Annotated in this window: 75 protein-coding genes and 4 pseudogenes (1 of these 79 cut by a window edge); 62 read left to right on the forward strand and 17 right to left on the reverse strand. The window is 34.1% G+C overall.

What is annotated here, in order from left to right; translation table 11 throughout:
- The 8 genes from cydB to moaA form a co-directional block, all read left to right on the forward strand.
- A protein-coding gene (gene cydB, locus BKP37_RS16250; protein ID WP_071310672.1) for a cytochrome d ubiquinol oxidase subunit II crosses the window boundary here: on the forward strand, nucleotides 1-204 show its 3' end. Its footprint begins 816 nt before the window's first position; only the last 204 of its 1020 coding nucleotides appear in the window; its start codon lies off the left edge, out of view; it ends in the stop codon at nucleotides 202-204.
- Between the two features lie 3 nt (nucleotides 205-207).
- Complete coding sequence (gene cydD, locus BKP37_RS16255; protein WP_084034801.1) at nucleotides 208-1935, forward strand: thiol reductant ABC exporter subunit CydD; 1728 nt, start codon at nucleotides 208-210, stop codon at nucleotides 1933-1935.
- Nucleotides 1932-3647 carry a thiol reductant ABC exporter subunit CydC gene (gene cydC / locus BKP37_RS16260; RefSeq protein ID WP_071310673.1) on the forward strand — a complete coding sequence of 572 codons (1716 nt, stop codon included), beginning with the start codon at nucleotides 1932-1934 and terminating at the stop codon, nucleotides 3645-3647. The genes cydD and cydC overlap by 4 nt, the downstream gene beginning before the upstream one ends.
- 110 nt (nucleotides 3648-3757) lie before the next feature.
- Nucleotides 3758-4897 (forward strand): THUMP domain-containing class I SAM-dependent RNA methyltransferase, encoded by a 1140-nt coding sequence (locus BKP37_RS16265; RefSeq protein ID WP_071310674.1) that lies wholly within the window; start codon nucleotides 3758-3760, stop codon nucleotides 4895-4897.
- Nucleotides 4898-5265: 368 nt separating this feature from the next.
- Nucleotides 5266-6288, forward strand: a complete 1023-nt coding sequence (locus tag BKP37_RS16270) for a hypothetical protein (RefSeq protein ID WP_071310675.1) — start codon at nucleotides 5266-5268, stop codon at nucleotides 6286-6288.
- Nucleotides 6289-6376: 88 nt separating this feature from the next.
- Nucleotides 6377-6628, forward strand: a complete 252-nt coding sequence (locus tag BKP37_RS16275) for a DUF2564 family protein (RefSeq protein WP_084034803.1) — start codon at nucleotides 6377-6379, stop codon at nucleotides 6626-6628.
- A gap of 169 nt (nucleotides 6629-6797) precedes the next feature.
- Entirely contained in the window at nucleotides 6798-8750 is a 1953-nt protein-coding gene (locus BKP37_RS16280) for an ATP-dependent DNA helicase (protein WP_071310676.1), read from the forward strand.
- A 279-nt stretch (nucleotides 8751-9029) separates the two neighbouring features.
- On the forward strand, nucleotides 9030-10052 hold the full coding sequence (gene moaA / locus BKP37_RS16285) for a GTP 3',8-cyclase MoaA (protein WP_071310677.1): 1023 nt from the start codon (nucleotides 9030-9032) through the stop codon (nucleotides 10050-10052).
- A 366-nt stretch (nucleotides 10053-10418) separates the two neighbouring features.
- Here moaA and BKP37_RS16290 read toward each other — a convergent pair whose 3' ends face one another.
- Nucleotides 10419-10727 (reverse strand): HesB/YadR/YfhF family protein, encoded by a 309-nt coding sequence (locus BKP37_RS16290; RefSeq protein WP_071310678.1) that lies wholly within the window; start codon nucleotides 10725-10727, stop codon nucleotides 10419-10421.
- A 187-nt stretch (nucleotides 10728-10914) separates the two neighbouring features.
- On the opposite strand from BKP37_RS16290, the gene BKP37_RS16295 reads away from it, so the two are divergent.
- Nucleotides 10915-12432, forward strand: coding sequence for a carboxypeptidase M32 (locus tag BKP37_RS16295; RefSeq protein ID WP_071310679.1), 1518 nt, complete (start codon nucleotides 10915-10917; stop codon nucleotides 12430-12432).
- 1054 nt (nucleotides 12433-13486) lie between these two features.
- On the opposite strand, the pseudogene BKP37_RS20585 reads toward BKP37_RS16295, so the two are convergent.
- A pseudogene (locus BKP37_RS20585) lies at nucleotides 13487-13723 on the reverse strand (transcriptional regulator); the annotation flags it as partial.
- 115 nt (nucleotides 13724-13838) lie between these two features.
- Between BKP37_RS20585 and BKP37_RS16300 the strand changes: the two are divergent.
- The 6 genes from BKP37_RS16300 to BKP37_RS16325 all read left to right on the forward strand — a co-directional run bounded on the left by BKP37_RS16300 (nucleotide 13839) and on the right by BKP37_RS16325 (nucleotide 22820).
- Nucleotides 13839-14357, forward strand: coding sequence for a ribonuclease H-like YkuK family protein (locus BKP37_RS16300; RefSeq protein ID WP_071310680.1), 519 nt, complete (start codon nucleotides 13839-13841; stop codon nucleotides 14355-14357).
- A 573-nt stretch (nucleotides 14358-14930) separates the two neighbouring features.
- Nucleotides 14931-15344, forward strand: a complete 414-nt coding sequence (locus tag BKP37_RS16305; RefSeq protein ID WP_071310681.1) for a CoA-binding protein — start codon at nucleotides 14931-14933, stop codon at nucleotides 15342-15344.
- Nucleotides 15345-15940: 596 nt separating this feature from the next.
- On the forward strand, nucleotides 15941-17917 hold the full coding sequence (gene parE / locus BKP37_RS16310; protein ID WP_071310682.1) for a DNA topoisomerase IV subunit B: 1977 nt from the start codon (nucleotides 15941-15943) through the stop codon (nucleotides 17915-17917).
- 2 nt (nucleotides 17918-17919) lie between these two features.
- The gene (gene parC / locus BKP37_RS16315; protein ID WP_071310683.1) at nucleotides 17920-20349 is read left to right on the forward strand and encodes a DNA topoisomerase IV subunit A; all 2430 of its coding nucleotides are present in this window, start codon (nucleotides 17920-17922) and stop codon (nucleotides 20347-20349) included.
- Between the two features lie 331 nt (nucleotides 20350-20680).
- Entirely contained in the window at nucleotides 20681-21457 is a 777-nt protein-coding gene (locus tag BKP37_RS16320; protein ID WP_071310684.1) for an alpha/beta hydrolase, read from the forward strand.
- Nucleotides 21458-22184: 727 nt separating this feature from the next.
- The gene (locus tag BKP37_RS16325; RefSeq protein ID WP_071310685.1) at nucleotides 22185-22820 is read left to right on the forward strand and encodes an FMN-dependent NADH-azoreductase; all 636 of its coding nucleotides are present in this window, start codon (nucleotides 22185-22187) and stop codon (nucleotides 22818-22820) included.
- Between the two features lie 79 nt (nucleotides 22821-22899).
- On the opposite strand, the gene BKP37_RS20205 is transcribed toward BKP37_RS16325, so the two are convergent.
- On the reverse strand, nucleotides 22900-23049 hold the full coding sequence (locus BKP37_RS20205; RefSeq protein WP_169823164.1) for a hypothetical protein: 150 nt from the start codon (nucleotides 23047-23049) through the stop codon (nucleotides 22900-22902).
- Nucleotides 23050-23509: 460 nt separating this feature from the next.
- On the opposite strand from BKP37_RS20205, the gene BKP37_RS16330 reads away from it, so the two are divergent.
- From BKP37_RS16330 to BKP37_RS16340, 3 genes are all read left to right on the forward strand, one after another.
- The gene (locus BKP37_RS16330; protein WP_071310686.1) at nucleotides 23510-25240 is read left to right on the forward strand and encodes a SulP family inorganic anion transporter; all 1731 of its coding nucleotides are present in this window, start codon (nucleotides 23510-23512) and stop codon (nucleotides 25238-25240) included.
- Between the two features lie 610 nt (nucleotides 25241-25850).
- Nucleotides 25851-25937: a YjcZ family sporulation protein gene (locus BKP37_RS19765; protein ID WP_071310687.1), complete on the forward strand. Its 87-nt coding sequence runs from the start codon at nucleotides 25851-25853 to the stop codon at nucleotides 25935-25937.
- A 170-nt stretch (nucleotides 25938-26107) separates the two neighbouring features.
- The gene (locus BKP37_RS16340) at nucleotides 26108-26266 is read left to right on the forward strand and encodes a YjcZ family sporulation protein (protein WP_071310688.1); all 159 of its coding nucleotides are present in this window, start codon (nucleotides 26108-26110) and stop codon (nucleotides 26264-26266) included.
- A 129-nt stretch (nucleotides 26267-26395) separates the two neighbouring features.
- On the opposite strand, the gene BKP37_RS16345 is transcribed toward BKP37_RS16340, so the two are convergent.
- The gene (locus BKP37_RS16345; protein WP_071310689.1) at nucleotides 26396-26584 is read right to left on the reverse strand and encodes a DUF2187 family protein; all 189 of its coding nucleotides are present in this window, start codon (nucleotides 26582-26584) and stop codon (nucleotides 26396-26398) included.
- 207 nt (nucleotides 26585-26791) lie between these two features.
- Between BKP37_RS16345 and BKP37_RS16350 the strand changes: the two genes are divergently transcribed.
- The 3 genes from BKP37_RS16350 to BKP37_RS16360 all read left to right on the forward strand — a co-directional run bounded on the left by BKP37_RS16350 (nucleotide 26792) and on the right by BKP37_RS16360 (nucleotide 33303).
- Nucleotides 26792-29989 (forward strand): DEAD/DEAH box helicase, encoded by a 3198-nt coding sequence (locus tag BKP37_RS16350; protein WP_071310747.1) that lies wholly within the window; start codon nucleotides 26792-26794, stop codon nucleotides 29987-29989.
- A gap of 309 nt (nucleotides 29990-30298) precedes the next feature.
- Entirely contained in the window at nucleotides 30299-32014 is a 1716-nt protein-coding gene (locus BKP37_RS16355; RefSeq protein WP_084034807.1) for a ribonuclease J, read from the forward strand.
- A 344-nt stretch (nucleotides 32015-32358) separates the two neighbouring features.
- The gene (locus BKP37_RS16360) at nucleotides 32359-33303 is read left to right on the forward strand and encodes a sugar ABC transporter substrate-binding protein (protein ID WP_071310691.1); all 945 of its coding nucleotides are present in this window, start codon (nucleotides 32359-32361) and stop codon (nucleotides 33301-33303) included.
- A gap of 421 nt (nucleotides 33304-33724) precedes the next feature.
- Here the strand turns inward: BKP37_RS16360 and BKP37_RS16365 are convergent, their stop codons facing one another.
- The 4 genes from BKP37_RS16365 to tnpA form a co-directional block, all read right to left on the reverse strand.
- Nucleotides 33725-34531, reverse strand: a complete 807-nt coding sequence (locus tag BKP37_RS16365) for a histidinol-phosphatase (protein WP_071310748.1) — start codon at nucleotides 34529-34531, stop codon at nucleotides 33725-33727.
- A 186-nt stretch (nucleotides 34532-34717) separates the two neighbouring features.
- On the reverse strand, nucleotides 34718-35413 hold the full coding sequence (locus BKP37_RS16370; RefSeq protein ID WP_071310692.1) for a sporulation protein: 696 nt from the start codon (nucleotides 35411-35413) through the stop codon (nucleotides 34718-34720).
- A gap of 368 nt (nucleotides 35414-35781) precedes the next feature.
- Nucleotides 35782-36870 (reverse strand): IS200/IS605 family element RNA-guided endonuclease TnpB, encoded by a 1089-nt coding sequence (gene tnpB, locus BKP37_RS16375; RefSeq protein WP_071310693.1) that lies wholly within the window; start codon nucleotides 36868-36870, stop codon nucleotides 35782-35784.
- Nucleotides 36871-36879: 9 nt separating this feature from the next.
- On the reverse strand, nucleotides 36880-37278 hold the full coding sequence (gene tnpA / locus BKP37_RS16380; RefSeq protein WP_071310694.1) for an IS200/IS605 family transposase: 399 nt from the start codon (nucleotides 37276-37278) through the stop codon (nucleotides 36880-36882).
- Nucleotides 37279-37364: 86 nt separating this feature from the next.
- On the opposite strand from tnpA, the gene BKP37_RS16385 reads away from it, so the two are divergent.
- Entirely contained in the window at nucleotides 37365-38141 is a 777-nt protein-coding gene (locus BKP37_RS16385) for an AAC(3) family N-acetyltransferase (protein WP_071310749.1), read from the forward strand.
- A 651-nt stretch (nucleotides 38142-38792) separates the two neighbouring features.
- Here the strand turns inward: BKP37_RS16385 and BKP37_RS19445 are convergent.
- Nucleotides 38793-39356: a nuclease-related domain-containing protein gene (locus tag BKP37_RS19445; protein WP_169823165.1), complete on the reverse strand. Its 564-nt coding sequence runs from the start codon at nucleotides 39354-39356 to the stop codon at nucleotides 38793-38795.
- Nucleotides 39357-39637: 281 nt separating this feature from the next.
- Between BKP37_RS19445 and purU the strand changes: the two genes are divergently transcribed.
- Together purU and BKP37_RS16400 are read left to right on the forward strand one after the other, a co-directional pair.
- Nucleotides 39638-40525: a formyltetrahydrofolate deformylase gene (gene purU, locus BKP37_RS16395; RefSeq protein WP_071310695.1), complete on the forward strand. Its 888-nt coding sequence runs from the start codon at nucleotides 39638-39640 to the stop codon at nucleotides 40523-40525.
- 340 nt (nucleotides 40526-40865) lie between these two features.
- The gene (locus BKP37_RS16400) at nucleotides 40866-41591 is read left to right on the forward strand and encodes a DUF421 domain-containing protein (RefSeq protein WP_071310696.1); all 726 of its coding nucleotides are present in this window, start codon (nucleotides 40866-40868) and stop codon (nucleotides 41589-41591) included.
- A gap of 463 nt (nucleotides 41592-42054) precedes the next feature.
- Here the strand turns inward: BKP37_RS16400 and BKP37_RS16405 are convergent, their stop codons facing one another.
- Complete coding sequence (locus tag BKP37_RS16405; protein WP_071310697.1) at nucleotides 42055-42246, reverse strand: hypothetical protein; 192 nt, start codon at nucleotides 42244-42246, stop codon at nucleotides 42055-42057.
- Nucleotides 42247-42641: 395 nt separating this feature from the next.
- Here BKP37_RS16405 and BKP37_RS16410 point away from each other — a divergent pair, with 395 nt between their 5' ends.
- The 3 genes from BKP37_RS16410 to BKP37_RS16420 all read left to right on the forward strand — a co-directional run bounded on the left by BKP37_RS16410 (nucleotide 42642) and on the right by BKP37_RS16420 (nucleotide 46089).
- Complete coding sequence (locus BKP37_RS16410; protein WP_071310698.1) at nucleotides 42642-43079, forward strand: SRPBCC family protein; 438 nt, start codon at nucleotides 42642-42644, stop codon at nucleotides 43077-43079.
- A 246-nt stretch (nucleotides 43080-43325) separates the two neighbouring features.
- Entirely contained in the window at nucleotides 43326-44483 is a 1158-nt protein-coding gene (locus tag BKP37_RS16415; protein ID WP_071310699.1) for a dicarboxylate/amino acid:cation symporter, read from the forward strand.
- A 205-nt stretch (nucleotides 44484-44688) separates the two neighbouring features.
- Entirely contained in the window at nucleotides 44689-46089 is a 1401-nt protein-coding gene (locus BKP37_RS16420) for a PAS domain-containing sensor histidine kinase (RefSeq protein WP_071310700.1), read from the forward strand.
- Between the two features lie 52 nt (nucleotides 46090-46141).
- Here BKP37_RS16420 and BKP37_RS16425 read toward each other — a convergent pair whose 3' ends face one another.
- Together BKP37_RS16425 and BKP37_RS16430 are read right to left on the reverse strand one after the other, a co-directional pair.
- On the reverse strand, nucleotides 46142-47335 hold the full coding sequence (locus BKP37_RS16425) for a chromate transporter (protein ID WP_071310701.1): 1194 nt from the start codon (nucleotides 47333-47335) through the stop codon (nucleotides 46142-46144).
- Nucleotides 47336-48092: 757 nt separating this feature from the next.
- On the reverse strand, nucleotides 48093-48590 hold the full coding sequence (locus BKP37_RS16430) for a CBO0543 family protein (protein WP_084034816.1): 498 nt from the start codon (nucleotides 48588-48590) through the stop codon (nucleotides 48093-48095).
- A gap of 198 nt (nucleotides 48591-48788) precedes the next feature.
- Between BKP37_RS16430 and BKP37_RS19770 the strand changes: the two are divergent.
- From BKP37_RS19770 to BKP37_RS20805, 5 genes and pseudogenes are all read left to right on the forward strand, one after another.
- A pseudogene (locus BKP37_RS19770) lies at nucleotides 48789-48986 on the forward strand (BCCT family transporter); the annotation flags it as partial.
- 144 nt (nucleotides 48987-49130) lie between these two features.
- Complete coding sequence (locus BKP37_RS16435; RefSeq protein ID WP_071310702.1) at nucleotides 49131-49556, forward strand: SRPBCC family protein; 426 nt, start codon at nucleotides 49131-49133, stop codon at nucleotides 49554-49556.
- A pseudogene (locus BKP37_RS19450) lies at nucleotides 49525-49887 on the forward strand (ArsR/SmtB family transcription factor). The gene BKP37_RS16435 and the pseudogene BKP37_RS19450 overlap by 32 nt, the downstream one beginning before the upstream one ends.
- A gap of 95 nt (nucleotides 49888-49982) precedes the next feature.
- Nucleotides 49983-50720, forward strand: coding sequence for a tRNA pseudouridine(38-40) synthase TruA (truA, locus tag BKP37_RS16440; protein WP_071310703.1), 738 nt, complete (start codon nucleotides 49983-49985; stop codon nucleotides 50718-50720).
- Between the two features lie 84 nt (nucleotides 50721-50804).
- A complete protein-coding gene (locus tag BKP37_RS20805; protein WP_281243090.1) occupies nucleotides 50805-50927 on the forward strand; it encodes a hypothetical protein in 123 nt (40 codons plus the stop codon).
- A 174-nt stretch (nucleotides 50928-51101) separates the two neighbouring features.
- Here the strand turns inward: BKP37_RS20805 and BKP37_RS16445 are convergent, their stop codons facing one another.
- Entirely contained in the window at nucleotides 51102-51485 is a 384-nt protein-coding gene (locus tag BKP37_RS16445) for an SET domain-containing protein (protein WP_071310704.1), read from the reverse strand.
- A gap of 328 nt (nucleotides 51486-51813) precedes the next feature.
- Here BKP37_RS16445 and BKP37_RS16450 point away from each other — a divergent pair, with 328 nt between their 5' ends.
- The 4 genes and pseudogenes from BKP37_RS16450 to BKP37_RS16470 all read left to right on the forward strand — a co-directional run bounded on the left by BKP37_RS16450 (nucleotide 51814) and on the right by BKP37_RS16470 (nucleotide 54853).
- On the forward strand, nucleotides 51814-52308 hold the full coding sequence (locus tag BKP37_RS16450; RefSeq protein WP_071310705.1) for a bile acid:sodium symporter family protein: 495 nt from the start codon (nucleotides 51814-51816) through the stop codon (nucleotides 52306-52308).
- Between the two features lie 103 nt (nucleotides 52309-52411).
- A complete protein-coding gene (locus BKP37_RS16455; protein ID WP_071310706.1) occupies nucleotides 52412-52780 on the forward strand; it encodes an IS607 family transposase in 369 nt (122 codons plus the stop codon).
- A gap of 41 nt (nucleotides 52781-52821) precedes the next feature.
- Nucleotides 52822-53426, forward strand: a pseudogene (locus tag BKP37_RS19455) (IS607 family transposase).
- 35 nt (nucleotides 53427-53461) lie between these two features.
- Complete coding sequence (locus tag BKP37_RS16470) at nucleotides 53462-54853, forward strand: RNA-guided endonuclease InsQ/TnpB family protein (RefSeq protein ID WP_071310709.1); 1392 nt, start codon at nucleotides 53462-53464, stop codon at nucleotides 54851-54853.
- Nucleotides 54854-54923: 70 nt separating this feature from the next.
- Here the strand turns inward: BKP37_RS16470 and BKP37_RS16475 are convergent, their stop codons facing one another.
- Nucleotides 54924-55832 carry a CgeB family protein gene (locus BKP37_RS16475; RefSeq protein WP_071310710.1) on the reverse strand — a complete coding sequence of 303 codons (909 nt, stop codon included), beginning with the start codon at nucleotides 55830-55832 and terminating at the stop codon, nucleotides 54924-54926.
- Nucleotides 55816-56736 carry a hypothetical protein gene (locus tag BKP37_RS16480; RefSeq protein ID WP_071310711.1) on the reverse strand — a complete coding sequence of 307 codons (921 nt, stop codon included), beginning with the start codon at nucleotides 56734-56736 and terminating at the stop codon, nucleotides 55816-55818. Before BKP37_RS16480 ends, BKP37_RS16475 begins: the two co-directional genes overlap by 17 nt.
- A gap of 163 nt (nucleotides 56737-56899) precedes the next feature.
- Between BKP37_RS16480 and BKP37_RS16485 the strand changes: the two genes are divergently transcribed.
- From BKP37_RS16485 to BKP37_RS16515, 7 genes are all read left to right on the forward strand, one after another.
- Complete coding sequence (locus tag BKP37_RS16485; RefSeq protein WP_169823166.1) at nucleotides 56900-58855, forward strand: glycosyltransferase family 2 protein; 1956 nt, start codon at nucleotides 56900-56902, stop codon at nucleotides 58853-58855.
- A 21-nt stretch (nucleotides 58856-58876) separates the two neighbouring features.
- Nucleotides 58877-59761, forward strand: coding sequence for a UTP--glucose-1-phosphate uridylyltransferase GalU (gene galU / locus BKP37_RS16490; RefSeq protein ID WP_071310712.1), 885 nt, complete (start codon nucleotides 58877-58879; stop codon nucleotides 59759-59761).
- A gap of 265 nt (nucleotides 59762-60026) precedes the next feature.
- A complete protein-coding gene (gene rfbA, locus BKP37_RS16495) occupies nucleotides 60027-60923 on the forward strand; it encodes a glucose-1-phosphate thymidylyltransferase RfbA (RefSeq protein ID WP_071310713.1) in 897 nt (298 codons plus the stop codon).
- Nucleotide 60924: 1 nt separating this feature from the next.
- Nucleotides 60925-61485, forward strand: coding sequence for a dTDP-4-dehydrorhamnose 3,5-epimerase (gene rfbC, locus BKP37_RS16500; protein ID WP_071310714.1), 561 nt, complete (start codon nucleotides 60925-60927; stop codon nucleotides 61483-61485).
- 3 nt (nucleotides 61486-61488) lie between these two features.
- Nucleotides 61489-62343 carry a dTDP-4-dehydrorhamnose reductase gene (rfbD, locus tag BKP37_RS16505; protein WP_071310752.1) on the forward strand — a complete coding sequence of 285 codons (855 nt, stop codon included), beginning with the start codon at nucleotides 61489-61491 and terminating at the stop codon, nucleotides 62341-62343.
- Nucleotides 62344-63363, forward strand: a complete 1020-nt coding sequence (gene rfbB, locus BKP37_RS16510; RefSeq protein WP_071310715.1) for a dTDP-glucose 4,6-dehydratase — start codon at nucleotides 62344-62346, stop codon at nucleotides 63361-63363.
- Nucleotides 63364-63623: 260 nt separating this feature from the next.
- Entirely contained in the window at nucleotides 63624-65003 is a 1380-nt protein-coding gene (locus BKP37_RS16515) for a sugar transferase (RefSeq protein WP_071310716.1), read from the forward strand.
- A 94-nt stretch (nucleotides 65004-65097) separates the two neighbouring features.
- On the opposite strand, the gene BKP37_RS16520 is transcribed toward BKP37_RS16515, so the two are convergent.
- Nucleotides 65098-66000, reverse strand: a complete 903-nt coding sequence (locus BKP37_RS16520; RefSeq protein ID WP_071310717.1) for an LCP family glycopolymer transferase — start codon at nucleotides 65998-66000, stop codon at nucleotides 65098-65100.
- Between the two features lie 400 nt (nucleotides 66001-66400).
- On the opposite strand from BKP37_RS16520, the gene BKP37_RS16525 reads away from it, so the two are divergent.
- The 19 genes from BKP37_RS16525 to galE all read left to right on the forward strand — a co-directional run bounded on the left by BKP37_RS16525 (nucleotide 66401) and on the right by galE (nucleotide 88558).
- A complete protein-coding gene (locus BKP37_RS16525; RefSeq protein ID WP_071310718.1) occupies nucleotides 66401-67141 on the forward strand; it encodes a YveK family protein in 741 nt (246 codons plus the stop codon).
- The gene (locus tag BKP37_RS16530) at nucleotides 67134-67829 is read left to right on the forward strand and encodes a CpsD/CapB family tyrosine-protein kinase (RefSeq protein ID WP_071310719.1); all 696 of its coding nucleotides are present in this window, start codon (nucleotides 67134-67136) and stop codon (nucleotides 67827-67829) included. The genes BKP37_RS16525 and BKP37_RS16530 overlap by 8 nt, the downstream gene beginning before the upstream one ends.
- Before the next feature lie 140 nt (nucleotides 67830-67969).
- On the forward strand, nucleotides 67970-68737 hold the full coding sequence (locus BKP37_RS16535) for a tyrosine-protein phosphatase (RefSeq protein ID WP_071310720.1): 768 nt from the start codon (nucleotides 67970-67972) through the stop codon (nucleotides 68735-68737).
- A 518-nt stretch (nucleotides 68738-69255) separates the two neighbouring features.
- Entirely contained in the window at nucleotides 69256-71064 is a 1809-nt protein-coding gene (locus BKP37_RS16540; RefSeq protein WP_071310721.1) for a nucleoside-diphosphate sugar epimerase/dehydratase, read from the forward strand.
- A 220-nt stretch (nucleotides 71065-71284) separates the two neighbouring features.
- A complete protein-coding gene (gene galU / locus BKP37_RS16545) occupies nucleotides 71285-72175 on the forward strand; it encodes a UTP--glucose-1-phosphate uridylyltransferase GalU (protein WP_071310722.1) in 891 nt (296 codons plus the stop codon).
- Nucleotides 72176-72506: 331 nt separating this feature from the next.
- A complete protein-coding gene (locus BKP37_RS20875; protein WP_071310723.1) occupies nucleotides 72507-72878 on the forward strand; it encodes a type II secretion system protein in 372 nt (123 codons plus the stop codon).
- Between the two features lie 713 nt (nucleotides 72879-73591).
- Complete coding sequence (locus BKP37_RS16555) at nucleotides 73592-74812, forward strand: DegT/DnrJ/EryC1/StrS family aminotransferase (protein WP_071310724.1); 1221 nt, start codon at nucleotides 73592-73594, stop codon at nucleotides 74810-74812.
- Between the two features lie 12 nt (nucleotides 74813-74824).
- Entirely contained in the window at nucleotides 74825-75433 is a 609-nt protein-coding gene (locus BKP37_RS16560; protein WP_071310725.1) for a sugar transferase, read from the forward strand.
- Nucleotides 75434-75480: 47 nt separating this feature from the next.
- The gene (locus BKP37_RS16565) at nucleotides 75481-76011 is read left to right on the forward strand and encodes a GNAT family N-acetyltransferase (RefSeq protein WP_169823167.1); all 531 of its coding nucleotides are present in this window, start codon (nucleotides 75481-75483) and stop codon (nucleotides 76009-76011) included.
- Between the two features lie 13 nt (nucleotides 76012-76024).
- Nucleotides 76025-77215, forward strand: coding sequence for an ATP-grasp domain-containing protein (locus BKP37_RS16570; RefSeq protein ID WP_211271460.1), 1191 nt, complete (start codon nucleotides 76025-76027; stop codon nucleotides 77213-77215).
- A 57-nt stretch (nucleotides 77216-77272) separates the two neighbouring features.
- Nucleotides 77273-78403: a glycosyltransferase family 4 protein gene (locus tag BKP37_RS16575; protein ID WP_071310727.1), complete on the forward strand. Its 1131-nt coding sequence runs from the start codon at nucleotides 77273-77275 to the stop codon at nucleotides 78401-78403.
- Between the two features lie 149 nt (nucleotides 78404-78552).
- Nucleotides 78553-79629, forward strand: coding sequence for a glycosyltransferase family 4 protein (locus BKP37_RS16580; RefSeq protein ID WP_071310728.1), 1077 nt, complete (start codon nucleotides 78553-78555; stop codon nucleotides 79627-79629).
- A gap of 24 nt (nucleotides 79630-79653) precedes the next feature.
- A complete protein-coding gene (locus BKP37_RS16585; protein WP_071310729.1) occupies nucleotides 79654-81036 on the forward strand; it encodes a nucleotide sugar dehydrogenase in 1383 nt (460 codons plus the stop codon).
- Nucleotide 81037: 1 nt separating this feature from the next.
- Complete coding sequence (locus BKP37_RS16590) at nucleotides 81038-82012, forward strand: SDR family oxidoreductase (RefSeq protein ID WP_071310730.1); 975 nt, start codon at nucleotides 81038-81040, stop codon at nucleotides 82010-82012.
- A gap of 288 nt (nucleotides 82013-82300) precedes the next feature.
- Nucleotides 82301-83665 (forward strand): O-antigen polymerase, encoded by a 1365-nt coding sequence (locus tag BKP37_RS16595; protein WP_071310731.1) that lies wholly within the window; start codon nucleotides 82301-82303, stop codon nucleotides 83663-83665.
- A 29-nt stretch (nucleotides 83666-83694) separates the two neighbouring features.
- Nucleotides 83695-84786, forward strand: a complete 1092-nt coding sequence (locus BKP37_RS16600) for a glycosyltransferase (RefSeq protein WP_071310732.1) — start codon at nucleotides 83695-83697, stop codon at nucleotides 84784-84786.
- A 44-nt stretch (nucleotides 84787-84830) separates the two neighbouring features.
- Nucleotides 84831-86279 (forward strand): lipopolysaccharide biosynthesis protein, encoded by a 1449-nt coding sequence (locus BKP37_RS16605; protein ID WP_071310733.1) that lies wholly within the window; start codon nucleotides 84831-84833, stop codon nucleotides 86277-86279.
- Between the two features lie 175 nt (nucleotides 86280-86454).
- The gene (locus BKP37_RS16610; RefSeq protein WP_071310734.1) at nucleotides 86455-87456 is read left to right on the forward strand and encodes an ATP-grasp domain-containing protein; all 1002 of its coding nucleotides are present in this window, start codon (nucleotides 86455-86457) and stop codon (nucleotides 87454-87456) included.
- Between the two features lie 115 nt (nucleotides 87457-87571).
- Nucleotides 87572-88558: a UDP-glucose 4-epimerase GalE gene (galE, locus tag BKP37_RS16615; protein WP_071310735.1), complete on the forward strand. Its 987-nt coding sequence runs from the start codon at nucleotides 87572-87574 to the stop codon at nucleotides 88556-88558.
- A 322-nt stretch (nucleotides 88559-88880) separates the two neighbouring features.
- Here galE and BKP37_RS16620 read toward each other — a convergent pair whose 3' ends face one another.
- Nucleotides 88881-89750, reverse strand: a complete 870-nt coding sequence (locus BKP37_RS16620) for a Mu transposase domain-containing protein (protein WP_071310736.1) — start codon at nucleotides 89748-89750, stop codon at nucleotides 88881-88883.
- Between the last annotated feature and the right edge of the window lie 214 nt (nucleotides 89751-89964).

The following is an 89964-nucleotide window of genomic DNA, read 5'->3' on the forward strand; positions in this document are numbered from 1 at the left end:
TTAGCAGGTGGAATGTTTCCAAATTTAGTGTTTTCCTCAAATGTTGCTCCGAATTTAACGATTTATAATGCCTCTTCAACGGAGTTAACGTTAAAAGTAATGTTTATTATTGCTCTTATCGGGATGCCGCTGGTATTATTATATACGATTTATGTTTATTACGTATTTCGTGGGAAAGCGACGTCTGAGCGTCACGGGTATTAAACAATGATGAATAAACGTTTAAACGAGGAGGCAAAAGTCAAGGGAAAGATTTTTGTCTTTCTCCTTGTCTTTGCGACAATAGGTGGAGCTTTAGCAATTAGTCAAGCAATTTTAATTGCAACTATCGTTGATCAAGTATTCTTAAAAGAAAAGGGGCTAAGCGATGTTACACTTTTGCTTTTCATCCTGCTCCTAGTCTTTTTGAGTCGTAGTTTACTTTCTTATATAACAACTGGATTCGGTGTAAAGGTTGCAACGTTTGTAAAAACAAATATTAGAAAGAGGCTAATGAATAAACTTGCTAAATCAGAAGCAAGCCATTTGTATAAAGAAAAAACAGGTAAACGCGTTAGTGTACTAACAGACGCAGTAGACCAATTAGATGCATATTATACAAGTTTTTTACCACAAGTTATTCAAGCTGGCGTGATTCCACTAATGATTTTAGTAGCTGTTTTCACGAAAAATATTTATTCTGGGCTTATTATGCTTATAACAGCTCCATTAATTCCGTTTTTTATGATTATTATTGGAAGTATGACAGAAAAGAAATCCCGTGAACAAATGGACAGTATGCTAAAGTTCTCAGGGCATTTCTTAGATGTTCTTCAAGGCCTTCCGATCTTAAAAGTTTTCGGACAAAGCCAAAAGCAACGCAGTGAAATTGTAACAATGAGTAATCAGTTTCGTGATACAACAATGGAAGTATTAAAAATAGCATTTATTTCGTCATTAATGCTTGAAGTATTAGCGACAATAGCTACAGCTATGATTGCAGTTGAAGTTGGGATGCGCCTTCTGTTTGGCTACATTACATTTCATACAGCTTTTTTTGTGTTACTATTGGCACCAGAACTTTATATGCCACTTAAAAATTTAGGTTCTAGTTTTCATTCAGGGAAAAATAGTATTGCAGCCGCGGAGACTATCTGGGAAGTATTAGACGAAGAAGAAAACAGCCCGGTTTGGGGCGAAAAAAGACTAGAAAATACAAATCGTCTATTAGTGAATGTTGAAAATGTTTCGTTTCAGTATACCGAAGAAATAGCTACTTTGAAGAATGTTAATGTATCAATTGAAGCTGGTCAAAGAGTAGCATTTGTAGGTAGAAGTGGGTCAGGGAAAACAACTCTATTAAAAATCATCCTAGGGATGCTACCACCTTCAGAAGGAAATGTCAGTGTTAATGGGATGCCACTAACTGAGGTTGAAGAAGAAGAGTGGCTTAGTCATATCGCATATGTTTCACAAGAACCTTATCTGTTTTCAGGAACTATACTACAAAATATTCGAATGGGTAATGAAAAGGCAGATGTAGATCAGGTTTTCTTGGCGGCTAAAGAAGCTGGTGTTGACAGATTTGTAAATGAACTTCCAAATGGGTATGATACTCATCTTGGTGAAGCTGGACTTGGTCTTTCAGGTGGAGAAAAACAACGGGTAGCATTGGCAAGAGCATTTTTGAAAGACGCAAAATTGGTTCTATTAGATGAACCTACAGCAGGATTAGATCTTGAAACTGAGTATTATTTACAAAATGCAATAGATAAACTTTGTAAAAAAGCAACGGTTATCACGGTTGCTCACCGCTTACAAACGATCATCGCTGCTGATAAAATCGTGCTTTTTTCAAATGGTGAAGTTGCTGCAATTGGCACTCACGAGCAACTTCAAACAGAAAATGAACTATATAATAAATTAGTTTCTGTCTATCGAGGTGAAGATAAGTGAAAGAACTTTTTACATTAACAAAAGTCATGATATCAGAAAAAAAGGCGATTTTACTGGCTATATTACTTGGGTTTCTAGCAGCTATTTCATCGGTAGGACTACTTGGTACTGGAGGATACTTAATTTCTCAATCAGCCCTTCACCCACCTCTTTATACATTAACGTTAACAATCCTGTTTGTACGTTTTTTTGGTCTTTCAAGAGCTGCAAGTCGGTATGCAGAACGCTATTTCTCCCATAAAGCAACGTTTTCTATTTTAGGAAAATTAAGAGTTTATTTTTACGATAAAATTGAACCACTAGCACCTGCATTATTTTCTTCGTATCGAAGTGGTGATTTACTTTCAAGAGTAGTTGCGGATGTAGAACGACTTCAATATTTCTTTTTACGAGTGTTTTACCCTCCGTTAGTCATGATTGTTGTATTTATTACGACTGGAATTGTCATTTATACCTTTTCTATATTTATGGCATTCGTATTACTAATTGGTTTAGTAATTGTAGGTTTTGTGATTCCTTTTATTTTTACGTATTTAACTGAAAACATCGGATACCATTTACGCCAAAAACGTTCTTTAATCTCAGTTCAAATAACAGAGTTTTTATTTGGATTTACAGACTTAAGAACAAACCTACGCCTAAAGGGTAAACAAAGTGATATTGACAGTACATCTAAGGAGTTAATTGAGGAGCAAGAAAAAGATGGAATGTTAGCTGCTAAAGGGGAAAGCATTAGCTTGTCGGCATCTTTTATTATAGCTTGGGTTATGTTGGTAGTAGGAGTTATCTTCGTTGAGGCTGGGGTACTAAATGGTGTTTTTTTAGCCATGCTAGTGCTTATGACCCTAACCGTTTTTGAGGTGGCAACACCGATGGCGGTTATTCCAGGTCATCTTGAGGAAAGTAGGGTAGCTGCTCGTAGACTATTTCAATTAACAAAACATCAAACGGTTGTAGAGGAAGATTTCTCTACTATTGAAGTTCCTACAACACCTGTAAAAATTACTTTTTCCGATGTCGCTTTTTCATATCCGAATGCAGAGCGGCTCGCATTGAATAAAATAACGTTTGAATTGGAAGCCAAAGAGAAAATTGCAATTGTAGGTGCAAGTGGCTCTGGAAAAAGTAGTGTACTTAATTTACTATTAAAGTTTTATAAAAAGTTTGATGGAGATATATCGTTAGGAAATTTTCAATTGAAAAATATTTCTGAAGAAGATGCCCGTAGTTTTTTTGGGGTTGTTGCTCAAGAAAACCACTTTTTTAACGATACTGTTCGTGGAAATTTATTAGTAGCAAAGCCCGATGCATCAGACGAAGAACTACAATTTGTTTTAAATGAAATGTCTTTACAACATTTACAATTAGACACAGTCTTAAGTGAAAGAGGCTTTTCTATTTCCGGTGGAGAACGGCAACGATTAGCAATTGCTAGAATGGTATTAAAGGATGCTCCGATTTTATTAATGGATGAACCGACTACTGGACTAGATTCGATAACTGAACAAGAAGTTCTATCTTTTTTATGGCCGAAAGTTGAAGGTAAATCAGTAATATACATTACTCATCGACTAGTAGGACTTGAAAAAATGGATAAAATTATCGTATTTGATAAAAGTAAGATTGTAGAAGAAGGTACTTACGAACAATTAATGAAAAAGAAAAGGTATTTTTATCAATTAAAGCAGCTAGAAAAAGAAAAAATCGGTTAAAAGGCAACAGATAACAAGATCTTTATTCATTCTTATTTAAAATGATGAGGAAAGTTTTTGTTAGTTATGATATATTCTTGTTATTAATTATTTACGAGAGAGGAAAGATTATGGGAAAAGTTAAGTTAATTGCAACCGCTGCTATGGGACTTGAGGCTCTAGTAGCTAGAGAAGTAAAAGATTTAGGGTATGAAAATGTTAAAGTCGATAATGGGAAAATCATTATTGAAGCTGATGAAAAAGCGATTTGTCGGACAAATTTGTGGTTAAGGACAGCTGATAGAGTCAAGTTAGTTGTTGGTGAGTTTAAGGCAACTACTTTTGATGAACTTTTTGAAAAAACAAAAGCATTGCCATGGGGGAATTTTATACCTGAGAACGGAGAGTTCCCGGTTATTGGTAAATCTGTTAAATCGACACTTTTTAGTGTGTCTGACTGTCAAGCAATTGTTAAAAAGGCGGTTGTTGAGAGTTTGAAAAAAACGTATAAACGTGCTTGGTTTGACGAGGACGGTCCATTATATCGGATAGAGGTTGCGTTATTAAAAGATATTGCTACTATAACAATTGATACAAGTGGTAGTGGATTACATAAACGTGGTTATCGTTATTTACATAGTGAAGCACCTTTAAAAGAAACAATGGCTGCAGCAATGATTATGCTTACCAATTGGCATCCAGACCGTCCATTTGCGGATCCGTTTTGTGGATCGGGTACACTTGCGATTGAAGCAGCTATGATCGGTCAAAATATGGCTCCTGGCTTTAATCGTGATTTTGCCTCCCAAAAATGGGAGTGGGTTGGAAAAGGTAACTGGGATCAAGCAATGGAAGAAGTAGAAGATTTGGCAAGATATGATCAACCATTACAAATTTTTGGTAGCGATATTGACCATAAGATGGTTGAGCTTTCTATTAATAATGCACAAGAAGCAGGCTTTGGAGATCTTCTCCATTTCAAACAAATGCAAGTGAAAGATTTTACTACAAAGCTAGAGTATGGTTGTATCATAGGGAATCCACCGTATGGAGAACGAATTGGTGAAATTAAGGAAGTAGAACAAATGTACCGTGATATGGGGAAAGCTTTTGAAAAGCTAGATACGTGGTCAGTATACATGCTTACATCACACGAAGGTTTTGAAGAGTTATACGGTAAAAAAGCATCAAAGAAACGCAAACTTTACAATGGTAATATCAAAACTGATTATTACCAATACTTTGGCCCAAGACCACCGAGGAATAAATAACTGCAACTACAAGTATTTTTAATATTTGAGTGTTAACAGAAGACGGCGTTTTTATTACAACGTAAGAATGCATGAAATTTCTAACTTGGAAACTGTCTAGCGCAAGCAGCCTACGAGCTCGGTCACTTCAGTCAAGCAACGGACTTCAATTACTGCTTGAGATCCTTCGTCGATTAGCTTCATGCAGCTTTGCTTCTGCGATTACTCGTCGCACAAAACACTGCTTCGAGGAAGTTTGCTACGAAGCTATGCTAGAAGACGCAGAAGCACGTAAACGGAAGAAGCCAAAGAGCGTCTTCCGAAAAGGCCTTTAAGTGCCTTTCGCTCGTGAACAAGGCGCTTGCGCTTTTCTTATGGGAAGGTATGCTATGGATAAGAATAAGATGTTCAACAGGTACGGATATGGGACAGACCATGTATATTATGAAGAATTTGGAGGGAGCAATGATCGTTCTCATTGCTTTGTTGGATATGTTAAGTGTAAATTAGTAAATACTCAACGTGGATCATTGCTCATACCAGATTTGATTTTTCTAGATCAAAAAAATAAATATTTTAAATGGATCCAACCATTAACCTTTTTTCCTAGTGAAATATTCTTGTCCAAACAAAACATTCAATGTTCGATTACGTTGGATATCTCTTGTAAAAAAACGATTGAAATTAAGTTCACTAATAAAGACTTTATTAAATTTTTTAAAGACCATTCGGAATTTTATCAATGTGAAATTTACGGCCCAGAGAACCTCCTTGATTATGTAACAGGAATAGGTTATTTTGTTAATAAACTTGATCCATATTTACGTCTATACCATCACACTTCAGCAGAAGCTAAAAATAGTATTTTAAAACACGGTTATTTTGATGATAGTAAAGGGAATTTTGCTGGTACTAAAGAATTAGAGAGAGTAGGATATTTGTATTTAACGTGCTTAGATACAATTATAAATGAAGCTGATTTAAATCAAATTGCTATGTCTAAAAAAAAATTTATTTTATTACAATCAGATGATAAAATAAATAAAAGAAAGCTACACGTACTTTATAGGCAAACGAAGCAATTAGAAGAAACTATTGTTATACAGGTAAGTGTAGAGGCGATTTCTCCTCACCACATACATCGGCATTTAGACGATTGTGTATTTTATTCAATCTGCACACCTTTTATCTTTCGTGTTGGTGTAAGACCTGGGGCCGGTATTGGGTTTCGAGAAAAACGGCTTATTAACAAAAATATACGGGCTGCTGATTATATTGTTGTGGGAGATGGCACTTCGGCAGAAGGATTAGTTGCTCCATATGACGAAGAAAATACTGATTATATTTATAAGATTGAAAAAATAAGGGGAGCTGGGTACCCAAATTCTTTAGTTTATTTAATTGAGAATTAGTAAAGTCATACCTTTAGGTAAGGATGAATAAAATATTATTAATATGTATAACCTATCTAAGAAAAATGTAAAGGGTGGGATGGTATATATGTCTGAACCGTTCAATGATATAAGACAAGTAGAAATGGCTATTAAAGCTGCACAACGAATGGTTGGTCAAGCAACGATGAGTATGGATGAGGATCAACTAAAGGCCGCGACTAATGCACTAAGTCAAGCAAAAAAGCAATATAAAAATGCTTTTGCCCATGCAACTGGTGTAGATGATGAATTCTTTGAATTTTCTTCTGAACTCATTGAAAGGCTTGATCATCAATTAACAGAAGCTAAAGACGAATAGTATATTTCGAGGTGTGTCTAACTAAATGGCACACCTCCTTTTAATTTAGTTAGAATTTGTACAATTTTATTGACAAATAATAAATGATAAACATATGATGAAGTTTGGTGATTATGTCCGAAGTTAAATTTAATTAGTAAGAAACAATTATTTTAAGCAGGGGGAAATTATGCAATCGTTTGAAAAATTACCTTTTACATATGATCGAAAAAAGTCATTTATTGACCAGTTAGGCGATTGGGTAGGGGACGTATTTTATGATATTTTACCTGAAGCAGGTTTTGAAATACGAGACGAACAAATTTTTATGGCTTATCAACTGGAACGTTCCTTTGCTGAAAAGAAGGTAATCTTTGCAGAAGCTGGGGTAGGAACTGGTAAGACAATTGCCTATTTACTTTATGCAATTTGTTACGCAAGATACGTTGGAAAACCAGCAATCATAGCCTGTGCTGATGAAGCACTTATCGAACAACTTGTTAAGCCAGAAGGTGATATTGCAAAGTTATCTAAAGTATTAAATTTAAACATTGATGTACGTTTAGCAAAAGCTCAAAGTCAATATCTTTGTGTGCAAAAGTTAGAAAAACTGAGAGATACAGATGAAAATCCTGATGTTTATGAAGATGTGTATCAGTCGGTTCCTTCTTTTGTGTATAACAACGCACCAATGCAAGAATTTCATTTTTACGGCGATCGAAAAACGTACTCAAAACTGGATAATGAAACTTGGGGAAAAATAAACTGGGATGCCTTCCAAGATTGTTCTGTTTGCGAGAAACGTCATCGTTGTGGCATGACATTAACAAGGGAACATTATCGAAAAGCGACAGACCTAATTGTTTGTTCTCAAGATTTTTATATGGAGCACATTTGGACACAAGAATCGAGAAAAAGAAAAGGGCAATTACCATTTTTACCTGAGGCTAGTAGTATTGTTTTTGATGAAGGGCATTTATTGGAAATTGCTGCTCAAAAAGCACTAGCTTACTATATTCGTCATGACCTTTTAGAAGAAATATTGGAACGACTATTAGAGAATGATGTCCGTGAAGAGGTTGCTGTTTATATAGATGAAATTATTTCGCAAAGTTTGCATTTGTTTACAATCATTAATAAAAATAGTAGTCATGTAAAAGGTTCTGATCGCCATGATCTTGAAGTCACTTCTCAAGTGATCAATGAAATTAAGGAATTTAAACGGCTTTTAACAGCTTTAGAAGATGCCTTAGTATTTGAGAGTGAGTTATACACTATTGAGGATTACCAATTAAAAATTGTTGAAGAGCATATAGAGATGCTTCAATATGCATTATCGCTTTTAGAGGAAAAAACAAATGTAGTTACTTGGGTTACAAAAGAAGAGGGAGTGACAACATTAGTTATCATGCCTAATTTAGTAGAAGATGTTCTACGAGAAAAGGTATTTTCAAAAAAACTCCCAATGATTTTTTCCTCTGCAACTTTATCAACAAATGGTAATTTTCATTATATAGCTGGAAGTCTTGGGATTAAGGATTATTTGTCTTTCACAGTTGAATCACCGTTTGATTACAAAAATCATATGAAAGTTTTTATTCCTAATATTGAACAGACCCAAAAAGTTAACTCAGTAATTGAAGTTATTGAAAAGTCAGAGGGAAGAGCACTATTATTGTTTAATACTGAAGATGAATTACTAGCATTTAAGGAAATTGCAAAAACTGATGAACGGTTAGAGAATTATCAGTTTTTATTCGAAGGCGATCAAGAGTTAAGTAGTCTCGTTCAAATATTTCAAAACCTTGAGAATACGTGTCTTTGTGCAATACATTTATGGGAAGGCTTAGATGTTCCTGGCCCATCACTTTCAAGTGTAATTATTTGGTCATTACCGTTTCCACCTAACGACCCTGTATTTAATGGTAAGCGTAAGAATGTTAATAATCCTTATAATGATGTTGATCTTCCGCATATGTTACTTCGGTTGCGACAAGGTATTGGACGTTTAATTCGAACAAGCACCGACGGAGGAATAGTAGCTATTGTTGATCATCGTTTATCAAAAGATAAGGATTTGTTAGAAGTGGTGAAGTCTACTTTTCCTATAGAAGTAGAGGTTAATTCAACTTTAGGTAATTAACTCTATTCCAATAGTTACAAATATTCATTCCTATGATATACTACTATTAAACATGTAAGATAAATAAGGGATAACTGTGCTGCTACTTATGGACTTGAGTAGTAGCACTTCTTTATAAATTTTAATGAGTTTTATTATTTATTATTCTTGCCACTAAGATAATATATTTGTTTTTACTACATAAGTTTGGTGTTGCAGGATTAATGGAAGTGGGAAATTGACCTAAATAAAACGCCCTTGTAACTTAATTTATTACGAAGGAGTAGGGGGGACAAATAAATGGCAAATAAGCGTTTAAATGATCAGTTAGGACGCCCGCTTCGTGATTTGAGAATATCAGTAACTGATCGTTGCAATTTTCGATGTAGTTATTGTATGCCTTCAGAAATCTTTGATAAAAATTTTATGTTTTTACCGAGAAATGAAGTTCTTTCATTTGAGGAAATTACAAAACTTTCTACATTATTTGTAGAAGGTGCTGGCATTGAGAAAATACGAATTACAGGTGGAGAGCCGTTAGTTCGAAAAGATCTTGTCAAGTTAATTCGTATGCTTTCTAAGATTGAAGGTATTAAAGATATTGCAATGACGACAAATGGTGCACTTTTAAAAAAACATGCTTTAGAACTTAAGGGTGCTGGCTTGCAGCGTGTTACGGTTAGTTTAGATAGTCTAAACGATGAACGTTTTCGTAAGATTAATGGACGAAACGTTGGTGTAAATCAAATTCTTGAAGGGATTGAGGCTGCAAAGAATGTTGGTCTTCAAATTAAGATTAATATGGTTGTCCAACGTGGCTTAAATCACGAGGATATAGTTCCGATGGTTCGTTATTTTAAAGATACAGATATTATTTTACGTTTTATTGAATTCATGGATGTTGGTAACTCAAACGGCTGGAAATTAGACCAAGTCGTTTCAAAAAAAGAGATTTTTGATCGTATCAATAAGGAGTTTCCAATTGAACCTATTAAACCGAATTATGAAGGGGAAGTAGCGACTAGATTCGGTTTTAAAGATAATGATAATGAAATTGGAATTATTTCTTCTGTTACTGATGCTTTTTGTTCAAACTGTCAAAGAGCTAGACTCTCTGCAGACGGTAAACTAGTTACTTGTTTGTTTGCTTCAGAGGGCCATGATTTGAGAGATCTTTTACGTTCAGGTGCAAGTGATGATCAATTACTGGAACGGATTGCTAGTATATGGACTGCTAGAACTGATCGGTATTCTGAAGAGCGTCTACTTCATACGGATAAAAAACAAATTCGTAAAATTGAAATGTCACATATTGGTGGATAAAAAATGAAACCCGAGTTTATAGATAAACTCGGGTTTTTCTCAAATAATCAGAATTTATAAATTTCTAACTTGGAAACTGTCTAGCTCCAGGCGCCATCGGCTCGATCACTTCAGTCAAGCTACTGACTTCAATAACTACATGAATAACGTCTCTGAATAGCTTCATGCAGCTTTGCTTCGAGGAAGCTTACTACGAAGCAATACTAGAAGACGAAGAAGCACGTAGCAAGCCAAAGAGCGGCTTCTGTCAAAGGCCTTCCAGTGCCTTTCGCTCGTGACCAAGGCGCTTGCGCTTTTCTTGTATATTGAAATTGTATTGACGTTTAGCTGTTGTTGGTAATCAAGGTACATGCACGTTTCTTTTTATTAATTTGAGTTTGGATTTTCTACATCTTTCAAGTTTGGATTATCAAAAGTTACATAATTGAGATCTTCGTCAAAATCGATTACCATACCATTTAAATACCAAAAATCTTCTTCCTCAACGAAGAATCTTATCCCACTTTCTTTTGTAATAAATGACTTTTCTGAAGGTTCATCCTTTGTTACACCGACTGAAAATCCACCAGAACCACAGCCACCTACACGAACGTATAATCTTAACGCATCGCCTGCTACTAGATCCATTTCTTTTTTATATAATTCTACAGCTTTTTCACTAATTCTCATTTCCATATTAACTGGCCTCCTCACTATTTATCCGTTTTCTTTATATCATATTAACTATTTTTTTCAAAATGATATGTTTGTAAAAATTTTTAATGAAAATAGTTTAATTTGTATAAAATATTTAGGATATAGAAGGTATGACAAAACAAGTATCGAATTTAACATACTGCAAGTGAAGAAAGGAAGTGTAATAATGTTTAGAAATATTTCTGAAATTGAAAAATCATTTATTAATTATGTAAAAACAATGTCAAGCTATAATGAAGCTATTTCCTTAATGTATTGGGATTTACGTACAGGTGCACCTAAAAAAGGGGTAGAACAACGCTCAGAAACAATAGGTACCCTATCAACAGATGTATTTAATATGAGTGTATCAGAGGAAATGGGAGAATATTTACAAGCACTATCTAATCCTGAAGCTAAAGGTGAAATTTCGGATATAACCAAAAAATTAGTAGAAGAGTGTAAGAGGGATTATGAAAAAAACAAGAAGATCCCACCTGAAGAGTATAAAGAGTTTATTATACTAACATCAAAAGCAGAAACTATATGGGAAGAAGCGAAGGAGAAAGCTGATTTTGATAGTTTTGCTCCGTACTTAGAAAAAATAGTAGCTTATTTAAGAAAATATGTTGAACGAATTGGCTATGAAGGTAACAAATATAATGCGCTTTTAGATGACTATGAGCCTGGGATTACTGTTGAAGTATTGGACCGTGTCTTTGGCGAGTTAAGGGAAAAGCTAGTTCCTTTGGTTAAAGCTGTTACTGAATCTCCTAAGCAGCCTGATACTGATTTCTTGTTTGAGCACTTTCCTAAAGAAAAACAACAATGTTTTAGTTCTGAGTTATTAAGACAGTTACAATATGATTTTGAAGCGGGGCGTTTAGACACGACGGTTCATCCATTTGCAATTGCGATTAATCGTAATGATGTTCGTGTAACAACCAAATATGATGAGAAGGATTTTCGAACTGCCATTTTCGGTACGATTCATGAATGTGGCCATGCACTTTATGAGCAAAATATTTCAGAAGACTTAATTGGTACCCCTCTTTGTGATGGTACATCAATGGGAATTCACGAATCTCAATCATTGTTTTGTGAAAATTTTGTAGGGCGTAATTTTTCTTTTTGGAAGAAAAATTATCAATTGCTTAAAGAATATAGTGGTGAACAATTTGAAGATGTCAGCCTAGAGGATTATTACAAAGCAATTAATGTAGCTGGTCCATCACCTATCCGTATTGAAGCAGATGAAATGACTTATTCACTTCATATTATTTTACGATATGAAATAGAAAAAGCTCTAATTAATGGTGAAATTGAAGTGAAAGATTTACCAGAAATCTGGAATGAAAAAATGGAAGAATACTTAGGAATTCGCCCATTACACGATGGTGAAGGTGTTCTTCAAGATGTACACTGGGCTGGTGGGAGTTTCGGTTATTTTCCATCGTACGCATTAGGTTATATTTATTCAGCTCAAATGAAAAATGAAATGGATAAGGATATAACAAACTTTGATCAATTACTAGAAGAAGGAAATTTTACACCGATTAAACAATGGTTGATAACCAATATTCATCAGTATGGTAAGATGAAACAGCCTTTAGAAATCATTAAAGATATTACTGGTGAAGGCTTAGAGCCAAAATATTTAATTTCATACTTAGAAGAGAAGTATAAGGAAATCTACGAGTTATAATGTGTAAAAAGGGAGCAGTAGCGCTAATATTTGTGCTGCTTCTTTTTTTATTTAATCATAATTTATAAAATTTCTAACTTGGAAACTGTCTAGCTCCAGGCGCCTACGAGCTCGGTCACTTCAGTCAAGTTACTGACTTCAATGTCTTCTTGGATTACTTCTTGAATATACACCATGCTACCTTGCTTCGAGAAATCCTACTCCAAAGCTATGCTAGAAGACGCAGAAGCACGTAGAAAGCCAAAGAGCGGCTTTTAGTCAAAGGCCGCCCCAGTGAAGCTACTACTTGGATTACTTCGAAGCTGCTTTGCTCCAGCGGTTACTCGTCGCACGGAAAACAATTGCTCCAGCGATTACTCGTCGCACGGAAAACAATTGCTCCAGCGATTACTCGTCGCACGGAAAACAATTGCTCCAGCGATTACTCGTCGCACGGAAAACAATTGCTCCAGCGATTACTCGTCGCACGGAAAACAATTGCTCCAGCGGTTACTCGTCGCACGGAAAACAATTGCTCTTGAGCAAACGGAGTGGCAAAGGAGCAGCTGCTCGTGACCAAGGCGTCTTGCGCTTTTCTTATTTGAGAACGCAAAATAATGTAACTTTACATTGGGAAAATACAGTATAAATAATTGAATCATTGTTTGAACAACTTAAATTGACACCTGATATCAATTCGGAAACATTAAAAACCAACATATTAAAAATACTCAAAATTAAACAAGAAAATATATAGTTGAAAATGTGTTTGAATTTGAATTTGAAGTGAAATTCGATAATGGAGAGAAGATAAAAATACGTAATTAGAGTAGATTTTTATTAAGCGGACCCTAGTTCCGTTATTCCTGTCAAAAATAAGAGATTTAAGATCTTTGCGGACTCACATTCCGTTATTTAATACTAAAACTAGTGATTTCTTGTGATTTAAGTTAAATAAGGGATTCTCTGTCCGAAACGTATAATAAATTGGGTGAATTACTAGAAATAGCGGATTCTATGTCCTCTACATAATTGATTTTACTTAAATTTTTAGAACATAAGCCCCAGCACGCTGCTAGCTGCTTGCTATACATAATATTTGTAACTTAACTAGTTTGTGTAGGATACGTCGAGCGTGCCGATCACTTATCCTTAAATGATTAGCAACCTCGAGTGGAGTAATTGGACGTAGCAATCGTCTTGCAAATCTCACAACCTCTGATTCAAGCCAAGATAAATTTAAAGGGATATTAGTTGAGAGGAATTTGCCTATAAATGCAAGTATAAGCTGTTGACATTGTTTTGGCTTATCTTACTATATTCTACAATTTATATAGTCACATATTTTGTACTTCTAGATAAACTATATTAAGAATATTAATTAAATAAGGGGATTGTTCAAAAAACTCGTTACAAAGGAGTATGGCATGAATAACGACCTATTATTTTATAATACTTCAACAGCAGAAATGACATTTGATGAAGTTTTTGATCACTTACTTCAGTTTATTAAAAGAGATCCAACTGCAACGTATCGTTTAGCGGTTGGAACCGACTCGCAAGTTCATCAACATGGGACAAAGTTTATCACTTCGATTCATCTTCACCGCGTGGGAAAAGGGGCATGGGGATGTCTAAAAAAGGTTATGTTACCACGAAGAATTACATCTTTAAAAGAGAAGATTTATTTAGAAACGATGTATAGTCAAGAGGTTGCATCGAAATTTACAGAAGAACATATCTCAACAATGATTGATTTCTTAATTCCATATAGTGATGAGGGAGCTGACTTCATTTTTGAAATTCATTTAGATATAGGTAAAAAAGGTAAGACAAAGTATTTCATTGAAGAAATGACTGAACAAATATGGGCACTCGGAGTTCAACCAAAGATAAAACCAAACTCCTATGCAGCATCATCTTATGCAAATAAATACACGAAGTAATTTCTACTCTTACTCCTCCAACAAAAATACAAGCTATTTGAAAACCCAAAAGTAGCCCCCATTAATGTTATAAATATCCTATAATATGAATATTTTTCTGCATTTCTTAGTACCCTCTTGGACAGAGATGCAACTATTTTGAATAAGGAAATTTTTTTTACACTTTTGTGGACTATAGATCCTTTATTTAATTAACACATTAAATAATTTCTATTTCAGTACAGAATAACGAATTCTTTGTCTAAAGGGGGGATTTGTGGTTATAGGAGTATGATTGTTGAGTGTATTCAAAGTGATAGCTCCTTTTCAGTGGAAATAATTCATAATATAGCTTGTATTTATTTCTACTTTTATGATGAAGTTTGGAAATATATGTATTGAATATCGGTATTTGAAAATTTCATGTACCGTATTTGAAATATAAATCATAAATTAGAAGTAATCGACAGAAAAAAATCACAACTTTTTTAATGAAGACGTTTGTAAGAAGTGGGTATACTTTATTTTTGTCCAATAATTGGATAAAATACATGGGGAAGAATTTAGAAAGAAATAATTGAAGAGGTGAAGAATTTGTCTATTATTAATCCTGAAAGAAGTGAAATAAAAAAAATTTTAGAAGAGAATAAAAGAATTGCGGTTGTTGGTTTATCGAATAATCCAGAACGTACATCTTATATGGTCGCTCAGGCTATGCAAAATGCTGGATATGACATTATTCCAGTAAATCCAGTTATTGAAGAAGCGTTAGGAGTAAAAGCTGTCACAACTTTAAAGGACATTGAAGGTCCCGTTGATATTGTTAATGTATTTAGAAAAAGTGAGTTTCTGCCAGAAATAGCTAGAGAAGCTGTAGAAATTAATGCAAAAGTATTTTGGGCTCAATTAGGGGTAATCAATGAAGAAGCGTATCATTATTTAAAAGATCATAATATGACTGTTATTATGGATCGTTGTATTAAGGTAGAGCATGCAATGACGAAATAAATTCAAATTGTGTAATTGAGTTATTTTGAATTGTTCGAAAACGCTATCAAAACCCTTAATCTTATTAACTTTATTAAAATTACATAAGTATCATTTGTAGAAAAAAACCTCTTATTATTTGTGAAAATAAAGGGGGTTTTTGTGTTTTATCGTAAATCAAGCTTGAAAAATAAGGATTTAAACGCTATTGTAAATAAGGACAGGAGCTAAACAAAATTGAATACTTGTGAAAAAGACGTCTTGAAAGAAACGTTTGTTCGTATTATATTTATTCTACAAGAAACTGCAATTTTAATATAATGTAATATATTTACTCGCCATTTAACTTTAATAGTGTTTAAAAAACGTAAGTAAGTTTACGCTAAATAATGATGAAAGTATAAAGATTTAGAAAGAGAACTCGTTCTAGCTTCGCTAGAACATCGGAAATTCAGATGAGTCTCAACTCCACCTGAATGGAAGTTCTCACCTACACTACGCTTAGAGGTGGGGGTCTATGACCCTTAAGTACAAATCAGTTTGATTAATAACATGATATTTTGATGGAATAACATGTTTCAAATATTACATGGAGTTTATGAAGGGAGTCTATCTTCTTGGCAACTAAAGCAAAATTTGATTATAACGATGATGCCATTCAAGTATTAGAAGGACTTGAGGCTGTAAGAAAAAGACCAGGGATGTACATTGGTAGTACAGACTCTAGGGGATTACATCATCTAGTTTATGAGATCGTTGATAACGCTGTTGATGAGGCGTTAGCTGGATTTGGTAATGAAATCAAGGTAACGATCCATAAAGACAATAGTATAAGTGTTGAAGATGAAGGGCGAGGTATGCCTACTGGAATGCATAAAATGGGTAAACCTACACCAGAAATCATCTTAACTGTTCTCCACGCTGGAGGAAAGTTTGGTCAAGGTGGTTATTCTACGAGTGGTGGATTACATGGGGTTGGTGCATCGGTTGTAAATGCTCTTTCTGAATGGCTTGAAGTAACGATAAAACGAGATGGTTTTATTTTTAAGCAGCGCTTTGAAAACGGTGGTAAACCTGTTACTACTCTTGAAAAAAATGGAACAACTAAAAAGACAGGTACTACCATTCACTTTAAACCTGATCCTACTATTTTTAGTACGACCACTTACAATTTCGAAACATTAACGGAACGTTTGCGTGAAGCTGCTTTTCTATTAAAAGGTTTGAAGATTCAATTAAAAGATACAAGAACTGGTAAAGAAGGTCAACAAGAAACGTTTCATTACGAAAGTGGAATTGAAGCCTTTGTTGAATACTTAAATGAAGATAAAGAAACACTTCATCCTGTTACCTTTTTTCAAGGGAAAAACCAAAACATTGAGGTTGAATTTTCGTTCCAATTTAACGATGGGTATACAGAAAATGTCCTCTCTTTCGTAAACAACGTACGTACGAAAGATGGGGGAACTCATGAGCTAGGTGCCAAAACTGCTATGACGAGAATTATTAACGAATATGCTCGTAAGACGGCTCTATTAAAAGAAAAAGATAAAAACCTAGATGGTTCAGACATAAGAGAAGGCTTCACAGCGATTGTTTCTGTACGAGTACCAGAGGAAAAGCTACAGTTTGAAGGTCAAACGAAAGGGAAACTTGGAACTCCAGAGGGTCGTTCAGCTGTTGACGCAGTTGTTAGTGAACAACTATCCTTTTTTCTTGAGGAAAATCCGGATATTAGTTCACTGTTAATCAAAAAGTCGATAAAAGCTGCTCAAGCAAGAGAAGCAGCTAGAAAAGCTAGGGAAGATGCTCGTAGTGGAAAGAAATCGAAACGAAAAGAAAGTTTATTAAGCGGTAAGCTTACTCCTGCTCAATCGAAAAATCCAAGTCGTAATGAACTTTATCTCGTTGAGGGAGATTCAGCAGGTGGATCGGCCAAACAAGGCCGTGATCGGAAATTCCAGGCTGTATTACCTCTTCGTGGTAAAGTGATAAATACGGAAAAAGCAAAACTTGCTGATATTATGAAGAACGAAGAAATTCGGACGATCATTTATGCTATTGGTGCTGATGTAGGTTCTGATTTTAACGTTGATGATATAAATTACGATAAAATTATTATTATGACCGATGCTGATACAGATGGTGCCCATATTCAAGTGCTTTTACTTACATTTTTCTACCGATATATGCGCCCGCTTATCGAAGCAGGCAAGGTTTATATCGCTCTGCCGCCTTTGTATAAAGTTAGTAAAGGATCAGGAAAAAAAGAAGTGGTTGAATATGCATGGGACGAAAATGGTTTGAAGGATGCCATGAAAAAAGTCGGTAAAGGCTACACAATCCAACGATATAAAGGTTTAGGTGAGATGGATGCCACTCAGCTTTGGGAAACGACGATGGATCCAGAAACTAGAACATTAATACGTGTTAAGATTGAAGACGTTGCTAGAGCTGAACGTCGAGTTTCAACATTAATGGGGGATAAGGTTGAACCCCGCCGTAAATGGATTGAAACAAATGTTGCCTTTGGTTTAGATGAAGAGACGAACATCCTAGAAAATGAAAATCTAATCTTAACCGAGGAGGAATAAATATGTTGATTGGAGATAAGTATTTAGACCTTCCCTTAGAAGACGTTATTGGGGATCGGTTTGGTCGTTATAGTAAGTACATCATACAAGAACGGGCACTTCCGGACGCTAGAGATGGCTTGAAACCTGTTCAAAGAAGAATTTTATATGCTATGCATAGAGAAGGGAATACGGCTGAAAAACCGTTTAGAAAATCTGCAAAAACGGTTGGTAATGTTATAGGTAACTATCATCCTCATGGAGATTCATCAGTATATGATGCGATGATCCGGATGAGTCAAGACTGGAAAGTACGGTACGGCCTAGTTCAAATGCATGGTAATAACGGTTCAATTGATGGTGACCCCCCAGCAGCAATGCGTTATACAGAGGCAAGGCTATCTGCAATATCGTCTGAGATGCTAAGGGATATTGATAAAGATACAGTTGATTTTATACCAAACTTCGATGATTCAGAAGAAGAGCCTGTTGTTTTGCCGGCAATGTTTCCTAGTTTACTTGTGAACGGGTCAACGGGAATATCTGCAGGATATGCAACAGATATTCCACCTCATCAACTTGGTGAGGTCATTGATGCAGCTATTTTACAAATGGAGAATCCTAGCTGTTCTTTAGATGAACTTATGGAAATAATTAAGGGCCCTGACTTTCCAACTGGCGGAATTATTCAAGGTGTTGATGGAATTCGTAACGCCTATAAGACCGGCAAAGGAAAAGTAGTCGTTCGCAGTAAGGCTGAAATTGAGTCAGTTCGTGGTGGAAAACAACAAATAATCATTACTGAAATTCCTTATGAAATTGTTAAAGCAAATCTTGTAAAAAAGATGGATGAAATCCGCTTTGATAAAAAAGTAGACGGGATTGCCGAAGTTCGTGATGATACAGATCGTACAGGATTACGAATCGTTATTGAGTTAAAAAAGGATGCTGATGCAGAAGGCATTTTAAATTATTTATATAAAAATACAGACTTACAAGTAACCTATAACTTTAATATGGTAGCAATCTTTAATAAACGCCCATGTTTGTTAGGTTTGAAACAATTATTACAAGCATACGTTAACCATCAAAAAGAAGTGGTTACTAGACGTTCAACGTTTGAGTTAAGAAAAGCAGAGGAACGTCAACATGTAGTTGAAGGATTAATCCGGGCTATTTCCATTTTAGATGAAGTGATTGAAACGATCCGAGCTTCTAAAGATAAGCGGAACTCAAAAGATAATTTGATAGATAAGTTTCAATTCACAGAAGCTCAAGCTGAAGCAATTGTTACATTACAGTTGTATCGTCTAACGAATACTGATGTAACTACTTTACAAAAAGAAAGTAATGAATTAGAAAAGAAAATTACTGAACTAACAGCAATCTTAAAAAGCGAGAAAAAACTTATTTCTGTAATAAAGAAGGATCTACTTACTATTAAGAAAACCTTCAACGATGAACGTCGTACAGTAATTGAGAAGGAAATCGAAGAAATAAAGATTAACCTTGAAGTCTTAGTCCCGTCAGAAGATGTCATTGTAACAGTAACAAAAGAAGGGTATGTTAAGCGGACGAGCGTACGTTCGTTTTCAGCCTCGAATGGTGACCCTACCGGAATGAAAGAGGGAGATCGGGTTATTGGTCAACTTGAGACAAATACAACAGACACGTTATTAATTTTTACTGCTAATGGAAATTATCTATATATTCCAGTCCATCAACTACCTGATATACGTTGGAAAGATCTAGGACAGCACGTAGCCAATATTGTTCCTCTAGAACGTGGTGATGAAATCCTTAAGGCATTTTCAATTAACGAGTTTTCAGAGGATAAATATCTAGTTTTCTTTACGAAAAATGGTATGGCAAAACGTACACCACTTTCAGAATATCAAGCACAACGTTACTCTAAACCGTTGATGGCATTAAAGCTTAAGGGTGACGATATTGTTGTTAATGTTGATCTCACTAATGGAAATCAAGACGTGTTTATTGCAACTAATTTCGGGTATGGCTTATGGTTTACTGAAGAAGAAATAAGTATTGTTGGGCAAAGAGCTTCCGGAGTTAAAGGTATTAACTTAAAGCCAGGTGATTACGTAATTAGTGGCTTAATGTTTAATCAAGAAGAAAAGACACAATTATTTGTAATAACCCACCGTGGAGCTACTAAAAAGATGAACTTAACAGAATTTGATAAAACAAGTCGTGCAAAACGTGGATTAATCATGTTAAGAGAATTAAAAAATAATCCTCACCGTTTACTAGCCTTAATGAAAGTAAATAATGAATCTATTACCCATATTAAAACAGTAAAAGGTGCTGAAGAAACATTGGAAGTTGTCCAAATTAAACCGAGTGATCGTTATAGTAACGGTTCCTTTGTTGTTGATACAGCAAAAGAAGGTGAAATTATCGACTTTTGGGTAGAAAAACGAGAAGAAGAGTAATTACACTTTGAATATTGGACAACATAGCAGAGTTTAACTGGTAAGCGGTTTTAATTATAGGTATGAGCACGAACGACCTTTGATAAAAGTTCGCATTGGTATTCCAATTGAGAAACCAATGCGAATTTTTAGTTAAAGGAGACTGCACCCCAATTTATTAAAGTTACTGTTTACCATATTATTTAATTTTAGAAGATATGAAATGTTAGTTTTATTCATGGGAATTTCCTTGACTAAATGAAAAGTATAATGATATCATCATAATACCAACTAAACCTATTGGAATAATTTAAAAAGTCGTAACTATAAAAGGTATAATGGGGGGTTTATGATGACTAAATCTATATTTTCAGTAATTCCTGGAGCAGAAGATTTTCACTTTGAGGGAAGTAATATTGGCATCTTATTGTGCCATGGCTTTGTTGGCACACCTCAAAGTATGCGATTTTTAGGAGAAGGATTTTCAAAAGCTGGCTTTACTGTTAGGGCACCTAGGTTGAAGGGACACGGAACTCACTATAAAGATCTAGAGCTAGCAACATTTACAGATTGGATTAATCAACTTGAAGACAACTATATAGATTTAAAAAAGCAGTGTGACGAAGTATATATTGTGGGCCAGTCAATGGGGGGGTTATTATCCTTACTTGTAGCTAGTAGATTTCAGGACGTCACCGGAATCATAACGATTAATGTAGCATTAGAAGTACCTGGGTATGCCAAATATAAAAACAAAAATATTTCTACATATTTAGAAGAAGGAGCACCGGATATTAAAGATCCATCCATTTTTGAAATTACATATCCAAAGGTTCCTCTTCATGCAATAAAACAGTTACTATCATTAATAGATTATACAACTGATAAAATACCAGCAATAAATAGTCCTTTACTTCTTTTTTATTCAACAGTAGATAATGTTGTACCGCCAAGAAGTACAAATTATGTTTATGACAATGTAAGCTCAATGCAAAAGGATATAATCGAATTGAAAAATTCATACCATGTTGCATCAATGGATTATGATCACCCAAAAATCGTTTCTGAAACAATTAGTTTTATTTCAGAAGTTTCTATGAAAAAGAAGATCACTAGTTTCATGAGTTAAACTTCGGTTAGGAAATCAAAAAGCATTCAGATATTGATTTTCTGAATGCTTTTTTGCATAATCAGAATTTATAAATTTCTAACTTGGAAACTGTCTAGCGCAAGTAGCCTACGAGCTCGGTCACTTCAGTCAAGCTATTTACTTCAATAACTATATGAATTACGTCTCTGAATAGCTTCATGCAGCTTTGCTCCTGCGATTACTCGTCGCACGGAAAACAATTGCTCCTGCGATTACTCGTCGCACAAAACACTGCTTCGAGCTTACTACTAACCAGCAATACTAGAAGACGCTAAAAGCACGTAGGAAGCCAAAGAGCAGCTTTTAGTCAAAGGCCGCCCCAGTGAAGCTACTACTTGAATTACTACGAAGCTGGTTTGCTCTTGAGCAAACGGAGTGGCACAGGAGCAGCTGCTCGTGACCAAGGCGCTTGCGCTTTTCTTGTTATCTAAGCGAATCTTTTTCAATATTCACTTCCTCAATTAGTTCTTCCATTTGTTCTCCACTCGAATTATGCACTCTATTTTCTAAGTTGTTAAATTTTTGATCTACATTTTGTGGATTTGAATAATCTACATTGATCTTTACCTAAATGAAATATAGCAAATGAACCAAGGTAATATCTTATTGGCGTAAAATATGTTTGTTAAAATTCATAAACTGAATATTATCTCAAATACAGCAGATAATAGATTGTCTAGATAAAGTAAGGAAAGGAAAGAAAAAAATGACAAAAGTTTTGTATATTACCGCTCATCCTCATGATGATACACAATCATATAGTATGGCAATAGGGCAAGCTTTTATTGAAACTTACAAAGATGTAAACCCTAATCATGAAATCGTAAACATTGATCTTTACAACGAAAATATTCCAGAAATTGATGTCGATGTCTTCAGTGGTTGGGGGAAGCTTCAATCAGGCAAAGGTTTTGATGAACTTTCTGCAGAAGAAAAAGGAAAAGTTGGAAGACTTTCGGAGCTCTGTGATCAATTTATCTCAGCTGATAAGTATGTTTTTGTAACACCACTATGGAATTTTTCATTCCCTCCAGTAATGAAAGCATATATGGATGCTGTCTCGGTTGCAGGAAAATCATTTAAATATACTGAAAAAGGGCCTGTCGGTCTATTAACTGATAAAAAAGCCGTACATATCCAAGCGCGAGGTGGAATATACTCTGTGGGACCAGCAGCTGAAATGGAGATGGGACATCGTTATTTAAATGTTATGATGCAATTTTATGGTGTACCTTCCTTTGAGGGGTTATTTGTAGAAGGACATGGTGCAATGCCTGATAAATCTCAGGAAATAAAAGAAAACGCCATTGCAAATGCTAAAGATTTTGCACATACATTTTAAGGATTATTTCAAAGAGTCAATTCAGAGTTGACTCTTTTTTACAGTATCAGAATTTATAAATTTCTAACTTGGAAACTGTCTAGCTCCAGGCGCCTACGAGCTTGGTCACTTCAGTCAAGTTACTGACTTCAATGTCTTCTTGGATTACTTCTTGAATATGCTCCGCTACTTTGCTCCTGCGGTTACTCGTCGCACGAAAAACAATTGCTCCTGCGGTTACTCGTCGCACGAAAAACAATTGCTCCTGCGATTACTCGTCGCACGGAAAACAATTGCTTTTGAGCAAACGGAGTGGCACAGGAGCAGCATCTCGTGACCAAGGCGCTTGCGCTTTTCTTGCTTAAGTTTAGATTTTTTTATAATCAAAATTTATATGCAAAGTCGTACTTAAGTTGGGTATAGGAAGATAATCCCATTGTTAGGAGAATAAAAAAGTTTTTTGAAATGGAAAAGGCTTTGCTTCATTGGATGAAAAAATATAGAATTATAGAGAGGTTACATAATATTACTAACTCCTGAAAATAATAGTTTTACTATTTCTTTGGGAATTAAGATCCTTAATATGAGAAGATAAGCTTGTAAAATAGACTAGCAATTAGTCAGAGATGAAGGACACACTGATTGAAGTTTATTTTCATTTGCCAAATTTCAGTAATGGTATTACACAGTAAGGAAGGATAAGGTTAAATATGTTAAAAAAATATTTGCCCAACCAATTAGCTTTTCATTACAATCGAAAACTATTTAAATATGATTTAATTGCAGGCCTAACATTGTACGTTATGCTAATTCCTCAAAGTATGGCTTATGCAATGCTTGCTGGTCTTCCACCAGTCATGGGTTTATATGCATCAACAATTCCATTAATAATATATGCTCTTTTTGCTTCATCTAAGCATTTATCTGTTGGGCCTGTAGCTATTACATCTTTACTCGTTTTCTCTGGTGTTTCTGTCTATGCAGAGCCAGGTACCTCAGAATATATTTCAATTGTTTTGATTCTCGCTTTAATGGTTGGAATCATTCAACTCCTTTTAGGTACTTTTAAAGGTGGTTTTATCGTCAAATTTATTCCACACTCTGTGTTAAATGGCTATACATCAGCAGCTGCCATAGTGATAGGTTTTAGTCAATTAAAACATTTATTAGGAGTAGAGGTAGGCAATTATTTACAAGTTCAATTTTTGTTATTTGACGTGATTAATAAATTTTCGGAAATTCATATTGTTACATTAATAGTTGGACTTTTTAGTATTATAGGTCTCCTACTAATAAAAAAAATGAACCCGAAGTTACCTAGTGCATTAATTATTGTAATGATATCTTTAGCAACAGTTATGTTACTAGGGTTAGATGAACGAGGGTTACAGATTATTGGAAATGTTCCACAAGGGTTGCCATTGATGATATTTCCGGAAGTAACTTTCCAAAAAATCCAAATGTTATTCCCAATGGCATTGACTATTTCTTTAATAGCATTTATGGAGTCTTTAGCCATCTCAAAAGCAATTGCTCGTATCGAGAATTACAAAATTAGTCCTAATAAAGAATTAAGAGCACTAGGTATTTCAAATATAATTGGTTCTTGTTTTCAATCATTTCCGATTAATGGAAGTTTCTCCAGGACGGCAGTAAACCATCAAGCAGGCGGTAGGACACAAGTAACATCTATTATTACAGGAGTTTGTGTAATTATTACGTTATTATTTTTTACTTCTTTATTTTATTATTTACCAAATGCTGTTTTAGCTGCCATTATTATCGTTGCAGTATACAATTTAATTGATATTAAGGAAATGAAGCACCTTTTTAAAGTAAAGCCTTTAGAAGGTTGGATATGGGTCATTACATTTTTCGTTACTTTATTTGTAGGTATACAGTGGGGAATTATGATAGGTGCGATATTTACACTAATTTTATTACTTAACCGAAGCTTTAAACCTAACATTGCTCAGTTAGGGTACGTAAGAAAAGAACGGGTTTTTCGTGATATTAAATGGTATCCTGAAGCAATTACTTCAGAAATAGTATTGATAATACGCATCGATTCTTCCCTACACTTTGCAAACATTTCATACTTAGACGAAAAGTTAAAGAAATTATATCAACAAAATAGTCATTCAAAGTGGCTAATTTTAGATATGAGTGGTGTAAATGATATCGATACAGTTTCTATAGAAAAGTTAGAAGAATCAATTAGTTATTTTAAGGAGAGAAACGTCACTGTGTTGTTTACAAATATGAAGGGTGCAATACGTCACACAGTTAATAAAGTAGGTTGGCACATAAGGTATAAAGAGCAAAAAAATCATTTAACAGTGAAACAAATATTAAAAGAAAAAGGTATTCACAAGTATTTTGAACATAACAAGACATCTAAATCAAAAAATAAAGAATGGATTCACGATTATTCTATTTAGTAGTTTATACATTATCATTACAAACACAGGTGCTAACTTCCAAAAGGGAGTGCCTGTTTTTTTTTTTTATAATCAGAATTTATAAATTTCTAACTTGGAAACTGTCTAGCGCAAACAGCCTAAGAGCTCGGTCACTTCAGTCAAGCTACTGACTTCAATAACTACATGAATAACATCTCTGAATAGCTTCATGCTACTTTGCTCCTGCGGTTACTCGTCGCACGGAAAACAATTGCTCCTGCGGTTACTCGTCGCACGGAAAACAATTGCTCTTGAGCAAACGGAGTGGCACAGGAGCAGCTGCTCGTGACCAAGGCGCTTGCGCTTTTTCTTATAATCAGAATTAGCTGTTTTTGAAAAATATCACTCTCCGATAGTCTTATTGCTTAAAATTAACTGAACTTGATTGAATTAGTTGGATTTATCGGGCTACATCCAAAATCATTATAATTTCTTCTAACGTTTTAACACATCAGAATATTGTGTATTTATGAAGAAAATAATGAAATATCAATATAATCCGCAATCGTCCAATCACATTTTTTAAAAGTCGAATATGGTATTGAGTGTAAGGTTAATTTTAATAAAAATAAGAAAGGAGTGTTTGAAGATGTCTGCACATGTAGGAACTGCAGGTTTCGCGTTAATCCTAGTCTTGTTTATTCTCTTAGTTATTATAGGTGCTGCGTACGTTTGATAGTAAATAAAAATAACTACTCTAAGTATCAGGGTAACGTGTTAAATACTTTCTTTTATTCTATAACTCAGTTAGTATTTTCGAAAATTCAAAAAAGCCCAATCAATAAAATAATTGATTAATAAGATAAAAGGGAAAGAAAAATTCTTTTTAAGAAAGGAGGATGTATAATGCACGGATATGGTTGTGGTTGCGATCAACCAGTTGGTTATGGCTATGCAGCACCAGCTTACCCAGGACCAACTTATGGTGCTGGTAGAGGATTTGCATTAATCGTGGTGCTATTCATCCTACTTGTAATTATCGGTACAGCTTATGTAACTGCATAACTATAAGTAGCGTCAAGAAATAAGTGAAATGATAAGACGGTTCTTCCATAAAGGATTGAACCGTCTTTATTCATTTAGTATGTTATATATTATTTTGTTTAGGGTAAATTAGTTCGAAATATTGTCGAATTACTTAATTACTTTGTAGTTCTTATGGGCAATCACTGTTTTTCTCGGCTTGTCATCAGCTTCTTTTATGTCTAACTCAACAGAAGATGAATTATTATATACACCAATAATTTTTCCTTTTTCTCCTTTAAAATCACCTGCTGTAATTTTAATCATATCTCCGGGTTGTGTTGTAATTTCCTCACTCATCATGAACCCCTCCTAATTTAATCAATTATATCGTTTGCTTGTTTCTTTTTCTTTAACCTTTGTAAAAAAAGTAAAAAATATAGCATTGTATAGTTATTCAAGTTTCGCTAATGAAAGCCTGTAAAAAAATTGATGGTTTATGTTACAATCAAGCATAAAGAAAAATAGGTTGTACCACTATAATTTACTAGAAGGAGCAGTATGCATTTGAATATAAATATCACTCCCAAGAAGATTAAAGAAATGTGTGGAACTGTCTCCTTCAAAAAAGGGAGTTCATTCCAACGAGCAAACAACGTTACTTTTAAACATTACCACTCCAATGGATGTGAAGCAACCGTAAAAGGAACAGAAGAGTTTTTTGTTAAAATTGAAATGTTAGGGAACGGTAGTTTACATGCAACATGTAGCTGTCCAAAGTTATTATCGTACGAAAAGGACTGTCAGCATATTGCAGCTGTATTACTTTCCATTCATAAACATCAGCATCAAGGGCTTCCCCCTCTTAATACAAGCGATCTTCCTTCTATAGATCAAACATTAACTGATGAGCTACTCACTCTTTTCAGCGATCGTCTGAAACCTTCAAGTGGTCAACAAATTCATTTTGAAAAAAGGCAGATTATTGAAATACTGTTTACGTGTAAACCGGTTTTGATTGAAAAAGGACAATTATTGTTGGGTATCGAGATGAAATTTGGACAGACTGTTGTGAAAAATGTTAGAGAGTTCCTAATAAATGTAAAAGAAGGAAAATCATATAACCTTTCTCCTATATTAAAATATGACCCGAAACATCATTGTTTTGATAGAGATGCAGATGCTATCCTTCAACATCTTATTCAAATAGCCTATGATGAAGTGAATGAAAAAGAGTTAGCATCAAATCAGTTAAATTATCTATGTATACCACCATCATCTTGGAATAGTTTTCAGCCACTTCTTGAACGAGCAAGTTTCGTGAAATGGGAATATCATTCAAATATCTACGACAGTATTTTATTTTCCCAGGAGCCATTAGATCTTCAATTTGAAATAAAAGAAGATGATAGGAAAGGTTATCAATTAAAAATTGATGGACTTCAGCATTTAATTGCGCTACCAGCATATAGTTCTGTCCTCGTTGATGGTAAAGTAATTCAAATGGAAAATGATGATTGCAAACGTGTTTTTGAACTAAAACAGATGTTAGAAGCCTCTAGAATAGATAACGTTCCTATTCCGAAGGAGAAAATAAATTTCTTTATAGAAAAAGTCATTCCTGGTTTGCAAAAAATAGGTAATGTTCAATTGTGTGAGGAAATTTCTAAGGAATTTGTGAAAGCTCCTTTACTCGCAAAGTTGTACTTAGATCGTGTAAATAATCGTCTTCTAGCAGGTCTTGAGTTTCATTATGAACATTTAGTGATTAATCCATTGGAAAACGTGGTAGTTAAAACTGGTCATTTGTTTAGTAGAGATGAGAGGAAAGAAGAAATAATTTTACAACTGATGGACGAAAGTGGGTTTGCTAAAACAGATGGTGGATATTTCATGCACAATGAAAAAATGGAGTATGAATTTTTGTATCATGTAGTACCGAAGTTGGAAAAGCTAGTACAAATTTATGCCACAACATCAGTGAAAAATCGAATTTTTAAAGGGAATGCTATACCGAAAATTAATATTAAGGTAAAAAAAGATCGGACAAATTGGCTAGAATTTAAATTTGATATGAATGGTATATCTGATAATCAAATCCGTGAGATTTTAGCAGCTTTAGAAGAAAAAAGGAAATATTATCGAATGAAAAACGGTTCACTTCTCTCGTTGGAGACAAGAGAATTTGATGATATGAAAAGCATTTTAAATACTTTTCCAAATCAACTTGATGATCTACAACAAGGTCTTCGTATTCCAATAGCTCGTGGTCTTGAAATACTTGATACTGTTGAAGGAAATGGTGTTTTGTCGTTTCAAGAGTCGTTTCGTGAGTTTATAAATCATTTACGCAACCCTGGAAGCTTAGATTTTGCGATACCTGAAGTTGTAGAACCTGTATTACGCGGTTATCAAAAGCGGGGCTTCAAGTGGATGAAAACGTTGGCTAACTATGGATTTGGTGGAATATTAGCAGACGATATGGGACTCGGAAAAACATTACAAAGTATTACTTTTATATTATCTGAATTACCTGAGATACGGAAAAAGAAACTACCGATATTAATTGTTTGTACATCTTCATTACTGTATAACTGGTTTAATGAAATTAGAAAGTTTTCACCAGATGTTAAGGCAGTTGTCATTGATGGTAATAAAAAAGATAGGATCAAATGCAGGCAGTCAATTGTCGGGATTGATGTATTAATTACTTCTTACCCACTGTTACGCGCGGACATAAAGTGGTATGAAGAAGAAGTTTTTCATGCTGTGTTTTTTGATGAAGCTCAAGCTTTCAAAAATCCGCTAACACAAACAGCTCGTGCAGTGAAAAAGCTACAGGCACATTACCGGTTTGCACTAACAGGAACCCCTGTTGAAAATTCATTAGTTGAGTTATGGTCCATTTTTCATGTTGTTTTTCCTGAACTTTTTTCAGGATTAAAAGATTATAGTAAGCTTTCAAATGATGCAATTGCAAGGAGGACAAGGTTATTTTTGCTTCGAAGAATGAAAGAAGATGTACTTAATGAACTACCCAAAAAATTCGAAGTTATCGAAACTGTTGATTTACTTCCAGATCAAAAGAAGCTTTATGCTGCTTATTTATCCAAACTAAAACATGAAACATTGAAGCATCTCAACAAAGAAACAATTAGGAAAAGCCGTATTAGAATTCTGGCTGGATTAACTCGGCTACGACAAATTTGTTGTCATCCTGGATTATTTGTTGATGGATATAATGGAACATCATCAAAATATGAACAGCTGTTATCCATTCTAGAGCAAGCGAAGCTTTCAGGAAGGAGAGTATTGGTTTTCTCTCAGTTCACAAAAATGTTAGAGCTTATTGGTCGAGAATTAGCAAAGCAAGGAGTGTCTTTTTTCTATTTAGATGGCCAAACTCCATCCGAAGAAAGAGTGAAAATGTGCGAACGTTTTAATCGAGGTGATCGAAACTTATTTTTAATTTCCTTGAAAGCAGGAGGGACAGGTTTAAATTTAACTGGTGCAGATACTGTTATTTTATATGATAGTTGGTGGAACCCCGCAGTCGAAGAGCAAGCAGCAGATCGTGCTCATCGTATTGGTCAAACAAATGAAGTTCAAGTTATTAAACTAGTTGCCAAAGGCACAATCGAAGAAAAAATGAATGAGCTCCAAGAAAAAAAGAGGCAATTAATTGAAGATATACTAAATCCTGTACAAGAAGAAAAATCTTCAGTTTTAACTGAAGAAGATATTCGAGAAATATTAATGGTTTAATATATATTGTTGATCACTATGGTATTAATAGCAAATTAATCAAACTGATTTGTACTTAAGGGTCATAGCCCCCCCACCTCTAGGCGTAGCCTAGGTGGGTACTTCCATTCAGATGGAGTTGAGACTCCATCTGAAATTCCGATGTTCTAGCGAAGCTAGAACGAGTTCTCTAAGCACTTTCCATAAGAAAATGGATGGTGCTTTTTTTAATGAGTAAAATTAGGTTTCGCATTTTTGAGTTTTAGAATAATTAACATCTAACGAAATAGACTCTGGATATATGAATAATAAAAGGAAACCCCTCTTATAATGCAAACAAAAAATGGCATACTAAGAATATTATTTGACGGAGGAGGTATAAATGTGAGTACACTATCTATTTTTGCCTTAGGTGGTTTAAAGGAAATCGGTAAAAATATGTATGCCATCCAATTTAGGGATGAAATAATTGTCATTGACTGCGGTAATAAGTTTCCTGATGAAAGTTTGTTAGGGATTGATTTGATCATTCCCGATATTACGTACTTGTTAGAAAATAAAGATAAAATCAAAGCTTTGATTGTGACGCATGGACATGAAGATCATATCGGTGGAATTCCATTTTTTCTCAAGAAATTGAATGTACCTGTTTATGCAACACGTTTCACGCTTGGATTAATTGAATTAAAATTAAAAGAACATAGACTATTAAGGGAAACTGAATTAATTGAAATTGACTCAAACTCAAAATTGCTCTTTGGAGACATAAGCGTTAAATTTTTTAAAGTCAATCATAGTATTCCTGATTGCTTAGGAATCGTTTTTTATACTCCTGAAGGTGCAATCGTACATACAGGAGATTTTAAGTTCGATTTAACTCCTGCTAATAATGAGTATTCAGATATTCATAAAATGGCTGAAATCGGAAAAAAAGGTGTTTTACTACTTTTATCTGAAAGCACTAATGCGGAACGAAAAGGCTTAACCCCTTCGGAGCAAATGGTAGGCGAACACGTAGTAGAGGCGTTCATGAAAGCAAAACGAAAAGTTATTATTTCTACGTTTGCATCAAATATAAACCGTGTTCAACAAGTAGTAGATGCTGCAAAAAAAACAAATAGAAAGCTTGCGCTACTAGGTAGAAGTATGGTAAATGTTGTAACCGTGGCTATGGAACGTGGATATTTAGATGTACCTGACGGAATCTTAATTGATCAAGAAGAAATCAACATGATGGATCCTGAGAAAGTAGCTATTTTATGTACAGGAAGTCAGGGAGAGCCGTTGGCTGCTCTAGCCCGTTTATCCAATTCGAGTTTTAGGGGAGTTGAGGTATTACCGGATGACACAATTATATTAGCAGCGGGCCCTATTCCTGGAAATGAAAGGGATGTTTCACGTATTATCGATAACTTCTTTGCCCTTGGAGCGAGGGTTATTTATGGATCTGGTAGTTCCTCTGGTATGCATGTATCTGGACATGGTTATCAAGAAGATCTAAAGTTAATGCTTACATTAATGAGACCAAAATATTTTATTCCTATTCACGGTGAATATCGCATGCTACATCATCATCGTTTATTAGCGGAATCTGTTGGAGTAGAAGAAGGTCATACTTTTATTATGAGTAATGGTGATGTCGTTGACATCGAAAATTCAGAGGCTCGGATGACGAGAAAAATTCCAGCCGGGAATACCTTTATAGACGGGGTAGGGATTGGTGATGTTGGTGACATTGTATTACGAGACCGAAAGCAACTTTCAGAAGATGGAATGCTCGTTGTTGTTTTAACCTTAAGCAAATTGGAAAAAAAGCTAATTTCTGGACCGGACACTATTTCACGAGGTTTTGTTTATGGCGGGAATTCAGATGAGTTAATTAAAGACGTAAACCGTCTTATTACAAAAACTGTAAATGAATTGCATGAATCTAATAAAACACAATGGAATGTGATGAAGCAATCGATAAAGAAATCAGTAGGACAATATTTATTCCAACAAACGAAGAAGAAGCCAATGATCTTACCGATTATTATTGAGGTTTAATAGAGCAGAAAAGCAGAAGGTAGCGTACAATTATAGTGTGTTGCTTTCTGTTTTTTTATAAGATCTAAACAGTGTTGTGAACAGATAATTAAGAAGTGTCCGTTAAAAAAGGGTAGAATTTATTGTCAGCAGGAAAACTATCAATCACGTTAGTTCCAAGTTGAAATAAAAGTTATCCTAACTTTTGTTATAGATGACAACAAATATTGGGACTAAATTTAGTTTTCTTTTCATTTATTCCGTGTAAAAATGTTTTAAGATATATATATAATAGTAGATTCATAATTCATTAAAATTTTACTATTATCAAGGTAATGTTAGTGATTAAACAAGGAGCGGTTAGGTTGAGTAAAAGATGGATATATTTTTTAGTCTTTGTTTTTATTATAGTTCTAATTGTTATTTTATGGAAAGAAGATGTTGATGACAAACCAAAAATAGTGGTTGTTTTAAAGGAATTAGATAATAATCCATATTGGTATATTGTAAAAGCGGGAGCAGAAAAAGCTTTTGACGATTTAAATATAGATGGGATAGTTTTTGCTCCTAGTAATGAATATAAGATAGATGAACAAGAAAATCTTTTACAAAGTTTACTTAAACAAAATCCAGATGCACTTATTGTTTCTCCTATAGAAGAGTCAATCATTTCTCAATTAAAAAAATTTAATAAAAAAAATATTCCCGTACTTCTAATAGATACCGATGATCCTTGGGAAAATAAAACCTCTTATATTGGAACGAATAATTTTGACTTAGGTAAGTTAGGCGGAGCGTTATTGGGTACGCAACTACAACCAGGAGATAAAGTGGCTTTAATAACAGGAGATATTGAACAAGCAGTTATAGGTGATCGGATTATAGGAGCTAAAACTAGTTTAGAAGCTGCAGGGATAACAACAATTCTGAAAACAGATGTACCAAATAATCCATTACAAGCGAAACGTGAAATGGAAACCCTTTTAGACAAACATCCAGATATTAATGGTGTTTATGCGACTACTGATATTTTGGCCATTGCATCTCATGAAATAATTATTAAAAATGGATATAATATACCAATAGTAGGAGCGGATGGAATTGTTGAAATGATTAAATTAATAGAAGATGAGACACTACTTGGTACAGTAGCGCAGAATCCGTACGATATGGGATATTTAAGTGTTGAGACTGCAGTAAGAGCAATCAAAGGAGAAAATGTTGAAATGTATGTTGATAGTGGAGTCGATATTATAGTTAAAGGTAATGCAACTCATAGAAAAGACTTCATAAAAAAGATATTGAGGTGAAATAAGATAAAAATAATAAAGTCATAATGTAAATACACTTCTAATAAGTGAAAAAATACCATTGTAAGAAAGCTCTTATATAGGGTTAATAGGTAATGGAAAAGCGGTTAAAGTCCTTTTCGATTCCTTTAATTTTTGAAGTTTTAAGAGAACTCGTTCTAGCTTCGCTAGAACATCGGAAATTCAGATGGAGTCTCAACTCCACCTGAATGGAAGTTTCCACCTAGGCTACGCTTAGAGGTGGGGGTCTATGACGTCTATGACCCTTAAGTACAAATCAGTTTGATTAATTTCACGTAAATCGATATAGATAATCAGTGGGAGATGAAAGAAAACCCCCACTGATTAAAGTTCAGCTTTTTCAAATAAATTGAACCCATTCTAACAATCCATCATTATTATTAGATTGGTTTAATGTATTTTATAAGGGTACAACTACTTTTTTCTTTTCTTTAAAATAAACCCATTCTTTGAACCCAATTTCCTTTAGTTTTTCGTTAACTAAATCATAATCGTCACCTACTCGGTCAGGAATGTGAGCATCAGATCCGAAAGTCACATCGACGCTATAATAAAGGGCACGTTCTAACATTTCATTAGAAGGATACCAGCCTCCAACGTCTTTCATTTTGCCAGATGTGTTTATTTCGATCGCAACACCTGCTTGTCCAATGACTTTTAATGTATGTTCGACTGCCTCTGTTTGTATCGAAGTAAAAGCTGGATAATACCCTTTCATTGCGTCAATATGACCAAGAATCTGGAACAATCCGCTACGTGCTGAGCGCTCAATTAATTGATAGTAAGTTTCTTTCGTACGTACTTTTTCTTTATCGGTAAGACCTTCCCATCGTCCTTTTTTAAATATATTGATCTCATCGACATGGTGAACGGAACCAATGATGTAATCAAATGGATACGGTTCGAAACAGGAGCGATAGTTTTCAACATACTCTGGAAAAAAGTCTGATTCAATCCCTAGCAAAACATCAATTTTTTCACTATAAATTTCCTTAAGATGAAGGACTTCCTTCACATAATTTTTAAATTCACTTTTCGGCATTGCTATTCCTGGTAATGGATGATCTTCTTCACTTGAGAAATAAGGGGTGTGATCAGATATTCCGATAACAGTTAGCCCCTTTTCAATAGCAGCTTCAATATAATCACGTATTTTTCCTTGGGCATGTCCACACCGATCGTGATGTGTATGTATATCAAATTTCACTTTAGTATTCAAACTCGATCACCTCATGTAATTCTTTTGCTTATATTTTTTTCCATTTTAATATAAAATTATTAATTATGATACCTGGCACTCCTTAAATGTATATATTATTTAGAAATTTTCTAAAGGCGTGCCAGGGCAATCATTCTTGTTTACTAAGTTTGATATTTAGTAATTATGAATTTTTTAAGCTTCTTTATTGCTGGGATATAGCTTTGATAACTGAATAATTAAATCTTGATCACGCGTAATTAAAAAATTTCGAACTTGATCTTTTTCCCTAACGTGGATGTTAATATCTTTTTCATTTCCTGTAAAACAGATTTGGACACCATCCTTATTTTCTAAATGAAAATTTTGAAGACAGTGGGTTGGATTTATGGATGTTGGAGGTTTAGATCTACAGAAACCACTTTCAAAATTGTGTCTAAAACCTTGTTTTTTAAAAAATTTGAAGATGTCATTAATTAATGGGTCAATGAGTATAAAGTCGTGTTTTTCGACGGGGTGGTTTAGTAAGTTTATTTTTAGTTCTGTTTGGATTTGTACAGTCTGTTTTCCAAAAGTAATAGGAGTATAATAGGGTATTGTAAAAGAAATTGGAATGATTTTTTCTTCATGTGGCCTTATTACAAGAGGGTCTGTAACTTTTATTTCTAAAATTGGTTCTGTTATATCGGGGAATTCGGTCATATCATGGTCATATTTATGAAACTCAGAGTCTATGTGAATATAAATTTCTGAAATCTTTTCTTCTGTAATACCGCCAATGATGTGGACTTCTCCTTTAACTTCTTTCCCTCTTTCGATAATGTCTTCAAATAGTACAGTGTTTACCTTTGTAGATCCAATTCCTATTGATGAAAGTAGTTTCTTAAACATGTTCATCAATCCTTTCTAGATTATTATTAGACCTATCAAAAAAGTAGTTCATTATTTTACATTTATATTTTAAAGTTCTATTCATTATATTCGTCGAAATGCTTTTCGAGTAACCTTTATTTAAAATAACTTAGCCTTTTTTGTGACGATATTAGGTGGGATTATCAATATGGTTTGTCCTTTAGATCTGTAATTCTAAATCTACCTGGGAAGGTTCGTGTTTTTATATGGTAGTGAACTACTCACCACTTATCCGACCTTACTGTCTGATTGAAGTGGGAGCTTCTTGGGAACTAGATACTTTTACTAGCTATCTATATTTACCAAGCTTTAAGGGTAGTCCCTACCCCTATAGAAAAAATACCAAATTACATGGCTAGTTTTAGCAAGTTGATACTTGCATTTATATCTCTGTCATGATGGGTTTTACATTCTGGACAAGTCCATTCACGAAGATTTAGGTTTTTTACATCTTTGTTTTTGTAGCCACAGCAAGAACATAATTGGCTACTAGCATAATTCTTAGGTGCGATTATCAAGTCACGGCCTTTCCACGTTGCTTTATAGTCAAGATATTCTCTGAATTTAGACCAAGACACTTCGCTGATGGCTTTCGCTAACTTATGATTCTTTTGCATATTCTTCACTTTCAAGTTCTCAATCACAATAACTTGGTTTTCGTTTGTGATTTCGTTACTTATCTTGTGAAGAAAATCGTTACGTTGATTAACAATCTTTTCGTGAAGTTTGGCTACTTGTAGCCGAATCTTGTTTCGATTCTTAGAACCTTTCTTTTTCCGTGACAAAGAGCGTTGCAAAAAAGCTAATCTTTTTTCAGCTTTTCGGAACCATTTAGGATTTTCATATTTTGTGCCATTAGACAATATGGCGAAGTCTTTCAAGCCCACATCAATACCCACTCTTGTGTCGATTTTAGGAAGTAGTTGTTCATTTTCCTTAACAAGAACGGAAGCAAAATATTTGTTAGTTGGTGTTTGGGAAATGGTTACAGACTTAATCAAACCTTGGAATAATCTATGTTGCTTGATTCGTACCAGTGTTTTTAGTTTTGGTAGCTTGATATATCCATTCTCAATGTAGACTGTTCCTTTTTGGTTGTTCGTTGTGTAACTGCGATGATTGTCTTTTTTACTTTTGAATTTTGGAAATCCAACAGATTTGTCACGAAAGAAATTAGTGTATGCTTTGTTTAGATTCATTTGGGCATTGGCTAAAGCAAGGCTATCTACTTCTTTCAGAAACGAAAATTCAGCTTTATATTGTGCAGGAGTAGGATATTTGATAGATTTATCAATTTTTTCTTGAGATTCCTTATAAGAATCAATTCTATCAGAAAGCATTTTATTATACACAAAACGTACACATCCAAAAGTTTTTGCGAAAAATAGTTTCTGTTCTTCATTTGGATAAATACGATATTTATATGCTTTCACCATTCCCTACACCTACTTTCTGCCCTGTTTTTCAATATATTGCTTGATTGTTTCTATGGAAGCACCGCCAGTTGTAATCAAGCAGAAACTTCTTGTCCAAAACATTTCTTTCCAAAGTTTATTGCGGATAATAGGGAAGTCACGTTTTATCAAGCGAGAACTTGCACTTTTGTACGCATTTAGAAACTTTGACAATTCACTATTAGGATGTGCCTTGAACATTACATGAACATGGTCTTTGTCGTGATTCCAGTCTTCAATCGTAATGTTATATGACAGTCCTATTCTCTCAAAAATATCCTTTGCATAATTTGATATTTCGTCATCAAACACTTGCCTACGGTATTTTACTACTAATACAAGATGATAATGCAAAAGAAAGACTGAGTGCTTATTGTTATCTAATTTCATTGCGCTAACAACCTTTCTATATGTATAGACTGATTGTAGCATGATCTTTGGCTAACGCCAACCGAAAATTCATCTCCCACTTATCGTTGGGCTTCACCCTTCACACGATTGAAGTGAGAGAATTCTTTTCGGAAACCTTGTTAAAAAGTATTGGAGAAGTAGAAGGCGGAGCAGATACGGTTTTAGATGTTTTTATTGAGTATATGGAGGAAGGTCTCTTAGTTTTTCCAACACATACCTGGTCGTATATTAATTCAGGAAACCCAACATACTATGTTGACGAATCACCTTCTTGTGTTGGGGTATTGACAGATCTTTTTCGTAAACGTCCAGGAGTAAATCGTTCATGGCATCCAACTCACTCAGTAGCAGCTTTAGGGAAGGATGCAGAAGCTTTTACAACAGGAGATGAAAAGTTTGACACACCATGCGCAAGAGGCTCAGTCTGGGGTAAATTATTGGACAGAAAAGCACAAATCATGCTTGTCGGAGTAGATTTGAAAAGAAATACGTTTATTCATGGTGTAGAGGAATGGTTAGATATTCCAGGTAGATTGACAGATACTCATGAACAACTATATACAGTATTATCTGACGGTACAGAGATATTAGTTCCTTCTCGTAGACATAATGGAGTTTCTTCGTCATTGCATTTTTGGAAGGTGGAAGAAGTGTTAGTAAATTTAGGTGCATTATGCAAAGGTCAATTTGGGAATGCTGAAGTCCTTATTTGCGATACCGTTAAAATGACGGAAATACTTTTTGATATGCTAAATCTTAATCCAAAACTATTTTCTGATAATGAACCAATAACTGATCATTTTAAAGTTTTAATTGAAAATCGTTGGAAGGCTCGTATATAAACTGTGGAGGGTTTTGTTTGAACAAATGCAAAAAAATTGTATATTTACATACGTTTTTCGTTCCTCTGAATATGTTCATGACTGCCTATTATGCTTTTTCGATATCGTTTTTACATGTTTGATCATTAAATGGCTGCTTGTGGTTGAAATTAGAGTTTCGAGGTCACAAAAGAGTTCGAAACATGCCCGATCTCATTGTTAGAAGAGGGGACCGGTCACGAAAGGGTTCGAAACGTACCCAAAAAGCGGTGTATCAGAGTGGATACTGACCCAAACACTGGAACGACGGTAACAGTGTAAAAGTTTCAAAAGTTACCAGTAATTAGTGTTGCTAAATATAATACGAGCTCTTCCCCTGAAAAACCACTTTATATTTTTTCATTAATACCCTCCGTATCGTCTTCTTTGACTTTATTATTCTACACCAGTCAAAAATGGAGGTAGTTGTTATTTTTTTGTCTGAGAATAGGAGCTTGAACTCCTTTATACTAAGTATAATGCCAGAATCAACATTCTCTATGTAACCACACTCATTACATACTAGGGTTTTACCATTACATTCAATCAGAAATGAATTGCATTGAACACATGTAATACCTTTTTTTAATTCATCATAGTTATAATCAGGAATTCGTTTTTAGGGGGATTCGTTTAAGTGAATAGAAAGCAGTTTTCCGCATGATTGGAGTGATTTACTATCATTTTCGATGTGTTTAGATTTAACTTATTAAAAAAACGATTTAGTTGGGTTGGAAAGATAATTGGTTCATCGATGGGGGCTTGATATAAGTGAAACTCGGGGTTAACAAATACTACGTAGGCTTCAACTGAAAGGTTTATTCTAAGGTCTTCGAGTAACCTACGTAATTGAGTTTCTGTTCGTTTTAATTGAAGTAAAGGGTTCTTAATTTCACTTTTGGGCATCGAATACCAACGGTCAGATTCGATATAATAATTACCTTCATAATTTTTCACTGGAGAAATTATCAAGCTATCAATTTGGATGTTAGTATTATTAATTAAAAAGTTCAAATCATTTAAGACGAGCCAATCATAAGGTAATTTCTCCAATGACTGATCAAATATTTGTTCACCTTTAAAGCCTTTAACAAGGAGATTATAATAATTCCTTTCGTTTATTGTTAAATTTTTTCTTGCATTTAGAAATTTAAGTATTGTTAATTCTCGTGATTCGTGCCGAGGTTTCATAACCATTGACCACACTCCTTTTTTATATAGTAAAAAATATTTCTGATTTTTACAAGGGTAGCGTAGAAGATTTTTTTTGGTCATAAATAAAAAGATATTAAGACTATGTTCATATCAATTTTCACATTCTAAAGTGCTGCATATTACTGAAATAACAAGATCGATTACGTTAATTTCTTAAAGGTTGATAAACACATAGGAGTTAGAAAATTATTATCAAATTGACTCTAACTTAATTAAAAAATATAATTGAAATATTATCTTATTAAAAATGCGGGGGGAAACTTGTGAAAGAAGTAATTAATAATGCTACAGAATCAAAGAATAAAAATATAGGAAGATTGTTAATATCATGTGTCGATCGACCAGGGATCGTATCATGTGTTTCAAATTTTTTATTTGAAAAGGGTGCAAATATTGTCACTTCCGACCAACATACTACAGATCCACAAGAAGGACAATTTTTTATGAGGGTTGTTTTTCATTTATCTGATTTAAAAAATAATTTAGATAACCTGAAACAAGATTTCTTACATATTGCTAGGGATTATGATATGCAATTTGAGATGTATTTAGCTGAAGTGAAAAAGAAAGTCGCAATCTTTGTTTCAAAAGAAGACCATTGTCTTCGGGAGCTTTTGTGGCAATCTAATACACTAGACATGGATGTGAAACTTGTTATTAGTAATCATAACGACTCTAAGGAGTTAGTAGAGTCCTACAACATTCCGTTTTACCATTTGCCAGTAGCTAAAGATAAAAAGAATGAAATTGAAGCGAAACAATTAGAAATTTTGAAAGAAAATGATATAGATTTAATTATATTAGCTAGATATATGCAAATTTTGACTCCGAATTTCATTTCACATCACCCTGATAGAATTATCAATATTCATCATTCGTTTTTACCTGCGTTTATTGGGGCTAACCCTTACCAAAGCGCTTACGAAAGAGGGGTTAAAATAATCGGTGCAACAGCTCATTATGTGACTAATGATTTAGACGAAGGTCCAATTATAGAACAAGATGTAGAAAGAGTTTATCACAGCGATCATGCTAAAGAGTTGAAGAGAATTGGAAGTCATATAGAACGTATTGTTCTAGCAAGGGCAGTTTCATGGCACTTAGATGATAAAATCCTTACTTTTAACAATAAAACAATTGTATTTAGGTAAAAATAGGCAAGCAGTGTTTAACACTGTTTGCCTATTTTTTCGTTTTAATCATTAATGTTGCCTGTCTGAAAGACTACTTCTGATTAACAGTTGACGCTACTTTTTCTTACTTAACTTAGTTAAGCTATGTAGTTTTGTTTTTAGGTATCAAACCTTAATCGTTTTCACAGCCTTAAATATAAACTTGTACACCTTCCATGTAAATACAGGTTTGAGTATGCCAACGCGAAATTGAAGTTGTGTTAATTTCACGAAATAGAAATATATTCCACGAATGTTAAGTGAAGGATTTAACGGAAAATAATAAAGAATTATATATCCAAATTAGAAGGGGTTTTATATGGAGCTATTAAAGGAATTAGGAATACTTGTATTGAGAATAATAACAATTTACCCTTTATTATTATTTATGACAATGATGATGGGAAAGAGATCAATTGCTCAATTACCAGTCTTTGATTTTTTGGTCATACTAACATTAGGATCTGTTGTGGGGGCTGACCTTGCAGACCCCGATATAAGTCACATACACACTGGTGTTGCCGTGGTTATTATCGGATTGTTCCAGATCATTGTCGCAAAATGCAAAATAACGAATCGTCACTTTGGGAAATTAATCACCTTTGAACCTACTACAGTTATTTATCAAGGAAAGTTTCTTGTGGATAACATTCGCCAAATTCGGTATTCAATAGATAACATCTTACTTATGTTAAGAGAAAATAATATTTTTGATGTCAGTGATGTAGATCTAGGTATCATAGAGGCTAACGGAAAATTAACCGTCCATAAAAAAAATTCTAAAGCGCCTGTTACCATCGAGGATTTGAAGGTTATTAAAGCGTCTCCTGGAATTGCCTATCCAGTAATTATAGAGGGACAAATATATAAAGATGTTTTAACAAAGTTAAATGTGACAGAAACTTGGTTAATTAACGAATTAAATAAGTTAAATATCAAAGACTTAGATTCAATTTTTTACGCATCTTTAACAAGTAATCACCAGTTACACGTTTCCTTAACAGAAGATGCGAAAATAGTAAATCACCCTCTCATTATTAATTAAGAAAATGACATGTATTTAACAAAACGGAAAATGGCTTTTGCCTAGTCGTTATTGTGATATGATTTTAATTGGAAAACATAGCGTAAAAAAGAAAAGAGTTGGTTTGTATTGAAAGCCAAGAAGTTAGTCCGAATGTCTAAAGTCTTATCTACTGCGCGTTTGTAATTTTCATACAAATTTACTGGTATAAACTTCTAAAAAAAAGAAACGGAGTAGGAAGAATCTTAGGGAAAGATTGGTGGGAAATTCCGAATAACACTTTTGGGATTAGAAGGTTTACTTATTAAAAATGAAATAGTGAAAGTGTAAATGAACTCGTTTCAGCAAGCTGAAACCTCGGAAAATCAGGTGGAGAGTTCACTCCACCTGGTTGGAAAATCCCACCTACGCTACGCTTAGAGGTGGGGGATGAGGGAAAAGCCACACTCATTGAAGTTCAGCTTTATGAAATTTACTCATTCAGTTAATAAATCGTTTTATCAAATTGATTTTCAAGCCATTCCAGAAATTGATCGACATCTTGAAAAGTGATAGGATCTTCAGAGTAGTTTTCGTCAAATGCTTGCAATTTCCCTTCCTCAATTGAAAATTCCCATCCAAGAGCTGTAGCATCTTGAGTTAATAATACGAACTGTTTCATTTGGTCATAATTCATCTAGTTCCCTCCAAATTTTTTTGATTCACTGTTAATTTTTGAAATATATCGGGTCATTATTCATGTACAAATAAGTTGTTGAAAGTGCGTCCCATTTCAAGTGGTACTATTTTCTGAAGTTAACTCTATTTGGTAGATTGTGTGACAAGGTTTTTGTCGGTTGGAAAGTATATATATATTTTAGGAATAACAAAATTGTTGTAAAATGAACCTAGGGAAAAATCTAAGTTAATGCTTTAAATTTTCATGAAACTAAAAATCAAAATTTTTACTGGACTAATATCTTAGTCTAGGTAATTGGTGCGTTTTCAACTAGTTATAGTTTTGAGAAATTATCTATCTTAGATACAATAGAAATAGCATACAGTTACTAAATATGATTAGGAGGAAAAAAGATGGCGGATCAACTATTTGTTCAAGACGAAATTATCATCGAGGCTACTCCGGCTAGGGTGTGGGAAATTCTTACCAAACCGAAATATGTCGCACAATGGGATGATCTACCTGAGAACTATCCTAATGAAGATATGAAAGTTGGAAGCAAGGTAGTATGGGATCTCCCAGATGGTAGTCAGTCGATTACAACAATTATTAAAGCTGATGAAAGGAAACGATTAAAAATCGCATTATACTGTTCCTTTTGGGAAGTTAAACCAAATTATGGAGATTTGGCTTATTTATACGAATTAGAAGACAAAAAAGGGAGCACTCTCCTTAAAATTAGTATTGGAGACTTTTCACTGATTAATGACGGGCAAAAATTTTATGGTGCATCCGTAGATTTTGCGTTAGAAGCCAAAATAGCTATTAAAAATTTAGCTGAAATGCAATAAAACATAAATTACTTAAATGCAATTAGTTGGGAATATTACTAACGAGGACTGAATGAAAAACACCGAAATTTCATAACATTTCGGTGTTTTTCATTTGTGAAAGTCGTTTATTAGTCAAAAATACTTTATGACCAAAATATTTTTACTATTCTGAAAAAGTAAATAGTCTTGCAATTTCGCAAATTGTGTATACAATAGAAGTACAAATGTGTTTTTATAGTGAACATCATCAAGAGGAGGAAGTCAATGAAACTCGTAGTAAAATTGTTAGTAGGGATTGTATTAGGTATTATTTTAGGTCTTTTATCGCCTGAATTTGTAGTTCGACTTTTCGTAACAGTAAAGGGGATTTTTGGAAGTTTTATTGGATTTATCATTCCATTTATTATTTTATTCTTTATTGCGAGTGGTGTAGCGGGCTTAGGGAAAAAATCAGGGAGGTTAGTAGGGAAAACTGTTGGTCTTGCTTATTTATCAACATTAATAGCAGGTTTGCTAGCATTCTTTGTAGCGATTATTTTTATTCCTTTCATCTCCGCAGGGCAAGCAGCTATAGCTGAAGGATCGTCCTTTGAGCCGTTTATTAAGTTAGAAATTACGCCGTTAATGGGTGTGATTACTGCTCTAGTAACTGCATTTTTATTTGGAATAGGTATGGCAAAAACTAATAGTAAGATATTAAAAGTTGGTTTTGATGAAGGTAAAAACATTATTGATCTTGTTATTTCAAAAATTATCATCCCGTTTTTACCGTTTTATATCGCTAGTATTTTTGCTGAACTTGCAGCCGTAGGAACTGTATTTGACACGTTAAAAGTTTTTGGCGTTGTTCTTGTTCTTGCTATCGTTACGCATTGGGTTTGGTTATTTATTCAGTATGCTGTTGCAGGAGCGGTTAGTCGCAAAAATCCTTTCTCGCTAATAAAAAATATGTTACCAGCTTATTTTACAGCTATTGGAACGATGAGTAGTGCAGCGACAATTCCAGTTACGCTTCGTTCGGTTAAAAGGAACAAAGTTAAAAACGAAGTAGCTGATTTCGGAGTGCCACTTTGCGCAACAATACATTTATCGGGAAGTGTTATCACAATTGTCCTTTGTGCAGTTGCGGTTATGATGCTTACTCCAGATTTAGCAGAACCTTCATTTGGTGCGATGCTACCAGTAATCTTCATGCTAGGTATCATTATGATAGCTGCTCCTGGTGTACCAGGTGGTGCGATTATGGCGGCTTTGGGAGTTTTGACTACAATGTTAGGTTTTGGTGAAGCGGCAATTGGCTTAATGATCGCTCTGTATATGGCACAAGACAGCTTTGGCACAGCAACGAATGTTACTGGGGATGGAGCAATCAATGTTATTATTGATAAAACTAGTAATATTGATGCGGTTGATGCTAACTAATATTTGAATGATTTGTGACAAACACCTTGAATGTCCGTATGTAGTGGGCAATCGGGGTGTTTGTTTATTTAGAAGTCCTTTCTTGGATAATAAATCAATAACAGATTATAAGTGATTTATGCTAAAATATAGTTAAGCTGCTTTTGTAGATTTAAAAGATTTTATTTTTGTAATGTATATTTACGTATTGTTGTCGGAGGAGCAAATGGAAATTAATAAATTAGACATCCTTGATGTGTTAGAGAAAATAAAAGATGGTTTCTATATGTTAGATTTCGAGTGGAAATTTGTTTACTTAAACAGTGAAGCTGAAAAAATACTGAACCGAACAAAGGATAATCTTATCGGGAAATATTTTAGGGATGAATTTCCCGAAGCGGATAATTCATCGTTATATACAAATCTGCACTTAGCAATGGAAAAACAGAAAACTAGCAATTTTGAACTTTATTGCCCAGGGATCAAAAAGTGGTTTAATGTTCGGATATATCCTTTAAACGAATGTTTATCGGTTTATTTCTTAGATATTACTGATACGAAAAAAATGAATATTAGGTTAGAACAACATTATCAATCGTTGTTCGATAATAATCCTGATGCGGTCTGTTCATTTGATTTGGATGGCAGATATATTAAAGTTAATGAGTCGTTAGAAAAATTAACAGGTTATAGTGAAACTGAGTTATTAAATAAACCATTTGATCCATTAATTGTAAAAGAAGATTTACAGAGGACTAAAGAGTATTTTAATAGGGCTAAAGGTGGAATTCCTCAGACGTATGAATGCAGAATAATACATAAATCTGGTAGAAATATTCATTGGAAGGTAAAGAATATTCCAATTACAGTAGATGATCAAATCATTGGTGTATTTGAAATAGCAAAAGACATCACTCTACAAAAGGTTGCTGAAGAAAGAATAGAAAAGTCAGAGAAACTATCATTAGTTGGACAATTATCAGCCTCAATCGCTCATGAAATTCGAAATCCACTTACAACATTAAAAGGTTTCTTACAATTAATAAAAAGCCAAAAGGGGATAGACCCTGTTCATATAGATATTATGTTATCCGAAATGGATCGTATTGAGTTAATAACAAGTGAATTGTTATTTTTAGCAAAACCTCAGTCCGTCCAAATAAAATATGCGAACTTAAAAGAAATCATAAATGATGTTGTAGTTTTGTTACAATCACAAGCACTTATGAAAAATATTGAAATCGTTTTTGATTACCAAGATGTAGAACCTATTCGTTGCGTTAGTAATCAATTAAAACAAGTATTTATTAATCTTATTAAAAATGCAATTGAATCTATGTCAAACGAGGGGAGAATAACGATTAGCCTTGTGAACTTATGCAATGATAATATTATGATCGAGATAATAGATCAAGGATGTGGTATTTCACCTGAATTAGCCAAAAATATAGGACTTCCTTTTTATTCAACAAAAGAAAAAGGTACCGGTTTAGGAATGGTCACTACATATAAAATTATCAACGATCATGGTGGGAAAATAAATTTCGAAAGTAAAATAGGTGAAGGCACTACATTTAGAATTACTTTTCCTAAGAAAATAAATAATAGCTTTCCACAATGTAAATAATTTAGTTATTACGAAAAAAACTTGGCGTGTATCAATAGCCAAGTTTCTTTCATTAAATATAAGAAAATAGAAAACCGCCGATTGCACCTGTTACCACGATGATCCAAGGTGGTAACTTCCAATAAACCAACATGGAAAATAAAATCGCAGCTAGTACAAAATCAAGGGGAGTTAAAATTGAACTAGTCCAAATAGGATGATATAGTGCAGCGATTAAAATACCGACTACTGCAGCATTTACTCCCATAAGAGCCCCTTTTATTTTCCTGTTTCGTCGTAAAGTATCCCAAAAAGGTAGTGTTCCTAAGATTAGTAGAAATGCAGGTAAAAAGATGGCAACCGTGGCTAGTAAGCCGCCTTTCCAACCATTAATTACTGCACCTATATATGCAGCGAAAGTGAATAATGGTCCTGGAACAGCTTGTGCAGCACCATAACCAGTTAAAAATTGTTCCTCACTTAACCAACCAGTTGGAACAAATTCACGTTCGAGTAAAGGTAATACAACATGCCCCCCACCAAAAACAAGCGAACCAGAACGATAAAAACTATCAAACATCGCTACCCAGTTTAATGTTGTCACTTCTCTAATAATAGGGAGCACGATAAGTAATCCAAAGAAAAGTCCTAAGCAAATAAATCCAAAGCGACGAGATAACGGAAAAGTTGCTTCGGATGACTGATTGTCTAATTGCTGTTTGTTGTATAATAAGTACCCAACGACTCCTGCAAAAAGTATAACGGTAATTTGTGTAATTGCTGTTTGCCATAACAAAGTTAAAATAATTGCACCTAAAGCAATAGATTTTCTCTGTAAATCAGGCGTCAAATTTTTGGCCATACCTAAAATGGCATGTGCTACAACAACAACTGCAACTACTTTTAGACCATGGATCCACCCTGTATCAGTGAAACCGAAGTTATTTAATAATAAAGCAAAAACAATGAGTGCAATAACAGATGGAAGAGTAAACCCAATAAATGATATGATACCACCTAAAATTCCAGCACGCATTATACCGATCCCAATTCCAACTTGGCTACTTGCAGGGCCTGGTAAAAATTGACACAATGCAACTAAGTCTGCATAGCTTTTTTCATCCATCCATTTCCTTCTACGAATATACTCATCATGAAAGTATCCGAGGTGAGCAATTGGCCCACCGAATGATGTAAAACCGAGTCTTGTGGAAATAAATAAAATTTCTAACAATAATTTCAATTTGTTTTTATGTTTGTCTTTCATACTTCACCTTCCATTAGTATAGTGGTAAGTACTTGATAGGCGTGTAGCTGGAGGTTGTTGCCCTACTCTTTTTTCAAGTTCTACGATTGCTATCATAACAAATAGGTAATTATATAAGCAATTACTTATTAAATAATTTAATCATTTCTTTACAAAAACTATAAAAAATAGAGTTACAACGGTAATCTAAACGATAGATACTAGTCTCATTATTAAAAGAAAAAGCACAAGTGCCCTTGCACATTCAAGAGGAAGTTGGTGCGAGGTGAGTAGTAAGATAAAGGAGAACGAAGTACGTTAGTCTTTCGTTCCATAATCAGAATTTATAAATTTCTAACTTGGAAACTGTCTAGTGCAAGCAGCCTACGAGCTCGGTCACTTCAGTCAAGCAACGGACTTCAATTACTGCTTGAGATCCTTCATCGATTAGCTACATGCAGCTTTGCTCCTGCGATTACTCGTCGCACGAAAAACAATTGCTCCTGCGATTACTCGTCGCACGAAAAACAATTGCTCTTGAGCAAATGGAGTGGCACAGGAGCAGCTGCTCGTGACCAAGGCGCCTTGCGCTTTTCTTAAAAATCAGTCCGTTTGCTGAGTTAGTGAAATTTACTAGTTGATCAAACTGATTTGTAATTGAGGGTCATAGACCCCCATTTAACAATACTATCTTAGCTCAACAGTTTGTTTAGATATTAAAGATTTATAGCAAGCGTCTATAACTAACATATTATTTATCGTCCTCGCTGTTAATTCCTTAGATCTTCATTATTGGTTGATTATTGTTATATCTGAAAAACCATCGATAATAAAGACGTGATAAATAATAAGAGATCGTGATGGTTATATAACTCCAATACCAAGTCCATTTTTTATACTTTATTAAATTTGTCGATTTTATAGCATATATTTCAAGTATAACGATTATTGAAGTATAGAAAACATAGTGCAATACTTTAAATATTTGATGCTTTTGTTCAGGATAATGTATATTAAACAAAGAACAAAAAGATGGAAGAATAAAAAATTCGAATGTAAAACTTGCTTTATTTGCCTTTTTAAAAAAAAGTCGATGGGGATATTTAATAATTCCATTTTCTACAACAATCAATCCAAAAATCCAGGTAATTACTTGTTTAAATAAAAAAGCAAGTTGAGCCTCACGAAATTTATTTCTTGGGACAAATTTATAAAGTATAAATGACATAACTATCCAAGCCGAAGCTTCTATGACTTTATCCTTTTTGTAAGACACACTATTCCCTCCTTAATTCTATCTATATTGTTCCTCAATGACACATATATATGTTTAAAATAAAAGTAATTTTCTTTTCATTGACTTTTGCAAACTAATGAACATGGTCACACCTATAATGAAATCCTGCGTCAAATGGGTAAATGTCATAATTACAAAAACCCAACTACTTAAATCTATATCTAGTTGCGAACGGTTCTTTTGCTATATGTTGGCGGCTTTGGGGCATTGCAAACAGCATCCTTAATTTCAGCATTACCTTTCACTACCATATTGATGTTATTAATTATTTCAATCATTAGACTTTTGAATAATGAACCGTTACCTATTAGAAAGGCTGATTTAAGGCGATTTCAACGCCTTCAAAAGGCTATTAATAAGGAAAAAAAGAAATAATTTATATACCGATGTTTATTGTTTTAAAAAAAATGCTCAATTAAATTCTTCACACGTTCAATAAGCTTGACATGTAACCAAAAGGTTTCGTATTCTGAAATAAGAAACCTTTTGGTTACATTCATTTTGGAAGGTAGGCTAACAATGAAAGAAACACTAGATATTGGAAAAAGTATTGTGTTTGAAGCAAATATACAAAAGGTGTGGGATGTAGTTGCAACAACTGAAGGGATCAACTCTTGGTTTATGCCGAATGATTTTAAACAAGAGCTTGGATCAGAGTTTACAATACAATCTCCTTTTGGACCAACGCTTTGTAAGGTAATGGAACTTGATCCACCAAACGAGCTTACATTTTTTTGGGGAGAAGCTGGATGGAAGGTATCATTTAAATTAAAGGATTTAGGAGATAAAACAGAATTTACACTTACCCATACAGGTTGGAGTGAACCTGATGAGATTATTCCTGGACCAGGTCCAAAACAAACGAATGCTGAAATTAGAAATCGTATGAACAATGGCTGGGATACTATCGTTTATGAAGGCTTACGAAAAGTTGTTGAGAAATAATGTCTGCTTAGCAAAGTATGATGGCTTTCAGGTGATTACCGACCCAACACGTAGGAAAATGATGGATTTATTAGCAAAACTAAAATTACAAGTTACTAACATATGTAATTATTTCCTAATTAGTCGAACGACTGTTTCAAAGCATTTGCGTATCCTTTATGAATCTAACCTAGTAACAGCTCAAAAAAGTAGGTAGAGAGAAGCGGTACAAGCTCAACCTGAAGCTTTATTTGAGGTAAAACAATGGCTCTCTTTTTACGAACAATTTTGGGATAATAAGATTTCAGTGTTAAAGCACCTGGTTGAAAACGAGGGTGGCTTAAAAGGTTAGAATTATTCCCTTTTAAGTCATCCTTAATTTCATTTTTGTATTGTAATTGGAAAAACTAATGACATAAATTTTCTAAGTTTAAAAAGGAGTAAAAGATGAACAACTATAAAATGACAATTCAATATGATGGTGGCCGCTACAAAGGTTGGCAGCGGCTCGGAAGTGGAGAAAGCACAATACAAGGAAAGATTGAAAATGTACTATCACAGATGGTTGGTAAACAAGTTGAAATCATAGGATGCTCGAGAACAGATGCAGGGGTTCATGCATTAGATCAAATTGCAAATTTTAAAACTAATGAAAACCTTTCAGAAGCAGAGATAAAAAGTTATTTGAATAAATATTTACCACAGGACATTAGTATCACAGATGTGGAATTAGTACAAGATCGTTTCCATTCTCGATATAATGCTAAGGATAAAACCTATTTATTTAAAATTTGGAATGAAGAACATTCTCATCCTTTTATGCGCAAATACAGTATGCATGTTGATACTAAACTCGACATTGTAAAAATGAAAAATGCTTCTACATACTTTATTGGTTCACATGATTTTACTGCTTTTTCAAATGCTAAATCTAAGAAAAAATCTATGGTGCGTGATATCTATGATGTGGAAATTAATGAAAATAGTGGATTTATCGAAATTCGAGTGCGTGGAAATGGTTTTCTTTATAACATGGTAAGAAAAATGGTCGGAACTCTTATAGAGGTTGGATTAGGTGAAATACATGAAGAAACTATTCCGGAAATATTAACATCAAAAGAACGAAAGCAAACAGGTAGATTAGCAGATTCTTGTGGACTTTATTTAGAAAAAGTTAAATTTTAGTCTAGAAACCCAAAAGAATGAAACAGAGTTATTTGGAAATGATAAATACAGTATTATTTATCATTTTTTTAGGGGGGATTAACAATGAGAAAAGAACTAGAGCAAGCTGTTGAACATGCAAATGAAACAAATCCACGCTCACGTTCAGGCGGTAAGCCAAGTACATCAAAAAAAACAAAAATGAAAAAAACAAACAAGCATAATTGATAATTCTGAATTTAGTGAATTTAGAAATGACATACTATATCTAGTTATAGGGTTTACAGCCTACTCGGTATTTATGAAATTTACTGAATTAAAAAAATAAAGCTTAACTTTCGATCAGTATATGAAGTTAAGCTTTATTTTACCGTATAGCAACCTTAAGCTAGCTGTTATTACTCATTTTTTATCTTTAAGAAACCATAATGGCTCTAAATTATCAACTTCACCATTGTAGTTAATTAAGATTTCTTGGCCAGCTTTAATATCAGCATAAGCATAATATTCAAAGGTGTGATTCTTAAAATTTATATCATAAGTTGCATTTGGTTCATAAGAGTGATTAAATAACATGCCATATCCTAAAACAACTGCGGTATGATTTTTCCCATATTCGTATACATAATCACTAAGAACAGTATGCTCGATTAAAATATGTTCTTCATTAGGATAGGGGATAACAGGCGCTTCGTGGATTAAGGTTCCTTTTTTTATATCTTGTGTTGCAAATATACCTCTATTGAATTCTCCATTGCATAACGTGGAAGTCTTTACCTCAATCATTTATGTCTCCTTCGTGTTCTTTTAATGAGTTTGTTCGTGTTATAATTTCTTATAAAAGCTAACAATTTATTATAACCTTAGCGTAATGCGTTGTCATTATTCGATAATAACAAATTTGAATATCTAAATTTTCATAATACATTATTTTCACACTAAGTAACTAGTCGTAGATTAGTGTAGCTCATTTTTTGTAATTATGATATTCACTCTTTCACAAAAATTTAAAAATATTACTTCAACCTCTAGAACCAATATTAAAAAAAGGATAAGAATAATAAATAGAGAACTATGGAGCATTAGTTTTTAGAATAATGGGGGATTTGCTTACATGTTAATACAAATGAATAAAGTTTTAGAAAAGTTAATGCCAGTGATTACTCCGACGGGTGTAGTTATTGGTGTGCTTCTTACAGCTTGGTTATTACCGTTAACGTTTTTAGTTCCATGGATTTTTGCGTTCATGACTTTTTCAGGAAGTTTAAACTCTAATTTTGTTGATTTGAAACGAGTCTTACTCCACCCGAAACCAATTCTCGTTTGCTTTTTTATCCTTCACTTAATCATGCCACTAATCGCTCTAGGTATTGGTAAGGTATTTTTTTATGGTGACCCATATACGATTACTGGACTTGTTATCGCATTTGTTATCCCAACTGGTATTATTAGTCTCATTTGGGTTAATATTTATAAGGGAAATGTACCATTAACACTATCAATTATTTTGCTAAATACTATTCTTTCACCTGTAATTGTTACTTATAGTTTAAAATTATTAGTTGGTTCGAATGTCAACATTGATCAATGGGGCTCTATAACAGTTTAGTTAAAAATATTTAATCTTATCTAAAATTCACTATTTTAGGTAAGATTTTTTTATTCAAATAATTAATAGGTTGTTATAAAATGGTTTTATAGGAGGTGTTTTCATGTATACACTAAAAGAAGCCGCAAACATTTTAGGGGTTTCTAGTTCCACGTTACGTAGGTGGGAAAAAGAAGGTAAAATTACTTCAACAAGAACTTCCGGAGGGCACAGGAGATACACTACCGAAGATTTATCTAACGTTAATAAAAATAAAGTTAAAAATCCTAAAATGACTATAGGATATTGTAGGGTTTCTTCTTCAGACCAAAAAGATGACTTGAAAAGACAAGTTCAAAATGTTAGTCAATATTGCACTGCTAATGGTTACTCTTTCAAAATTGTTGAAGATTTAGGTAGTGGATTAAATTACAACAAAAAAGGATTGAAAGAGTTGATTGTTTTGATAGAGTCCAATTTTTTATTCAAATAATTAATAGGTTGTTATAAAATGGTTTTATAGGAGGTGTTTTCATGTATACACTAAAAGAAGCCGCAAACATTTTAGGGGTTTCTAGTTCCACGTTACGTAGGTGGGAAAAAGAAGGTAAAATTACTTCAACAAGAACTTCCGGAGGGCACAGGAGATACACTACCGAAGATTTATCTAACGTTAATAAAAATAAAGTTAAAAATCCTAAAATGACTATAGGATATTGTAGGGTTTCTTCTTCAGACCAAAAAGATGACTTGAAAAGACAAGTTAAAATGTTAGTCAATATTGCACTGCTAATGGTTACTCTTTCAAAATTGTTGAAGATTTAGGTAGTGGATTAAATTACAACAAAAAAGGATTGAAAGAGTTGATTGTTTTGATAGAGTCCAATAAAGTTGAACGTATTGTCATAAACTATAAAGATAGGTTATTACGTTTTGGATTCGAAATTTTGGAACAAATATGTGAATTTCACAATGTGGAAATCGAGATCATAAACCACAGCGAAGATAAAACATACGAACATGAGTTGGTAGAAGACATACTATCTATCATTACTGTTTTTAGTAGTAGGTTGTATGGAAGCAGAAGTAAAAAAGCTAAAAAAGTCAAGGAAACTATTGAAAGTGCTTTAAGAGAATGACTTACAATGAACCTATTTAAGGGAGGTGAAAATTTGTGATATTCAACCGAAAAATCAAGTTAATCACTACAAAAGAACAAGAATTACAGCTAGATGGACAATCAAAAATGTGCAATTGGTTATATAATCAATTATTTCAATTAGTAGAAGAAGATTATAAAAATGGTAGACAGGAAAAACTATTAAACGGGCGTAATTTAAGGAACAAAGTTCCAAAAATTAAAGCACAATCTCCGTTTTTATACAAAGTTCATTCATCTCCTTTGAAAAATACAGCCTTACGTTTAAAAGAAGCGTATGATAGATTTTTCGATAAAAAATTAGATAACCAAAAACCAAAATTTCGTTCTTGGAAAAAGAAATGGTTCTCTCTTTTTTACGATGAACCGAACAAAGGGTTTAAACTAATTGATGAAGGTAAATTATCTATTACTTTCGGAAAATTATCTGTTGAAGAACATCAAGAATTAAAGAAAAAAGATAAAAAAGTAAAGAAACAATTGTCTACAGTAGTTACTTTAGTAGAACCGTTGGCTCTCGGAGAGAACGAAAAGGTTAAAACACTTCGTATCACTAAAGATATTGGTGGATATTATGCTATTTTTACGATTGAAAACTCAAAAGGAATAGAAATGGTTAAGGAAAACTCTTATATCGTTTTTGACCCTAACCACAAGAATTTAGCTGTTGGTATAGATCATAAAGGACGTTCTTACGAGCTTAAAGCGTTATCTTCAACACTAAAGTATTGGGATAAGCGTATCGACCAAATAAAATCAAAACGTGATAAATGCGAACGTTTTGCCCGTTTAGTTACAACACCAAACACACAGTATTGGAAACCAAGCAAACGTTGGAATTATTTGAATCGTGCATTAGAGCGAGCTGAACTCACTCGGCGAGAACAAATTAAGCAAGTGTTATACAGTTATGCTCATTACTTCAGTAAGAAGTACGACCATATTTTGATTGGTGATTATGTACCAACTCCAGACGTTGCAAAGCATGGTTCCATGAAACGTGCCATGTTAAATCAAACACCAATTGGACAGTTTCGTAAAATCCTTGAATGGGTTCAAGAAAAGAATAGAAAATATTATACAAAAGTTGATGAAACAAGCACTACGAAAGAGTGTTGTGTTTGTGGTCATCACGAAAAGAAAGAACCTGATGTACGAGTATTTACGTGTAAAAGTTGTGAAACAACAATGTATCGTGATATGAACAGCGTTGTTAATATTGGTAAGAAAGAAGGAAAGTTATTGCCACGCTTGGGCTATGTAGGCGTGAAATCCCCTACATATACGGTTTGGTGGGATTGGAAACGACAATCTATTGTCCGTGGAAAATACCGTCAACTGGCTAGTGTAAATGAGTCACTAGGAGAAATTAAAAGAACTCTTCGCCTGAAGAAGAGTTCCTCTTAAATATTATCGAAAAATGCTCAACTTTGAGTAATTTTAGATGAGTTAAGGGAAGCGGTAACACCCTGAGGATCTATCTTGCAGTCTTCAATTCTTGATGGTAAATATCGAGAATTATTTTCGCTCTTGCCTGAAATGAATGTTCCTCATGGATTTTAGGCTGAATACGGTCGACATTTGCTTTCAATTTTGGATATTGAAAAATTACCGTTTCAACAGCTTGCAAAAATTCTTTCTTATTTTTGTAATAAAGAATTTCGGTAGGGAATAATTGATGGAGCTCTTCGTGATAATCCGAGATCACCGGCAACCCACACGATAACGCATCAAATATTCGGTTATTAATAAATCCAAACTGCTTCATATCATCATAATGATCATTTAGAATTACTTTTGATTTTGAATATAATGCCCCTAACTCTTTGTTATCGATATATTCGCCTTGAATAAATGAAGGGTCAATGAACTGTTCCCAACCTCTTCCCCAGATTTTTATTGGTAACCCTAATTCGGTAGCCCAAATAATACCTGGACGTTGTACCCCCTTGCAGTTTCCAACAAAAATAATATCCTTTCGAAAACGATCAAGTTTAGGATCGCTAACATAAAACTCCTCATGGTCGGTGCACTGTATTAGAGGATAAACAGGTTTACTTATTTTAGACCTTATGTAATTAGCATGCTTTTTCGACGCGACAAAAATAAGGTCATAACTTTCATATTCTTCTAAAGATACTGAGCTAGGATGACTGATGTTCCACATAATATGAAAGGCACCTGGTTTCGGTCGATAAGGATACTTCCCTCGTAGCACAAAAACAACGTCAGCCTTTTTTCGATTATCCCAGTGTGGGTAATAATCCGTTTCAACATTTACCTCTAGTCGCTCTAAATATTTTGTTAACGACCTTCCGAAATGAAAGTCGCCCCATTTTTCCTGGCGCCAATCGGTTGGTGCCGGGTTTTTAATGATCCATTTCATCGCTTTGATCCTCTCTATACGCTTCATAAAATTCGGAAAAGAACTCAGCAAACTCGTGAGACGTTTCTGATAACGTATTCGTTAAGTTTTCTTCTTTTACTTGATCAATAGGGACATTCAAACCTTCTTTTATATAGTTGGCCAAAAAAGTAGAAACAATTGGCTCCCAAGCATGACTTGATGGTTCCTTTAAATTTTGATTGGTAACCTGTAGGTGAACCGTAGCTTGTCTAGAAGCTACCAATGGATCAACGTTATGAAAATAAACATGTTTTCCGAAATGATAATTGGCCAAAAAGCAAAAACATACAGAAATAATGTCTCGTTGGTTTGTGATAACAACATTACCGCGTATTTTGCACAAACTATCTAATATTGACTGAAATAACTGTGGAAATGAAGTTCCATATATAAAAACAACATCAACCCCTAATTGTTTTACTTTCGAATGGATGGAGAGTAACGTCTGGAAATGGTAGCAATAAAAAATCAATTGTACATTGTATTTTTTTGATAAAGCTTCAATTTCCGCTAAGTCCGTCATCCAATCGCCAAGATCTGTTGAAATAAACGTTATGGATTGCTTACCGTTACCGTTATTCGCTGTATCCAGATAACTACCAGCTGCTGTTCGTAATCGCAAATTTATTTCTCTTTTTGGTTTTTTATAATATGACCATAATAGAGTTGAAAGTGAAATTGGAAATAGAATTGTTTTCAATGAAGGGCGTTTGAATGACGTAACGAACAAATCGCCAAGTTGGTACCGTAACGTTGATTTGACATGTTGTTCAACTTCTTTAATTTCTTGTTCTCTATATTTCACTAATTGTTCATTCTCTAGATAACTATTGTATATATCAATGAAATCTCTTCTGTTATCTTTTTGTCGATCTCTATTCATCGTTTTTGATCACCCAACTTTTATATATTCATTATTGACATTTATTATAACACAGAAGGAAACAGCAATGAGTTTTCAAAAAGTTGTTATGATAACGATTACCTCTAAATGACAGAATATGATAAAATGCAATAGTTATCAATCAAAATTGAAGGTGGAAACCATGGTTAAATTGTTGTTAAGAAGTACCTCGAAATTCGCCCAATGGTCGTTTTATTCGATGCTCAATTCGAAACAAAGGAATTTCATAAAAAATATTATATCGAATAAACAAAAGCGTTTAATTAGAAGTTTATTAGTAAGAGGTCATTCGGAGTGGTCACAAGTTGATGAATTAAAGCATCGTCTCTATAGTCAAGGCTTTTCAAAAAAAGCATATGATGACCTAAACTTGTTACTCACTAAAGCGAAAGACATGTTTCAGAAAAAACAAATCGCGTGGATACTCGCCCAATGGCATGCCAACCATTATAGCAAAGAAGATGCCAAACACTGTCTTCACTATTTAAAAATAGCGACGGAAGGTGAAAAAGATCAGCTACAATTGAGAAGCATCGCGATTATTGAGGCCGAAAGCTACGAATTATTAGGTGATGTCGAAACAGCGAAAATGATTCTAACCCGTGTCATCAAAGATGATCCACATCCAGATCTTTATTTAGCGTATGCTAATTTAGAAGCGAGTTTAACAAAGCGAACGGCTTGGATTAATCGTGCATTAGAGCATTTTCAGCTTTCACCTATTTCATTTATTCATTCGGAAACTGAGACTGTCTATGATCGATTACATAGTAAAAAGGAAAAATTCACACAGAAAGAGGCTTTACCAAAAGTTTCGGTTCTCATACCGACATACAATGACGAAGAAAGGATCAAAACGGCATTAAATTCAATATTGTCGCAAACATGGGAAAACCTTGAGGTCCTTGTTGTTGATGATTGTAGTACGGATGGAACGATTCAAGTAGTAGAACAATATAGTAAAAAGGATGTAAGAGTAAAGCTTATAAAAGCAGAAAAAAATGGAGGGGCATATGTCGCTCGAAATTTGGCTCTTAAAGAAGCAACAGGTGAATTTGTGACAATTAACGATTCAGACGATTGGTCACACCCTGAAAAGATTGAAAAACAAGTACTTAACTTAATGCACAATCCAACAGTCATAGGAAATACTTCACAACAGGCAAGAGCAACAAATGACGTCAAATTCTATAGGAGAGGAAAGCCCGGATTATATATTTTTAGTAATATCTCCTCATTTATGTTCCGAAGACATCCAGTATTCGAGAAAATCGGCTATTGGGATAGTGTTCGATTTGGAGCTGATGTTGAATTTATTAAACGCATCAAAAAAGTATTTGGTGAAAAAGCAGTCATAGATCTTGAAACAGGGCCACTTTCACTTCAGCGCCAATCACCAACATCTCTAACAGGTAACTCAGCTTTTGGTTATCAAGGATTTTTCATGGGTGCTAGAAAGGAGTATGTGGAAAGTCATGAAACATTTCATGAAACGAGAAATGATCTTCGCTATGAATTTCCACAACAAATTCGTCCTTTTCCTGTTCCGGAGCCAATGCGGCCGATAAAGGAAGCAAAAATCAATGGTCGAAGAAAGTTCGATGTGGTCATCGTGTCTGACTTTAGGGATCATAGTGGTCCGGTTGATTTAATCGTTGAAGAAATTCAAAAACAAAAACAACATGCCGCACGTATTGGCTTCATTCAACTATATCAATACGATTTAAATTCACATAGGGACATGAGTGTAAAGATTCGAGAACTCATTGATGGAAGGCAAATCCAAATGCTTGTATATGGAGAAAAAATAGCGACAGATCACTTGTTACTGCTGCATCCACCGGTACTCCAAGAAGAGCAAAAATATGTCCCAGATGTGGTAGCTAGTAAGGTAACGGTTATAATAAACGTAATACCATTGACAAATGAAACTATTCGATCACCTCAGTCTGATTTCGTGCATTGTCAAGATCGGTTAAAAGCTTATTTTGGGAAACAACCAATGTGGGTCCCGCTAAATACTGAAATTAGACAGGCATTACTTGAGCATTACCGTGGTGAGCTTCCAGTACAAATCTCAAGTGAAAACTGGAAATGAAAAATGAAGGGAGGAACGACTATGCAAGTTAAAAAAGCGATTATCCCTGCAGCTGGGTTAGGAACAAGGTTTCTTCCAGCAACGAAGGCACAGCCAAAGGAAATGTTACCGATCGTTGATAAACCAACGATTCAGTACATCATTGAAGAAGCGATCGCTTCAGGCATCGAAGACATCATCGTCGTTACTGGGCGAGGGAAACGGGCGATTGAGGACCATTTTGATAAGTCCTTTGAATTAGAAGAAACGTTAGAAAAAAAGAATAAAACAAAGCTTTTACAAGAGGTACAAGCCATTTCAGCAATGACGAATATCCATTATATTCGCCAAAAAGAAGCGAATGGATTAGGTCATGCAATTTGGTGCGCGCGTAAGTTTATTGGCAATGAGCCGTTTGCAGTGCTATTAGGTGATGACATTGTTGAATCTGAAACTCCTTGTTTGAAGCAATTAATCAATGTCTTTAATCGCTATCAATCATCGGTTGTCGGTGTGCAGCGCGTGTCAGATGAAGAAATTTCGAAGTATGGAGTTGTTGCTCCTAAAGGTTCGGAAATTGAACGAAACGTCATTCACGCGGCAACGTTCGTTGAAAAGCCGTCAAAAGAAGAAGCACCATCAAATTTTGCGATTATGGGAAGGTACATATTACGTCCGGAAATTTTTGATATCCTCGAAAACCTTCCACCTGGAGCAGGTGGAGAAATTCAATTAACGGATGCGATCAAAGTGTTAAACCAAAAACAAAACGTACTTGCATATAACTTCCACGGCATTCGCTATGACGTCGGTGATAAATTTGGTTTTATTAAAGCGACGATTGATTTTGCGCTAAAAAGAGACGACTTATCCGAAGACGTTGCTCATTATATTAAAGAGGTCTATGAGACAAAGTTAAAGAACTAAAAAAGCAATAATTAAACCGTCTCCCTGATAATCATTAGGGAGGCTTGCCTTTTGAAGGCGATTTAAAAATCCTAAGGTAAATCTCACCTAGTTTTTTGGTGAAATATGTCACTCATCTTAATAAAAATATGATAAAATCCTTTATGTGTCATTTTTTTCATGAATGTGTAACATCATTCATGATTTCAGACAGTTATTGCCATAATAAATGTAATACATAAAAAATAGAAGGTCAGAAAATACAGACATTTTAGGAGGTCATTTGATGAAAGGGATTATACTAGCTGGTGGTAGTGGTACAAGGCTGTATCCGTTAACCCGTACGATATCAAAGCAACTACTACCAATCTACGATAAACCGATGATCTATTATCCATTATCAGTGTTAATGTTAGCAGGGATTAAAGATATTTTAATCATTTCAACCCCACAAGATACACCACGTTTTGAACAATTATTAGGAAACGGACATGATTTTGGAATTACGATTAGCTATGCTGTCCAAGAGTCTCCGGATGGACTTGCGCAAGCATTCATTATTGGTGAAGAGTTCATCGGCGATGATAGCGTTGCCTTAGTACTTGGCGATAATATTTTCTACGGTCACGGTTTTACGAAGTTATTAGAAAATGCAGCATCTAGACAATCTGGGGCAACTGTATTTGGTTACAATGTGAAAGATCCAGAACGGTTCGGTGTCGTTGAGTTCGATGAAAACGGAAAAGCAATATCAATCGAAGAAAAGCCAAGTCAACCAAAATCAAGCTATGCAGTCACTGGCCTTTACTTTTATGATAACCGTGTTGTTGAGATTGCGAAAAACATTGAACCCTCGCCTCGTGGTGAGTTAGAAATTACCGATGTAAATAAAGCGTATTTAGAGCTTGGTGATCTTCATGTTGAATTATTAGGGCGTGGATTTGCTTGGCTTGATACAGGAACACATGAATCATTACTAGAAGCTTCGACCTTTATCGAGACGGTCGAAAAGCGCCAAAGTCTTAAAGTTGCTTGCTTAGAAGAAATTGCCTTCCGTAAAGGCTATATTACGAAAGAGCAACTATTAGAATTAGCAAAACCGTTGAGTAAAAATGAGTATGGCCAATATTTAATTCGATTAGCCAATCAATATGAGCTGACAACAGTTAAAGGTGGTAGATAAGATGAACGTAGTAGAAACAAAGTTAGAAGGAGTCGTTGTCATTGAACCAAAAGTATTTGGTGATCACCGCGGTTGGTTCAGTGAGACATATAGTGATGCAAAATTTAAAGAAGTTGGACTTGAATATCAATTTGTTCAAGATAATCAATCATTTTCCGCGGCAAAAGGGACATTACGCGGGCTGCATTACCAGTTAGATCCGAAGGCACAAACGAAACTTGTACGTTGTACAAGAGGAGCGATCTATGATGTAGCTGTCGACATTCGTAAAGGAAGTCCTACGTATGGTCAATGGTTTGGTATTGAACTAAGTGCTGAAAACAAAAAGCAATTGTTAGTACCTAAAGGATTTGCCCATGCATTTATGACACTCACTGACGATGTTGAAGTTCAATATAAAGTGGACGAACTTTATTCCCCAGAAAATGATCGAGGAATCATTTGGAACGACCCTGACATTGGGATCGAATGGCCACTAGGGATTACCCCTGTTTTATCTGAGAAAGATGAAAAGGCCCCATTATTAAAAAACGCAGATAATAATTTTACATATGGAGTGTAAATGATGAAAATATTAGTAACAGGTTATAATGGCCAGCTAGGCTTTGATGTTGTTCGTGAAGGTGAAAAACGCGGCTTAGACATGCATGGAATTGGGATCGATGATTTAGATATTACCGTAGAAGCAGACGTTGCCAATTATGTTGAGAACGTAAATCCTGACATGGTCATCCACTGCGCAGCGTACACAGCGGTTGATAAAGCAGAAGACGACAAAGAAACATGTTGGGATGTTAACGTAAATGGAACAAGATATTTAGCGGAAGCAGCAAAAAAGTGCAGCGCAAGATTTATGTACATTAGTACTGATTACGTTTTTGACGGGGAAGGTGAGACACCTTTTGTTGAGACAAATACACCGAATCCAGTTGGCTATTATGGTGTAACGAAATATGAAGGTGAAAAGATCGTTCAAAACTTATTCGATGAATGGTTTATCGTTCGTATTTCTTGGGTGTTTGGCATGAACGGAAATAATTTTATTAAAACGATGCTTCGCTTATCAGAAACTCGTGAGGAATTGAATGTTGTTGGTGATCAATATGGTTCACCTACGTATACGTATGATTTAGCGCGATTATTAATCGATATGATCGAAACAGATAAATATGGTGTCTACCATGCATCAAACGAAGGTTTTTGTACGTGGGCAGAGTTTGCCTCAGAAATCTTTGAGCAAGCGGGTAAAAACGTAACGGTAAACTCAATTACAACGGAAGAATATCCAACACGTGCCGTACGCCCGAAAAACTCGCGCATGTCAAAGCAAAAGCTTATCGATAATGGATTTGAACCATTACCGAATTGGCAGGATGCATTAAAACATTACTTAAACGAATTAGCACAAGAGGTGAAATAAATGACACGAAAAAAAATTGTTGTTACAGGTGGAGCCGGTTTTATCGGTGGTAACTTTGTACAATTTATGGTTGAGAAATATCCGAACTATGATATTTACAATTTAGATTTATTAACATATGCCGGTGACTTAACAAAGCACAAACAAATTGAAACAAACGAGAACTATCATTTTGTAAAAGCAGACATCGCTGACCGCGAGACGATCATCGCTCTTTTTGAGAAAGAGAAGTTTGATTGCGTTGTTCACTTTGCAGCAGAAAGTCATGTCGATCGTTCGATTACAGATCCGGGAATCTTTGTCCAAACGAATGTAGTTGGAACTCAAGTGTTATTAGATGCATCAAGAGCTGTGGATGTTACGAAATTTGTGCACGTATCGACGGATGAAGTATACGGAGAGTTAGACTTTGATCCAACAACGTTTTTCACAGAAGACACACCACTACAGCCGAACAGCCCGTATAGTGCGAGCAAAGCATCTTCTGACTTATTAGTTCGTGCTTATCACGAAACGTACGGTTTACCAATGAATATCACTCGCTGCTCGAATAATTACGGTCCATATCATTTTCCAGAAAAATTAATTCCATTAACGATTTCACGTGTGTTAAATGATGAAAAAGTTCCAGTTTATGGTGACGGAAAAAACATTCGTGACTGGTTACACGTGATCGACCACTGTGCAGCGATTGATTTAGTGCTGCACGAAGGTGTGAACGGTGAAGTGTACAACGTAGGTGGCCATAATGAGCGTACAAACTTAGAAGTCGTGAAGACGATTATTTCAACATTAGGTAAATCCGAAGACTTAATCGAGTTTGTCAAAGATCGTCTTGGACACGATAAACGCTATGCGATTGACCCAACGAAGTTAGAAAAACTAGGCTGGAAACCAACGTATACGTTTGAAACGGGAATTGCTCAAACGATCCAATGGTATTTAGATAACAAACCTTGGTGGGAACAAATCATTAGCGGTGAATACAAAAATTACTTTGATAAACAATATACACTGTAACCTTTTGAAACCAACTAACGTCTAAGAGTTAGTTGGTTTTATTATCGTTTTACATAAAAGCCCATTTCATGATTTCATAATTAAATTCGGAAACTAAAGCAACTAGTAAAAAATACTATTTTCTTTCGCCCAAAAATTTAGTATAGTAGATTATGATTGTTTAATCTAAAACAGTCTTATATAGAGAGAAAGATTATACAAAAAAGGGATATAAAAAGATAAAAAATGGGTCTCAATTACTGTAAGGGAGAGATTATGAAATGCCTAGTATCAGTGAATTAAGAAATCACAAATTCATCATCATCTTAGGCGATCTTCTATGTATATTAGCAGCATATATCGGAGCCTTTTATGTACGTTATAATGGGTTTCCGCAAAGAAACTGGGAATCATTTATTTCCCTATTGCCTTGGATTTTATTAATTGGTTTATTCTTTATATCGATCTATGAATTGTATTCTCTAGATCACAAAAATACACTATGGGATGTTAGTGTTAAGATTGTTATTTCGGTTATCTTCATGGCGTTTCTAACGATGGCAGCATCGTATTTATTCCGTGAATTTGCAATGCCGCGTTCTATTGTCTTAATCGGAAGTGTATTTACGGTTATCCTGATGCTTATTTTTAAAGGTCTTTATTTAAAGCTGACAAGAGGAAATGCTGTTGGTACCGTCCTCGTCGTTGGTGATGAAGAGCATACACAACGGGCCATGTTGAAGTTGAAGCACCCAATGTTAAAAGGTACACGTGTGAAACACATTCAACCGACAACACCGATTGAAAAAATCGATGAACTATTGCAACAAGTGGATTATGTTTTATTATGCCCAAAAATCGGGAAACAAAAGAAATCGTTAATTATTTATCATGCAATGGAACGAAATAAGATGGTCTATGTCATCCCTTCATTATATGAGCTATTGCTTCAACGTGCGACTGTTGCACCGTTAGATGATACGATGGTGATGTCTGTTAAGCCGTTTGGTTTAACATTCGACCAAGTGGTGATTAAACGTATGTTTGACTTTGTGTCATCGGCATTAATTATCGTCGCTATTTCACCAGTATTATTCATTACTGCGTTAATTGTTAAGCTTGAGGACCCAAAAGGACGAGTCTTATATACACAAGAACGCCTAGGTAAAAACAATCAGCCATTTACGATTTATAAATTCCGTTCGATGATTGAAGGAGCAGAAAAGCTAACAGGTCCTACATTAGCAACAGAGAACGACCCACGTATTACGAAAGTCGGTAAGTTTATGCGTGCCACACGCTTAGATGAGCTACCACAATTGTTTAACGTTCTAAAAGGAGACATGTCATTAGTCGGTCCAAGACCTGAACGTGAATTTTTTATTAAGAAGCTTTCAAAAGAGTACTATCACTATGGCTATAGAAATACAGTTCAACCAGGAATTACAGGATATGCACAAATTATGGGTAAGTATACGACAGAAGTTGATGATAAATTACGTTTCGACCTATACTACATTCGTAACTATACGTTCTGGTTAGATATCGTCATCTTATTAAAGACGTTTATCGTATTATTTGATAAGACGAAAGCAGAAGGAACAGAGACGAAAAAGGAAGTTGCCGCGACGGAAGAGAAAAAAGCTGGGGCGACGTTATAATATCCAATAAAAGATAGAAGAACTTTCCTAATCGGAGGGTTCTTTTTGTATATATAAGTAAAGGCAGTCTCGAAATTGAGACTGCCTACTTGAATTACTGGATTTCTAAGTGCTCTTTTAATAAATTCGATACACGTAAACGCTCGTCTTCACTAACGACATAATAATAAATGCCACCCATCATTGCGCCAGAGCCACTAATCGTGATTTCTTCAGAGGAACGACGAGCATCCTTGTAATTTGATTGGATTTTCATCATTTGATCAAAGTCAAGATCGGTACGAACGTTTGTACCAACCGCCCCAAGGATTTCTTCAACTCGAGCAATCGATGTTAGTTGAGCTCCTTCCTTAATGATGGCATCAATCACTTGGCGTTGGCGATCATTTCGACCGAAGTCGCCTCTTGGATCACTTTTTCTCATTCGAACAAAAGCTAGAGCTTCTGTACCATTTAAATCAACCGGCCCTTCTGCAAACGTATGACCACTTGATCTAAACTCAAAACTGTTATTGACTGTTACGCCACCAACCGCATCAACAATGTCTTTAAATCCACTCATATTGACAGTCGCATAATAATCGATCGGGATATCAAGAAAATTTTCCACCGTTTCGATTGTCATTTTAGGACCGCCAAATGCATGGGCGTGATTAATCTTGTCATCAAACCCTCTGCCGATAATCTCTGTTCTTGTATCGCGTGGGATACTTAACATTTTCATTGATTCGGTATTTGGGTTTACGGTAAGAACGATGATCGTGTCGGTTCGACCGCTAGTTCCCTCATCAGCATCGATCCCCAACAAAAGGAACGAAAGTGGTTCTTTTTGTTGTACTTCAATTTGCCGTTTTGTTTCACGTTCGATTGGTTGATGCATTACATTTACTGTTTTGACAACAGAATTATATAAATGGTAGCCATAACCTAAAATACCTAGCAATGGTAAACCGATAATTAAACTTACTATAATAATGAGCTTTTTACGTTTGGTCATGTTCATTCTCCTAGTATAAGAATATTGAAAATATGATATTGATTATAGACGGTAGTTGAACTACTAGCAATAATAAAATATTTTGTTTAAGGAAGATGAGGAAATGTTAGGGAAAGTATTTATTAACTTACTAACAATTCTACCAAAATAAGTAACTACTCGACAACTTTCATACCGATATTAATAACGCTTTCAACCGGTGTAATTCAGGGCTAGTTGTTATATGATCGTACTTTCAAAATAATTCCGAATACGTAGTATTTGTCGAATGCCACCGATAAATTTGATGAAAATACTCTACAACCTGTGACAAATTATGATAAAATAGTGAAGGCTTTAGTATTTCTTTTACGAAAATAATTTATGTCTTATATTAGCTACTTAGGAGGATACAAATCAAATGGAAGAAACAATAAGTTTAAAAGAGTTGTTTGAAACGATAAAAAAACGTATTTTAATGATTATTGCAATTACTGTTATCGCAGTAGGAATTAGTGCTTTATTTAGTTATTTAATTCTAACACCTATATATCAATCTTCAACACAGTTTTTAGTGACCCATTCTAATTCAGAGCAACAAGCGATCAGTCAAGGTGATATTAGAACTAATCTCGAATTAATTAACACATATAATGATATTATTAAAAGTCCGATTATTCTAGATAAAGTAAGTGATGAACTTCAATTAAACAGATCTACGAACGTCCTAAATAGTCAAATTACCGTTGGGACTAGAAATAACTCGCAAGTTGTTTCAATTACAGTTCAAGATCCTGAACCGGCATTAGCCGTACAAATTGCAAATACAGTTGCTTCGGTATTTCAACGGGAAATTGTTTCAATTATGAACGTTGATAATGTGAGTATTCTTTCAGAAGCAAAACTACCTGAAAACCCATCACCAATAAAACCTAATCCAATGTTAAATATGGCCATTGCTTTTGTCGTTGGTTTAATGGCGGCTGTAGGGTTAGCATTTTTATTAGAGTTTTTAGATAACACGATTAAAACGGAAAAAGATATTGAGAAGCACCTGGGGTTATCTGTCATTGGCGCCATACCAACCTTTGAAGTTGATAATCAGATGGTAGCTAAATCTGAAAATAGAAGAAGAAACAAACGAGGTGAAGACATTGCCTAGAAATAGAAAAAAGCAACCAGCAAATGCTACTCGTGGTCTAATTACAAAAGTGGACCCTAAGTCACCGATATCAGAACAATATCGTACCATTCGTACAAACCTACAATTTGCATCGGTTGACCAAGAATTAAAAACGATTATGGTTACATCAGCTAACCCATCAGAAGGAAAGTCAACAACGATTGCCAATTTAGCTGTTGTTCTATCTCAACAAGGAAATAGTGTTTTACTAATAGATGCTGATATGCGTAAGCCTAGTGTTCATTACACGTTTCGCTGTCAAAATACGAAAGGCTTAACAACTGTACTTACAAAGCAGTCTTCTTTAGAAGAAGCCGTCTTTGCATCGGATGTGGAAAACCTTCATATTTTAACAAGTGGGCCGATCCCACCGAATCCGTCAGAGTTATTAAGCTCAAAGGCAATGGAATTATTATTAACGTCGGCAAAGGTAACCTATGACTTTGTACTAATTGATACTCCTCCAGTTTTGGCTGTTACTGATGCGCAAGTATTAGCAAATATTTGTGAAGGGGTTGTTCTAGTTGTTAGTAGTGGTAAAACAGAAATTGAACAAGCCGTTAAAGCAAAAGACTTACTAGACAAGTCAAGAGCAAAAACGTTAGGTGTCGTATTAAACCAGAAGGAAGCTAAACAAAGTCAATATTACTATTATTATGGTAAATAATAGTAATTAATGGAGTTGATTCTTTATAGAAATGATGGAAATTCCATGGTAATATTGTTATGATATTATTTAGTTTTGTAACTTTGTGTAAATTTTTGGTAGTTATATAGAGTTTTAATACTAGATTTGGAGGGTTATTGATGATTGATATTCATTGCCATATACTACCGAACGTTGATGATGGGGCTAAAGACATGGAAATGGCACTAGAGATGGCAAAAGCAGCTGTCGATGAAGGGATCGATACGATTATCGCCTCCCCCCATCACCGCAACGGTCAATTTGAAAACTCTAAATCTAGCATTCTTGAATCGGTTGACCAATTAAATAACCGATTAAAAGAAGCAAGAATTCCTCTAACAATTTTACCCGGTCAAGAGACTCGGATATTTGGAGAAATGGTCGATAGCTACTTAGACGATGAACTTCTATCTCTAAATCATTTACATCAATACCTTCTCGTCGAGCTATCATCTAGCCATGTTCCCAGATACATTCATCGATTATTTTTTGATTTGCAGCAGCAAGGGGTAACGCCAATTATCGTGCATCCTGAACGAAATGCTGAGATCATTGAGAACCCAGAAATTCTTTACAGACTAGTGAAAGAGGGCGCACTTACCCAAGTAACCGCCGGCAGTGTCACTGGTCATTTTGGGAAGAAAATCCAGAAATTTTCGATAGATTTAATTACCCATAACTTAACACACTTTGTCGCAACAGATGCACACAACCTGACAAGCCGACCAATTAACCTAAGAAAAGCATATGAGTTCATCGAAGACGAATGCAGCGCTTTTTATCGGTATATGTTTCTAGAAAACGCGGAGATGATTGTCGCTGGAAGGATGCCGTTGGTTGAGCCACCGGAGATGATTAAGAGGAAGAAGTTTTTGGGGATATTTTAGTTTAGTTGGAAGAGTTGGAATACAAACTGGCTAACAAGTTAGCTGTTTGTGTTGGAAAGTTGGAAAGGGAAAAGCGTTAAAGAACTAGCCAGCAAGCAGGCTAGGGGAAAGACGAAAACTGTTCGAACATTTTTTCAACTTGTTTCTACTTTTAAATTAGTAGAGAAGAACTAAATTGAAAAGGCTAATTTCAACTTAGAAGTTTCCAACATTCCAACTAAATGAAGTTAGAAAAGAAAAACTTACTAATCTTGAATGACCAAATTAGTATACAAAACTTCATTACTAAACCGGTGATATCTCCTTACCGTTATCAATGGGGGTACTCGGCTATGCTGTGGGTATTCGTACCTTAGATGTTCATTCATCATTGGTGTGGTGTGAGGGGGGGTTCGATGCCTCATATTTTAATATTTTAATATTTTAATATTTTAATAAAAGTTTACGCAAGAGAGATTCGGAGAATTGTTTTGCGTAAACTTTTATAGTATTTATATGAAAAATTTGGAGGTGTGTTTGTGACGACGAAAAAGAGGTTAGCGTATTTAGTGTTATTGGATTCATTAATTGTTTTTCTTTCAATCTTTGTTAGCTATTTTATCTTATCCCCATCAACGAATATTTTTACAACGACGATCGTTGTCAGTTCAGCGGCATTATTAATTAGTCATCATTTTCTTGCTTATCGCTTCAAAATTTATAACAGAGTGTGGCAGTATGCAAGTATTGGAGAATTATCAGCGATTTTTAAAGTCGTGACATTATCGCTACTCGTTACCGCTTTGTTTCAATTGTTTATCCTTCAAGATGTGTTTATTAGAACGCTCATGATCACGTGGATGATTCATATTTTATTAATTGGTGGTTCGCGTTTTTCATGGCGCCTATATCGAGATACTTATATTAAGCGAAGAAACGATCAAAAACCAACATTAATTATCGGTGCAGGTGCAGCAGGTACAATGGTAGCAAGACAACTATTACAAAACCATGATGCTGAACTTTGTCCAGTAGCATTTATTGATGATGATCCATTAAAACAACGCTTAGAAGTATTAGGAATACCAGTACTCGGAACAGTCGATGATATCGAAACGGTTGTTAAGGAAAATAGTATTGAAAATATTATTATTGCAATTCCATCGTTAACGAAAAAAGAATTAAATGAGATTTTCCAAGAATGCTCAAAAACAAACGCACGGACGAAAATCTTGCCTATGTTAGAAGATCTGATGGTCGGTAAAGTTTCTGTTAATAGTTTCCGTGACGTAGAAGTAGAAGACCTTCTAGGAAGAGAGCCAGTTGAGTTGGATACAGATAAGATTGGTAAGAAACTAACAGGGAAAACAATCTTAGTTACAGGTGCCGGTGGTTCGATCGGTTCAGAGGTTTGTCGTCAAGTGTGTAAATTCAATCCTGAAACAATAATTCTACTAGGGCACGGAGAAAATAGTATTTATGCCATTGAGCTAGAGTTAAAAAAGCAATATCCAGATATTAACGTAGAAACAGAAATTGCCGATGTCCAAGACCGTGAGAAAATGTTTTCGATTATGAAAAAGTACACACCTCACGTTGTGTACCATGCTGCAGCACATAAGCACGTGCCATTAATGGAACGTAACCCAGAAGAAGCGGTGAAAAATAACGTAATCGGAACGAAAAACACGGCAGAAGCAGCTAGTGAGGCAAACGTTGGCGCGTTCGTGATGATCTCAACAGATAAAGCCGTTAACCCAACAAGTGTGATGGGAGCAACTAAACGAATGGCTGAGATGGTCATTCAGCATATGGATATCGTTAGTGACACCAAATTCGTTGCCGTCCGTTTCGGAAACGTATTAGGAAGTCGTGGTAGTGTTATTCCACTTTTCAAAAAGCAAATCCAAGAAGGTGGACCAGTCACCGTGACGCATCCTGATATGGTCCGTTACTTTATGACCATCCCAGAAGCATCAAGACTCGTTCTCCAGGCAGGAGCACTCGCAAAAGGTGGCGAGATTTTCGTTCTTGATATGGGAGAGCCAGTAAAGATTGTTGATCTTGCGAAAAACTTAATTAAATTATCGGGATATACAAAAGAAGAAATGCCAATTGTCTTCACAGGAATGAGACCAGGAGAGAAAATGTTTGAAGAATTATTAGGTGCAGATGAGGTTCATCCAGAACAAATTTATCCAAAAATTTATATCGGAAAAACACCGTTAGTTGATATTAATGTGTGTCATAGATTGGTAGAAAATTTGGACGAGTTAAGTAAGGGAGAATTGAGAGAGCGACTACTAGATATAGCGAATTTTAGAGTGAAAGAGTTAGTAGGGAGTTAGTTGGAAAGTTGGAATACAAATGCGCTAACAAGTTAGCTGTTTGTGTTGGAAAGTTGGAAAGGAAAGGCGTAAAAGAACTAGTCAACAAGTTGACTAGGGAAAAGACTAAAGCAATTTAAATTAGTAGGAAAGAACAAAATTGGGAAGTTGGAAAGTCTGACTTAGTCGTTTCCAACTAACCAACTAACCAACTTTCCAACTTAAAAAGGGGGTTTTACTAATGAAAAAAGTCAAAAAAGCAATCATTCCTGCTGCTGGTTTAGGAACGAGATTTTTACCAGCGACAAAGGCGATGCCAAAAGAAATGTTACCGATCGTAGATAAACCAACAATTCAATATATTATCGAAGAAGCAGTTGAGTCAGGGATTGAGGATATTATTATTGTTACTGGTAAAGGTAAACGTGCGATAGAAGACCACTTTGACCATGCGTTTGAATTAGAACAAAACTTATTTCAAAAAGGGAAGACGGACTTATTAGAAAAAGTACAATACTCTTCTAATATGGTTGATATTCATTATATTCGTCAAAAAGAACCAAAAGGGTTAGGGCATGCGGTTTGGTGTGCACGTAAATTTATTGGTGACGAACCATTTGCCGTGCTTTTAGGTGATGATATCGTTCAAGCAGAGAAACCTTGCTTAAAACAATTAATCGAACAATACGAAGAAACACTATCATCCGTCATCGGAGTTCAAACGGTACCAGACACTGAAACACACCGTTATGGGATTGTCGATCCATTATCAAATATGGGCAGAAGACATAGTGTTAATCAGTTTGTCGAAAAGCCAAAACAAGGAACTGCTCCATCGAATTTAGCGATTATGGGACGTTACATTTTAACTCCTGAAATCTTTATGTTCCTAGAGCAGCAAGAAACAGGAGCAGGTGGAGAAATCCAATTAACCGATGCGATTCAAAAGCTCAATGAAATCCAACGCGTGTTTGCGTATGATTTTGAGGGGACACGTTATGACGTTGGTGAGAAGATGGGCTTTGTGAAGACGACGATTGAATTTGCGATGCAGAATGAGGAATTAAGAGAAGAATTGGTTGAGTTTTTGGAGAAGATGGTGCAGGAGAGTAAGGTTAGTGTGAAGGGCTAGGAGAGTTGGAATACAAACTGGTCAACGCTGTTGACGGTTTGTGTTGGAAAGTTGGAAAGGAAGTGCGTTTAGAGATCTAGCCAACAAGTAGGCTAGGAAAGGACGAATATCAGTTCGAACGTTCTTTTTTGAACGTGTCTTTATTTTAACTTAGTCGAAATGAACAACGTTGAAGATGGAAAGACAGATTTAGATATTTCCAACTCTTCCAACTCTTCCAACTCTTCCAACAAACCAACTCTATGTCTTCAATCTTATATAAAATTAGAAAGTTGTATGTTGGGACATCTAGATATTATCATCAATTACGACTATAAAGGAGTAATCGATAGTGTTTAAGTATATGGGTTCCAATAAAGGTATCACTTTAATTGAAGTACTTGCTGTTATAGTCATTTTAGGAATACTTGCAGCAGTTGCTGTTCCATCTGTTATGGGTTTAATCGAAAATTCAAAGGAAGAAGTATGTAATGTGAACATGGTGCGACTAGAAAGAATGTATGAAACTGAATTGGCTTTAAAAGGTATTGAACATTCAGAAGCTAAATTTAGTCAATATTTACAAGAATACGGCGAAGATATTTGTCCTGATGATGGTGAAATTAGTTATGTCGATGGAGTTGTACAATGTAGTGTTCATTCGAGAACTGAGGAAGAGACTGAAGATGAAGATGAAGATGATGGTGGTGTACCGTTCTTTTGATAGTCGGATTCTTAGAGCCATACTGATTTGGAAAGTAAATAAAATGACAGATTGAATGGTGAATAGGAACTGACTATCGTAATCAGATAACCACAACATACAATGTTATTTTAGCGGAAAATCCACAAAATATACAATATATGGATTTTATCTATTTGACATAGTACCATTTTGTTAGTATAAAAAGATAAAACGACCATTTTTACCCTAATTTATGGAAGTCGAAAATTTGAAAACGTTGATTTGACGGGCTTTTTAAATTCCTGAAAATGGAAAAAGATTGAATAAAAAGACGGAACTGACTATCGTAATCAGATAACATGCTGGAAGCCTTGGGGCATAAGGGTTTCGAGTGTTTTTGGTAGTTTTTAAGGTTTGATTGAATGGTAGTTTAATAGGAAGAAACACGGTTAAGATTAGTGTAGAAATGAAAAAACTTCGTGATTGAATGTTGTTGATTGAATAGATATTACGAGGTGACTATCGGAATTTGATAACAAAACACAATATGCAGTATTAAAAATCAGTTTATAACGACAAATCATACTATATGTTGATATTTTCATCTATACCGTATATTGAATATTCGGTACGAGGTGGCTATCAGTAGTAGATAACAATTTTAGTGGTTTAGTAGTTGGTTGGAATGAGTTCTAATTAAGTACTAAGCGACTAAAGAAAACCTAAACTAGTATAAAGTGAGGAAAACTAAAATGAATGATACTAAAATCAGAAATATACCTTTCTCTCCGCCGGATATTACAGATGCGGAAATTGAAGAAGTTATAAAAGCTTTAAAGTCTGGATGGATCACAACTGGACCTAGAACAAAAGAATTTGAAAAGAGAATAGCTGAATATGTCGGAACAAATAAAGCTGTTTGTTTAAATTCAGCTACTGCTGCAATGGAGTTAACTCTTCGCATTTTAGGGATTGGACCTGGGGATGAAGTTATTACTTCAGCTTATACCTATACAGCTTCAGCTTCTATTATAGAACATGTCGGAGCAAAAATTGTACTAGTTGATACAGCACCAAATTCTTTTGAAATGGACTATACAAAACTTGCAGATGCGATTACGGAAAAGACTAAAGCTATAATTCCTGTAGATATTGCAGGGAAAATGTGCGATTACGATGCAATATTTAAAATAGTTGAAAGTAAAAAAGAGTTATTTAAAGCAAACAATGACCTTCAAAAATTATTTAATAGAGTTATAGTAATGACTGACGCAGCTCATGCATTTGGAGCTGAAAGAAAAGGTATGAAATGTGGGCAAGTAGCAGACTTTACTTGCTTTTCTTTTCATGCAGTGAAAAATCTGACAACGGCTGAAGGAGGAGCGGTTGTATGGAATAATACGGAAGGTTTAGATGAGGAATGGCTTTATAAGCAGTATATGCTCTATAGCTTACATGGGCAGTCAAAAGATGCACTAGCTAAAACACAAATAGGTGCATGGGAATATGACATTATCTATCCTGCCTATAAGTGTAATATGACGGATATTATGGCTAGTATTGGTTTAATACAAATAGATAGATATGAAGGTTTGTTGGAAAGACGTAGAGAGATTATTGAAATGTATGATAGGGAGCTTATAACATTAGGTTTTCACAGCTTGCAGCATTATGGTTCAGATTTTTCTTCTTCAGGACATCTTTATTTAGTGAGAATACCAGAAATCAGTGAAGAAAAGAGAAATGAAATTATTATTAAGATGGCTGAAGCGGGCGTAGCATGTAATGTTCACTATAAGCCACTACCTATGTTTACAGCATATAAAAATTTAGGGTTTGATATTAAGGATTATCCTAATGCTTATAAACAATATGCAAATGAGGTTACACTTCCACTTCACACTTTATTAAGTGATGAAGAAGTACAGTATATAATGGATTGTCTAAAGACGGTTATCAGTCAGAAGGAATAGGGGGGATTTAAAATGTATAAGAAATATTTTAAAAGGTTATTTGATATTATTTTTTCTCTAATCCTATTACCATTTTTGCTTCCGGTTATAGCAATTTGTGCATTTTTTATAAAGATAGAAGATAAAGGACCAATTTTCTATCTTGGGGAAAGGCTTGGAAAAGATAAGAAACAATTTAAAATGTATAAATTAAGATCAATGAAAGTAAATTCACCAGATTTAAGAAATGAGGATGGATCTACTTTTAATTCAGAAAATGACCCTAGATTAACAAATATCGGTAGGTTTATAAGGAAAACTAGCTTAGATGAGTTACCGCAGATAATAAATGTCTTTATCGGAGATATGAGTTTTATAGGACCTAGACCTGATTTGCCTGAAGCATTGAATTTTTATAGTGAAGAGGAAATTCATAAGTTAGACGTTAGGCCGGGTATAACAGGTTATAATCAAGCATATTTTAGGAACTCGATAGCACAAAGTGAAAAATTTAGAAACGATATCTTTTATGTGAAAAATATATCGCTTATCTTAGATATTAAAATAATTGTAGCTACCATAATAAGTGTTATCAGAAGAAAAAACATAAATACAAAGAATGAGGGAATTTACAAAAACTAAAAGGCTTGTCTCTACTTTTAAGTTGAACTCATGGAAGGATGATAGTATTGATTATTGGTGAGCGAGTGACTTTAAGGGCCTTGAACAAAGGGGATGCTCAGCAGATTTTGGAGTGGGTAAATAATCCTAAATTAAAATATTTAACAGGGACAGTATATCCTGTATCGGAAGTTGAGCATGAAAAATGGTTTGAAAATAAATTAAATGACAAGTTCAATAAAATTTTTGGTATTGAAGAGTGTACTAATAAAAGTTTAATTGGTGTGATAGGACTAAATAATACCGATTTAATCAACAGAAATACAGAATTATATATTTATATAGGTGATGAAAGTCATTGGGGTAAAGGTTTAGGGACCGATGCTGTAAAAACTTTAATTCGATTTATATTTGAGGAACTAAATTTGCACAGGGTATCATTAGTGGTATTTTCCTATAACCAAAGGGCTATTAATGCCTATGAAAAGGTTGGATTTGTTTCTGAAGGGATTATGCGAGAAAGTCTTTTTAAAGATGGGAAATATCATGATAAAATCCTAATGGCTTTAATAAATGATAGGAAAAATTCCTTTTTATAGGAGAATGATTTATATGGAAGAGCAAAAAAAAATAATGATAATTGGGGCCGGAATACTGCAAGTGCCAGCTATTATTAAAGCAAAGGAAATGGGCTTGAAAGTAATTGCAGTTGACATGGATCCTAAAGCTCCGGGATTTAAATTATCCGATGAATCTATACAATTAAGTACTATAGATATAGAGGGTTTATTAAAAAAAGCATTGGAATTGAAACCAGATGCAGTCATGACATTAGCTAGTGATATGCCTATGAGAACAGTTGCTGCTATAGGTGAAAAATGTGGTTTAAAGACAATTTCGTCCCAAACTGCATTGAATGCTACTGATAAAGGTGAAATGCGAAAAAAACTAAAGGAAATGAATATTCCAATACCCAAATTTCACATTACTTCAAGCATAGAACAGTATTCAAAACTTATAAGAAAGTTTAATGGTAAGTTTATTGTTAAGCCAGCAGATAATTCAGGAAGTAGAGGTATATTCTTAGTGGATGATGTCAGTCACTCCACTGAAGCTTTCTATCATGCCAAAGAACATTCAAGGTCTGGAGATATCTTAATAGAGGAGTATATGACTGGACCGGAAGTTAGTGTTGAGTCCCTAACTATTGATGGTGTAACCCATGTTATAGCAATTACAGATAAACTAACCACGGGAGCTCCGCATTTTATAGAGATGGGGCATTCAGTTCCTTCACAACTTCCTTCTTATATACAAAAAGAAATAATTGAATTAGCTATTAATGCAGTTAAAGCTATAGGAATTGTTGTTGGGCCTTCCCATACAGAAATAATAGTAACTTCAGATGGACCCAAAATTGTAGAATTAGGTGCACGTTTGGGTGGTGATAATATTACTACTCACTTAGTACCTTTAGCAACAGGTATTGATATGGTGGAAGGTTCTATACGCTTAGCTCTTGGTGAAACAATTGAAATTTATCGAAAACAAAAAAATGGATCAGCAATAAGGTATTTAAATTCTCCGAAGGGAATCTTAGATTCGGTTTCTTTTTTAGAAAAAGCAAAAAGTATTAGTGGTGTTGAAGACATAGTTATAACTAAAGAGATTCGTAGTAAAATAACTGATTTAAATAGTAGTAATGCAAGGGTAGGATATGTAATTGCTAAAGCAGACTCGCCTAATAGGGCAATTAAAATTTGCGAAGAAGCGATAAATCACATTGATATTAATGTAATTTGAATATAAGCGAAAATAAATTACCTGCTTTACACCTAATGTAATAAAGGGGATAAAATTATGGCAAGAGTATTAGTTACTGCACATCTAGGAAGGCATTTTAGAATTTTTGGACAGTATGATTATAAAGTATTGTTAAGCTTAGGACATGAAGTGCATATTGCTGCAAATTTTAATGATAGTGTTGATCAATTTGAAGATTCAAATGTAATAAAACATCAGGTTGATTTCAGTAGAAATCCATTTAGTTTTGTTAACTTAAACGCTATAAAACAATTAAAAAAAATATTAGATGATCACAATTTTGATTTGGTCCATACCCAATCCCCTTCTGGAGGTGCAATTACACGTGTTGCAGCAAGGGGAGCTAGAAAAAATGGAACAAAAGTTTTATATACTGCTCATGGTTTTCACTTTTTCCAAGGGGCTCCAATGAAAAATAGATTGATATTTTATAATATCGAAAAGTTCTTGGGTTATATGACTGATACTATTATTACAATAAATGATGAAGATTATAAGGCGGCAAAGGGAAAACTTCCAGTTAAAGATGTGAGACATATTCATGGTGTAGGAATAGATTTGGATAAATTTAAACCTCAAACTTCTGAGGAGAAAATTCTGTTAAGAAATCAATACGGATACAGCAGTGAAGACTTTTTGATTATCTGTGCAGGTGAACTAAGTTATAGGAAGAATCAAACTCTATTAATAAATTCTATATTTAAATTAAAAGAAAAAATTCCATATATAAAATTATTATTGGTGGGTTCTGGAGATTTCCTAAATCAATATCAACAACAGGTTGAAAATTTAGGAATAAAGGATAATGTTGATTTTCTTGGTTATCGCAAGGATGTGGTAAATTTAATGAGAATGTCTGATATTGCTGTTTCAGCTTCAAGACAAGAAGGCTTACCTGTAAATGTAATGGAGGCAATGGCGACAGGTTTGCCACTAGTTGTAACCAATTGTAGAGGTAATAGAGATTTAGTCAAAACGGGAGAAAATGGTTTTGTTGTTGAAATTGATGATGTAGAAGGATTTTCAAACTCAATCTATAATTTATATTCAAATAAAGAAACAAGAGAAAAGTTTAAAATGAAAAATTTAGAAAAAATAAATATATATGCACTAGATGCTATTACTGAAGAAATGAAAAAAATCTATAGTGATAATCTGAGTTTTTAATCGCGGAATTTGTTTTTGTGGATGGTATTACAATAGAAAAAACAATAACATATTAGGGGAAGTTGTAAAAGTATAGGATGGGGTTTTAAAATTGGTTAACTTGTTCCCGTATCGTAAAAACACTAATAGTCTTAAGAGGTACTATTTTTATGCATAATAACAAAAAAAGCAAACAAAAAGTCGTTTTTGTAATAGGTAGTATGAGAAGGGGAGGAGCGGAAAGAGTGATTTCTCTTTTGGCAAATAACTATGCCAAAAGAGGTTGGGGAGTAGATATTCTAACCCTTCTTGATGATAGTAATGATTATGAATTAAATAATAAAATTAACGTAAAACCAATATGTAATATGTCTAAGTCTAAACTGCGACAATTGCCTAAATGGATTTTTGATATAAGAAAACATATTGATGAAAATGAACCAGATGTAATAGTTTCATTCATAGCTCGGATTAACATTATAACACTATTAGCTTGTATTGGCCTTAAAAAAAATATAGTCGTTTCTGAAAGAAGTGATCCGGCAGCTGATGGAAGGTCTATATTTGTAAGGTTGGCAACGCACCTGCTATATCCTCTAGCTAATTTTGTGGTCTTTCAAACAGAATGGGCTAAATCTAATTTCTCTAATAAAATACAAAAGAAAAGTATTATTATTAATAACCCAGTCCACATTCGGGTAAAAGCCTCCGAGATTAGAAGAAAGAAGATTGTAGCCGTAGGGCGTTTAATGAAAGAGAAAAATCATACAATGTTAATTCGAGCATTTAAAGAAATAAACTCTAAATTTCCAGACTATAATTTGTATATCTATGGAGAAGGAAGTGAAAGAGAGAATCTGGAAAACTTAATTCATGAACTGAAGCTCTCACATTCGGTTTTTCTCCCAGGAAATGTTATAGATGTTCATGAAAAAATTGCAGATGCTGAGATATTTATCCTCCCATCAAATTATGAAGGGATGTCGAATGCTTTACTAGAAGCGATGATGATGGGGATACCATGTATTTCAACTGATTGTGCTGGATCAAATGAGGTAATAAAAAGTGATTATAATGGGGTGCTTATTGAGAGGGGAAATGAACAAGAACTCGTTATGAAGATAAGTGAACTCATCATTAATAAAGAAAAACGGTTGCTATTGGGACGTAATGGACAGGTATCGGTTCAAGAAATGAAGGAAAGTAAAGTTGTCTCAATATGGGAAAAATATTTAGAAATGAATTAACAAAAATTAGTTAGGGGAATCAAGATGAACTTATATGATCGTATCAAAAACAGACAAGAAAAAATTTCTTTGATTGGACTTGGGTATGTAGGAATGCCAATCGCAGTGGCTTTTGCAAAAAAAGTAGATGTAATTGGATTTGATGTGAATAGGGAAAAAATTGAGCAATATAAAAAAGGTATAGATCCTACAAAAGAAGTTGGAAATGATGTAATCCAAAATACAACTGTTGAATTCACCTACGAAGAATCAATGCTTAGAGATTCGAAATTTCATATTGTGGCTGTCCCTACGCCAGTCAAGGATGATCGTACACCTGATTTAACACCATTAGAATCTGCCAGTCGTACTTTGGGTAGAAACTTAACTAAAAACTCAATTGTAGTTTATGAATCTACTGTTTATCCAGGTGTAACAGAAGATATCTGCGTGCCCATTCTAGAGAAAGAATCTGGGTTGAAGTGTGGGGTGGATTTTAAAGTTGGATATTCTCCAGAAAGAATAAATCCCGGGGATCAAGAGCACAGATTAGAATCAATTATTAAGGTTGTTTCAGGTATGGATGAAGAGACGCTTGATATTGTTGCAAAGGTATATGAATTAGTAGTAGACGTAGGAGTATATAAAGCGGAAAGTATAAAAGTAGCTGAGGCTGCTAAGGTTATAGAAAATGCTCAGCGTGATATTAATATAGCCTTTATGAATGAACTATCAATTATTTTTAATAAAATGGGTATTGATACAAAGGCAGTACTTGAAGCGGCTGGAACAAAGTGGAATTTCCTAAAATTCTTCCCTGGCTTAGTCGGTGGGCATTGTATTGGTGTCGACCCATATTACCTAACATATAAAGCAGAACAAATGGGTTACTACTCTCAGATTATTCTTTCAGGTAGAAAAATAAATGATGATATGGGTAAGTATGTTGCTGAGAGTACAGTGAAAAATATGATAAAAGCTAATAAACAAGTAAATGGGGCAAAAGTTGCGATTTTTGGTATTACATTTAAAGAAAATTGTCCTGATGTTAGAAATACTAAAGTAGTAGATGTTATTAAAGAACTGGAAGAGTATGGTGTAACTGTTAAAGTCGTTGACCCAGTAGCAGATAAAGAAGATTTGTGGCAGGAATATAGAATTAATCCATGTGGAGTAGACGAGATAAAAGAGATGGATGCAATTATATTTGCAGTGCCACATGAGGAATTTAAAGATTTAAATTTAAATGATATTAAATTGATGTATGGATCTGCAGAGCCTATTGATTTAGAAGTAATGAATGAAGTTGCTGCAACATCTGAATTTGAAGCAGAAATTCAAAGAGATAGTTGTGTTCTAATGGATATAAAGGGGATGTTTGATCGAAAAGAAGCAGAACAAATTGGTTTTAAATATTGGAGGTTATAAAATGGGGTATCAAAATATATCGTTTCCTGAGGGAACTAGATTCTTAGTTACTGGATGTGCAGGTTTTATTGGCTCGAATTTAGTAGAAGCAATACTTAAATTAGGTTATGAAGTGAGAGGACTTGATGATTTCTCTACTGGGAAAAAAGAGAATGTGGAAGAGTTTCAATATAACCCTAATTTTAATTTTATAGAAGGTACTATCCTTGATCCTGATACATGCGAGGAAGCTTGTAAGGATGTAGATTATGTTTTACATCAAGCAGCATGGGGGAGTGTGCCTAGAAGTATCGAAATGCCACTATTATATGAAGAAATCAATATAAAAGGTACTTTAAATATGATGGAAGCAGCGAGAAAAAATAACGTACAGAAGTTTGTCTATGCTTCAAGTTCATCGGTATATGGTGATGAACCAAATCTTCCAAAAAGAGAAGGGGTAGAGGGCAATGTATTGTCACCATACGCTCTAACCAAAAAGGTGAACGAAGAATATGGAAGATTATATACCAGATTGTATGATCTTGATACTTATGGTTTACGTTATTTTAATGTATTTGGAAGAAGACAAAACCCTGACGGAGCTTATGCTGCGGTTATTCCAAAATTTATCAAGCAATTATTAAATGGTGAACAACCTACAATTAATGGTGATGGAAAACAAAGTAGAGATTTTACTTACATTGAAAATGTAATAGAAGCCAATTTAAAAGCGTGTATTGCAACAAAAGATGCAGCAGGACAAGCATACAACATAGCCTTTGGTGGTAGAGAGTATTTAATTGATATCTATAATAACCTTTGTAGTGCATTGGGAAAAGATATCAAACCTATTTTTGGGTCTGAAAGAAAAGGTGATATAAAGCATAGTAATGCTGATATTAGTAAAGCAAAAAATTTGTTGGAATATAATCCTGAATGGAGTTTTGAAGAAGGTATTGTGGCAGCTATTGACTGGTATAAGAGAAATTTATAGTATATTTAATTATTGTCAGATAAAGTAATTGAGTCAATTCACCCTAAAAAATTTTTTCAAAATACAATCAAAAGCTTTACCATGGAAATGCCAATTTTATTTAGTAGATTTACGGATTTAAGTTAGAATAAGATAGGATAGAGCTACTTTGAAATAGTTAGAACCATAAGATGCTATTGTATTAAAGGTGATTAATTGTGGTTCGTTTTATTGATTGTTAGTTAAGACTTTTTTTATAGTAGTTAAGGAGATAGTAAATATAATATGAAAAGATGGTGAATTTAAGTATTGAGCGAATTTATAGCAATAATAGGGGGATTATCTCTTACTTTTATAATTTATTTATGTATTTACTTTCGAATCGTTATTAAAAATATTGGTTTTGAATTAATAGATTGGTTTTTGCTTGGGTTAGCTACATTCAACGGTATCGGATTTTCCTTTGTAATTTGGGCAACAAACCAGGGCAAAAATACTTATGCTTGGTCACTATGGTTATCTCAATATGACACCAATCTTACTCTAATCTATTTCTCTACTAATATTATACTAGTTTTCTCTACAATTTTTGGTTGGCACTTAACAAAAAGTGTTTTTTCTAACAGAAGAGATGCTGCCACACCAATAGTTAAAAGTGATTTAGATAAATCAGTGGAAATTGTATCAAAAAAATTAATAAGGGTAGCATGGTTAATGCTGATTATTTCCATTTTAAGCTATGGAGTTTATACACTGCCATATGGTGGATTTGTAGGTTTGTTAGATTATACCCGGTCAATTAGGTCGGGGTTCGTATTTGTAGATAATCCGTTTAGCTTTTTACAAAGATTTGGTGGATTTGCTTTGTTTTCTTCATATATTTTTTATGGGCTCTTAATTGATAAGACATATTTGCCATCTATAAATAAGCGTAAAATTACTTTAGGGTTTATTATTTCATTCTTATTTTCTATTTACGTACTTTATAGTTGGGTTGGAAGGATATCCCTTGTAATACATTTATTAACATTCATTCTAGGGTATATTTTATATAAAAATAAATCTGTATTTAGACTTACAAGGAAACTAATTATAGTATTTATACTTGGTTTAATCTCTATAGTATTGATGGATAAAATTTTAGGAAGAACGTCTGCTGGTACAAGTGTTGTAGAATTGTTTGCAAAAGAGTTATCTTTTCCATTTGCTGTATTCGTTAATCATTTTAATCTTCAATACTTTAGTTGGTTTAAAGATATTGTTGTAGCTCCTGTCTTTATTTTACCCATGACAATTTGGTCAAACTTATTAAATATTGAAACGGCTTCTGAAGTAACCACATTTTTAATGTTAGGAGCAAACAAAGGTGAATCCGGAGTAACAGGGTCTATTCCTGTAGATATGCTTACATTCTCAATGATCCAAGGTTCTGTATTTGGGGTTATTGTAGTGGGATTCCTTTGGGGGGGGTTCTTAGTATTTCTGCAGCGATTGCGTTTCCTCATTGTAAATTACAGTATAAGTAATGTTATCTATGCAAATATCATTTTAAATGTAGTTATCTTAAGTGTGTTATATGGAGATCCCAAGCACATAATACTGAGAAATTTCCATATAATAGCTGGTCTTTTACTGCTATATTTATTTAGAAAAATTAGTTTTAAGGTAAAGTGAAATTGAACTTTTGAAATTGGGGCATTGATATGAAGAAAAAAATTGCATTTTTTATTCCCTCTTTAAAGATAGGGGGAGCAGAGCGAGTAGTTGTAAATATTGTTAAATATTTAGACCGTGACAAATACCAGATTAGATTAATTGTTTTAGATTATAATGGGCCATTTAAAAAAGAGGTTCCTAATGATATTGAAATTATAAATTTAGGACGAAAGAGAGTAAGAGAGTCAATTTTACCAATTACCAAAGAAATCATTAAATTTAAGCCTGATTACGTTTTTTCAACATTAGGTTATTTAAACTTTCTCTTAATCCTATTAATTAAAGTTCTTCAAATAAAAACTAAAATAATTGTTAGAGAATCTTCAACGCCATCAAAGTATATCAATCAATTACCAATAATCAAAAAGAAACTATATAGTTATCTTTATAAATCTTTATACCCTAAGGCGGATATGATTATAGCTCAATGCAATAGTATGCAGGAGGATTTAGTTAATAATTTTAATATAGATAAAAATAAAGTTGCAACAATTTACAATCCGATTGATATAGAAAGTATAAAGTTTAAAATGAAACAAAAAAATACATTTAATATTAATAATGTTAATATCGTGGCGGTCGGTAGATTAGTATACGCAAAAGGTTATGATATATTATTACATTCAATCAGTCTTTTGTCTGAAAAATATCCAAATCTACAACTTCATATTTTAGGTGATGGTCCGTTAAAAGAGGACTTAATACAATTAACGAATGATCTTAATCTAAATAAACATGTAAATTTTCTTGGGTTTACTGAAAATCCATATCCCTATATTAGGAGTGCGGACTTGTATGTACTCTCTTCAAGATGGGAGGGGTTTCCTAACACATTGCTTGAAGCACTAGCTTGTGGCACCAATGTTGTTGCAACTAATTGTAAGAGTGGTCCAAAAGAGATAATTGGGGATAATAATTATGGTTATCTTGCAAAAAGTGAAGATCCAATTTCTCTGTATGAAGTAATGTGTATGGCCTTAAATGAAAAAAAAGATACTCAGAAAAGGGCTGAAGATTTTAGTATTAATAAGATAATTAAAGATTATGAATCACTGTTTGATAGTATTATAGATGGTTAAATAAATTTTTTATACTTAATTATAATAGAAAAGAATGATTTTAAATGTTAAAACATTTACTGAATTATATACCAGCAAAGTTATTCCCGGGTGTTATAAGTTTTTTAAGTATTTATATTTTTGCAAGAATATTCACACAAGAGGAATACGGTAATTATAGTTTTGTGATTGCACAGCTTACACTAATTTCAGCAGTCTTATTCAGTTGGATCCGATTAAGTGCTTTTAGGTTTTTTAATATTTATCAAACACAGAGGTACTTGTTTTTTAAATATTTAATAATTATTTATTCTGTGGTATTCGCTTTTTTTCTTGCATTTATTTTAGTCTATTTACAGGTAACAAATTTTAATAGAGATATAAGCATATTATTTATCTTAGGCATTATTGCGATAATGTTTACAGTTAGTTATGATCAAATCGTGTCAATTTTAAGGGCTGATTTAAAATCAAAAACGTTTGCTTATTATGAAATAATAAAACCTACTCTAAAAATAATAATAATACTAGTGCTAGTATTATTATTTAATTTTAGTGAAACTTCAATAATGTATGCATTAATTATTTCTCAGTTAATATTAATTTCTCATTTTTTATTGGGTAATTTTAAAAGAGAGTCTTTATTTACTATGGCTAAATTTAAAACAGCCAAATATACAAGAAATGAATATTTAGCAATAAATAAAGATTTTTTATATTATGGACTACCATTAACACTTTCTTTCCTTTTTGCAAATATCACATCTACTTCGGATCGTATTATTATTAAGTATTTAATGGATGCTGAAAGTGTAGCTAAGTACACATTAGCATACGATTTAACTTCCTTTACAGTTACTAATGTATTTATGATATTAAATTTCACATTTGTCCCTGTAATTATGAAACTAGTTGACTCAGATAAGTTAAGTTTGTTGAAACAAAAAATCCTAGATTATTTTAATCTAATACTCCTCGTTGTTGCTCCCGTTGTGATATTCTTAGTAATTTTTGCACAGCAGGTGACGGACTTTGTTTTAGGGGACCAGTACAATACCCAGGATACAGTGCAGATTATTCGTTTAATCTCAATTGCTGCATTCATAGCTGGACTTAAGGCATATTTTTTTGATTTTTCTTTTCAATTTGGGAAAAAAACAAGGAATCAAATTTATCCTATAATGTTTGGTGGAGTTATTAACATTCTTTTAAACTTTATCTTAATACCTAAATTCGGAATTGTTGGAGCCGTTTATTCTACTATTTTAGCTTATTTAATCGCGCTTTTAATTAGTATTGTTTTAGGACAAAAAGTCTTTAAAATGTATATTGATTACAAAACATCAACGCAGATAATTTTAGGATATTCCACTATTACAGTAATTTTTATGCTCATAAAGATAGATGGGAGCTCTTTTGGAACTTTTATGATAAACATATCCATTTACCTTTTATTAATTATCGTTATCTTTCTTCTTTTTAAAAAGAAGATATTAAAAATATTAAAAGGGTAATTCTAATAGTTAGGGAAGCAGTGTGTGAATTGACTGAAAGCATATCAATTTCCACAATAAATCAGACAGATAAGACTTGATTTTAAGAAGAGAAGCGAAAACTCTTGCTATAGTTAATACTAAAACTGAGATTATACCAAGGTGATTCAGTGAATACCTAAACGGGAGTGTTAAAATGAAAATAGCTGTTTGTATAAGCAATAATAAAATTAAAATAAAGCATGCGATTCTTGATAAGTTTACCAATAAAATATTTAAAGATAACTATAACTGGGGCCGTAAATTTGCGGATTATTTAGATAAATACAATATTGATTATGATTTTATTAATATTGATAAAAATGACTGGTTAGAAGAGATTGAAAAATATGATATAGTTCTCTGGAAACCTGCGTTTATGGGACCTCAAAGCTCACAGCATTTTAGAAGTAAAGTTTATTTTATACAGCATATCATGAAAAAAAGAATTTATCCCAATTATGAATCTGTATGGCACTTTGATAATAAAATATCTCAGAGTTACTTCTTTAAATATAAAAAGATAAATGCACCTAAAACATTTGCAACATTTGATTATAATGAGGCTATGGCCAAACTTGAAGACTTTAACTATCCATTAATTTTTAAAGAATCAAATGGCGCAGGAAGTTCGGGAGTAAAACTGGTTAAATCATACAAACAATTGGTTAAAATTGTAAACAATAAGTTTATTTATCATAATATTATTTCACGTATTTTAAAATCAAATTTATTTGATAGATTTGGAGAAATCTATTTACAAGAGTTTTTGGAGAATAATAAGGCTGATTTAAGAATTAATATTATCGGTAATAAATATGCCACAGGATTCTGGAGAAAAAATAGATCTAATGATTTTAGGGCTAGTGGTAGTGGAAATATTGATTATGAAACTGAAATACCTGAGAATATAATAAGATATTGTTGGCAAATAAGTAGAGATAATAATTTTGATTCAATGGCATATGATGTTTTATTCAGGGATAATCAATTTTTTATAATTGAAATGTCCTATGGTTATGCTGATTCAGCAGTATATAATTCCGCTGGATACTATGAATTAGATGGTGAAGGAAACATTATAGAATTTAATAAAGGAAGGTATTGGCCACAAGAGCTTTGGGTAAAGTGGTTAATACAAAATGAAACTATTATATAACTTTTATGGAATCCGGTTTATGAAAAAAACAAATAATAGGTTCTAGTAATTAAAGTTCTCTAACCAAAAGTTTAATGTTTGCGAATAAGGTTGGATTTGAAGGGTGGAAGCAGATATGTCTATCTTAATAACTGGTGGGGCAGGGTATATCGGCTCTCATACAGTACGATATTTCCTAGACCAGAATGAAAATGTTATTATTGTCGATAATTTACAGAGCGGTCATAGACAATCAATTAATAAAGAACAACTCTATCATATTGATCTTAGAGATAAAGAGGAGTTAGACAAAGTTTTTAAATTACATAACATTGAAGCGGTAATTCACTTTGCTGCTAATTCCTTAGTCGGTGAGAGTATGACTAAGCCGTTTGAATATTATGATAACAATGTTTATGGAATGATGTGCTTATTAGATGTAATGAAAGAAAATAATGTTAGCAAAATTGTTTTCTCTTCAACGGCAGCTACCTATGGGGAGCCGAGGAACATTCCCATTCTTGAAAAAGATGAAAATAATCCAACGAACACATATGGCGAAACAAAATTAGCTATGGAAAAAATGATGAAATGGTTTGATCAAGGTTACGGTATTAAATATGTTTCTTTAAGGTATTTTAACGCTGCTGGAGCTCATGAGAGCGGAAATATTGGAGAACATCATGACCCGGAGACTCATTTAATTCCATTAGTTTTACAAGTTCCACTTGGTCAAAGAAATAAAATTTATATGTTCGGTGACAATTATCCTACGGAAGATGGGACATGTGTAAGGGACTATATTCATGTAATGGATTTAGCATCAGCACATTATTTAGCATTAGAGTATTTAAGAAATGATAATCCGAGTGAAATTTTTAATCTAGGAAATGGAAATGGCTACTCAGTTAAAGAAGTGATTGATGTAGCAAGAAAGGTAACGAAACATCCGATTCCAGCGGAAGTGAAAGAAAGAAGAGCTGGTGATCCAGCTGTCTTAATTGCTTCTTCAGAGAAAGCAAAAAGTATTTTGGGGTGGAAACCTCAGTTTGATTCATTAGAGAAAATAATTACTGATGCATGGAATTGGCACCGGAATAATCCCAATGGTTATTCGTCCTGATATTGCTACATGCTTCAAATGTAGATAGAGTAATGACTACCCGCTGAGCCAAATGGCTTGGCGGGCTTATTTGTGTTGTTTATTTTTTCCTAAAAATGCAATTCCTCATAATCAGTGGTCAAAACTTCAACCAATCTAGAACATCTATTCAAATAAAAGTAGAACAAAATAAGCGAGAAAAGTCTTTATAGGGGCTTTTCTCGCTTATTTTTATCAGGAAAATTGACAGAATAATAAGAAAATATCTAAGGGCAAAAAAGGGGGGATAGGGAATAATTTATAGAAATTTTTTTAGGGGTTTTCAAAGAGCGGGGTTGTTATGTCAACACCTGGAAACAAATTCGATGGCGGAGTTAACAGTGAGCGTTTTTTTATAAACCTCGTGCCATTTGAGCATTCGTTTTATGATATCTTTTTTAAAGTTTTGAATTAATTCTAAAAATACAAAGAATTCTTCCGCTTGGTTTTCAAATGTTTTCTCGTAGAGAACTTTTAACCATTTTGGCATTTGGTGTTTTTCTTTCGATTGGTCAAAGCCAGCTGATTTGTGTTGAAGTTTGTGGAGAACATTCCAAACTCGATACTTCTTTTGCTTCTTTCCGTAACAACGTGAGTATTTTGCTAATACTTGTTTTCCGTCGATACTAACGAGCCTAACGATTTTATCCGTATAACGAACAATGATTTTTTCTCCTTTGTATTCTTCAGGAGCTGAGTAATAGTTGCCATCAAAGGGCACTAGTGTACTTTTACGCACGATTTTTACTTCTTCTTCTACATACACAAAGTGCTTTTTTGGTGCTGACCTTTTGTAGCGATTTTCGTGCTGAAGTAATCGGTCAATGGTATCATTTTTTTCATTGTGCTTCTTTTGATTCAAGTGATGAAATATGTGATCCACTTTCTCTTGTAATTCCTTAAGAGAGCCAAATCCTGAATGATGGGTGAAAAGGTGTGTTTTTAAGGTTGCTACGGCATTTTCAACTGTCCCTTTTTGATTAGGGCGGTATGGTGTACAGAGTCTTACTTCAATTCCGTAATGTCTTTCTAGTTCTTGAAATAATGCTGTTAACTTAGATTGTCCGTCTTTGTATTTCTTATGGCGTGTTGCAATCTTCATGTTATCGATAAGTAAAATAGGAAAAGTCCCGCCAATATGTTTATGGCAAACTAAATATGTAGGTAATGGCATTTAATTTGTGTAGGCCCTAAGGGGCATATACAGATAAAAAAAACCACTTGCCAACCTCTCAAAATAACTTTAAACTCCTCGTTGGACCAACAACGTTTGACAGGAGGATAAAATAGGAGATGTTAGCAGTGGCACAAATAGATTATATCAGACATCAAGTAAATCAAAAAGGTGAAACTTATGCCAACGTGGCAAGAAAGATGGATATAGATCC

It is taken from the genome of Anaerobacillus alkalilacustris (assembly GCF_001866005.1).
GTDB lineage: Bacteria > Bacillota > Bacilli > Bacillales > Anaerobacillaceae > Anaerobacillus > Anaerobacillus alkalilacustris.

Excerpts from the sequence above, each read along its gene's own strand:
- cydD (WP_084034801.1), top strand. The coding sequence starts at position 208 with ATGATGAATAAACGTTTAAACGAGGAGGCAAAAGTCAAGGGAAAGATT.
- BKP37_RS16265 (WP_071310674.1), top strand. The coding sequence starts at position 3,758 with ATGGGAAAAGTTAAGTTAATTGCAACCGCTGCTATGGGACTTGAGGCT.
- BKP37_RS16270 (WP_071310675.1), top strand. The coding sequence starts at position 5,266 with ATGGATAAGAATAAGATGTTCAACAGGTACGGATATGGGACAGACCAT.
- BKP37_RS16275 (WP_084034803.1), top strand. The coding sequence starts at position 6,377 with ATGTCTGAACCGTTCAATGATATAAGACAAGTAGAAATGGCTATTAAA.
- BKP37_RS16280 (WP_071310676.1), top strand. The coding sequence starts at position 6,798 with ATGCAATCGTTTGAAAAATTACCTTTTACATATGATCGAAAAAAGTCA.
- moaA (WP_071310677.1), top strand. The coding sequence starts at position 9,030 with ATGGCAAATAAGCGTTTAAATGATCAGTTAGGACGCCCGCTTCGTGAT.
- BKP37_RS16290 (WP_071310678.1), bottom strand. The coding sequence starts at position 10,727 with ATGGAAATGAGAATTAGTGAAAAAGCTGTAGAATTATATAAAAAAGAA.
- BKP37_RS16295 (WP_071310679.1), top strand. The coding sequence starts at position 10,915 with ATGTTTAGAAATATTTCTGAAATTGAAAAATCATTTATTAATTATGTA.
- BKP37_RS16300 (WP_071310680.1), top strand. The coding sequence starts at position 13,839 with ATGAATAACGACCTATTATTTTATAATACTTCAACAGCAGAAATGACA.
- parC (WP_071310683.1), top strand. The coding sequence starts at position 17,920 with ATGTTGATTGGAGATAAGTATTTAGACCTTCCCTTAGAAGACGTTATT.
- BKP37_RS16320 (WP_071310684.1), top strand. The coding sequence starts at position 20,681 with ATGACTAAATCTATATTTTCAGTAATTCCTGGAGCAGAAGATTTTCAC.
- BKP37_RS16325 (WP_071310685.1), top strand. The coding sequence starts at position 22,185 with ATGACAAAAGTTTTGTATATTACCGCTCATCCTCATGATGATACACAA.
- BKP37_RS16330 (WP_071310686.1), top strand. The coding sequence starts at position 23,510 with ATGTTAAAAAAATATTTGCCCAACCAATTAGCTTTTCATTACAATCGA.
- BKP37_RS19765 (WP_071310687.1), top strand. The coding sequence starts at position 25,851 with ATGTCTGCACATGTAGGAACTGCAGGTTTCGCGTTAATCCTAGTCTTG.
- BKP37_RS16340 (WP_071310688.1), top strand. The coding sequence starts at position 26,108 with ATGCACGGATATGGTTGTGGTTGCGATCAACCAGTTGGTTATGGCTAT.
- BKP37_RS16345 (WP_071310689.1), bottom strand. The coding sequence starts at position 26,584 with ATGAGTGAGGAAATTACAACACAACCCGGAGATATGATTAAAATTACA.
- BKP37_RS16355 (WP_084034807.1), top strand. The coding sequence starts at position 30,299 with ATGCAAACAAAAAATGGCATACTAAGAATATTATTTGACGGAGGAGGT.
- BKP37_RS16370 (WP_071310692.1), bottom strand. The coding sequence starts at position 35,413 with ATGTTTAAGAAACTACTTTCATCAATAGGAATTGGATCTACAAAGGTA.
- tnpB (WP_071310693.1), bottom strand. The coding sequence starts at position 36,870 with ATGGTGAAAGCATATAAATATCGTATTTATCCAAATGAAGAACAGAAA.
- tnpA (WP_071310694.1), bottom strand. The coding sequence starts at position 37,278 with ATGAAATTAGATAACAATAAGCACTCAGTCTTTCTTTTGCATTATCAT.
- BKP37_RS19445 (WP_169823165.1), bottom strand. The coding sequence starts at position 39,356 with ATGGTTATGAAACCTCGGCACGAATCACGAGAATTAACAATACTTAAA.
- BKP37_RS16400 (WP_071310696.1), top strand. The coding sequence starts at position 40,866 with ATGGAGCTATTAAAGGAATTAGGAATACTTGTATTGAGAATAATAACA.
- BKP37_RS16405 (WP_071310697.1), bottom strand. The coding sequence starts at position 42,246 with ATGAATTATGACCAAATGAAACAGTTCGTATTATTAACTCAAGATGCT.
- BKP37_RS16410 (WP_071310698.1), top strand. The coding sequence starts at position 42,642 with ATGGCGGATCAACTATTTGTTCAAGACGAAATTATCATCGAGGCTACT.
- BKP37_RS16415 (WP_071310699.1), top strand. The coding sequence starts at position 43,326 with ATGAAACTCGTAGTAAAATTGTTAGTAGGGATTGTATTAGGTATTATT.
- BKP37_RS16420 (WP_071310700.1), top strand. The coding sequence starts at position 44,689 with ATGGAAATTAATAAATTAGACATCCTTGATGTGTTAGAGAAAATAAAA.
- BKP37_RS16425 (WP_071310701.1), bottom strand. The coding sequence starts at position 47,335 with ATGAAAGACAAACATAAAAACAAATTGAAATTATTGTTAGAAATTTTA.
- BKP37_RS16435 (WP_071310702.1), top strand. The coding sequence starts at position 49,131 with ATGAAAGAAACACTAGATATTGGAAAAAGTATTGTGTTTGAAGCAAAT.
- truA (WP_071310703.1), top strand. The coding sequence starts at position 49,983 with ATGAACAACTATAAAATGACAATTCAATATGATGGTGGCCGCTACAAA.
- BKP37_RS20805 (WP_281243090.1), top strand. The coding sequence starts at position 50,805 with ATGAGAAAAGAACTAGAGCAAGCTGTTGAACATGCAAATGAAACAAAT.
- BKP37_RS16445 (WP_071310704.1), bottom strand. The coding sequence starts at position 51,485 with ATGATTGAGGTAAAGACTTCCACGTTATGCAATGGAGAATTCAATAGA.
- BKP37_RS16450 (WP_071310705.1), top strand. The coding sequence starts at position 51,814 with ATGTTAATACAAATGAATAAAGTTTTAGAAAAGTTAATGCCAGTGATT.
- BKP37_RS16455 (WP_071310706.1), top strand. The coding sequence starts at position 52,412 with ATGTATACACTAAAAGAAGCCGCAAACATTTTAGGGGTTTCTAGTTCC.
- BKP37_RS16475 (WP_071310710.1), bottom strand. The coding sequence starts at position 55,832 with ATGAAATGGATCATTAAAAACCCGGCACCAACCGATTGGCGCCAGGAA.
- BKP37_RS16480 (WP_071310711.1), bottom strand. The coding sequence starts at position 56,736 with ATGAATAGAGATCGACAAAAAGATAACAGAAGAGATTTCATTGATATA.
- BKP37_RS16485 (WP_169823166.1), top strand. The coding sequence starts at position 56,900 with ATGGTTAAATTGTTGTTAAGAAGTACCTCGAAATTCGCCCAATGGTCG.
- galU (WP_071310712.1), top strand. The coding sequence starts at position 58,877 with ATGCAAGTTAAAAAAGCGATTATCCCTGCAGCTGGGTTAGGAACAAGG.
- rfbA (WP_071310713.1), top strand. The coding sequence starts at position 60,027 with ATGAAAGGGATTATACTAGCTGGTGGTAGTGGTACAAGGCTGTATCCG.
- rfbC (WP_071310714.1), top strand. The coding sequence starts at position 60,925 with ATGAACGTAGTAGAAACAAAGTTAGAAGGAGTCGTTGTCATTGAACCA.
- rfbD (WP_071310752.1), top strand. The coding sequence starts at position 61,489 with ATGAAAATATTAGTAACAGGTTATAATGGCCAGCTAGGCTTTGATGTT.
- rfbB (WP_071310715.1), top strand. The coding sequence starts at position 62,344 with ATGACACGAAAAAAAATTGTTGTTACAGGTGGAGCCGGTTTTATCGGT.
- BKP37_RS16515 (WP_071310716.1), top strand. The coding sequence starts at position 63,624 with ATGCCTAGTATCAGTGAATTAAGAAATCACAAATTCATCATCATCTTA.
- BKP37_RS16520 (WP_071310717.1), bottom strand. The coding sequence starts at position 66,000 with ATGACCAAACGTAAAAAGCTCATTATTATAGTAAGTTTAATTATCGGT.
- BKP37_RS16525 (WP_071310718.1), top strand. The coding sequence starts at position 66,401 with ATGGAAGAAACAATAAGTTTAAAAGAGTTGTTTGAAACGATAAAAAAA.
- BKP37_RS16535 (WP_071310720.1), top strand. The coding sequence starts at position 67,970 with ATGATTGATATTCATTGCCATATACTACCGAACGTTGATGATGGGGCT.
- galU (WP_071310722.1), top strand. The coding sequence starts at position 71,285 with ATGAAAAAAGTCAAAAAAGCAATCATTCCTGCTGCTGGTTTAGGAACG.
- BKP37_RS16555 (WP_071310724.1), top strand. The coding sequence starts at position 73,592 with ATGAATGATACTAAAATCAGAAATATACCTTTCTCTCCGCCGGATATT.
- BKP37_RS16560 (WP_071310725.1), top strand. The coding sequence starts at position 74,825 with ATGTATAAGAAATATTTTAAAAGGTTATTTGATATTATTTTTTCTCTA.
- BKP37_RS16570 (WP_211271460.1), top strand. The coding sequence starts at position 76,025 with ATGGAAGAGCAAAAAAAAATAATGATAATTGGGGCCGGAATACTGCAA.
- BKP37_RS16575 (WP_071310727.1), top strand. The coding sequence starts at position 77,273 with ATGGCAAGAGTATTAGTTACTGCACATCTAGGAAGGCATTTTAGAATT.
- BKP37_RS16580 (WP_071310728.1), top strand. The coding sequence starts at position 78,553 with ATGCATAATAACAAAAAAAGCAAACAAAAAGTCGTTTTTGTAATAGGT.
- BKP37_RS16585 (WP_071310729.1), top strand. The coding sequence starts at position 79,654 with ATGAACTTATATGATCGTATCAAAAACAGACAAGAAAAAATTTCTTTG.
- BKP37_RS16590 (WP_071310730.1), top strand. The coding sequence starts at position 81,038 with ATGGGGTATCAAAATATATCGTTTCCTGAGGGAACTAGATTCTTAGTT.
- BKP37_RS16600 (WP_071310732.1), top strand. The coding sequence starts at position 83,695 with ATGAAGAAAAAAATTGCATTTTTTATTCCCTCTTTAAAGATAGGGGGA.
- BKP37_RS16605 (WP_071310733.1), top strand. The coding sequence starts at position 84,831 with ATGTTAAAACATTTACTGAATTATATACCAGCAAAGTTATTCCCGGGT.
- BKP37_RS16610 (WP_071310734.1), top strand. The coding sequence starts at position 86,455 with ATGAAAATAGCTGTTTGTATAAGCAATAATAAAATTAAAATAAAGCAT.
- galE (WP_071310735.1), top strand. The coding sequence starts at position 87,572 with ATGTCTATCTTAATAACTGGTGGGGCAGGGTATATCGGCTCTCATACA.
- BKP37_RS16620 (WP_071310736.1), bottom strand. The coding sequence starts at position 89,750 with ATGCCATTACCTACATATTTAGTTTGCCATAAACATATTGGCGGGACT.